105 protein-coding genes, 3 tRNA genes and 1 pseudogene (1 of these 109 cut by a window edge) are annotated in these 114601 nt (G+C 71.5%); 62 read left to right on the plus strand and 47 right to left on the minus strand.

The annotated features are described in order from the left end of the window. The coding region (locus tag GCL84_RS11130) for a deoxyribonuclease IV (protein WP_156755354.1) at positions 1–692 on the minus strand (692 nt) is incomplete at its 3' end. A gap of 352 nt (positions 693–1044) precedes the next feature. Here GCL84_RS11130 and GCL84_RS11135 point away from each other — a divergent pair. From GCL84_RS11135 to GCL84_RS11170, 8 genes are all read left to right on the plus strand, one after another. Continuing rightward, entirely contained in the window at positions 1045–1881 is an 837-nt protein-coding gene (locus tag GCL84_RS11135; RefSeq protein ID WP_235926152.1) for a hypothetical protein, read from the plus strand. A 78-nt stretch (positions 1882–1959) separates the two neighbouring features. Further along, the gene (locus GCL84_RS11140) at positions 1960–2859 is read left to right on the plus strand and encodes a hypothetical protein (protein ID WP_156755355.1); all 900 of its coding nucleotides are present in this window, start codon (positions 1960–1962) and stop codon (positions 2857–2859) included. A gap of 90 nt (positions 2860–2949) precedes the next feature. Beyond that, a complete protein-coding gene (rpsF, locus tag GCL84_RS11145; RefSeq protein WP_156755356.1) occupies positions 2950–3240 on the plus strand; it encodes a 30S ribosomal protein S6 in 291 nt (96 codons plus the stop codon). Between the two features lie 16 nt (positions 3241–3256). Further along, positions 3257–3775 (plus strand): single-stranded DNA-binding protein, encoded by a 519-nt coding sequence (locus GCL84_RS11150; protein ID WP_156755357.1) that lies wholly within the window; start codon positions 3257–3259, stop codon positions 3773–3775. 55 nt (positions 3776–3830) lie between these two features. Further along, entirely contained in the window at positions 3831–4079 is a 249-nt protein-coding gene (gene rpsR / locus GCL84_RS11155) for a 30S ribosomal protein S18 (protein ID WP_156755358.1), read from the plus strand. A gap of 17 nt (positions 4080–4096) precedes the next feature. Beyond that, the gene (gene rplI, locus GCL84_RS11160; RefSeq protein WP_156755359.1) at positions 4097–4552 is read left to right on the plus strand and encodes a 50S ribosomal protein L9; all 456 of its coding nucleotides are present in this window, start codon (positions 4097–4099) and stop codon (positions 4550–4552) included. A 416-nt stretch (positions 4553–4968) separates the two neighbouring features. Beyond that, entirely contained in the window at positions 4969–6345 is a 1377-nt protein-coding gene (gene dnaB, locus GCL84_RS11165; RefSeq protein ID WP_156755360.1) for a replicative DNA helicase, read from the plus strand. Positions 6346–6416: 71 nt separating this feature from the next. Continuing rightward, entirely contained in the window at positions 6417–6965 is a 549-nt protein-coding gene (locus GCL84_RS11170; protein WP_456236897.1) for a DUF3885 domain-containing protein, read from the plus strand. Positions 6966–7038: 73 nt separating this feature from the next. Here the strand turns inward: GCL84_RS11170 and GCL84_RS11175 are convergent, their stop codons facing one another. From GCL84_RS11175 to GCL84_RS11185, 3 genes are all read right to left on the minus strand, one after another. Beyond that, the gene (locus GCL84_RS11175) at positions 7039–9180 is read right to left on the minus strand and encodes a hypothetical protein (protein ID WP_156755362.1); all 2142 of its coding nucleotides are present in this window, start codon (positions 9178–9180) and stop codon (positions 7039–7041) included. A gap of 192 nt (positions 9181–9372) precedes the next feature. Then, positions 9373–10128: a hypothetical protein gene (locus GCL84_RS30625; RefSeq protein WP_156755363.1), complete on the minus strand. Its 756-nt coding sequence runs from the start codon at positions 10126–10128 to the stop codon at positions 9373–9375. Positions 10129–10334: 206 nt separating this feature from the next. Next, positions 10335–12554: a hypothetical protein gene (locus tag GCL84_RS11185; protein WP_156755364.1), complete on the minus strand. Its 2220-nt coding sequence runs from the start codon at positions 12552–12554 to the stop codon at positions 10335–10337. Positions 12555–12608: 54 nt separating this feature from the next. Between GCL84_RS11185 and GCL84_RS11190 the strand changes: the two genes are divergently transcribed. Genes GCL84_RS11190 through GCL84_RS11205 form a run of 4 tightly spaced genes read left to right on the plus strand, consistent with a single transcriptional unit; the run spans position 12609 to position 16155 of the window. Next, on the plus strand, positions 12609–13790 hold the full coding sequence (locus tag GCL84_RS11190) for an AI-2E family transporter (RefSeq protein ID WP_156755365.1): 1182 nt from the start codon (positions 12609–12611) through the stop codon (positions 13788–13790). After that, positions 13787–14899 carry a MacS family sensor histidine kinase gene (macS, locus tag GCL84_RS11195; RefSeq protein ID WP_156755366.1) on the plus strand — a complete coding sequence of 371 codons (1113 nt, stop codon included), beginning with the start codon at positions 13787–13789 and terminating at the stop codon, positions 14897–14899. Before GCL84_RS11190 ends, macS begins: the two co-directional genes overlap by 4 nt. After that, entirely contained in the window at positions 14896–15531 is a 636-nt protein-coding gene (locus GCL84_RS11200) for a response regulator (protein WP_156755367.1), read from the plus strand. The genes macS and GCL84_RS11200 overlap by 4 nt, the downstream gene beginning before the upstream one ends. 9 nt (positions 15532–15540) lie before the next feature. After that, a complete protein-coding gene (locus tag GCL84_RS11205; protein WP_156755368.1) occupies positions 15541–16155 on the plus strand; it encodes a DUF1707 SHOCT-like domain-containing protein in 615 nt (204 codons plus the stop codon). A gap of 35 nt (positions 16156–16190) precedes the next feature. Here the strand turns inward: GCL84_RS11205 and GCL84_RS11210 are convergent, their stop codons facing one another. Continuing rightward, entirely contained in the window at positions 16191–16895 is a 705-nt protein-coding gene (locus tag GCL84_RS11210) for a MerR family transcriptional regulator (protein ID WP_156755369.1), read from the minus strand. 34 nt (positions 16896–16929) lie between these two features. Continuing rightward, entirely contained in the window at positions 16930–17505 is a 576-nt protein-coding gene (locus GCL84_RS11215; RefSeq protein WP_156755370.1) for a TetR/AcrR family transcriptional regulator, read from the minus strand. Positions 17506–17540: 35 nt separating this feature from the next. Here GCL84_RS11215 and GCL84_RS11220 point away from each other — a divergent pair, with 35 nt between their 5' ends. From GCL84_RS11220 to GCL84_RS11235, 4 genes are all read left to right on the plus strand, one after another. Then, a complete protein-coding gene (locus GCL84_RS11220; RefSeq protein ID WP_156755371.1) occupies positions 17541–18764 on the plus strand; it encodes a pyridoxal phosphate-dependent decarboxylase family protein in 1224 nt (407 codons plus the stop codon). Then, on the plus strand, positions 18765–19613 hold the full coding sequence (locus GCL84_RS11225; protein WP_156755372.1) for a LysR family transcriptional regulator: 849 nt from the start codon (positions 18765–18767) through the stop codon (positions 19611–19613). Between the two features lie 71 nt (positions 19614–19684). Then, a complete protein-coding gene (tdh, locus tag GCL84_RS11230; protein WP_156755373.1) occupies positions 19685–20713 on the plus strand; it encodes an L-threonine 3-dehydrogenase in 1029 nt (342 codons plus the stop codon). Then, complete coding sequence (locus tag GCL84_RS11235; protein WP_156755374.1) at positions 20714–21883, plus strand: glycine C-acetyltransferase; 1170 nt, start codon at positions 20714–20716, stop codon at positions 21881–21883. Positions 21884–22023: 140 nt separating this feature from the next. Here the strand turns inward: GCL84_RS11235 and GCL84_RS11240 are convergent, their stop codons facing one another. Next, positions 22024–22863: a ribokinase gene (locus GCL84_RS11240; RefSeq protein ID WP_156755375.1), complete on the minus strand. Its 840-nt coding sequence runs from the start codon at positions 22861–22863 to the stop codon at positions 22024–22026. A 249-nt stretch (positions 22864–23112) separates the two neighbouring features. After that, positions 23113–25206: an MMPL family transporter gene (locus GCL84_RS11245; protein ID WP_235926154.1), complete on the minus strand. Its 2094-nt coding sequence runs from the start codon at positions 25204–25206 to the stop codon at positions 23113–23115. Positions 25207–25369: 163 nt separating this feature from the next. On the opposite strand from GCL84_RS11245, the gene GCL84_RS11250 reads away from it, so the two are divergent. Continuing rightward, positions 25370–26107, plus strand: coding sequence for a TetR/AcrR family transcriptional regulator (locus GCL84_RS11250; RefSeq protein ID WP_156755377.1), 738 nt, complete (start codon positions 25370–25372; stop codon positions 26105–26107). Between the two features lie 18 nt (positions 26108–26125). On the opposite strand, the gene leuS is transcribed toward GCL84_RS11250, so the two are convergent. Then, the gene (gene leuS, locus GCL84_RS11255; protein WP_156755378.1) at positions 26126–28993 is read right to left on the minus strand and encodes a leucine--tRNA ligase; all 2868 of its coding nucleotides are present in this window, start codon (positions 28991–28993) and stop codon (positions 26126–26128) included. Positions 28994–29189: 196 nt separating this feature from the next. Here leuS and GCL84_RS11260 point away from each other — a divergent pair, with 196 nt between their 5' ends. After that, positions 29190–29606: an SdpI family protein gene (locus tag GCL84_RS11260; RefSeq protein WP_156755379.1), complete on the plus strand. Its 417-nt coding sequence runs from the start codon at positions 29190–29192 to the stop codon at positions 29604–29606. Between the two features lie 3 nt (positions 29607–29609). Continuing rightward, positions 29610–30506: a class A beta-lactamase gene (bla, locus tag GCL84_RS11265; protein WP_156755380.1), complete on the plus strand. Its 897-nt coding sequence runs from the start codon at positions 29610–29612 to the stop codon at positions 30504–30506. Here bla and GCL84_RS11270 read toward each other — a convergent pair. Next, complete coding sequence (locus tag GCL84_RS11270; RefSeq protein WP_156755381.1) at positions 30489–31745, minus strand: MFS transporter; 1257 nt, start codon at positions 31743–31745, stop codon at positions 30489–30491. The genes bla and GCL84_RS11270 overlap by 18 nt on opposite strands. 269 nt (positions 31746–32014) lie before the next feature. Here GCL84_RS11270 and GCL84_RS11275 point away from each other — a divergent pair, with 269 nt between their 5' ends. Then, positions 32015–32587, plus strand: a complete 573-nt coding sequence (locus GCL84_RS11275; protein WP_156755382.1) for a YqgE/AlgH family protein — start codon at positions 32015–32017, stop codon at positions 32585–32587. Here the strand turns inward: GCL84_RS11275 and GCL84_RS11280 are convergent. Together GCL84_RS11280 and GCL84_RS11285 are read right to left on the minus strand one after the other, a co-directional pair. Then, positions 32584–33198, minus strand: a complete 615-nt coding sequence (locus tag GCL84_RS11280) for a class I SAM-dependent methyltransferase (protein ID WP_156755383.1) — start codon at positions 33196–33198, stop codon at positions 32584–32586. The genes GCL84_RS11275 and GCL84_RS11280 overlap by 4 nt on opposite strands. A gap of 64 nt (positions 33199–33262) precedes the next feature. Continuing rightward, on the minus strand, positions 33263–34693 hold the full coding sequence (locus GCL84_RS11285; protein ID WP_235926155.1) for a CCA tRNA nucleotidyltransferase: 1431 nt from the start codon (positions 34691–34693) through the stop codon (positions 33263–33265). 115 nt (positions 34694–34808) lie between these two features. Here GCL84_RS11285 and GCL84_RS11290 point away from each other — a divergent pair, with 115 nt between their 5' ends. The 8 genes from GCL84_RS11290 (at position 34809) to GCL84_RS11325 (ending at position 44734) form a co-directional block, all read left to right on the plus strand. Then, a complete protein-coding gene (locus tag GCL84_RS11290) occupies positions 34809–35348 on the plus strand; it encodes an NUDIX hydrolase (protein WP_156755385.1) in 540 nt (179 codons plus the stop codon). Further along, the gene (locus GCL84_RS11295; protein WP_156755386.1) at positions 35345–37516 is read left to right on the plus strand and encodes a DUF6049 family protein; all 2172 of its coding nucleotides are present in this window, start codon (positions 35345–35347) and stop codon (positions 37514–37516) included. The genes GCL84_RS11290 and GCL84_RS11295 overlap by 4 nt, the downstream gene beginning before the upstream one ends. Positions 37517–37528: 12 nt before the next feature. Then, on the plus strand, positions 37529–39181 hold the full coding sequence (murJ, locus tag GCL84_RS11300; protein WP_407924380.1) for a murein biosynthesis integral membrane protein MurJ: 1653 nt from the start codon (positions 37529–37531) through the stop codon (positions 39179–39181). 141 nt (positions 39182–39322) lie between these two features. Then, positions 39323–40810 (plus strand): protein kinase family protein, encoded by a 1488-nt coding sequence (locus GCL84_RS11305; protein WP_156755387.1) that lies wholly within the window; start codon positions 39323–39325, stop codon positions 40808–40810. A gap of 65 nt (positions 40811–40875) precedes the next feature. Beyond that, on the plus strand, positions 40876–41502 hold the full coding sequence (gene sigM / locus GCL84_RS11310) for an RNA polymerase sigma factor SigM (protein ID WP_156755388.1): 627 nt from the start codon (positions 40876–40878) through the stop codon (positions 41500–41502). Further along, positions 41499–42296 carry an anti-sigma factor gene (locus tag GCL84_RS11315; protein WP_156755389.1) on the plus strand — a complete coding sequence of 266 codons (798 nt, stop codon included), beginning with the start codon at positions 41499–41501 and terminating at the stop codon, positions 42294–42296. Before sigM ends, GCL84_RS11315 begins: the two co-directional genes overlap by 4 nt. Before the next feature lie 105 nt (positions 42297–42401). Further along, positions 42402–43400 carry a thioredoxin-disulfide reductase gene (gene trxB, locus GCL84_RS11320; protein WP_156755390.1) on the plus strand — a complete coding sequence of 333 codons (999 nt, stop codon included), beginning with the start codon at positions 42402–42404 and terminating at the stop codon, positions 43398–43400. 185 nt (positions 43401–43585) lie between these two features. Further along, positions 43586–44734: an N-acetylmuramoyl-L-alanine amidase gene (locus GCL84_RS11325; protein ID WP_156755391.1), complete on the plus strand. Its 1149-nt coding sequence runs from the start codon at positions 43586–43588 to the stop codon at positions 44732–44734. Positions 44735–44740: 6 nt separating this feature from the next. Here the strand turns inward: GCL84_RS11325 and GCL84_RS11330 are convergent, their stop codons facing one another. Further along, positions 44741–45370 carry a GNAT family N-acetyltransferase gene (locus tag GCL84_RS11330; RefSeq protein ID WP_156755392.1) on the minus strand — a complete coding sequence of 210 codons (630 nt, stop codon included), beginning with the start codon at positions 45368–45370 and terminating at the stop codon, positions 44741–44743. Positions 45371–45567: 197 nt separating this feature from the next. On the opposite strand from GCL84_RS11330, the gene GCL84_RS11335 reads away from it, so the two are divergent. Both GCL84_RS11335 and GCL84_RS11340 read left to right on the plus strand, forming a co-directional pair. Further along, on the plus strand, positions 45568–46884 hold the full coding sequence (locus GCL84_RS11335; RefSeq protein WP_156755393.1) for an aminotransferase-like domain-containing protein: 1317 nt from the start codon (positions 45568–45570) through the stop codon (positions 46882–46884). Positions 46885–46942: 58 nt separating this feature from the next. After that, positions 46943–47893 (plus strand): D-alanine--D-alanine ligase family protein, encoded by a 951-nt coding sequence (locus GCL84_RS11340; protein WP_156755394.1) that lies wholly within the window; start codon positions 46943–46945, stop codon positions 47891–47893. A 69-nt stretch (positions 47894–47962) separates the two neighbouring features. Here the strand turns inward: GCL84_RS11340 and GCL84_RS11345 are convergent, their stop codons facing one another. From GCL84_RS11345 to rpmH, 8 genes are all read right to left on the minus strand, one after another. Then, the gene (locus GCL84_RS11345; protein WP_156755395.1) at positions 47963–48955 is read right to left on the minus strand and encodes a ParB/RepB/Spo0J family partition protein; all 993 of its coding nucleotides are present in this window, start codon (positions 48953–48955) and stop codon (positions 47963–47965) included. Beyond that, positions 48955–49848 (minus strand): ParA family protein, encoded by an 894-nt coding sequence (locus tag GCL84_RS11350; RefSeq protein WP_407924381.1) that lies wholly within the window; start codon positions 49846–49848, stop codon positions 48955–48957. Before GCL84_RS11350 ends, GCL84_RS11345 begins: the two co-directional genes overlap by 1 nt. A gap of 48 nt (positions 49849–49896) precedes the next feature. Next, positions 49897–50601: a 16S rRNA (guanine(527)-N(7))-methyltransferase RsmG gene (gene rsmG / locus GCL84_RS11355; protein WP_156755397.1), complete on the minus strand. Its 705-nt coding sequence runs from the start codon at positions 50599–50601 to the stop codon at positions 49897–49899. Between the two features lie 180 nt (positions 50602–50781). Then, positions 50782–51336: a Jag family protein gene (locus GCL84_RS11360; protein ID WP_197523174.1), complete on the minus strand. Its 555-nt coding sequence runs from the start codon at positions 51334–51336 to the stop codon at positions 50782–50784. Between the two features lie 27 nt (positions 51337–51363). Further along, on the minus strand, positions 51364–52410 hold the full coding sequence (gene yidC, locus GCL84_RS11365; RefSeq protein WP_156755398.1) for a membrane protein insertase YidC: 1047 nt from the start codon (positions 52408–52410) through the stop codon (positions 51364–51366). 3 nt (positions 52411–52413) lie between these two features. Continuing rightward, positions 52414–52746, minus strand: coding sequence for a membrane protein insertion efficiency factor YidD (gene yidD, locus GCL84_RS11370; RefSeq protein WP_235926156.1), 333 nt, complete (start codon positions 52744–52746; stop codon positions 52414–52416). Further along, entirely contained in the window at positions 52743–53171 is a 429-nt protein-coding gene (rnpA, locus tag GCL84_RS11375) for a ribonuclease P protein component (protein ID WP_156755399.1), read from the minus strand. The genes yidD and rnpA overlap by 4 nt, the downstream gene beginning before the upstream one ends. 13 nt (positions 53172–53184) lie before the next feature. Further along, entirely contained in the window at positions 53185–53322 is a 138-nt protein-coding gene (gene rpmH, locus GCL84_RS11380) for a 50S ribosomal protein L34 (RefSeq protein WP_156755400.1), read from the minus strand. Positions 53323–53767: 445 nt separating this feature from the next. Here rpmH and dnaA point away from each other — a divergent pair, with 445 nt between their 5' ends. From dnaA to GCL84_RS11435, 11 genes are all read left to right on the plus strand, one after another. Further along, positions 53768–55345, plus strand: coding sequence for a chromosomal replication initiator protein DnaA (dnaA, locus tag GCL84_RS11385; protein ID WP_156755401.1), 1578 nt, complete (start codon positions 53768–53770; stop codon positions 55343–55345). Positions 55346–57044: 1699 nt separating this feature from the next. Continuing rightward, on the plus strand, positions 57045–58181 hold the full coding sequence (gene dnaN / locus GCL84_RS11390; RefSeq protein ID WP_156755402.1) for a DNA polymerase III subunit beta: 1137 nt from the start codon (positions 57045–57047) through the stop codon (positions 58179–58181). Positions 58182–58212: 31 nt separating this feature from the next. After that, a complete protein-coding gene (gene gnd, locus GCL84_RS11395) occupies positions 58213–59127 on the plus strand; it encodes a phosphogluconate dehydrogenase (NAD(+)-dependent, decarboxylating) (RefSeq protein WP_268891344.1) in 915 nt (304 codons plus the stop codon). After that, a complete protein-coding gene (gene recF / locus GCL84_RS11400) occupies positions 59127–60284 on the plus strand; it encodes a DNA replication/repair protein RecF (RefSeq protein WP_156755404.1) in 1158 nt (385 codons plus the stop codon). The genes gnd and recF overlap by 1 nt, the downstream gene beginning before the upstream one ends. Positions 60285–60513: 229 nt before the next feature. Further along, positions 60514–61074: a DciA family protein gene (locus GCL84_RS11405; RefSeq protein ID WP_235926157.1), complete on the plus strand. Its 561-nt coding sequence runs from the start codon at positions 60514–60516 to the stop codon at positions 61072–61074. Positions 61075–61291: 217 nt separating this feature from the next. After that, on the plus strand, positions 61292–63274 hold the full coding sequence (gene gyrB / locus GCL84_RS11410) for a DNA topoisomerase (ATP-hydrolyzing) subunit B (RefSeq protein ID WP_156755405.1): 1983 nt from the start codon (positions 61292–61294) through the stop codon (positions 63272–63274). A gap of 67 nt (positions 63275–63341) precedes the next feature. Next, a complete protein-coding gene (gene gyrA, locus GCL84_RS11415) occupies positions 63342–66833 on the plus strand; it encodes a DNA gyrase subunit A (protein ID WP_156755406.1) in 3492 nt (1163 codons plus the stop codon). Positions 66834–67050: 217 nt separating this feature from the next. Continuing rightward, positions 67051–67782: a DUF3566 domain-containing protein gene (locus tag GCL84_RS11420; protein WP_156755455.1), complete on the plus strand. Its 732-nt coding sequence runs from the start codon at positions 67051–67053 to the stop codon at positions 67780–67782. 59 nt (positions 67783–67841) lie between these two features. Next, a tRNA-Ile gene (locus GCL84_RS11425) sits at positions 67842–67915 on the plus strand. A 231-nt stretch (positions 67916–68146) separates the two neighbouring features. Continuing rightward, positions 68147–68287, plus strand: a complete 141-nt coding sequence (locus tag GCL84_RS11430; RefSeq protein WP_156755407.1) for a DLW-39 family protein — start codon at positions 68147–68149, stop codon at positions 68285–68287. A gap of 40 nt (positions 68288–68327) precedes the next feature. After that, a tRNA-Ala gene (locus tag GCL84_RS11435) sits at positions 68328–68400 on the plus strand. 268 nt (positions 68401–68668) lie between these two features. Here GCL84_RS11435 and GCL84_RS11440 read toward each other — a convergent pair. Then, the gene (locus GCL84_RS11440) at positions 68669–69103 is read right to left on the minus strand and encodes a DoxX family protein (protein WP_156755408.1); all 435 of its coding nucleotides are present in this window, start codon (positions 69101–69103) and stop codon (positions 68669–68671) included. Between the two features lie 150 nt (positions 69104–69253). Here GCL84_RS11440 and GCL84_RS11445 point away from each other — a divergent pair, with 150 nt between their 5' ends. Continuing rightward, entirely contained in the window at positions 69254–69808 is a 555-nt protein-coding gene (locus tag GCL84_RS11445) for a DUF2020 domain-containing protein (RefSeq protein ID WP_156755409.1), read from the plus strand. Between the two features lie 71 nt (positions 69809–69879). Here GCL84_RS11445 and GCL84_RS11450 read toward each other — a convergent pair whose 3' ends face one another. Beyond that, positions 69880–70590 (minus strand): hypothetical protein, encoded by a 711-nt coding sequence (locus GCL84_RS11450; RefSeq protein WP_156755410.1) that lies wholly within the window; start codon positions 70588–70590, stop codon positions 69880–69882. Positions 70591–70681: 91 nt separating this feature from the next. Here GCL84_RS11450 and GCL84_RS11455 point away from each other — a divergent pair, with 91 nt between their 5' ends. Together GCL84_RS11455 and GCL84_RS11460 are read left to right on the plus strand one after the other, a co-directional pair. Continuing rightward, entirely contained in the window at positions 70682–71251 is a 570-nt protein-coding gene (locus GCL84_RS11455; protein WP_156755411.1) for a peptidylprolyl isomerase, read from the plus strand. Then, entirely contained in the window at positions 71252–72187 is a 936-nt protein-coding gene (locus GCL84_RS11460) for a rhomboid family intramembrane serine protease (protein WP_156755412.1), read from the plus strand. A gap of 7 nt (positions 72188–72194) precedes the next feature. Here GCL84_RS11460 and GCL84_RS11465 read toward each other — a convergent pair whose 3' ends face one another. Further along, complete coding sequence (locus tag GCL84_RS11465; RefSeq protein WP_156755413.1) at positions 72195–72611, minus strand: PH domain-containing protein; 417 nt, start codon at positions 72609–72611, stop codon at positions 72195–72197. A gap of 132 nt (positions 72612–72743) precedes the next feature. Next, positions 72744–73013: a cell division protein CrgA gene (crgA, locus tag GCL84_RS11470; protein ID WP_156755414.1), complete on the minus strand. Its 270-nt coding sequence runs from the start codon at positions 73011–73013 to the stop codon at positions 72744–72746. Positions 73014–73204: 191 nt separating this feature from the next. On the opposite strand from crgA, the gene GCL84_RS11475 reads away from it, so the two are divergent. From GCL84_RS11475 to GCL84_RS11480, 3 genes are read left to right on the plus strand one after another with little or no spacing between them, the layout of a single operon-like run. Further along, positions 73205–74074 (plus strand): class E sortase, encoded by an 870-nt coding sequence (locus GCL84_RS11475; RefSeq protein WP_156755415.1) that lies wholly within the window; start codon positions 73205–73207, stop codon positions 74072–74074. Continuing rightward, a complete protein-coding gene (locus tag GCL84_RS29210) occupies positions 74074–74229 on the plus strand; it encodes a hypothetical protein (RefSeq protein ID WP_197523175.1) in 156 nt (51 codons plus the stop codon). The genes GCL84_RS11475 and GCL84_RS29210 overlap by 1 nt, the downstream gene beginning before the upstream one ends. 22 nt (positions 74230–74251) lie before the next feature. Further along, entirely contained in the window at positions 74252–74902 is a 651-nt protein-coding gene (locus GCL84_RS11480) for an aminodeoxychorismate/anthranilate synthase component II (protein ID WP_156755416.1), read from the plus strand. 64 nt (positions 74903–74966) lie between these two features. Here GCL84_RS11480 and GCL84_RS31110 read toward each other — a convergent pair whose 3' ends face one another. From GCL84_RS31110 to GCL84_RS11515, 8 genes and pseudogenes are all read right to left on the minus strand, one after another. Further along, positions 74967–75191, minus strand: coding sequence for a PASTA domain-containing protein (locus GCL84_RS31110; protein ID WP_456236898.1), 225 nt, complete (start codon positions 75189–75191; stop codon positions 74967–74969). Further along, positions 75180–76949: pseudogene (pknB, locus tag GCL84_RS11485) on the minus strand (Stk1 family PASTA domain-containing Ser/Thr kinase); the annotation flags it as partial. The gene GCL84_RS31110 and the pseudogene pknB, both read right to left, overlap by 12 nt. A gap of 58 nt (positions 76950–77007) precedes the next feature. Next, on the minus strand, positions 77008–78507 hold the full coding sequence (locus tag GCL84_RS11490; RefSeq protein ID WP_156755418.1) for a serine/threonine-protein kinase: 1500 nt from the start codon (positions 78505–78507) through the stop codon (positions 77008–77010). Positions 78508–78509: 2 nt separating this feature from the next. Beyond that, the gene (locus tag GCL84_RS11495) at positions 78510–80003 is read right to left on the minus strand and encodes a peptidoglycan D,D-transpeptidase FtsI family protein (RefSeq protein ID WP_156755419.1); all 1494 of its coding nucleotides are present in this window, start codon (positions 80001–80003) and stop codon (positions 78510–78512) included. Next, positions 80000–81472 carry an FtsW/RodA/SpoVE family cell cycle protein gene (locus GCL84_RS11500; protein WP_156755420.1) on the minus strand — a complete coding sequence of 491 codons (1473 nt, stop codon included), beginning with the start codon at positions 81470–81472 and terminating at the stop codon, positions 80000–80002. Before GCL84_RS11500 ends, GCL84_RS11495 begins: the two co-directional genes overlap by 4 nt. Further along, positions 81472–82863 (minus strand): PP2C family protein-serine/threonine phosphatase, encoded by a 1392-nt coding sequence (locus GCL84_RS11505; protein ID WP_156755421.1) that lies wholly within the window; start codon positions 82861–82863, stop codon positions 81472–81474. Before GCL84_RS11505 ends, GCL84_RS11500 begins: the two co-directional genes overlap by 1 nt. Further along, positions 82860–83318 carry an FHA domain-containing protein FhaB/FipA gene (locus tag GCL84_RS11510; RefSeq protein WP_156755422.1) on the minus strand — a complete coding sequence of 153 codons (459 nt, stop codon included), beginning with the start codon at positions 83316–83318 and terminating at the stop codon, positions 82860–82862. The genes GCL84_RS11505 and GCL84_RS11510 overlap by 4 nt, the downstream gene beginning before the upstream one ends. 136 nt (positions 83319–83454) lie before the next feature. Continuing rightward, positions 83455–84633 carry a DUF3662 and FHA domain-containing protein gene (locus GCL84_RS11515; protein ID WP_156755423.1) on the minus strand — a complete coding sequence of 393 codons (1179 nt, stop codon included), beginning with the start codon at positions 84631–84633 and terminating at the stop codon, positions 83455–83457. A 143-nt stretch (positions 84634–84776) separates the two neighbouring features. Here GCL84_RS11515 and GCL84_RS11520 point away from each other — a divergent pair. From GCL84_RS11520 to GCL84_RS11530, 3 genes are all read left to right on the plus strand, one after another. Further along, a tRNA-Leu gene (locus GCL84_RS11520) sits at positions 84777–84859 on the plus strand. 642 nt (positions 84860–85501) lie between these two features. Continuing rightward, a complete protein-coding gene (locus GCL84_RS11525; RefSeq protein ID WP_407924382.1) occupies positions 85502–86107 on the plus strand; it encodes a hypothetical protein in 606 nt (201 codons plus the stop codon). Positions 86108–86144: 37 nt separating this feature from the next. Beyond that, positions 86145–86798 (plus strand): NAD(P)H-binding protein, encoded by a 654-nt coding sequence (locus tag GCL84_RS11530; RefSeq protein ID WP_156755425.1) that lies wholly within the window; start codon positions 86145–86147, stop codon positions 86796–86798. Here GCL84_RS11530 and GCL84_RS11535 read toward each other — a convergent pair. Then, complete coding sequence (locus GCL84_RS11535) at positions 86795–88102, minus strand: D-arabinono-1,4-lactone oxidase (protein WP_156755426.1); 1308 nt, start codon at positions 88100–88102, stop codon at positions 86795–86797. The genes GCL84_RS11530 and GCL84_RS11535 overlap by 4 nt on opposite strands. 56 nt (positions 88103–88158) lie before the next feature. Between GCL84_RS11535 and GCL84_RS11540 the strand changes: the two genes are divergently transcribed. Next, positions 88159–89397, plus strand: coding sequence for a type III PLP-dependent enzyme domain-containing protein (locus GCL84_RS11540; RefSeq protein ID WP_156755427.1), 1239 nt, complete (start codon positions 88159–88161; stop codon positions 89395–89397). On the opposite strand, the gene GCL84_RS11545 is transcribed toward GCL84_RS11540, so the two are convergent. From GCL84_RS11545 to GCL84_RS29980, 3 genes are all read right to left on the minus strand, one after another. Then, positions 89394–89948 (minus strand): TetR/AcrR family transcriptional regulator, encoded by a 555-nt coding sequence (locus GCL84_RS11545; RefSeq protein WP_156755456.1) that lies wholly within the window; start codon positions 89946–89948, stop codon positions 89394–89396. The genes GCL84_RS11540 and GCL84_RS11545 overlap by 4 nt on opposite strands. A gap of 414 nt (positions 89949–90362) precedes the next feature. After that, positions 90363–90704: a hypothetical protein gene (locus GCL84_RS11550; protein ID WP_156755428.1), complete on the minus strand. Its 342-nt coding sequence runs from the start codon at positions 90702–90704 to the stop codon at positions 90363–90365. Positions 90705–90714: 10 nt separating this feature from the next. Further along, positions 90715–90972: a hypothetical protein gene (locus GCL84_RS29980; RefSeq protein WP_235926164.1), complete on the minus strand. Its 258-nt coding sequence runs from the start codon at positions 90970–90972 to the stop codon at positions 90715–90717. 225 nt (positions 90973–91197) lie between these two features. Here GCL84_RS29980 and GCL84_RS11555 point away from each other — a divergent pair, with 225 nt between their 5' ends. The 3 genes from GCL84_RS11555 to GCL84_RS11565 all read left to right on the plus strand — a co-directional run bounded on the left by GCL84_RS11555 (position 91198) and on the right by GCL84_RS11565 (position 93895). Further along, the gene (locus GCL84_RS11555) at positions 91198–92568 is read left to right on the plus strand and encodes a helix-turn-helix domain-containing protein (RefSeq protein ID WP_156755429.1); all 1371 of its coding nucleotides are present in this window, start codon (positions 91198–91200) and stop codon (positions 92566–92568) included. A 23-nt stretch (positions 92569–92591) separates the two neighbouring features. Then, the gene (locus GCL84_RS11560) at positions 92592–93488 is read left to right on the plus strand and encodes an aminoglycoside phosphotransferase family protein (protein ID WP_156755430.1); all 897 of its coding nucleotides are present in this window, start codon (positions 92592–92594) and stop codon (positions 93486–93488) included. A gap of 110 nt (positions 93489–93598) precedes the next feature. Beyond that, positions 93599–93895, plus strand: a complete 297-nt coding sequence (locus GCL84_RS11565; protein ID WP_235926158.1) for a hypothetical protein — start codon at positions 93599–93601, stop codon at positions 93893–93895. A gap of 258 nt (positions 93896–94153) precedes the next feature. On the opposite strand, the gene GCL84_RS11570 is transcribed toward GCL84_RS11565, so the two are convergent. From GCL84_RS11570 to GCL84_RS11580, 3 genes are all read right to left on the minus strand, one after another. Continuing rightward, positions 94154–95497: an alginate O-acetyltransferase AlgX-related protein gene (locus GCL84_RS11570; RefSeq protein ID WP_156755431.1), complete on the minus strand. Its 1344-nt coding sequence runs from the start codon at positions 95495–95497 to the stop codon at positions 94154–94156. Positions 95498–95638: 141 nt separating this feature from the next. Beyond that, entirely contained in the window at positions 95639–97399 is a 1761-nt protein-coding gene (locus GCL84_RS11575; protein ID WP_156755432.1) for a long-chain-acyl-CoA synthetase, read from the minus strand. 64 nt (positions 97400–97463) lie between these two features. Continuing rightward, positions 97464–98411 carry an oxidoreductase gene (locus GCL84_RS11580; RefSeq protein WP_156755433.1) on the minus strand — a complete coding sequence of 316 codons (948 nt, stop codon included), beginning with the start codon at positions 98409–98411 and terminating at the stop codon, positions 97464–97466. Positions 98412–98510: 99 nt separating this feature from the next. Between GCL84_RS11580 and GCL84_RS11585 the strand changes: the two genes are divergently transcribed. Continuing rightward, complete coding sequence (locus tag GCL84_RS11585; protein WP_156755434.1) at positions 98511–99473, plus strand: aldo/keto reductase; 963 nt, start codon at positions 98511–98513, stop codon at positions 99471–99473. A gap of 11 nt (positions 99474–99484) precedes the next feature. On the opposite strand, the gene GCL84_RS11590 is transcribed toward GCL84_RS11585, so the two are convergent. Continuing rightward, positions 99485–101242 carry a hypothetical protein gene (locus GCL84_RS11590; RefSeq protein ID WP_156755435.1) on the minus strand — a complete coding sequence of 586 codons (1758 nt, stop codon included), beginning with the start codon at positions 101240–101242 and terminating at the stop codon, positions 99485–99487. A 236-nt stretch (positions 101243–101478) separates the two neighbouring features. On the opposite strand from GCL84_RS11590, the gene GCL84_RS11595 reads away from it, so the two are divergent. Further along, the gene (locus GCL84_RS11595; protein ID WP_156755436.1) at positions 101479–102237 is read left to right on the plus strand and encodes an SDR family NAD(P)-dependent oxidoreductase; all 759 of its coding nucleotides are present in this window, start codon (positions 101479–101481) and stop codon (positions 102235–102237) included. 52 nt (positions 102238–102289) lie between these two features. Here the strand turns inward: GCL84_RS11595 and GCL84_RS11600 are convergent, their stop codons facing one another. The 3 genes from GCL84_RS11600 to GCL84_RS11610 all read right to left on the minus strand — a co-directional run bounded on the left by GCL84_RS11600 (position 102290) and on the right by GCL84_RS11610 (position 105740). Continuing rightward, positions 102290–102913, minus strand: coding sequence for an MBL fold metallo-hydrolase (locus GCL84_RS11600; protein WP_156755437.1), 624 nt, complete (start codon positions 102911–102913; stop codon positions 102290–102292). Next, a complete protein-coding gene (locus tag GCL84_RS11605) occupies positions 102910–103995 on the minus strand; it encodes an S-(hydroxymethyl)mycothiol dehydrogenase (protein WP_156755438.1) in 1086 nt (361 codons plus the stop codon). The genes GCL84_RS11600 and GCL84_RS11605 overlap by 4 nt, the downstream gene beginning before the upstream one ends. Before the next feature lie 83 nt (positions 103996–104078). Beyond that, positions 104079–105740 carry a TM0106 family RecB-like putative nuclease gene (locus GCL84_RS11610; protein WP_235926159.1) on the minus strand — a complete coding sequence of 554 codons (1662 nt, stop codon included), beginning with the start codon at positions 105738–105740 and terminating at the stop codon, positions 104079–104081. Between the two features lie 142 nt (positions 105741–105882). On the opposite strand from GCL84_RS11610, the gene GCL84_RS11615 reads away from it, so the two are divergent. From GCL84_RS11615 to GCL84_RS11635, 5 genes are all read left to right on the plus strand, one after another. Further along, positions 105883–106392: a DUF6474 family protein gene (locus GCL84_RS11615; RefSeq protein ID WP_156755439.1), complete on the plus strand. Its 510-nt coding sequence runs from the start codon at positions 105883–105885 to the stop codon at positions 106390–106392. A 25-nt stretch (positions 106393–106417) separates the two neighbouring features. Continuing rightward, the gene (locus GCL84_RS11620; protein WP_156755440.1) at positions 106418–106969 is read left to right on the plus strand and encodes a hypothetical protein; all 552 of its coding nucleotides are present in this window, start codon (positions 106418–106420) and stop codon (positions 106967–106969) included. 74 nt (positions 106970–107043) lie between these two features. After that, complete coding sequence (locus GCL84_RS11625; RefSeq protein ID WP_156755441.1) at positions 107044–107793, plus strand: YcnI family copper-binding membrane protein; 750 nt, start codon at positions 107044–107046, stop codon at positions 107791–107793. Between the two features lie 3 nt (positions 107794–107796). Next, the gene (locus GCL84_RS11630; protein WP_156755442.1) at positions 107797–108366 is read left to right on the plus strand and encodes a copper resistance CopC family protein; all 570 of its coding nucleotides are present in this window, start codon (positions 107797–107799) and stop codon (positions 108364–108366) included. Further along, positions 108363–109385, plus strand: a complete 1023-nt coding sequence (locus tag GCL84_RS11635) for a copper resistance D family protein (RefSeq protein WP_156755443.1) — start codon at positions 108363–108365, stop codon at positions 109383–109385. The genes GCL84_RS11630 and GCL84_RS11635 overlap by 4 nt, the downstream gene beginning before the upstream one ends. Here the strand turns inward: GCL84_RS11635 and GCL84_RS11640 are convergent. Genes GCL84_RS11640 through GCL84_RS11650 form a run of 3 tightly spaced genes read right to left on the minus strand, consistent with a single transcriptional unit; the run spans position 109378 to position 113735 of the window. Then, the gene (locus tag GCL84_RS11640) at positions 109378–110334 is read right to left on the minus strand and encodes a UDP-glucuronic acid decarboxylase family protein (RefSeq protein ID WP_197523176.1); all 957 of its coding nucleotides are present in this window, start codon (positions 110332–110334) and stop codon (positions 109378–109380) included. The two genes, GCL84_RS11635 and GCL84_RS11640, sit on opposite strands and share 8 nt — an antisense overlap. After that, entirely contained in the window at positions 110327–112279 is a 1953-nt protein-coding gene (locus GCL84_RS11645; protein WP_156755444.1) for a glycosyltransferase, read from the minus strand. The genes GCL84_RS11640 and GCL84_RS11645 overlap by 8 nt, the downstream gene beginning before the upstream one ends. Beyond that, positions 112272–113735, minus strand: a complete 1464-nt coding sequence (locus tag GCL84_RS11650; protein WP_156755445.1) for a glycosyltransferase — start codon at positions 113733–113735, stop codon at positions 112272–112274. Before GCL84_RS11650 ends, GCL84_RS11645 begins: the two co-directional genes overlap by 8 nt. 261 nt (positions 113736–113996) lie before the next feature. Between GCL84_RS11650 and galE the strand changes: the two genes are divergently transcribed. Continuing rightward, a protein-coding gene (gene galE, locus GCL84_RS11655; protein WP_156755446.1) for a UDP-glucose 4-epimerase GalE crosses the window boundary here: on the plus strand, positions 113997–114601 show its 5' portion. It continues 388 nt past the right edge of the window; 605 of the gene's 993 nt are visible here — the first part of the coding sequence; it begins with the start codon at positions 113997–113999; its stop codon lies off the right edge, out of view.

A 114601-nucleotide genomic window follows, 5' to 3' on the forward strand; every position in this document is an offset into this window, starting at 1 on the left:
GCGGCGGCGGCGAGGACGTCGACGAGTTGCTGGGCGTCAATGGTGCCGGTGGCGATGTTGTCGTGCCGGTCGCGGGCCGAGCCGAACTCGTCGCGCGAGCTGTTCAGGTGCACCAGGTCGATGCGGCCGGTGATCGCCCGGACCCGCTCGACGATGCCGACCAGGTCCTCACCCGCGGCGAACGCGTGGCAGGTGTCCAGGCAGAACCCGGCGCCGAACTCGCCGACCGCGTCCCACAGCCTGGCGAGCACGTCGAACCGGCGGGCCATGGCGTTGTCGCCGCCCGCGGTGTTCTCGATCAGGACCGGCACCGGGAAACCGCCCTCGGCGTGCTGGCGCTCGAAGAACTTGCGCCAGTTGTCGATGCCGACCTGCGGATCCTCGCCCTTGGTGACGTGCCCGCCGTGCACCACCAACCCCTTGGCGCCGACCTTGGCCGCGCCCTCGGCGTGCTGGGTGACCAGCTTGCGGGAGGGAATGCGGACCCGGTTGTTGGTCGAGGCCAGGTTCACCACGTAGGGCGCGTGCACGAAGACGGTGACGTCGGAGGCCAGCAGCTCGTCGGCCTTGGGGTGCGGCTGCGGCGCCTTCCACCCCTGCGGGTCGGCCAGGAAGAACTGCACCACCTCGGCCGCGCGCTCCTGCGCCGCGGCGAGCGGGTCGTCGTCGCGTACGTGGGCCCCGATGCTCATGTTCGGCGAGGGTAGTCGTCGGGACCGACACGCAAACCCCCACGCCCACGCAGCGGAGGGCGTTCCGCCTCGGATTGGGCCGTCCGGGCGATCGTGAAGGAATTTCAGAGCAATGCCGGGGTTCCGCGTCACCAACCCGGGATATGTTCGTTTCAGCCAGTAGACGGCAAGGTTTCAGCAGTCCCCGGAGGCCCTCATGCAGCGTCGCGCGAAGACCCTCGCGGCTGGGTTGGTGCTCACCATCGGCACCACCACCGCTGGGCTCCTCCTCGGCTCGACCCAGGCGTCGGCCGCGGCGCCTGTGGTCGCCTCCACCTGCGGAGCCACCGTGACCGGTGCACCTGGTGCCGTCGTGAGCATCAGCGCGGGGGCTGTGACCAAGACGGTCACCGACATCCTCGATCCCACCCTGGCCGGCCTGCTGGGCATCTCCAACGTGTTGAAGACGCTGCCGGTCACCATCCCTGTCGGCGTCATCGGCACCTCCAACAGTGAGATCGACGGCCGGACGGTGGCCGGGGCGGTCGGCAAGCTGCTGCCGGTCGGCCCCATCCTGAACAACGTCCTCAGCGTGCTGTCCGGGCCCTGCAAGGTCGTCGTCAAGGTGGTCAACTCCGTCGTCGCCCCTGTCCAGGAATCCGCGCCGGGCGTGGGCGAGACAGTCGGCGGCGTCACTGGTCCGATCGTCGGCCCGGTCGCCGACGCACTGCCCAAGGTCGTTCCCGGCGCGCCCGGTGGCGGCACGAATCCAGGCGGTGGCGGCGGGACCACCAACCCGGGCGACCCGAACGGCGGTGGCGGCGGCCCTGCCGCGCCAGGGACCACCCCCGGGTCCACCAACGGCACCGGCACCAGCCTCACCCCCGGCGGCCTCCCGCTCTACGACCTGGGCCTCGGCTCGGGCCGCTCGCCGATGACCGACTACGCCTCCATCCCGTTCACCAAGGCCGGGCTGTTCTCCCCGTCGCCGGGCGTCCGCTACGGCGGCTCGGTGCCCGGCTACGCGCCCGAGTTCGGCATCCTCGGCACCGACGACGCGGACGGCGTCCACCAGGCGGGGCAAGCCGAGGCGATCGACGGCATCGGCGGCAACCGCATCGCGATGCCCGTCCTCCTCGCGGTCCTCCTCCTCTCGGGGGTCACCGCCGCGCTCGTTCGGACATGGGTTCTGCGCCGCACGTTTGCCTGATAACCAAAAGTCACCCTTTCCCGTCTATTGTTCACACCACAGTGTGTCAATCGGACGAGTGAACGAGGTGTTCGGCAGGTGCGCAACGGAATCCGGCGGCTGGTCTGCTCGTCCCTCGCGGTGGCAGCCGTGTCCGCGGCCGCCCTCGCAGGCGCGGGTCCCGCCGCCGCTGATCCGGCGAACCCGCTGCCCTTCCTCGCGTTGAGCTGCGAACAGGACGTCGTGGCGTTCCGCGGGCAGCCGATCATCCTCGCCCGGCTCGCGGTCAACGGCATGGTCACCAAGGCGGTCAGCGACACCGAGGGGCTCGGTCCGCTCGCCGCGGTCGCCGTCGGCGTGGTCTTCCCGCTCGGCATCGGCGTCGAGGTCGGCGAGGTGCCCGATGGCGAGGGCGCGGTCAGCCCGCAGGCCGTCGCCGACGCGGTGGTCGCCGCCGTGCGGCCGATGCGGGAGATCGAGGAGCAGGCCGACACCGTCGTGGCCAAGGTGCGCGAGCAGGTCGAGGCGTCGTGCGGCATGGCCGTGCGGGCGCTCAACCCGACCCCGCCGCCGGAGACGACCGAGCCCGCGCCGCCGTCGCAGGCCCCGGACGAGCCGACCGCGACGCCGCCCGGAACCCCCACCGGCAGCGCCACGCGACTGCCCGCGCCCTCGCTCTACCCGCCGACCAGCGCCCCCGGCTCCGGGGCCACCGCCCCGCCGCGCGACTACAGCGGCATCCCGTACGCGCCCGCCGGGGTCTACACCCCGTCGTCCCCGGAAGCCCAGGTCGGAGTGCCGGGGTACACGCCGCAGTTCGGCATCATCGGCCAGGACGAGAACGGCGTGGACGTCCAGCGCGCCGCCGGGAACGCCCAGGTCCTGCCCGCCGACCACCCCCGAACGGGTGGCGTCGGCGCCCCCCTCCTGCTCGCGGCCCTGGTTTTGTCGGTGGTGACCGGTTCACTGGTCCGCACGTGGGTCCTGCGGCAAAGCTGAGCCGAGACGGCTGTTAACCTTGCCGGACGCGAGACCCTCCTGCCGCGGAAAGTCCGTGGCCGCCTAGTCCACAGGAGGTGAGTGGTCTTCATGCGTCATTACGAGGTCATGGTCATCCTCGACCCCACACTCGACGAGCGCACAGTCGCCCCGTCCCTTGACACGTTCCTCAACGTCATCCGCACGTCGGGCGGCAACGTGGAGAAGGTCGACGTCTGGGGCAAGCGCCGCCTCTCGTTCGAGATCAACAAGAACACCGAGGGCATCTACGCCGTCCTCGACCTCAACGCCGAGCCGGACGCGGTCAAGGAGCTCGACCGCCAGCTCGGGCTGCAGGAGTCCGTGCTGCGCACCAAGGTCATGCGGCGCGACGCGGCCTGACGGAGGCGAGACAACGATGGCTGGTGACACGACGATCACCGTGGTCGGCAACCTGACCGCCGACCCCGAACTGCGCTTCACCCCCTCCGGGGCCGCGGTGGCGAGCTTCACCGTGGCGTCCACCCCGAGGACCTTCGACCGCGCCTCTGGCGAGTGGAAGGACGGCGAGGCGCTGTTCCTGCGGTGCAACATCTGGCGGCAGGCGGCGGAGAACGTCGCGGAGTCGCTGACCAGGGGCGCGCGCGTGGTCGTCCAGGGCCGCCTCAAGCAGCGTTCCTTCGAGACCCGCGAGGGCGAGAAGCGCACCGTTGTCGAGCTCGAGGTCGACGAGGTCGGCCCGTCCCTGCGCTACGCCACGGCCAAGGTCAACAAGGTCAGCCGCGGCACTGGCGGCGGCGGCGGTTACGGCGGCGGTGGCGGCGGCGGTTCCGCCCAGCCCGCCGACGACCCGTGGGGCTCCGCCCCGCCCGCCGGTGGTTCCGGTGGTGGCAGCGGCGGCGGTGGCGGCGGCTTCAACGACGAGCCGCCCTTCTGACGAGGGCAGCACCCCAGACTCTTTTCACGACGACTGAAGACCCAGGAGTACCCCAGTGGCCAAGCCACCGATCAGGAAGCCCAAGAAGAAGGTCTGCGTGTTCTGCAAGGACCTGAAGAAGGACCGTCCGGTCAACATCGACTACAAGGACACGACCCTGCTGCGGAAGTACATCTCCGACCGCGGCAAGATCCGTGCCCGCCGAGTGACCGGCAACTGCAGCCAGCACCAGCGCGACGTGGCCATCGCGGTCAAGAACGCGCGCGAGGTCGCTCTGCTCCCCTACACCTCGACCGCCCGCTGACCTGGAGAGGACCTGACATGAAGCTCATCCTCACCACTGACGTGGACGGCCTCGGCGGCCCCGGCGACTCCGTCGAGGTCAAGGACGGCTACGGCCGCAACTACCTGCTGCCCCGCGGCTTCGCGATCCTCGCGACCAAGGGCGCCGAGAAGCAGGTGCAGGTCATCCGCCGCGCCCAGGAGTCCAGCCGGATCCGCGACCTCGACCACGCCCGCGAGGTCAAGGCGCAGCTCGCCGGTCTCGGCAACGTCCCGCTGACCGCCAAGGCGGCCACCGGGTCGAAGAAGCTGTTCGGCTCGGTCACCACCAGCGACGTCGTCTCCGCGGTCAAGGCCGCGGGCGGCCCGGTGCTCGACAAGCGCGCCCTGGAGCTGCCGGGTCACATCAAGACGACCGGCAGGCACTCGGTGTCGGTGCGCCTGCACCCGGACGTCACCGCCGCGTTCACCCTCGAGGTGTCCTCGGCGGGCTGACCGCCCCAACCACCCGCAGCCCCCGTTCGGACTGGTCCGAACGGGGGCTGCGGGCTTGTGCCGAGTTATCCACAGGGGTTGTGCACACCCCCGTGTCACTCACCCGAGTCACGCGTGTCGCGACACGCCGAGAGGCCAGTGTGGCGCGACACGCCGAGCTAGTTTTTCCACACCTTGTACACAGGGTCTGACCTGGTGTTTCGCTGACTTGTTCGATAGTTGTCCCCAAGTTGTCCACAGGTATCCCCAGACCTGTGCTCAGGTGTGGGCAACCATCCCCAAGTTATCCACAGGACTATCCCCAGGGCGGTTTGCAAGGGGCCGTTCGGGGGTCATAGCGTCCAAGCTGTCGCACCCCCGGCGTATCGTCGGCAAGTCGAACAGGTGTGCGACTCGAACCGGAGGGGGGTCTCCACGTGGCGCTGACCGATGACAGGTCGATGACTTCCGCACCACCGCTGGAGCGGGGGCTCGACCGGCAGCCGCCGCAGGACGACGCCGCCGAGCAGAGCGTCCTCGGCGGGATGATGCTGTCCAAGGACGCGATCGCCGACGTCATCGAGGCGCTGCGCCCCGGCGACTTCTACAAGCCCAAGCACCAGACCATCTACGACTGCATCCTCGACCTGTACGGGCGCGGCGAGCCCGCCGACCCGATCATGGTGTCGGCCGAGCTGGACCGGCGCGGCGAGCTGGTGCGCATCGGCGGCCCGAACTACCTGCACAACCTGATCTCCACCGTGCCCACGGCGGCGAACGCCGGGTACTACGCCGAGATCGTGGCCGAGAAGGCGATCCTGCGGCGGCTGGTCGAGGCCGGGACGCGGATCGTGCAACTGGGCTACCAGGGCGCGGAGGGCGCCGACGTCACCGAGATCGTCGACCGGGCGCAGGCGTCCATCTACGACGTGACCGAGCGCAGCATGAGCGAGGACTACGTCGCGCTCGAGGACCTGCTGCAACCCACGATGGACGAGATCGACGCCATCGCCTCACGCGGCGGCAACTCACTCGGCATCCCCACCGGCTTCGCCGACCTGGACGAGATCACCAACGGCCTGCACCCCGGCCAGATGGTGATCGTGGCGGCCCGCCCCGGTGTCGGCAAGTCGACACTGGGCCTGGACTTCGCCCGCTCCTGCTCCATCGCCCACGGCATGACCAGCGCCATCTTCTCCCTGGAGATGAGCCGCACGGAGATCGTCATGCGCCTGCTCTCCGCCGAGGCCAAGATCCGCCTGGGCGACATGCGCGGCGGCCGCATGTCCGACGACGACTGGACCCGCCTCGCCCGCAAGATGAGCGAGATCAGCGAGGCCCCCCTGTTCGTCGACGACTCCCCGAACATGACCATGATGGAGATCCGGGCCAAGGCCAGGCGCCTCAAGCAGCGCCACGACCTCAAGCTGGTCGTCGTCGACTACCTCCAGCTCATGACCTCCGGCAAGCGGGTCGAGTCCCGCCAGCAAGAGGTCTCCGAGTTCTCCCGCCAGCTCAAGCTCCTGGCCAAGGAGATCGAGGTCCCCGTCATCGCCATCAGCCAGCTCAACCGAGGCCCCGAACAGCGCACCGACAAGCGCCCCATGCTCTCCGACCTCCGCGAGTCCGGCTCCCTCGAGCAGGACGCCGACATGGTCCTGCTCATCAACCGCCCCGACGCCTGGGAACGCGACGACCCCCGAGCGGGCGAAGCAGACCTGATCCTCGCCAAGCACCGAGCAGGCCCCACCGCAACCGTCGTCGTGGCCCACCAACTCCACTACTCCCGCTTCGCCGACCTGGCCCAGGGCTGACCCCGTCGACGGCATGGACTCATCCACGAGGGCACGTCAACATCTCCGCACTGAGTCGGGCGTGGGCCAGGATTTGGGGCACGTGCCCTCCGGCCGCTCCGCGACTCCACGCTCGGTTCCGGCAGCAGTCGCTCAGGTTCGACAGCCTGCCGGAGTCGAAGAGGTACGCCGACACCGACGCCGAACGTGCCGAGATCCTGCGCCGCCGCCACGTGCTGCTCGAAGCGCTGCTCAACGACACCGCGCTGCCCGGCGACGACGCGCTCTTCGCGGTCACCTGCTCGTGGTCTGGCACCTCGCAACCCACGGCCCGCGACGGGATGGTCGCCCGCGCCGTGCCCGCGGCCGTGCACTGGCGCAGTGACGACCTCGCCACCCAGCCGGGCTATCACTCCTGGCACCACTATTTCGTCGCCCGAACCACGGTTGACGATCCAGCGCTAGGCCAACTCCTGTTGCTGGTGGCCAGTGACGGCACCGACGGCGTCCTCCTCGCCGACCGCACCCTGGACTGGCTCTACCACCCCTTCGACGGCGGCGCGAGAGTGATCGCCGGCAGCACCGACGCACGTGACGGTCTCGCCGCCGAGTACAACGCGTGGTTGTCGCCCGAACGCTGACGATCGCCACGGCATGGGAAAGGCCCCCGGGAGGGAGATCCCGGGGGCCTTTCCTCTTCCTTCGGACCGGTGGTCAGTCGATCGTGGGGAATTGGCCGAAGACGCCGGCCAGCTTGGACTGGGTGTCGGTGAGGGAGGTCAGACCCGACGGGCCAGTCGCGGGGAGGGTGTGCACGTCCAGGACCTCGAACAGGTCGCCGGAGAACACGCCCGCGCCGGAGTCCAGGCCGGGCATGGCCGAGGCGTCCGAGCGGGAGTTGTTGGTGTGGATGTGGGCGTTGTTGATGACCGGGGTCAGTGCCGCCTGGGCGGGCAGGGCGCCGAAGTGGCCGGACGGGCGACCGCCGCCGAGGGGGGCCTGGGCGGGGCGGTGGGTGGGTCGCTGCGGCAGGCCCGCAACGGTGTTCAGGCCGGGCAGTGCGGGGGCGTCCGCACGGGTCTTCGCGGTGTGCGGCCGGCGGTTGTTGAGCACCCCGCCCAGCAGGCCCTGGGTGGGCAGAGCGCTGATGTTGGTGTTCGGGCGGCCACCGCCGAGCACGCCCTCGATCGGCAGAGCGGGGGTGGCCGCGCGCGCCTTCGAGTTCTGGGGCTGGCGGCTGCTGAGGACCGGGATCGGCAACCCCGGGGCGGACAGGGTGGCGATGTGGTCGGTCGGGCGGTTGAGCAGGCCCTGGGCGGGCGAGCCCTGGGTGGGCCACTGCGGCATGCCCTCGGCGGTCAGGGCGGGGATGAGCTGGGTCAGCTCGGTGGCCGAGACGAAGTCCCTCGTGCCCGCGAGCACGTTGCCGCCCGCGGGGGGGCCGGAGCGGCCCAGGGGCAGCGTGTCGAGCAGCGAACCGGCCAGCGGCACGTTCGACAGGAGGCCGCCGCCCGTGGGCAGGTCGGCGATCGGGTTGGCGCGGCCCTGCAGCACCGTGGGCGCCTTGGTCAGCGGCAGCGCGCCCGCCTTGGGCAGGCTGAGCGGGACGAGGTTCTCATCGGCGGCGAGATCGCCCTTGGGGGTGGTGTTGCTGATCGCGTCGGCGAGGATGTTGATCGGGACGCCGAAGATCGGTGCGCTGCCACCCACGGGCAGGACGCCGTGCAGACCGGACAGGTTGCCCACCTCACCGGGAGTCTTGGAAATGCCGCCGACGGCGCCGGCGGTGGTGTTGTCCAACGCGTCGGGCGCCTGCGCGATGAGCGCCCCCACGGTGTTGGCCTGCGGATCGGCCAGCGCCCCGGCCGGGATGTCGGTCAGGTCGCCGGTCAGGTGGCCCGTCAGGTCGCCCGCGTCCCTGCTGGTGAACAGGGCGCCCGCGGAGGCCGAGGCGACGTCGGAGACCGAGTCGCCGACCGTCTGCACGAGCGGGTTGACGACCGTGCCCGGCAGCGAGCGGATCTCGCCGGGGGCGGCGGCCGGGCCGCGCGCGGGGCGGTTGACCGCCGCCGCGTCGTTGACGGCCTGCATGGCCTGGGGAGCCATCGAGGCTGCGTCGAAGGCGCCGCTGTCGGGGCCGAACGCCTGGCTCGACAGCACGTCGGGGGCCTGGGGGATGTCGCCCGCGAACACGCCGTGGACGTCGGCGCCCTCGGACCTGCTGAGCTTGGCGCTCTCGTGGCCGAGGTCGCCGCTGGCACGCGTGCCGTTGGTGAGCGACTCGATCGGGCCTGCGCCGGGCTGGCCGCTGTCGAGGCCCAGGATCGAGTCCAGGCCGGTGGTGTGCACGTAGACCGGGGCGCCCGCGAGGTCCAGGCGCTCCGAGTGCTGCGGCTCGGTGCCCGCGAGCGCGTGGCCGTCGATCGGGACCGGGGTGGTCCAGTCGAGGATGACGACGTGGTCCGCGATCGACTGGGTCAGGTTGTCGGTGCCGAGCGGGGTGGCGGTGCCCGCGGTCGGGCTCGGGTCGATGGCGACCGGGACGCCGTCGGCGGCGGACTTGCCCGAGGCCGGGTCGGCCGCCTCGAGGCCGCCGTCGCCGAGCGGGAGGTGGCCGAGGACCGCCTCCGGGGGGATCGAGAGGGTGTGGTCGATCAACGGCAGGTCGCGCTGGCCGAACGGGGTTCCGGTGGCGCTGCCGTCGAGGTGGGCCGGGATGTTGGGCACGGCGTCCAACGCGTTCGCGAGACGGTCGGGGTTGACGTCCTCGTCCGCGGAGGCGATGCCGGTTCCCAGCATCAGCAGACCCCCGGTGACAAGCGCGGTCTGGAGGCCGCGCATCGCCCAGGTGTGCATTCTGGTGTTCTCCTTCATCGGGATGGCACGGGCGGCCGACGCCGAGGCGTCAGGGGATCAGGCCGCCCATCGGGGATCACGGGACCACTGGGTCCGCGTGGGGGGGGTCAAGGTCGTGCGACAGGTGCGTCAGGACTGCGGCGGCTGGGCCGGTGCGGAGCGCGTTCGGGCTCCGCCGCCCAGCGGCGGGGATCAGTCGGGGGTGACGCCGGGCTGGGTGCCCGCCGAGGCGGGGACCCTGGTCTCGTCGGGGCGCACAGCCGCGATGGGGACGAGCTTGATGCTGGCGGGGACCGTGCCGAGCAGACCGGAAGCGGGCGCGTTGGCGTTGCTGCCCGCGCCGGTGTGCGTGGGGTTGAGCGGGGCGGGAGTGGCGAAGGGGGTCTGCTGGGCGGGGCTGGGAGCCGGAGCGGGCTCCGGCGAGCCGCGCGTGGGTGCCGCCGCGCTGGGAGCGCTCGGCGCAGCGACGCGCTCTTCGGTCTCGACGTGGGGTGCGGCGGGCGCTTCGGCCTGCGCGGGGGTGGGCTGCACGGCCGGGGCCTGCGGCGGCGCGGGCGCCTGTGCGGCGGGCGCGGTCTCCGGCTCGTCCGGGCGCGCGTCGGTCGGCGCGGGCGGGGCCACCGGCTGGGTCGCCTCGACCGGGTCGAGGTGGGTGGTGAGGTCGCGGCCGATGTCCTCGACGACGTCGCGGGCGCGCTCGGGGTCGAGCAGTTCACCGAGGCCGTCGGTCACGTTGGTGGCGGTGGTCTGCAGGACGGTGGCGCCCTCGGCGAGGACCGGGAGACCGCTGATCGGCTGGGGCGGGGTGGGCAGGGCGGGGGCTGCGCTCGCGGACGCGGTGGACAGCGCCCACGCGGCGGCCGTGGCGGCGATGCCGCCACCGAGGACCAGCAGGCCGCGCGAGAGCGCGCGCCGCACGGCGGTGGTCTCCCTCTGCTGCGCGCCCACGGTTCGGTGACCCTGTGCCTTCCGATCGACTGCGCACGGTCAACCCCGTGCAAGGCAGACACTTTCACCACAACGGGATGCGAGGCGAGCGTGACCAGGGAGACCCACCGGATCGTGTGACAAACACAGAGTGTTTCCACAGGTAACTCAGAGTCGATACCGCCAGGTCGGGTCTGGACTTTGTGAAAACTGTCCACAGCGATTGATCATGCGCGCTTGAGGACTCGGGTGGCGCCCGCGGCCACCGTGGTGGCGAGGATCCACCCGACGGCGATCAGGGTTCCGGCGAGCCACTGCGACGGCCCGGTCATCTGCCACATCCCGTCCTGGCCGAGGTCGATGATCGGCAGCAGCAGGTCGGTGGCCAGGATCGCCGGGTTCCACACCGGGTCGGTGTCGGAGTTGAGCCGGGTCATCCGGTGCGTCAGGAACCAGGCGAAGCCGATCAGCCAGAACCCGACCAGCCACAGGATCGCCAGCCACGGCCGGTAGCCGTAGCCCACGGTCCACTCCTGCAGCTTCCCCCACATCCGCCCGGCCAGGTGCAGCTCGGAGTACCGGCGGCGCTGGCGCTCCATCTGCACGAGCTGCGCCATCTCCTCCTCGCCGCCCTCGGAGTAGACCGTGGCCAGCCGCTCGTAGGGGCCGGGCGCGAAGTCCGGCTGCACCGCGCGCAGCCAAGCCAGCCGGGTCCGCACCGGGACCTCCGGCACCGCCCGCACCGCCTCGTAGGTGAAGTCCTCGACGTCGATGCCGCCGCGCGCGGCCCACAGGCCGGGCCCGTCGGTCACCGAGACGACGGTGGCGCGCGAGAGGTTGACCGCCCCGGCGGGCGGGCGGTGCTCGGGGAACAGCAGCACCAGCTCGTGCGCGGTCAACCCGTAGGCCTGCAGCGCCTTGGTCGCGACGGGGTGGCCGGGTTTGGTCCGCCCGCCCAGCCGCGCGCCCGCGAAGGTCGCCCGCTTGCCCACCTCGGTCAGCCGGACGCGCACGCCGCCGATGGCCCGGAAGCCCCGGCTGCACAGCAGGTCCTTGCCGATGGTGGCCACGCGCGCGTCGAGCGAGGGCTTGACCGTGCCGTCCGGGCGCAGGCGCGGGGTGAGCAGGTGCGCGCCGGAGCAGTCGAGGCTGGACCCGATGCTGGCGTTCTGCAACCGGATCGACCCGCAGGCGCGCAGCCTGCGCAGGAACAGCGTGCCCGCCACGCGCAGCCGGTCGGCGAACAGCGCGTCGCCGCCCGGGTTGCGCAGCCGGGCCCTGGACAGGCTGGCGCTGCCGTGCACGGTGCCGTCGACGAGCCGGACCTGGCCGTAGGCCAGCAGCGAGCCCTCGCGGCTGCCCCGGCTGGGGTCGCGCGCCTCGACGTCGCCGCCGACCTCGATCCCGTCGCCGACCAGGGCCAGCGGCACGGTCTCCACCGGCCTGCCCTCGGCGAACGCCGCCGCCAGCCCGGCGACGTGCGCGCGGTGGCCGATGGTGGCCCCGGACAGCAGCAGGTGCCCGCCGATCCGGGCGCCGCGCAGGCCGAGCGCGCCCTCGGCGCGGAAGCCGCGGTCGAAGCGCAGGTCGCCGTCGACGCGCAGCCGGTCGGCGTCGAGCGCGTAGCCGTTGCCGTCGCCGTCACCGCCGCTGGGCAGCACCAGGACGCGCTGGTCGCGCGCGGGCGGGTCGGTCAGGTGCGCGGAGGAGAACACGGCGTCGCCGCCGATGCGGGCCCCGGACAGGCGCACGGCGCCCGCGGCCTCGAAACCGTTGTCGCAGAACAGGCTGTCGGTGACCGCGAGACCGGAGGCCTCCAGCGCGACACCGCCCGGGTTGCGCAGCTCGGCGTCGGACAGGTGCACGCCGCCGCCGACGTCGGCGCCGGACAGCAGCACCTCCCCGTGCACCCGCAGCGCGAACGCCTGCACCGACCCGGACACCCGCAGCCGCTCGGCGCGGACGGCGACGCCCTCGGGGTGGTCGAGCACGGCCCGCGACAGCCGCAGCGTGCCCTCGACCGAGGCGTCGGTCAGGTCGAGCACGCCCGCGCAGTGGAAACCCAGCTCCAGCCGCAGGTCGCTGCCCACGCGCAGGTTGCGGGCGCGCAGGCCGGGCACCGCGCAGCCGCGCAGGCTCAGCGCCAGCAGGCGGGCCATGCGCAGGTCTGGGGCGGTGTCGAAGACGCAGCCGTGCAGGCTGATCAGGTGGCCGACCTCGCGGCCCTCCAGCTCCAGCTCCCCGGTGATGTGGGCGTTGTCCAGGCGAAGCGCCGGAGAGGCGTCCGCACCCAGCGGGTAACCCCCGACGAGCAGGGCGGAGAGCACGTCGCCGCGCACTGGCGCGCCGCCGAGGTCGAGCGCGGCGCCGGTGCCGAACGCGGCCCGGACCTCCTGCTCGATGTCGGTGAGTTGAGCAGCGGGTATCCGGGTCGTCACACTGCCCATCTCATCAGAGGAAACCCGCAGCGCCAGGGGGTTTGTGCGGATACCGTGATCGCGGTGAGCAGAAACATCGTGGCGGGCCGCAAGAGCAAGCCCGCCCCGGCGCTGGAGGACGTCACCCCGCTGGTCCCCAGGGGGCTGCGGGTGAGCGCCGCGCTGTCGTGGCGGTTCCTCGTGGTGATCGGCGCGATGTACGCCGTGATCTGGCTGATGGGCTACTTCGCCACGCTCGTGGTGCCGATCGCGATCGCGATCCTGCTCTCGGCGCTGATGGCCCCCGGGGTCAGCGCGCTGATGCGCTGGCGGGTGCCGCGCGGCCTGGCGACGGCGATCGTGCTCGTCGGCGGGCTGGCGATCCTGGGCGGTGTGCTGACCTTCGTGGTCACCGAGTTCATCAGCGGCCTGCCCGACCTGCAAACGCAGGTCGGCTCCAGCCTCGACACGGTGCGCACCTGGCTGGCCGACGGTCCGCTGCACCTGCGGCAGGACCAGATCCAGCAGTTCCTCACCACCGCCATCGACTCGATCAAGAACAACCAGTCCGAGATCACCACGGGCGCGCTCACGACCGCGGCGACCATCGGCGAGATCCTCACGGGGATGCTGCTCACGCTGTTCGTGCTCATCTTCTTCCTCTACGACGGCGGCGGCATCTGGTCGTTCCTGGTGCGCGGCGTGCCCGACCGGGTGCGCGACCGGGTCGACGTCGCCGGGCGGCGCGGGTTCTCCTCGCTGGTCAGCTACGTGCGCGCGACCGCGGCGGTGGCCGTGGTCGACGCGGTGGGCGTCGGCGTGGGGCTGTGGCTGGTCGGGGTGCCGCTGGTGGTGCCGCTGGCCGCGCTGGTGTTCCTCACCGCGTTCATCCCGATCATCGGCGCGCTGCTGGCGGGCAGCGTCGCCATCCTGATCGCGCTGGTGGCCAACGGGCCGATCCAGGCGCTGGTCGTGCTGGCGATCCTGATCGGTGTGATGCAACTGGAGAGCCACGTGCTGCAACCGTGGCTGCTGGGCCGCGCGGTGCGGCTGCACCCGCTGGCCGTCGTCGTCGCGATCGCCGCGGGCCTGGTCTCGGCGGGCATCGCGGGCGCGCTGCTGTCGGTGCCGCTGCTGGCCGTGCTCAACGCGGGCATCCGGTCGCTGCTCAAGGAGGTCGACCCCGACCCGGACGAGATCGAGCCGCTGGAGCCGGTCGCGTCCCACCCCAACGCCAACCCGGCTGGGGCGGGGGAACCGGGGTGATCGACCGGCGCGACCCGACCACGCCGCTGTGGCGCGCCGCCGTCCTGCTGCGGGTGATCACCCTGGTGTTCGCCGCCGCCATCGTGGCCACCCACCAGGGCGAGTACGACAGGACGTGGCTGGCCTGGGTCGTGATCGGCGCGATGGCCGCGTGGACGGCCGCCTCGGCGGCGCACTACCTGCGGGCCGGGCACGGGGCGCCCTGGTTCATCGCGCTCGACGTGGTGTTCTGCACGGCGGTGATGGCCTCCTCGCGGCTGGTGCTGACCCCGGAGCAGCTCGCCGGGGCGGTGCCGCTGGTGCCGACGGTCTGGGTGACCGCGGTGGTCGCCTTCGGCGCGGTGCGGGCCGGGATGCTCGGCGGCGCGACGTGCGGGCTGGTCATCTCGGCGGTCAACTTCCTGGTGCGCGAGCGCGTCGACGTCGACCTGACCAGGGACATGGTGCTGCTGGTCGGCATCGGCGGGGTGCTGGGCCTGGCCGCGTCGACCTCGCGCGCCTCGGCGGCCCGGCTGGCGGCCGCGGAGCGGATCGAGGCGGCGGCCGCCGAGCGGGAGCGGCTGGCCAGGGGCATCCACGACAGCGTCCTGCAGGTGCTGGCCCGGGTCCGCAAGCGGGGCAGGGAGGTCGGCGGAGAGGCCGCCGAGCTGGGTGAGCTGGCCGGGCGGCAGGAGGTGGCGCTGCGCGCGCTGGTCTCGGCCGCCCCGCTGGAATCGGCGGGCGGGTCGGCCGACCTGCGCGGGATGGTGCAGGTGCTGGCGACCGACCGGGTGCAGATCTCGGTGCCCGGCACGCCGGTGGTGCTGCCCGAGGAGACGGCGGCGGAGCTGTCGCTGCTGGTCCGGGAGGCGCTGGTGAACGTCGAGCGGCACGCGGGCCCGGCGGCCAGGGCGTGGGTGCTGCTGGAGGACCTGGGCTCGGAGGTCGTGCTCAGCGTCCGCGACGACGGGGTGGGCATGGCCCCCGGCAGACTGGCCGAGGCCTCGGCGCAGGGCAGGCTGGGCGTGGCCCGGTCCATCCGCGGCAGGGTCGAGTCGCTCGGCGGCGAGGTCAGCTTGGAGACTGGGCCCGGTCAGGGCGTGGAGTGGGAGTTGCGGGTGCCGAGATGATCTCTGTGATGGTGGTCGACGACCACCCCATGTGGCGCGACGGCGTGGCCAGGGACCTGGCCGAGCGCGGCTTCGACGTGTGCGCGACCGCGGCCGACGCCGCCGCGGCCGTGCGGGTGGCCGCCACGGTCCGCCCCGACGTGGTGCTGATGGACCTCAACCTCGGCCCGGACTCCGGTGCCGACGCGACCCGCGAGATCACCGCGGCGCTGCCGCAGACCCGGGTCCTGGTCCTGTCGGCCAGCGGCGAGCACGACGACGTCCTGCAGGCGGTCAAGGCGGGCGCCTCGGGGTACCTGGTCAAGTCGGCCTCGGCGGTGGAGCTGGAGGACGCCGTGCGCCGGACCGCGGCGGGCGACGCGGTGTTCACCGCGGGGCTGGCCGGGCTGGTCCTGGGCGAGTACCGGCGGATGTCCACCGAGCCGTCCCCGCCGCGGCTGACCGACCGGGAGACCGAGGTGCTGCGCCTGGTCGCCAAGGGCCTCACCGCCCGCCAGATCGCCGACCGCCTCGTGCTGTCGCACCGCACGGTCGAGAACCACGTCCAGTCGACCCTGCGCAAGCTGCAACTGCACAACCGCGTCGAGCTGGCCCGCTACGCGATCGAGCACGGACTGGACGAGAAGCCGTAAACTGGACCCGTGACGTCCCCCATCAGCCCCCGTGACCTGCGCGTCTCCGACGCCGAACGAGACCACGTCATCTCCGTGCTGCAGAAGGCGATCGGCCACGGCCTGATAGACCTCGACGAGTTCACCCGGCGCACGGACGTCGCCCTCGCCGCCAAGACCCGCGGCGAGCTGAACGTCGTCCTCGTCGACCTCCCCGGCCTGTTCACCGGCGAGGCCCAGGACGCGGCCGAGCCGGAGCACCTGCGCGCCAACATGTCGACCGTCCGCCGCACCGGTGGCTGGGAGGTGCCCGAGCACCTGGTCGTCCACAACCGGATGGGCACGGTGGAGCTGGACTTCACCTCGGCCGTGATCAACCACAAGGTCGTCCACGTCGAGCTCGACAACACCGCGGGCTCGGTCGACCTGACCATCCCGGACGGCGCCCGGTGCGACCTGTCCGACCTGCGGACCTCGATCGGCGGGGAGATCACCGAGCGCGGCGTCCGGGAGCAGGGCGTGTCCGCGCCGAAGTTCGTGCTGTCTGGCCTGGTCCGCGCGGGCAGCCTGACCATCCGCCGGGAGACGCGGTACCGGTTCGGGAAGCTGGCGATCAAGCGCAACGGCGGCTTCACCTGGCAGTAGGCCAGGACCACCGCCGCCGCGCTTGACCGCGCCGCCTACTTTGCGTCCCAGGCGCGCTGGACGTAGGCGAACAGCTCCTTGTTGTAGCCGTTGCTCTCCTGCTTGCCCTCGGCCTCGGTGTCGGTCAGCATCCGCTGCGCGGAGTCGATGATCGACTGGTCGCCGCCGTGGAACTCGGCCATCAGCTCGGACCAGCGGGTGGCCAGGGCCTGGACGTCGGGGTCGGCCGGGTCGGTGCCCGCCTTGTGGTGGGCGGTCATCCGCTCGATGACGCCCGGCCACTCGGCCTCGACGGCCTTGATGTGGTCCTCGCCCAGCTCGTCGCGCCTGCGGGCCAGGTACTCGAGCTGCTCAGGGGTGTAGTACTGCTCGATCATGTGCATCGCCTCCAGGAGGTCGAGGGTGGTCTGGTGGCCGATGAGGGCGCTGACCCTGGCCCGGAGGGCCTTGGTGCGGTCCAGCTCGGCGTCGAGGTGGACCAGTTGGGTGCGCAGCACGTCGGACAGGTCGGCCGGGCCCGCCAGGGTCTCGGCGATGGTGTCGAGCCCCAGGCCCAGTGAGCGCAGGGCGCGGACGCGGTACAGGGTCCGCACGTCGGCGGGGGTGTACCGGCGGTGTCCGGCCGGGGTGCGCTCGCTGGGGGAGACCAGGCCGATCTCGTCGTAGTGGTGCAGGGTGCGGACGGTGAGACCGGCCGATTTGGCCAGGTCACCGACGCTCCAGCGCTCTTGTTCGTCCACGGTGTCGACCGTAGGACCTCCCGTTGCGTGAGGTTCAAGCCCGAATCGCGCGGATGAGGAAATCGGCCAGCGCGGAGCTGTCGGCGAGGTCGTCCCCGCCGCGGGCCAGGCCGTCGAGCGCGCTCGCGACCACCTCGGCGACCAGGTCGGGGTCGAACTGCGCGAAGGCCCCCTCGCGCTGGCCCTGGATGAGCTGGCGGCGCAGCCTGCCGACCCGGAAGTCGGCGAGGACGGCGGCGTGCAGCGGCTCGCGGGAGCCGGTGCCGACCTCGACGATGGCGCGCAGGTGCCTGGGGTGGGTGCGGAGGAACTCGACCCTGGCCTCGATGTGCGCGCGCAGCAGCCCCACGCGGTCGGAAACCCCGGCGACGCGGGCGTCGAGCGCCTCGTCCGCGGCGGCGATCGCGGTCGTCAGCACGGCCATGACCAGGTCGGACTTGTCGGCGAAGTGGTAGGAGATCATCCGGGTGCTGCTCAGCCCGGCCCGCTCGACGATCTTGGCGAAGGACGCCCCGGCGAACCCCAGGTCGGCGATCACCTCGATGGCGGCCTCGGTGATCTGCGCCCGCCTGACCTGCTCGGCACCCGCCCCACCAGCTTTTACCTGCATGAGTAAAAGTTACCTGAGCGAGTAAGCTCTTGTCCATGGAGCTCCCCGACGTCGTCCTCCCCGCTCACGGCCGCGCCCGCGACGAACTCGTCAACGACCTGCGCGCCCGCAAGTCCGCCGACGCCGACTGGCGCGGCGGCCGGACCTGGAGCCTGGTCTACCCGGCCGGGCCGGACGTCGACGAGGTGCTGCACGAGGCCAACAACCTCTACCTGCACGAGAACGCGCTCAACCCGTTCCGCTTCCCCTCGCTGGCCGACATGGAGCGCGAGGTCGTGGCGATGACGGCCGGGCTGCTGCACGCCCCAGCGGGCGCGTCCGGCTCGATGACCTCCGGCGGCACCGAGTCGATCATGCAGGCCGTGCGGGTGGCGCGGGACCGGGCCAGGGCGGAGCGCGGTGTCGAGCGGCCGACGCTGGTGGTGCCGCGCACGGCGCACCCGGCGTTCGCCAAGGGCGCGAAGTACTTCGACCTGGAGCTGGTGCAGATCCCGGTCGACGACGACTTCCGCGCCGACGTCTCAGCGGCTGAATCGCTGATCGACCCGGCGCGGACCGCGCTGGTCGCCGGGTCCGCGCCGAACTACCCGTTCGGCGTGATCGACCCGATCCCGGAGCTGGCCGGCTTGGCCGCCGAGCGCGGCGTGCCGTTCCACACCGACGCCTGCATGGGCGGTTTCGTGCTGCCGTTCAAGCCCGACGCCCCGCCGTTCGACTTCGCCGTGCCCGGCGTCAGCACCATCTCCTCCGACGTGCACAAGTACGGCTACACCACCAAGGGCGCGTCGGTCCTGCTGCACCGCGAGGGCGCGCATGTCCTGCAATACCAGGCCTTCCTCTACGACGACTGGCCCGGCGGCCTCTACGGCTCGCTCGCGCTGGCGGGCGCGCGCCCCGCCGCCCCGGTCGCCGCGGCCTGGTCGGTCATGAACCACCTGGGCTTCGACGGCTACACCCGGCTGGTCAACCGCACGCTGGACAACGTCGCCGCGCTGCGCACGGGCATCGAGGACCTCGGCCTGCGGGTCCTGGGCGACCCGACCGCGACCATCCTGGCCTTCACCCACCCGCGGATCATGGCCATCGGCGACCGGATGGACGAGGCGGGCTGGCACCTGGACCGGCAGTCCGGGCCGGAGGCGCTGCACATGACCATCTCGCCGGAGCACCACCGGGTCATCCATCAGTTCCTCGGCGACCTCGCCGCCGCGGTGGCCGACCCAGGCACCGCGCGCGACGCCGAGATCCGATACAGCTAGATGATCGATCCCAAGCGGCTGCGGGTGCTGCGCGCGCTGGCCGACCACGGCACGGTCACCGCCGCCGGTCGCGCGCTGCACCTGACACCGTCGGCCGTATCCCAGCAACTAGCTTCCCTTGAGACAGAGGCAGGGCAAGAGCTGTTGCGCCGCAAGGGCCGCCGGGTCTGGCTGACCCCGGCGGGGGAGTTGCTCGCCGAGCACGCGGACGCGGTCCTGGCCGAGCTGGACCGGGCCGAGTCCACCCTGGCCGGCCTGGCCGACGGCAGCACCGGGCGGGTGCGGGTGGCCGCGTTCGCCACGGCGATCACCCGGGTCGTGGCGAAGGCACAGGCGGCGCTGCCCGGCATCGAGCTGCGGGTCAGCGACGCCGAGGGGCAGGCCAGCCTGCCGATGCTGCTCGACGGCGAGATCGACATCGCGGTCACCATGCGGCAGCAGGATTCGCCGAGGCTGGCCAGCACCCCGCTGTACTCCGAGCTGTTCGACGCCGCCCTGCCACCCGCGCACGCGCTCGCCGCGCGCGAGGAGGTCGACCTGCGCGACCTCGCCTGCGACCCGTGGGTGGTGCCGCTGCCCGGCAACCCGCTGCGCGACGTCGTCCAGCAAGCCTGTCTCACCGCCGGGTTCACTCCCCGCGTGCGGCACACCTCGGACGACTTCACCGCGCAGCTCGCCCTCGTCGAGACCGGCGCCGTCGCCCTCATCCCGCGCACCGCCCTGCCACCCGGTCGGGGGATCGCGCTGCGGGTGCCCGCGCAGCGGCACGTGTTCGCCATGACCCGCGCCGGACGTGCGGACCACCCGCTCGTCGCGGCGGTGGTGCGGGCGCTTGTCCAGGTCGCCTGACAAGCCACTGCAGAAAGTCCCGATGGACCGCCGCCACCGTCCCAGCCAGACTCGGGAGCAGGAGGTGCGCGGTGAGAGCACTGGTCAAGGCAGCCCCGGAGCCCGGGTTGGCGCTGCTGGACGTGCCGGAGCCCGAGGTCGGGCCGGGCGAGGTCAAGCTGCGCGTGCTGCGCACCGGCATCTGCGGCACGGACCTGCACATCGACGCCTGGGACGCCTGGGCGGCGCGGACCGTGCGCCCGCCGCTCGTGCTCGGGCACGAGTTCGTCGGCCGGGTCGTCGAGGTGGGCGCGGCGGTGGCGAAGGTGGCCGTGGGCGACCTCGTCAGCGGTGAGGGCCACCTGGTCTGCGGGACCTGCCGCAACTGCCGGGCGGGCCGCCGCCACCTGTGCGCGCGCACCACCGGCCTGGGCGTGCACACCGCCGGGGCGTTCGCGGAGTTCGTGGTGATCCCCGAGCAGAACGCGTGGGTGCACGGCCACGAGGTCGACCTGGACATCGCCGCGATCTTCGACCCGTTCGGCAACGCCGTGCACACCGCGCTGAGCTTCCCGGTGCTGGGCGAGGACGTGCTGGTCACCGGCGCGGGGCCGATCGGGCTGATGGCCGCGGCGATCGCCAAGCACGCGGGCGCCCGGCACGTGGTGATCACCGACGTCAGCGAGCCGCGGTTGGAGCTGGCCCGCAAGCTCGGCGTCGACCTCGCGGTGAACGTCGCGCGGGCGTCGCTGGGCGAGGTCTACCCGGCGCTGGCGATGTCCGAGGGCTTCGACGTGGGCATGGAGATGTCCGGGCAGCCCTCGGCGCTGCGCGAGATGATCGCCAACATGACCCACGGCGGCAAGATCGCCGTCCTCGGCCTGCCCGCGACCGAGGTGTCGGTGGACCTGGCCGCCGTCGTGCAGAAGATGATCACGATCAAGGGCGTCTACGGCCGGGAGATGTTCGAGACCTGGTACGCCATGTCGGTCCTGCTGCAGGGCGGCTTGGACATCGCGCCGGTCGTGACGCACACGTTCCACCACACCGAGCACGAGCGGGCCTTCGCCACCGCCCGCGCGGGCAGCACCGGCAAAGTCGTCCTGGACTGGGAGAGCTGAATGTTCGGCACCATGCGCGAAGAGCTGCGGACCACCCTGTCGGAGATCCGCGAGGCCGGGTTGCACAAGGCGGAGCGGGTCATCCAGTCCCCGCAGCGCGCCACCATCTCGGTGGCCTCGGGGCAGGTGCTGAACTTCTGCGCCAACAACTACCTGGGCCTGGCCGACCACCCGGCGCTGGTCGCGGCGGCGAAGTCGGCGCTGGACGAGTGGGGCTTCGGCATGGCCTCGGTCCGCTTCATCTGCGGCACCCAGGCGCCGCACAAGGAGCTGGAGCGGCGGCTGTCGGAGTTCCTGGGCACCGAGGACACGATCCTCTACAGCTCCTGCTTCGACGCCAACGGCGGCCTGTTCGAGACCCTGCTCTCCGCCGAGGACGCGATCATCTCCGACGAGCTCAACCACGCCAGCATCATCGACGGCGTCCGCCTCGCCAAGGCCAAGCGCTTCAGGTACCGCAACCGCGACATGGCCGACCTCGAAGCCCAGCTCGAGGCCGCCGCAGGCGCCCGCCACCGCCTCATCGCCACCGACGGCGTGTTCTCCATGGACGGCTACCTCGCCCCCCTCGACGAGATCACCGACCTGGCCGCCCGCCACGACGCCCTGGTCATGGTCGACGACTCGCACGCCGTCGGCCTCATGGGCCCCACCGGCGCGGGCACCCCCGCCCACTTCGGCGTCTCGGACAAGATCGACATTTACACCGGCACCCTCGGCAAGGCCCTGGGCGGCGCCAGCGGCGGCTACACCTCCGGCCACGCCGAGGTCGTCGAACTCCTGCGGCAGCGCTCCCGCCCGTACCTGTTCTCCAACTCCCTGGCCCCCAGCATCACCGCCGCCGCCCTCACGGCCCTCGACCTCATCACCCCCGATCTGCTGGAGCGCCTGCGCGCCAACGCGGCGCGGTTCCGGGCGGGGATGACCGCTGCGGGCTTCACGCTGCTCGACGGCGCCCACCCGATCATCCCGGTGATGATCGGGGACGCGGCGGAGGCGTCGCGGATGGCCGATCTGCTGCTCGAGCAGGGGGTTTACGTCATCGGGTTCTCTTATCCGGTGGTCCCGCACGGCAAGGCCCGCATCCGCACGCAGATGTCGGCGGCGCACACGGACGAGGACGTCGACCGGGCTGTCGCGGCGTTCGTGGAGGCCCGTCGCCGGATGTGAGCACAGCACGGGGCGCCGCGCCGACCAAGTTGTCCACAGGCTGGGGATGTCGACCATCCCCAGTTACACACAGGGCCTCACCTGCGATAACAGGAGTTTGTCCACAAGCAATCCCCAGGTTGTCCCCAGGCTTTCCACAGCTAGGGAAGATCAGCGCGCACGGGGTAGGAAGGCTGGGCGCCCTGCCTGGTCACTGAAACGCTGGCAACGTCGATGGCCAGTCTGGTCGCGGATTCGAGGGTGGCCCCGGCGGCCAGTTCGGTGGCCAGGGCTCCGGCGAAGGCGTCGCCCGCGCCGGTGGTGTCCACCGGGGTGACCCGGGGGGCGGGGAGGTCGACCGAGCCGTCGGGGGTGCGGACGGTGGCGCCTGCTGGGCCTCGGGTGATGATGGCGGATCGGCAGCCCAGGGCCAGGAGGTCGCCCAGGAGTTCCGCCTCGTGCTCGTTGACGATGAGGGGGTCCAGGGCGGCGAGGGTCTCCGGCGACAGGGGAGCGACCGGGGACAGGTTGAGGATGGGGCGCACGCCCGCGGCGACAGCGGCGGCGATGGCGTGTTCCACGACCGCCAGGGGGACCTCCAGGGATGCCACGAGGACAGCGGCGCCCGTGACGTCCACGTCTGACGCCGTCAGGGTGGCGTTGGCGCCGGGGGAGACGACGATGGAGTTCTCGCCGTCCGGGGTCACCGTGATCAGGGCGGTGCCGGTGGGGCGGCTGACGCGGTGGACCGCGGTCGTGTCCACTCCCGCCTCGCGCAGGGAGGTCAGCAGGAGGTCGCCGTGCGCGTCCTCGCCGATGGCGGCGGTGAGGGCGACCCTGGCGCCCAGGCGGGCGGCGGCCACGGCGGTGTTGGCGCCCTTGCCGCCGGGGAGGACCCGGGCGTCCGAACCGAGGACCGTCTCACCGCCCGCGGGACGGCGGGGGACTTCGACGACGAGATCGGCGTTGGCCGAGCCGAGGACGAGAACCTGGGGCTGCACGCATCGAGCCTAGTCAGAGGCCGTTGCCAATTGCGAACGTGCGCAAGTGTGAACGATCGAGCGGTTCGGGGGAGCCGCGGTGCCAGAATGTGCGTCACTGTTCACGTGCCGCCGGGAAATCGGCGGCGCGGAAGATCCCGAGGCGGGCTCCGGCCCGCCCCGGGCGCCGGGTGGGGCGCGAGCCCCGACCGGTTCCGTCCACCGGCGTCGGTCGTGTAGCCCCCCGAGCGATCGGCGCCGGTGGACCGGTCACACCTTCTCCAGCACCGGCCGTTCGACCTCGGACAGCCCGGCCTTCTCCTGGAGCCTGCGCAGCGGGCCCGGCGCCCACCACGCCCGGTCGCCGAAGAGGCGGATGACGGCGGGGACCAGCAGCATCCGCACGACGGTCGCGTCCAGCAGCAGGGCGACGATCATGCCGACGCCGATGAGGCGCATGCTCTGCAAGCCGGACAGGGCGAAGGCCCCGGTGACCACCGCCAGCAGCAGCGCCGCCGCGGTGATCATGGGGCCGGTGCGGACCAGTCCCACTCGGACGGCCGCGCGGGTGGACAGACCGGTGTGCCTGGCCTCGACCATGCGCGAGAGCAGGAAGGTCTCGTAGTCGGTCGACAGGCCGAAGACCACCGCGCCGACGAGCACGAGCATCCCCGCCTGCATCGGTTGCGGTGACACGTTGAGCAGCCCGGCGCCGTGGCCGTCCTCGAAGACGAACGTCAGCACGCCGTAGGTCGCCCCCAGGCTCAGCGCGCTCATCACCACCGCCTTGACCGGCAGCAGGATCGAGCCGAACGCCAGGAACATCAGCACCAGCGTCGCGGCGACGAGGATCGCGACCATCCACGGCACCCCCTCGACGATGGCGGTGAACGCGTCGGCCGTGCGCGCCGGGAAGCCGCCGACCAGCACCTCCCCGCCGACGTCGAGGGCGCGCATGGCGGTGATCGCGTCGCTGCTCTGCTGGGAGGCGGCGTCGCCGTCGAGCGGGACGGTCAGCGCGACGACGTCACCCTGCTGGCCCTTGGGGGCCACGGCGATGACGCCGGGGATCTGGCCGAGGTCCCGGGTCGCCTCGGTCACCCCGGCCTGGTCGACGCCGCGCAGCAGGACCGTGGCGGTGTTGGTGCCCGCGGCGGGGAAGGTGGTCGCGATGGTCTCGGCGGTGACCCGGTCGGGGTCGCCGGGCGGGAGCTGCTTCTCGTCGGCGACGCCGAAGCTCGCGCCGCCCAGGGGCAGGGCGAGCACGACCAGCGCGGCGATGATCGGGGCGGCGAACCACACCGGCCTGCGCATGACGGCGTCGCTGAGCCTGCCGAGCAGCCCGGTCTCCGACGGCTGCTCGCGCTTGCGCCACGGCACGGCGCCCTTCTCGACGCGGTGGCCGAGGATCGACAGCAGGGCGGGCAGCAGGGTCAGCGACAGCAGCGCGGCGATGGCGACGGCCGACATGCCGCCGTAGGCCATCGACTTGAGGAACTCCATCGGGAAGACCAGGAGCCCGGCGAGCGCGATGACCAGCAGCGTCGCCGAGAACGCGACGGTGCGGCCCGCGGTGGCGATGGTGGTGCGGACCGCGTCGGCCGGGGCGGCGCCCGCGGCGAGCTCCTCGCGGTAGCGGCCGACGGTGAACAGGCCGTAGTCGATCGCCATGCCCAGGCCGAGCAGGGTGGCGACGTTGACCGCGAAGGTGTTGATCTCCAAGCCCAGGCTGAGCAGGCGCAGCACGGCCAGCGAGCCGAAGATCGCCATGCCGCCGACGAGCACCGGCAGCGCCGCGGAGACCAGGCTGCCGAAGATCACCACCAGCAGGACCAGGGTGATCGGCAGCGAGATGGCCTCGGCGACGATGAGGTCGCCCGTGGAGCGCTCGGTCATCGCCTGCTCGATGGCGACCTGCCCGCCGACCTCGGTCTCGACGCCGTCGACGGCCAGGCCGTCCTTGATCTCGGCGTAGGCGCTCTGGTGCGCGTCTGCGGACTCACCGGTCAGCGAGAGGGTGGCCAGGCCCTTGGTCCTGTCCGGGCTGACCAGGGCGGGCTGCTGGGTGAAGTCGACGCGCTGGGCGACGGCGGTCCCCGGCAGGGCGTCGAGGGAGGCGCGCACCTTCTGGGCGACGGCGGGGTCGTCGACTGTCGTCCCGGCGGGCGCGGTGTAGAGCACGACGACGTCAGTAGGCCGCTGCCCGAGCTCCTGCTCGACGATCCGGTCGACCTCGAAGGACTGGCTGCCCGGGTCGTCGTACCCGCCCTGGGTGAGCTTGTCGAAGACCCCGAGCCCCCACAGCCCGCCACCGAGCACGACCACCACGGCCGCGATGACGACGGCCCACCGCCGCCGGTTCACCACAGATCCCCAGGCTTGGAACACGCGACTCCTCCAGCGCATCGGTGGAGACACCCCGGCGGGCAGCTACCGTCTCGACTGACGAACAGGTTGGTTAACACTGTTTACTCGACCGGGACTGTACGTATCCGCCGACGGGGCTGACAAGAATCGCGAGGACACCATGACGCAGGCCACAAGGCGCGACCGTGGCCGCGCCGAGACCGACCGCGAGATCCGCCAGCAGGCCCGCGCCCTGCTGGTCAACGACGGCCCCCAGGCCGTGACCCTGCGCGCGATCGCGCGCGAGCTGGGCATCACCGCCCCCGCGCTGTACCGCTACTACTCCTCGCGCGAGGACCTCATCCACCACCTGCGCCTGGACGTGTGCAACGACCTCGCGGCCGACCTGGAGCGGGGCTTGGCCGAGGTCGCCGCGGACGCCCACCTCGCCAGGGTCCTGACGCTGTGCCGGGGGTTCCGGACCTGGGCGCTGGCACACCCGCAGGAGTTCGCCCTCGTCTTCGCGACCCCGGTCGCCCACGACGACGAGGACGCGCGGTCGGTGGCCCGGGGCAGCTTCGGCCGGATCTTCCTGGTGGTCGCGGCGCGGGTCCTGGCGACCGGGACGCTGTCGCTGCCCGCGGACTCCACCGTCCCCGTGGCGCTGCTCGGCGACATGACCGCCTTCCGCGCGGAGCTGCTGGCGATGCTCGCGGAGTCCGGTGTGGACCTGCCGCCCGAGCTGCTCGGCCTGGGCACCGCGCACCTGCTGCTGCAGTGCTGGGTCCGGCTCTACGGGCAGGTGGCGCTGGAGGTCTTCGGGCAGGTGCCGATCGTGATGACCGACCCGGAGGCGCTGTTCGAGTCGGTGCTGGCCGACCTCACCGGCCAGTTCGGCCTGACCGCGGGGCGCCCGTGACAGGGCGCCCCACGGCCGTCACAGCACGATGTTGACCAGGCGGCCCGGGACGACGATGACCTTCTTCGGGGTCTTGCCCTCGACCAGGGCGGCCACCTTCTCCTCGGCCAGCGCGGCGGCCTTGACCTCGTCCTGACCGGCCGACGCCGCCACCGTCACCCGGCCGCGGACCTTGCCGTTGACCTGGATCGGGTACTCGACGGAGTCCTCGACCAGGTACGCCTCGTCCGCGGTCGGGAACGGGCCGTGCGCCAGGGACTCGGTGTGCCCCAGCCGCTGCCACAGCTCCTCGGCCACGTGCGGGCACACCGGGGCCAGCATCGGCACGACCGCCTCGGCGACCACGCGGGGCGCGCCGCCGGGGAAGTGCTTGGTGATGTGGTTGTTCAGCTCGATCAGCTTCGCGCCCGCGGTGTTGTAGCGCATCGCCGAGTAGTCCTCGTGCACGCCCGCGATCGTCTTGTGCAGCAGGCGCAGGGTGGCCTCGTCCGGGGCGTCCTCGACGACGCGCGGCGCGCCGGTCTCCTCGTCGACCAGGTTGCGCCAGAGCCGCTGCAGGAACCGCTGCGCGCCGACGACGTCCTTGGTCGCCCAGGGGCGGCTGACCTCCATGGGGCCCATGGACATCTCGTACAGGCGGAAGGTGTCCGCGCCGTACTGCTCGCACATCTCGTCCGGCGTGACGACGTTGCGCAGGCTCTTGCCCATCTTGCCGTACTCCTGGCGGACCTCCTGCTCGCCGCCGTCCGGATCGACGTGGAAGTGCTTGCCGTCGCGCTCGACGACCTCGTGGGCGGGCACGTAGACGCCGCGGGCGTCGGTGTAGGCGAAGGCCTGGATGTAGCCCTGGTTGAACAGGCGCCGGTAGGGCTCGTCGCCGCTCACGTGGCCCAGGTCGAACAGGACCTTCTGCCAGAAGCGCGCGTACAGCAGGTGCAGCACGGCGTGCTCGACGCCGCCGATGTACAGGTCGACGCCGCCGGGGTCGTTCGGGCCCTGGTCGGCGCGCGGGCCCAGCCAGTACGCCTCGTTCTCCGGCTCGCAGAAGCGCTCGGAGTCGGTCGGGTCGACGTAGCGGAGCTGGTACCAGCACGACCCGGCCCAGTTGGGCATCGTGTTGGCGTCGCGGCGGTAGGTCTTGGGGCCGTCGCCCAGGTCCAGCTCGACGGTGATCCACTCGCTGGCGCGCGACAGCGGCGGCGAGGGCTCGGAGTCGGCGTCGGTGGGGTCGAAGGTCTTCGGCGAGTAGTCGTCGACCTCGGGCAGCTCGACCGGCAGCATCGACTCCGGCACGGCGGTGGGGGTGCCGTCCTCGTCGTAGACGATCGGGAACGGCTCGCCCCAGTAGCGCTGGCGGGAGAACAGCCAGTCGCGCAGCTTGAAGTTGATCGTGCCCGTGCCCGCGCCGCGCTCCTCCAGCCAGGCGATGATCGTCTTCTTGGCCTCCTCGACGTCCATGCCGTCGAGGAACCCGGAGTTGATCGCCGGGCCGTCACCGGTGAACGCCTCGCCGTCGAAGCCCTCGCCGGGGTCGACGGTGCGGATGATCGGCAGGCCGAACGCCGTGGCGAAGTCCCAGTCGCGCTGGTCCTGGCCGGGCACGGCCATGATCGCGCCGGTGCCGTAGCCGGCCAGCACGTAGTCGGCGATGAACACCGGGATCTGCTCGCCGTTGACCGGGTTGACCGCGAACGCGCCGGTGAAGACGCCGGTCTTCTTCTTGTTCTCCTGGCGCTCCAGGTCCGACTTGGTGGACGCGGCGCGCCGGTAGGCGGCGACGGCCTCGGCCGGGGTCGCGGCCCCGCCGGTCCAGCGCTCGTCGGCGCCCTCGGGCCACGCGGCCGGGGTCAGCGCCTCGACCAGCGAGTGCTCGGGCGCCAGGACCATGTAGGTGGCGCCGAACAGCGTGTCGGGACGGGTGGTGAACACAGTGATGTCACAGTCGTCGACGTTGTCGACGCTGTTGTGACCATTGCTGGACTTGAAGGTGACGCGCGCGCCATTCGAGCGGCCGATCCAGTTGCGCTGCATCGACTTGACCTTCTCCGGCCAGTCCAGCCGGTCCAGGTCGTCGATCAGGCGGTCGCCGTAGGCGGTGATCCGCATCATCCACTGGCGCAGGTTGCGCCGGAAGACGGGCATGTTGCCGCGCTCGGTGCGGCCGTCGGCGGTGACCTCCTCGTTGGAGACCACGGTGCCCAGGCCGGGGGCCCAGTTGACCGGCGCCTCGGACAGGTAGACCAGGCGGTGCTCGTTGAGCACCTTCGCCCTGGCCGCCTTGTCCAGCTCGGCCCAGGTCTTGCCGTCGAACTCCGCGCCCGCGGCGGCGAACTTCGCCTCCAGCTCGGCGATCGGGCGCGCCTTGCCCGCGTCGGCGTCGTAGTAGGAGTTGAAGATCTGCAGGAAGATCCACTGGGTCCACTTGTAGTAGCCGGGATCGATCGTGGAGATCCGGCGGCGCTCGTCGTGGCCCAGGCCCAGCCTGCGGATCTGGCGCAGGTAGGTGTTGATGTTGGCCTCGGTGGTGACCCGCGGGTGCTGCCCGGTCTGCACGGCGTACTGCTCAGCGGGCAGGCCGAAGGCGTCGAACCCCATGGTGTGCAGGACGTTGCGCCCGGTCATCCGGTGGTAGCGGGCGTAGACGTCGGTGCCGATGAAGCCGAGCGGGTGCCCGACGTGCAGGCCCGCGCCCGACGGGTACGGGAACATGTCCTGCACGAACAGCTTGTCGGCCGGGAGGTCGCCGGTCGCCAGGTCGCCGACCGGGTTGGGCGCGTGGTAGGTCCCGTTGGCCTCCCAGAAGTCCTGCCAACGGTTCTCGATCCGACCGGCCAGCTCGGCCGTGTACCGGTGCCCCGGGACCGTGTCCGGAGTGGTGTCGCTCATCCGAGGGTTCCTCCCACTGCTTTCTCCCCCGCGTCCCCTGACAACACAAAACCCCCCAGCCCTAGAGGGCATGAGGGGTTGCCACGCTCACCAGGACTCTGGTCAGCGCGGCTCGGTAAGAAGCAGGCGAGCCGGGCTCATGGCAGACAGCGTACCGCAGTGGTGGCGCCGCCAACGGGCCACATACCATCGGGGGGTGAACCTCGTGCCGATCGCGCCCCTGGTCGCGGGCCTGCCGCTCGTCGTCGTCGGTTTCCTCGGGCTGACCTCCCGGCTGCCCCGAAACCGCTTCGGCGGCGTGCGCACCGAGGCCACCCTGCGCAGCGACGAGGCGTTCCGGGTGGGCAACAGGGTCGCGGGCCTGCCGACGCTCATCGCGGGCCTGGTCGGCGTCCTGGGCGCGGCACTGGCCTGGGCGATGCCGGGCTTCGGCGGCGTGCTGACGGTCGCGGTCATCGCGCTGGTCGGCCTGGTGGCCATCACCGTGGCGGCGGGCGTGCAGGGCCACCGCGCGGCCGCGGCCGTCCCGGAGCCCGAACCCGAGCTGCCCGCCGGGTGCGCGGGCTGCCAGTGCGGCGGCTGCGGCGTGTTCACCAAGACGGCCACCACCTGACCCGTGCCCGCTTCGCGCCGCGCTGTGCTCGCCGCGGGGCTGTTCGCGCTGACCGGGTGCACGACCGCACAACCGCCGCGACCGCCCGTCCCCACGACCGAACCCACTTCGACCAGCGCCGCACCGATCACGCTCGACGGGCTGGCCGAGTTGGAGCGCCGGTTCGACGCCCGGCTGGGTGTCCACGCGACGCGGGGCGCCCGGGTGGTCGAGCACCGGGCCGATGACCGGTTCGCGTTCTGCTCGCTGTTCAAGGCGCTGGCCACGGCGGCGGTCCTGGCCCGCCACCCGCTCTCGCACCTCGACGACGTCATCCGCTACACCCGCGCGGACCTGCTGGACAACGCCCGGATCACGCCCGCCAACGTGGATTCGGGGATGAGCGTGCGCGCGCTGGCGGACGCCGCGATCCGCCACAGCGACGGCACCGCGGGCAACCTGCTGCTGCGCGACCTCGGCGGCCCCGCCGAGCTCACCGCCTACGCCCGCGAGCTCGGCGACACCGTGACCCGCATGGACCGCGTCGAGCCGGACATCACCGAGGCCACGCCGGGCGACCCGCGCGACACCACCTCCCCCCGCGCGTTCGGGACCTCGTTCTCCCGCGTCGTCCTCGGCGACGCCCTGCCCGAGGACAAGCGCGCGGTCCTGGTCGACCTGCTCGTGCGCAACACCACCGGCGCCCGGCGCACGCGGGCTCGGGTGCCCGCGGGTTGGCGGATCGCGAACAAGACCGGGACCGGCGACTACGCCACCGCCAACGACGTGGCCGTGCTCTGGCCGCCGACCGGCGACCCGGTGACCCTGGCGATCATGTCCAGCCGGGCCGACCGCACCGCCGAGCGCGACGAGGCGCTGGTCGCCGAGGCCGCGGGGCTGGTGCTAGCGGCGCTCGGCTGAGACGAGGCTGTAGCCGAGCGCGCCCAGCAGGTAGACCACGCCCGCCGCGAGGATCAGGCCGGGCGAGTCGCCGTCGGGGGCGACGACCAGGGCGGCGAGGGCCAGGGCGACGACCTGGGTGACGTTGAACAAGGTGTCGTAGAGGGCGAAGACGCGGCCCCGGGTCTCGTCGGTGATGTCCTGCTGGACGGCGGCGTCGACGCAGAGCTTGACCACCTGGCCCGCGAAGGAGATGCCGAAGGCGGCCACCAGGGTGGTCGCCTGGTGCAGGGGCAGGCCCAGGGTGACGATGACCACAGCCCCGAGCAGGAGCGCGCCCCGGGTGGTCCGCCGGGCGCCCAGCGCGCTCACGATGCGGGCGGTGGTCAGGCCTGCGAGCAGGATGCCCGCGCCGAACACGACCGCCACCTGCCCCAGGCCCGCCAGCCCGGCGTCGAACTCGAAGCGGACGAGCAGCACGACCAGCAGCAGGGCGGTGCCGAACGCGGCCCGGTGCGCCAGCAGCGCGACGAACCCGGCGAGCACGGTCGGGGTGCGCCAGGCCGCTCTGGCGCCGTCGAGCAGGCCGCGGGCGATCGCCAGGACGGTCTCCCTCGGCTCGTCGACCGCGTCCGGGCCCAGGGCGCCGACGGGGAAGCGGATCGCGAAGACCGCCGCGGCCACCGAGCCCACCACCGCGACGGCTGTTGTGGTGCCGGAGCCCACGTCGCCGTCACCGAAGACGGCGCGCAGGCCGACCGCGCAGGCCGCGCCGGTCACCGTGACCACCGAACCCAGGGTCGTGGCCAGCGCGTTCGCCTCCACCAGCACCCGGGGCGCCACGACGTGCGGCAGCGACGCCGACAGCCCGGACCCGACGAAGCGGCTGATGCCGATCACCAGCAGGGCCAGCACGAACAGCGCGGACGAGCCCACCGCGACCAGCAGCGCGGACACCAGCACCAGCAGACCGCGCAGCAGGTTCGCGACCACCAGCACCCGGCGGCGGTCCCAGCGGTCGAGCAGCGCGCCCGCGAACGGTCCGACGAGCGAGTAGGGCAGCAGCAGCGCGGTGAACCCGGCGGCGATGGCCAGCGGATCGGCCTCGCGCTCGGGGTTGAACAGCACGGCGCCGGCCAGCCCGGCCTGGAACAGCCCGTCGCCCCACTGCGCGGCGAAGCGGCTGAGCAGCAGTCGCCGGAAGCCCGCCCCGGCGAGCAGGGCTCGCGCCCCGACCCGGACGTGCCCGACGGTGCTCACGACGGGACAGCCTAGGGCGTGCCCGTGAAGGCCTGGGAAACCGGATTGGGCGGCCCCGGGGGACCGCCCAATCCGTGGTCGACACCCGGTCGCCTCACGGCGGTAGGCGCAACGTGGCTCCAGCCGAACGGTATTCCACGAAGGCTTGTGTTTGAGCCCGGGGGACACGGTGGTGCCGACCACCACTTCCAACGAGCGGGCCCCCGGAGTTGTTCCCGACTCGGCACGGCGGCTGCCCGGTCGGACGGTCCAGGTGGGATCATGTCCCCGTGCCCTCTGACACGGCGGTCGAGCCCGGGACGCTGCTCGTGGCGGCGCCCAGCCTGCTGGACTCCAACTTCCGCCGCACGGTGGTCTACGTCATCGACCACCGCGGCGAAGGCACCCTGGGCGTCGTCCTGAACCGCCCCAGCGAGGTGGCCGTCGACGACGTCCTGCCGACCTGGGGCCCGCACGTCAGCCAGCCCGGCTCGGTCTTCGTCGGCGGCCCGGTCGACCAGAAGACCGCGCTGTGCCTGGCCGCCATGCGCACCGGCGAGGACGCCTCGGGCATCAACGGCCTGATCGGCGTGCGCGGCCCGGTCGCCCTGGTGGACCTCGACGCCGACCCGGACGCCCTGGTCCCCAAGTTCCGCGGCATGCGCGTCTTCGCGGGCTACGCGGGCTGGGACGTCGGCCAGTTGTCCGGCGAGATCGACCGCGGCGACTGGATCGTGGTCCCGGCCCTGCCCAACGACGTGCTGGCCCCGGCCGAGGAGGACCTGTGGGGCCGCGTCCTGCGGCGGCAGGGGATGCCCCTCGCCCTGCTGGCCACCCACCCGAGCGACGTCCGGGACAACTAGACCGGCCTGCTCAGCCGCCACACGAGGTCGACGCGAGTCCCCGCCACCCCCTCCGGCGACACCGAGTCCCGCTCGACGGCCTCCGCCGTCACGACCGTCCAGCCGGGCGCGGTCAACACGGCGAGCACCCCGTCGAGCGTCGGGAACTCGACGTCAGGCCCATCGGCCATCCACGACGGCCACCCCCCGTGCATGACGACCAGCAACGTCCCACCCGGAGCCACCGCCGCCGCGGCCCGCCGCAGCACCCCGTCCCGGTCGAGCGCCACCGGCGACTGGAGGAACTGAGCGCTGACCAGGTCGTATCGCCCGTCCGGGAAGGTCTTCCCCAGCTCGTGCCGCTCCCACGCGACAAGACCGTCCACCCCGGCTCTCTCGGCGTGGTCGGCGGCGCGGCGCAAAGCGGTCATCGATATGTCGACCCCGGTCACCCGCCACCCCTGACCCGCCAGCCAGATCGCGTCACCGCCCTCGCCGCAGCCGAGGTCGAGCGCGTTGCCCGGCAGGAGTCCGGTGACCTCGCGGACGAGCAGGGGGTTGGGCTTGCCGCTGAACATCTGCGAGCTCTGGGAGTAGCGGTCTTCCCAGAAGAGCGTGGGGTCGGTAGTCATGGAATCAGCGTCACCCGCCCACGCCGGGGGCGCAAACAAACTTGCCGCTACAGCAACAGACCCGCTACCGGAGCCCCTGCTCGACAGCCCATTCCTCCAGCGCCGCCACAGCCTCGTCGTACTCCATGGGCCCCCGGTCGAGGCGCAGCTCCTTGAGGTGGCGCCAAGCCTGGCCCACCTGCGGTCCCGGGGCCAGCCCGAGGATCTTCATGATCTCGTTGCCGTCCAGGTCCGGCCGCACGCGCGCCAGGTCCTCCTCGGCCGCCAGCCGGGCGATGCGCTCTTCCAACCCGTCGTAGGTGCGCTGCAAAGCGCTCGCCTTTCGACGGTTGCGGGTGGTGCAGTCGGCGCGGACGAGCTTGTGCAGGCGGGGGAGCAGGTCCCCGGCGTCGGTGACGTAGCGGCGGACGGCGGAGTCGGTCCACTCCCCGTTGCCGTACCCGTGGAAGCGCAGGTGCAGGAAGACGAGCTGAGCGACGTCGCCGATCAGGTCCTTGGAGTAGCGCAGCGCGCGCAAGCGCTTGCGAACCATCTTCGCCCCCACCACCTCGTGGTGGTGGAAGCTGACCCCGCCCCCCTCGACATGCCTGCGGGTGTCCGGCTTGCCGATGTCGTGCAGCAGTGCGGCCAACCGCAGCACCAGGTCCGGTTCGGCGCCCGGCTCCTCCAGGTCGATGGCCTGTTCCAGGACGACCAGCGAGTGCTCGTAGACGTCCTTGTGCTGGTGGTGCTCGTCGATCTCCAAGCGCATCGCCGGGACCTCCGGCAGCACGTGGTCGGCCAGGCCGCTGTCGACCAGCAGCCCCACCGCGCGGCGCGGGTGCTTGCCGCACAGCAGCTTCGACAGCTCGACCTGCACCCGCTCCGGGGTGATCCGGGCGATCTCGCCGGACATCGCGCGCATCGCCTCGAGCACCCGCGGGGCCGGGGCCAGGTCGAGCTGGCTGGTGAAGCGGGCGGCGCGCATCATCCGCAGCGGGTCGTCGGAGAAGGACTCCTGCGGGGTCGCCGGGGTGTCCAGCAGGCCCTCGGCCAGGGCGGTCATGCCGTCGTGCGGGTCGATGAACCGCTTCGAGGCCAGGTCGACGGCCATGGCGTTGACCGTGAAGTCGCGCCGGACCAGGTCCTCCTCGACCGTGTCGCCGAAGCGGACCTCGGGGTTGCGGGTCACCCCGTCGTAGGCGTCGGAGCGGAAGGTCGTCACCTCGCAGACCTGGCCGCCCTTGCTGGCGCCGACGGTGCCGAACGCGATGCCGGTGTCCCAGACCGCCTCGCCCCACGGCTTGAGCAGCTTGAGGATCTGGTCGGGGCGGGCGTCGGTGGTGAAGTCCAGGTCGTTGCCGTGCAGCCTGCCGAGCACCGCGTCGCGGACGCTGCCGCCGACGAGGTAGAGCCGGTGACCGGCGCGGGCGAAGCGCTCCGCGAGGTCGTCGGCCACGGGGGACACGCGCAGCAGCTCCACCACCGCGTTCTGGGCTGCCGAGGTTCGGGACACGGTGTGCGAGCGTATCCGCCCGCCGCGCCCGGCCCGCACCGAGTCGCCCCGCGGCTGACCAGCGACGCCGCCGAGCCACGACGCGCATACCCCCGATCGCACTACCATCGGGGGTATGCCCCCGTCGTCCGGCAGGTCCCGCGGCTCCCGGTCCGGGCGCCGGTTCCGGCGCCGCGGCCGCGGGCTGACGACCGTCGACGAGACCTCGGCGGGCGGCTTGGTGATCGACACCGCCACCGACCGGGTAGCGCTGATCGGGCGGCTGGACCGCCGCGGGCGGCTGCTGTGGTCGCTGCCGAAGGGCCACATCGAGCCAGGTGAGACGCCGGAGCAGACCGCTGTGCGCGAGGTCCAGGAGGAGACCGGCATCGACGGCGAGGTCGTGCGCCCGCTCGGCACGATCGACTACTGGTTCGTCGCCGACGGGACCAAGCGCATCCACAAGACTGTCCACCACTTCCTGCTGGTGGCACACTCCTTCGAGCTGTCCGACGAGGACGTCGAGGTGACCGAGGTGGCCTGGGTCGATCTCGCCGAACTCGACACCCGCCTCGCGTACGCGGACGAGCGCCGTCTGGTCCGCAAAGCCCGCCAACTACTCTCCGAGCACCCACTGTCACCCGATCCGGTGGACTCGGATGGAGCGAACCTGTGAGTGAACGACTGCGCCGCACCGGCCTCGCGGTGCTCGCCGCGGTCCTGGTCGTGCTGGTCGCACCGCTGCCGCAGGCCGCGGCCGCGCAGCAGGAGGGTCGGCTGCGCGTCGACCTGGACCAGTTGTCGCCCCGCGTCGTCGACCTGGCCGCCACGTCCATCACGGTGACCGGCTCCATCACCAACACCGGCGACCGCCGGGTCTCCGACATCGAGGCCCGGTTGCAGCGCGGCGGTCCCCTGGAGGAGGAGAACGCGCTGCGCGCGGCCATCGACCAGCCGCAGCAGACCGACGCCATCAACCGCCCCCAGGTCAGCTCCACCTTCCAGTCCGTGGCAGGTGCCCTGGAACCGGGCGCGAGCACCCCGTTCTCCCTCACCGTCGCCCTCGGTCCCGACCGCGGCGCGCTGCGCCTGGACAAGCCGGGCGTCTACCCGGTCGCGCTCAACTTCAACGGCGTCCCGGAGTTCGGCCGCACCGAGCGGGTCGGCGCGCTGAGCACCCTGCTGCCCGTGCTGGCCGACGGGGCGGGCGGGCAGGTGCCGCCGCCCGCGCAGCCGAGCCGGGTCACCGTGCTCTGGCCGCTGGTCGACGACCGGCCGCGCCAGGTGCAGACCCCGCTCGACGGCGGCAGGCCGGTCTTCTCCGACGACGGCCTGTCCGCGTCCCTGTCCGGCGGGCGGCTGTTCAACCTGGTCGACTCCGTGCGCAAGGCGGCGACCGACAACGCCACCGTGCTGCGCTCGCTGTGCTTCGCCATCGACCCCGACCTGGTCGCCACCGTGCGCACGATGACCGAGGGCTACCAGGTCCGCACCCCCGACGGGCGGCTGGTGGAGGGCAGCGGCGGCCCGGCCGCGCAGTTCTGGCTGGACCGGGTCGCCGAGCTGGTCCGCGGCCAGTGCGTGGTGGCCATGCCGCACTCCGACGCCGACCTGTCCGCGCTGACCAGGGTGGGCGCGATCAGCCTGATGTCCGACGCGGTCGAGCTGGGCGCGGGCGTGCAGGAGGTGCTCGACGCCCGGCCGATGCCCGGGGTGGTCTGGCCCGTGCGCGGCACGCTCGACGACACCACGACCGGGCTGCTGTCCACGGTGCGCCGCACGACCGTGCTGGCCGAGTCCGGCAGGCTCACCGGCGCCCAGGGCCAGGCGCCCTACCGGCTCTCGGACAACCTCGACGCGGTGCCATACGACCAGCTCATCGCCCGGTCGCTGAGCCCGGTCAGCAGCCGCGACGACGCGGCGGTGAAGACCTCCTCGGTGCAGAACGGGCTGGCCACGCTGGTGTTCCGCAGCGTCCTGCGGCCCACCCCCGACCAGGCGCTGGTCGTCGCCCCGCCGCGCCGGTGGAACGCGGGCAGCGCCGAGCTCGCAGCCTTCCTGCAGACCGTCCAGGGCCTCGAGGAGCAGCAGTACGTGAGCGCCCTGAGCCTGCAATCGATGGTGGAGGGGCCGACCCAGGGCACGGCGACCGGGCTCTCCTACGACGTCGCCGACGCGGCCGCGGAGCTGCCGATGGCGGTGACCACGCGGATCGCCGAGAACGACCGCCTGCAGCGCGAGCTGGCCAACGACGTGCTGTTCGAGGACGACACCAGGCTGGTCGAGCCGAGCGCGCTGGTGCAGCCGCTGCGGGAGGGCCTCGTGCGGGCCTCCTCGACGGCGTGGCGCGGCACCCCGGACCGCGCGGCGGCGTTCGCCACCGCGGTGGAGAACCAGATGGCCGCGCTGCTGGGCCGGGTGACGGTGGTCGGGCCGACGATCCCGGTGTCACTGGCCTCGTCCAACAGCCCGATCCCCATCTTCATCAGCAACGACCTGCCCGTCGCCGTCCAGGCCAAGATCAACCTGGGTGGCTCGCCCGGCCTGCGCCCGGACGAGACGATGCTGGTCCGGGTGCCCGCCAAGGGCGGCATCCAGCGCTACCTGGACACCGAGGTGACCCGGTCCGGGAAGTTCAGCGTCGACGTGTGGCTGACCACCGAGGGCGGCACCCGGCTCAGCGCGACCTCCCGGGTTGACCTGAGCTCGACTTCGTACGGCAGCATCACCCTGGCGGTCACGTTCACGGCCGCGGGCGTGCTGGTGCTGCTCGTCGGTCTGCGGCTGTTCCGCAGGATCCGGGCGCGGCAGCGCGCCGCGGCGGAGACGGCCAGCGATCTCTAGGGGAACCAACAGGTGAGCACACCACCGAGGACGGACAGCGTGGCGGACGCGGCACCAGAGCGGGTCGATGTCGCCCAGCCGTCGCTGGCCAAGGCCAGCGGGTCGATGGCGATCGCCACGCTGGTCAGCCGCATCACCGGGTTCTTGTGGAAGATGGTCCTGGCCTGGGTAATGGCCATCGGCGTCATCACGGACTCGTTCACCGTGGCCAACACGATGCCCAACATCATCTTCGAGCTGCTGCTCGGCGGGGTGCTGGCCAGCGTCGTCGTACCGCTGCTGGTCCGCTCGCAGAAGGACCCCGACGGCGGCGCCGAGTACACCAACCGGCTGCTGACCGTCGGCCTCACCGCGCTGGCCATCGGCACCGTGATCGCCGTGGCCGCCGCGCCGCTGTTCACCTGGCTCTACATCGACGACTCCTCCGGCGAGGCCAACCCCGCCCTGGTCACCGCCCTCGCCTACCTGCTGCTGCCGGAGATCCTGTTCTACGGCCTGTTCGCGCTGCTCTCGGCGATCCTGCAGGCCAAGAACATCTTCGGCCCCACGGCGTGGGCCCCGGTGGTCAACAACCTGGTCATCATCGCCACCCTGCTGGTCTACGCGGTGCTGCCCGGCGAGATCAGCCTCGACCCCGTCCGGATGGGCGACGCGAAGCTGCTGACCCTCGGGATCGGCGTGACGCTGGGCATCATCGTGCAGTCGGCGATCCTCCTGCCCTTCCTGCGCAAGACCGGGTTCAAGTTCAAGTGGACCTGGGGCCTGGACTCGCGGCTCAAGGAGTTCGGCGGCCTCGGCCTGTGGGTGCTCGGCTACGTCGCGATCAGCCAGGTCGGCATGGTCGTCACCCAGCGCGTGCTCACCGGCGCGGCCGAGGGCGGCGCGTTCATCTACTCCAACGCCTGGCTGCTCTTCCAGCTCCCCTACGGCATCATCGGCGTCTCGCTGCTGACCGCGATCCTGCCCAGGATGAGCAAGTCCGCAGCCGACAACGACATCGCCAAGCTCGTCGACGACCTGTCGTTGGGCTCGCGGCTGTCCGCGGTGATGCTCGTGCCGATCAGCGCCGTGCTGACCGGGGTCGGCTCCGCGGTGGGCATCGCCCTGTTCAAAGCGGGCGCGACCAGCTTCGACAACGCCGAGCGGCTGGGCCTGGCCCTGGCGTTCTCCGCGTTCGGCCTGCTGCCCTACGCGCTGGTCATGCTGCAACTGCGGGTGTTCTACGCGATGAAGGACGCCAGGACGCCCACGCTGATCATGGTCGTGATGACCGTGGTGAAGATCCCGCTGATGTACCTCAGCGCCGCCGTGGTCGAACCCGACCAAGTGGTGATCAGCGTGATGTTGGTCAACTCGCTGACCTTCGTCGTCGGCGCCGTGCTCGGGCAGATGTGGCTCTGGGTGCGGCTGGGCAACCTGCACAGCAAGCGGGTCGTGCGGGTCATCTTGATCAGCGCCCTGGCCGGGCTGGTCGGGCTGGGCGTGAGCTGGCTGGTGCGCGCGTTCGCCCTGCCCGAGGTCGTCGGCATGGCGACCGCCTGGCTGGCGCTGGTGGTGCAGGGGCTCGTGGCGAGTCTGGTGGCCTTCGGCGTGCTGGCGCTGTTCAAGGTCCCCGAACTCACACCCGCCACGAGCAGGATCACCCGTCTGGTGCGCCGTCGCTGAACCGCTCCCCGGCGGCAGGCCCCCGACCTGCCGTAGTCTCGAAGCCAGGACGGCGTGGCGGAGAGAACGGTGACGACGAGACGGACCGAACACCCCCGGGGGGAAGAACCCGCCGGCCTGCGGGCCAAGGACGGTCTTCTCGTGCCCGGGGGAGTCGTGGGTGACGGCCGCTACCGGCTGCTCGCCCAGTTCGGCGTGGACAAGCGCGCCGCCGCCCAGCTCTGGCGGGCCCAGGACGGGCAACTGCGCCGCGACGTCGCGCTCACCCTGCTGATCGGCGACTCCGGCGACCACGCCGCTGCCACCGCCGCGCGCCGCACCCTCGAGCGCGCCGCGCACACCGCCCGCATCACCCACCACGGCCAGGCCCGCATCCTCGACGTGCTCGGCCCCGGCAACGGCATCGGCGTCGGCGAGGGCCTGCTCGGCATCATCGTCGCGGACTGGGCGCAGGGCACCGACCTCGTCGACGTCATCGCCGAGCACCCGCTGCCGCCCGCCACCGCCGCCCGGCTGCTCGAACCGCTGGCGGGCGCGGTCGAGGCCGCGCACCACCAGGGCCTGGTCCTCGGCGTCGACCACCCGCAGCGGGTGCGGGTCAGCGCCGAGAGCACGCTCAAGCTCGCCTTCCCCGGACCGCTGCCGCAGGCGTCGCTGTTCGACGACGTGCGCGGCCTCGGCGCGATCCTGTACTTGCTGCTCACCAGCCGGTGGCCGCTGCCGAACCCGCCAGCGGGCGTGGCCAGGGCGCCGATCGGTCCGGACGGCCGGGTCGTCGCGCCGCGGGCGATGTACGGCTACATCCCGCACGACCTGTCCGCCGCCGCCGTGCGCTGCCTCGACGACTCGCCGGGCGGCATCCGCACCGCGGCCGGGCTGATCCGCGTCCTCGAGCGGGCCAAGTCCATCCCCGACGTCACCCAGACCATCGCCGCGGTCGACGACGACGAGGAGGACTACCTCGACGACGACGGCGCCGTGTGGACCACCCGGCGCCCGAGCAACAACCGGTCCAAGCGGCGCAAGCTCGCCATCGGCGTCACCACCCTGGCCGTGGCCACCGTCGGCGTGCTGGCCTGGCTGGGCACCCAGCTCATCGGCTTCTTCGGCAGCGACGGCACCGCCGCGGGCGGTCCGGTGGCCGTGGCCCCGCCGCCGGGCGGCAACACCCCCAGTGCCCCAGCGCAGCCCGCCCCGCCCAAGCCCATCGACGCGGCCAACGTCCAGGTGTTCAACACCAAGGGCACCCCGGACAACCCGAAACGGGTCAACCGCGCGGTCGACGGCGACCCCGCCACGGGGTGGCGGACCGACAAGTACCAGAACCCGTTCCCGGCGCTCAAGCCCGGCGTGGGCATCATGGCCTCGTTCGCCGAGGCGGTGCCGTTCGCCGAGGTCGTCATCGACTCGCCCAGCCCCGGCACGGTCGTCGAGATCCGCAGCGCGCCCTCGGAGAAGCCCGACCTCGACGAGACCAAGGTGATCGGCAAGGCCACGCTGCAGGAGGGGCAGACCAAGCTGCAGCTCGACGCGGCCGAACCGACCCAGCACCTGCTGGTCTGGATCACCACCCTGGGCGAGGGCAACGTCTCCGAACTGGTCGAGATCGACTTCACCCGGACGGGCTGATCGCACCCGCAAACCCCTCTCGGTGCGGGTCACACCGCGCTCACCTCGACCGTTACCCTGTTCGCGTGACCGCCGCTGCCAGCTCGGACGCCGACCTCATCGCGGCGCACGCCGCAGGGGACCCGCGCGCTTTCGCGGAGATCGTGCGCCGCCACCGGGACCGGATGTGGGCTGTCGCGCTGCGCACGCTGCGCGACCCGGAGGAGGCGGCGGACGCGCTCCAGGAGGCGTTCATCTCGGCCTTCCGCGCCGCGGGCTCGTTCCGCGCGGAGTCCCAGGTCACGACGTGGCTGCACCGGATCGTGGTCAACGCCTGCCTGGACCGGGTGCGGCGCAGGCAGGCCCGCCCGACCGTCCCGCTGCCCGAGACAGGCCCTGGCGAGCCGGTCACGCCGCGCGACGCGATGTCCGAGCGGGAGACCAAGCTGGTGGTGCAGACCGCGCTGCGGGAGCTCTCGGATGACCAGCGCGTCCCGATCCTGCTCGTGGACGTCGAGGGGTACTCCGTCGCCGAGACCGCGAAGATGCTGGGCATCGCCGAGGGCACGGTCAAGAGCCGCTGCGCGCGGGGCCGGGCCAAGCTCGCGAAAGTTCTCGGGCATCTGCGGAACCCCGATGCAGATGCGAACGTCCCAGGTAGCGCTGTTGACGGAAGAGGTGTGCCGACCAGGCGCCAGCGGGAGGGACGATGACGGACGAGGTTCGGGGCGGTCGTGGCCCCTGGTCTGTCGACCTGCTGGCAGACCTGCACGCCGGGGTCCTCGACCCCGCGCAGAGCCAGCGGCTCTGGGCCCAGGTGAACACCGACCCGCAGGCGCGGGCGGTGCTCGACGCCCTGGAGTCGGTGCGCACCGGGCTAGGCGACCTGGGGGCCGCCCCGGTGGAGCCGATGCCCGCCCAGTTCTCCGCGCGCCTCGACGCCGCGCTCGAGGCTGAGGCCCGCCGGGCCTTCGGTGGCGGCGTGGCGGTGGCGCCACCGCAGAACGCCGGGCAGCAGCCGCTCCCGCAAACGTTTGCCCCCGTGGTCAGCCTGGATCAGGCGCGTCGGCGCAAAGGGCGGGTCGCGGCCTGGGCGGGCGGCCTGGTGACCGCCGCGGCAGCCGCTGTGGCGCTGGCCTTCGTCGTGCTGCCCAACACCACCGACGGCACCGCGGTGCCGCCCTCGGCCATGCTGCCCGGCGATCAGGGCCCCGGATCCGAGCGGCCGCTGGCCGTGGGCCGGGGCGACCTCGGCGCGGCCATCGGCAAGGTCGGCACCGACAAGGACTACGGCGCGCTCAGGGACCAGGCGGGCCTGGACCGCTGCCTGCGGGCCAACGACATCGACGCGACCACGGCGCAGGTCGTCGGCGTCAAGCCGGTGACGCTGGACGGCACCCCGGGCACGCTGGCGATCCTGCTGCCGCCGGGGGAGCTGGGCAAGCTGCAGGTCCTGGTGGTCAAGCCGGACTGCGCGCCGATCGCCAACGAGGTCATCGGCCGCTGAACCGGCGCGTGGCCCGGAACAACGCACCCCTACCATCGCGTTGACACCATCGCGGCCTGGGACACCCCAGACGCCTGTCATCGCGTTTTCAACGGAGGGGCCAGCATGGCTGCGGAAGCGGACCAGATCCGAAACCTGATCATCATCGGTTCCGGGCCTGCGGGGTACACGGCGGCCGTCTACGCCGCGCGGGCGCAGCTCAACCCGCTGGTCTTCGAGGGCTCGCAGTTCGGCGGCGCCCTGATGACCACGACCGAGGTCGAGAACTTCCCCGGCTTCCGCGACGGCATCATGGGCCCGGACCTGATGGAGCAGATGCGCGCCCAGGCCGAGCGCTTCGGTGCCGACCTGCGCGCCGAGGACGTCGACGAGGTCGACCTCACCGGCGAGGTCAAGCACGTGACCGTGAGCGGCGTGCGCCACTCGGCCCGCGCGGTCGTGCTGGCGATGGGCGCCGCGGCGCGCTACCTGAACGTGCCCGGTGAGCAGCGGCTGCTCGGCCGCGGCGTGTCCTCCTGCGCCACCTGCGACGGGTTCTTCTTCCGCGACCAGGACATCGCCGTGCTCGGCGGCGGCGACTCGGCGATGGAGGAGGCGACCTTCCTGACCCGCTTCGCCAAGTCGGTGACGATCGTGCACCGCCGCGAGGACTTCCGCGCCTCCAAGATCATGCTGGAGCGGGCCCGGGCCAACGACAAGATCCGCTGGCAGCTCAACTCCGAGGTGACCGAGGTGCTCGGGGAGCAGAAGGTCGCGAGCCTCAAGCTGCGCAGCACCGTCGACGGCACGGAGTCCGAGCTGCCCGTCAGCGGCTTCTTCCTGGCCATCGGGCACGACCCGCGCAGCGAGCTGGTCAAGGGCCAGGTCGAGGTGGACGGTGAGGGCTACGTCATCACCAAGCCGGGGTCGACCTGCACCAACCTCGACGGCGTGTTCGCCGCGGGCGACCTCGTCGACCACACCTACCGGCAGGCGATCACCGCCGCGGGCTCCGGCTGCTCGGCCGCGATCGACGCCGAGCGGTGGCTGGCCGAGCACGGCTCGGCGGCCGCCGAGTCGGCCCCTGAGCTGGTCGGCGGCGGCTACGGCACCACGACCGGCTGACGCGCCGAACACCGAGCAACCCTCGACCGGGGCCCGCACGTCCTCTCAGCGACGTGTGGGCCCCGCGCGTTGGACACGCCCCTTTCGGGTGGGCGCGGGGCAGACAGGGCACAATGGTGAGCCGTCAAGGATTCCGCGCCCAGCGCAGCAGTCGTGCGGGGCGCTCGACCGGAGAGCGAGGGTGCATGCGGGTACTCCGCCGCGGCGATGAGGGACCGGCCGTGGCCGAGGTGCGGTCCACGCTCGCCGCGTTGGGCCTGATGCCTCCGGCCGAAGGGCAGGCCGAGCCCGCCGTGTTCGACCCGGTCGTCGAGCACGCCATCCGCGCGTTCCAGCAGCAGCGGGGGCTGATCACCGACGGCCTGGTCGGACCGGCCACCTACCGCGCGCTGCGCGACGCGACCCACCAGCTCGGCGGCAGGCCGCTGGCCTACCTGGTCTCCGCCCCGCTCACCGGCGACGACGTGGTGACGCTGCAGGAACGGCTGCTGGAGCTGGGCTACGACGCGGGCCGCGCCAACGGCGTGTTCGGCCAGCAGACCGAACTCGCGCTGCGCATCTTCCAGCGCGACTACGGCCTCACCGTCGACGGCATCTGCGGCCCGGGGACCGTCCGCGCCCTGCGCCAGCTCTCCCCGCGCGCCAGCGGTGGCCGCCCGGTGCTGCTGCGCGAGCAGGAGCGGGTCCGCCGCTCCGGCCCCCGCCTGCGCGGCAAGCGCATCGTCATCGATCCCGGCCACGGCGGCGCCGACCAGGGCGTCGTCGTCAACGGGGTGCTCGAGCGGGACCTGATGTGGGACCTGGCGACCCGGCTCGAGGGCCGGATGGTCGCCACCGGCATGGAGGCGCTGCTCACCCGGGGCCCCGACCAGTGCCCGGACGAGGGCGAGCGCGCCCGCTTCGCCAACGACGCGGGCGCCGACCTGGTGCTCTCGCTGCACTCCGACGCCAACAGCTCCCCGCACGCCCAGGGCGTCGCCAGCTTCCACTTCGGCACCGCCAACCGGACCACCACCTCCAGCCTCGGTGAGGCCATGGCAGGCCTGGTCCAGCGCGAGCTGGTCAAGCGCACCAACCTGCGCGACTGCGGCGCCCACCCGAAGACGTGGGACCTGCTGCGGCTGACCCGCTGCCCGGCCGTGCGGATCGAGATCGGCTACCTCACCAACGCCGACGACCGCGCCCGGCTCAGCGACCCGCGCTTCCGCGACGTCATCGCCGAGGGCATCGTGGTCGCCGTGAAGCGCCTCTACCTGCTGGGGGAGAACGACCAGCCCACCGGCACCTTCACCTTCGCCGACGTGATGGCGCACGAGGTGCTGTCCAAGGGCTGAGGCCGCTCAGCCCCGCTGCAGGACGGGGCTGGCGGTGCTGACCGAGACGGTGTTCAGGAGCTGCTCCAAGGCGGCCTCGACGTCTTCCTTCCACGTGATGCCGGTGCGCAGGTCCAGGCGCAGACGGGGCCAGCGGGGGTGCTGGCGGACCGTCTTGAAGCCGACGCTGGTGAGGAAGTCGGCGGGCACGACGCAGGAGCGCTCCTCGTCCGGGTCGGCGTCGCCGAAGGCCTCGATGGCCTTGACGCCGCGCCGGGTGAGGTCCTTGGCGACCGCCTGCACCAGCATCCGGCCCAGCCCGCCGCCGCGGAACTCCGGCAGCACGTGGAAACCGGTCAGCACGACCGCGTCCGGGCTGATGGGGGAGGTGGGGAAGGCCGAGGCCCTGGGCACCGCGTTGGGCGGGGCGTAGAGGACGAAGCCGACCGGCAGCTTGTCGCTGTAGGCCACGCGGCCGCAGGAACCCCACTCGAGCAGGACGCTGGAGACCCAGGCCTCCTTCTCCAGCTCGGTGCTGCCGAATTCCTCGGCTTGCTCCTGCAGGTGCGGCGCCAGCTCCCAGTACACGCAGCCTCGGCAGTGCTTCGGCAGGTGCTCCAGGTTGTCCAGCGTGACGCCGACGACACGTCGCGACACCCAACCTCCTGTGCCTTGGACACCGTGGCCGCTTGACGCCGCCTGTCGCGGCTCCGGAGTGAAGATCACCGACGGCGAGTTACCCGCTCAACAATAGGACGGTGGCGGGTGCGCCGGTACCGGTAGGACCGAATATCGGAGGTAAGTCACCCCTCCGGTTACACTCGATTGGACCCTGAACAGCGACGGAGCCCCCGATGACGACGCCAGGACAGCCAGACAGAGCAGGCTCCCGGAGCCTGGACCCGCACCTGCGGCGCTACGCGGCGCGCGCGGCGGGGATGACCGCATCCGAGGTCAGGGCGCTGTTCGCGGTGGCGTCCCGGCCCGAGGTGGTCTCGCTGGCGGGCGGGATGCCCAACCTGGCGGCGCTGCCGCTGGAGTCGCTGTCCGACCAGGTCGGCCAGATCATCGCCGAGGAGGGGCTCACCGCCCTGCAGTACGGCTCGGCGCACGGCGTCCCGCGGCTGCGCGAGCAGATCTGCGAGGTCATGGCCCTGGAGGGCATCACCGGCCACCCGGACGACCTGGTCGTGACGGTGGGCTCGCAGATGGCCCTGGACCTGGTCACCCGCATCTTCTGCGACCCGGGCGACATCGTGCTGGCCGAGGGCCCGTCGTACGTCGGCGCGCTGGGGACCTTCGCGTCGTACCAGTGCGAGGTCCGGCACGTGGTGATGGACGAGCACGGCCTCGTCCCCGCCGCGCTGCGCGAGGCGCTGGACCAGGCCGCGAAGGCCGGGCGCCGGGTGAAGTTCCTCTACACGATCCCGAACTTCAACAACCCCGCAGGCGTGACGATGGCCGTCGAGCGGCGCTCCGAGGTGCTCGACATCTGCGCCGCGCACGACGTCATGGTGGTCGAGGACAACCCGTACGGCCTGCTCGGCTTCGACGGCCAGATCTACCCGGCGCTGCGCTCGATGGACCGCGACAACGTCATCTACCTGGGGTCGTTCTCCAAGACCTTCGCCTCCGGCCTGCGGGTCGGCTGGGCGCTGGCCCCGCACGCGGTCCGGGAGAAGCTGGTCCTGGCCGCTGAGTCGGCGGCCCTGTGCGCGCCGACGCTCAACCAGATGATCGTGTCCCGGTACCTGGCCACGCACGACTGGAAGGGCCAGATCAAGTCCTTCCAGACCATGTACCGCGAGCGCCGCGACGCGCTGATCTCCGGCCTGGAGCAGCACATGCCCGCCGGGTGCACGTGGACCAACCCCGACGGCGGCTTCTTCGTCTGGATGACCGTCCCGGAGGGCGTGGACACCAAGGCGATGCAGCCGCGCGCGGTCACCGCCCGGGTGGCGTACGTGCCGGGCACCGGCTTCTACGCCGACGGGTTCGGCAGCCGCCAGATGCGCCTGTCGTTCTGCTACCCGCCGCCGGAGCGCATCTCCGAGGGCGTGCGGCGGCTGGCGGTCGTGCTGGCGCAGGAGATCGACCTGCTCAACACCTTCGGGCCGACCACGAGCCGCTCGCTGAGCGGGCCGCAGACGCCTTCCCCCGACACGGCCTGAGCGCGGCGGCGGGGTACCGTCCGGTGCCCGTCCGCTGAACCACCGCTAGGAGTGCGCCGTGTCCGACCACTGGGTTGCCGTGCTGGCCGGGGGCCTGTCCCACGAGCGCGACGTGTCGCTGCGCTCGGGCCGCCGGGTGTCGGCCGCGCTGCGCTCGGTCGGGATCACGGTGGAGGAGTGGGACGCCGACGCGTCGCTGCTGCCCCGGCTGCGCGACTCGCGCCCGGACGCCGTGGTCATCGCCCTGCACGGCGGCGAGGGGGAGAACGGGTCGATCCAGACCGTCCTCGACCTGATGGGCGTGCCGTACGTGGGCGCCGGGGTCGACGCGTGCCGCCGGGCGTGGGACAAGCCGTCGGCCAAGGCGGAGCTGCGCCGGGCCGGGCTGCTGACCCCGGACTGGGTCGTGCTGCCGCACCAGGCGTTCCGGGAGCTGGGGGCGCGGCCGGTGCTGGATTCGATGGTCGAGCGGCTCGGGCTGCCGATGATGCTCAAGCCCGACCAGGGCGGCTCGGCGCTGGGCGCGCAGGTCGTGCGCGAGGCGGCGGAGCTGCCCACGGCGATGGTGGGTTGCCTGGCCTACAGCGACTCGGTGCTGGCCGAGCGCTACGTCGCCGGGGTGGAGGTGGCGGTGACGGTCATCGAGGACCAGGACGGCCCGCGCGCGCTGCCCGCCGTGGAGATCACGCCCGCGTCCGGCGTCTACGACTACACCGCCCGCTACACCGCCGGGCTCACGACCTTCCACACCCCGGCGCGCCTGGCGCCGCCGGTGGCCGAGGCGGTCGCGGACCTGGCCGTGTCGGCGCACCGGTTGCTCGGGTTGCGGGACGTGTCCCGCACCGACGCCGTTGTCGACGCCGACGGTGCGGTCCACTTCCTCGAGGTGAACGTCTCCCCGGGGCTGACCGAGACCTCGCTGGTGCCGATGGCGTTCGAGGCGGCCGGTCTGTCCTTCGGGGAGACCTACGCGGAGCTCGTCGAGCGGGCCATCAGCCGCTCACTTTGAGCAATTTCCCGACACGCACAGCAATCGTCACCGTGACATAAGACCCCGGTGTGATGCCATGCGGCCGTTTCATGTCTGATTTGCCCCTTTGTCGGACATCATCTCGACGATGCGCTCCAGGTCGTCGACCGACCCGAACTCGACCACGATGCGGCCCTTGCGGCGGCCCAACTCGACCTTGACCCTGGTGTCGAACTTGTCGGAGAGCCGCTCGGCGACCGCCTGGAGGCCGGGCGCCTGCATCGGCTTGCGCGGGGCGACCTTCGGCTTGGCCGGGGCGGCGCCCTTCGCCAGGGTCACCGCCTCCTCGGTCGCGCGCACCGACAACCCCTCGGCGACGATGCGCGTGGCCAACTCCTCCTGCGCCCCCGCGTCGTCCAGACCGAGCAGCGCGCGGGCGTGCCCGGCCGAGAGCACCCCGGCCGCGACCCGGCGCTGCACGGGGAGGGGGAGCTTGAGCAGCCGGATGGTGTTGGTGATGACCGGCCTGCTGCGGCCGATCCGCCCGGCGAGCTCCTCGTGCGTCACGGCGAACTCGTCGAGCAACTGCTGGTAGGCCGCCGCCTCCTCCAGCGGGTTGAGCTGGACGCGGTGGATGTTCTCCAGCAGGGCGTCGCGCAGCATGGCGTCGTCGGCGGTCTGCCGCACGATCGCCGGGATGCGCTCGAGCCCGGCCTGCTGCGAGGCGCGCAGCCGCCGCTCGCCCATGACGAGTTCGAAGGTGTCGCCGCCGAGCTCGCGCACCACGATCGGCTGCATGAGGCCGAACTCGCGGATGGAGTGCTCCAGCTCGCTGAGCGCCTCCTCGTCGAAGACCTGCCGGGGCTGCTTCGGGTTCGCCGTGATCGCCGAGATCGGGATCTCCCGGTAGACCGCGCCCGCGACGTGCTGCGGCTCCGGTTCGACCGCGACGGCGGGGGATGAGGTGGGCGACGGCCTCGGCAGCGTGCGCCCGGCCGGGGCGGGCTGGCCGGTGTCGCCGCCGCCCGTCGGTGGACCTTGGGGGATGAGCGCGGCGAGACCGCGGCCCAGTCCTCCCTTGCGTCCGGCAGGTCCACTCATCAGTGCCTCTCCGCTCCTCGTTCGGCAACCTCGCGCGCGGCGTCCAAGTAGCTCAGGGAGCCGCGGGAGCCCGGGTCGTAGGCGAGCACGGTCTGCCCGTAGCCGGGTGCCTCGGAGACCTTCACGCTGCGCGGGATGACGGTCCGCAGCACCGTGTCGCCGAAGTGGTGGCGCACCTCGGTGGTCACCTGGTCGGCGAGCTTGGTGCGACCGTCGTACATGGTGAGCAGGATGGTGGAGACCACCAGGGAGCGGTTCAGGTGCGCCTGCACCAGCTCGATGTTGCGCAGTAGCTGACTGAGCCCCTCCAGCGCGTAGTACTCGCACTGGATCGGGATGAGCACCTCCTGCGCGGCGACCATCGCGTTCACCGTGAGCAGCCCGAGCGAGGGCGGGCAGTCGATGAAGACGTAGTCCGGGTTCAGCTCGTCGAGCGCCTCGTCGGTCAGCGCCTCCTTGAGCCGTGCCTCCCGGTTCTCCATGGAGACCAACTCGATCTCCACACCGGCGAGGTCGATCGTCGCGGGCACGCAGAACAGGTTGTCCGACTGGTCGCTCACGGCGGCGGCGTCGGCGAGGGTCAGCTCGCCGAGCAGCACCTCGTAGATCGACGGCGTGCCGGACCGGTGCTCGATCCCGAGCGCGGTGCTGGCGTTGCCCTGCGGGTCGAGGTCGATGACGAGCACCTTGAGCCCGTGCATCGCCAGCGCCGCCGCCAGGTTCACCGTGCTGGTCGTCTTGCCGACGCCGCCCTTCTGGTTGGCGACGGTCAGCACGCGGCGGTGGGTGGGGCGGGGGAACATCCGGTCGGGGTGCTTGAGCCGGGTGGCGCGCGCCGCCTCCTCGGCGATCGGCGTCCAGCCCGAGACGGCGTTGGGGGAGGGCTGGTCCATCATCAGCACCCCCCACTCAGTTTCACGTGGAACATCATGGCTCCGATCTCAAGCTCGGTGTGCACGCTGATCCCTTCTGGTCCGCCCAGGCCGTTCGCGCCTGCCCGCGGACTTCACACGTTCGATGACGACCACGGTCGTCGGTTCGTCGAGCTGAGCGCCGCAGGTCTCGACCCGGGCCTTGCCGCCGCCCAACCTGGAGATGGCCACCTGGTCCCGCTCGATCTCCTCGGCCGCACTGGCCCCCTTCAGCGCCACCAGGCTGCCGCCTTCGCGGAGCAGCGGAAGGCACCACCCGGAGAGCTTGGCCAGCGGGGCGACCGCGCGGGCGGTGACCACGTCGGCTCCCGCCACCTCGTCACGCACGGCGCGCTCCTCCGCGCGCCCCCGAACCACGCTGACCGTCGACAGGCCCAGAGTCTCCACGACCTCGTCCAGCCACGCCACCCGCCGAGCCATCGGCTCCACCAACGTCACCTCCAGGTCCGGCCGGGCGATCGCCAGCGGGACACCGGGCAACCCGGCCCCCGACCCGACGTCGACCACCCGAACCCCCTCGGGCACCCGCTCCTCCAGCACCGCCGAGTTCAGCACGTGCCGTCCCCACAGCCGCTCGACCTCACGCGGTCCGATCAGTCCCCGCTCCACGCCGTGCGCAGTCAGCAGCCGGACGAACTCCACGGCGAGCCCCACCCGCTCCCCGAAGACCGCCCCGGCGACCGAGGGCACCTCCACCGGCTCAACCTCGGTCATGCCAACCCCACTCCATGTTCCACGTGAAACCCGCTCGCCCATTGTTGCCCATAACCCAGAGTGGAGACCCCCAACCCGCCCGCACCCGGTTCCACGTGAAACCGGCTGGACAGTTCCACGTGAAACACAAAGCGGGCCTCCCCCTGACGAAAGGGGAGGCCCGCTCGGAAGCTCGTCGCACTACTGCGGGAAGACGACCACGCGCCTGCGCGGGTCTTCGCCCTCGCTCTCGCTGTGCACGCCCGACACGGTCGCCACCGCGTCGTGGACCACCTTGCGCTCGAAGGGGGTCATGGGCTGGAGGCGGGCGCGCTCGCCGGTTTCGAGGACCTTCTTGGCGGTCGCGCGACCGAGGTCGGACAGCTCGTCCCGGCGGTCGGCGCGCCAGCCCGCGATGTCGAGCATCAGTCTGCTGCGGGTGCCCGTCTCCTGCTGGACGGCGAGGCGGGTCAGCTCCTGCAGCGCCTCGAGCACGTTGCCGCGGGGACCGACGAGCTTCTCCAGGTCCTCGCCGCCGTCGATGCTCACGACCGCCCGGCTGGCTTCGACATCGAGGTCGATGTCGCCGTCGTAGTCGAGGACGTCGAGGAGGCGCTCCAGGTAGTCGCCTGCGATGTCGCCCTCCTGGACCAACAGCTCCTCGGTGGTCGGGCCGCTGCGCGCGTCAGCGTCCGTGGTGCCCTCGGCCTGGTCGGTCGCCACCTGGTCGGTCGCTTCCTGCACCGTCTCCGGCACGGTTTCTCCTCTCCGGGTCGGACCGCGTCAGCGGTTCTTCCGACCCGACTTCTTGCTGCGGGATCGGTCCGTCATCAGACCGGGAACCTGGGGGTCGCTCGACGCGTTCCGCTCGGCGGCGCTGTCGGTGGACTCGCCCTGCCCCTCGATGGGGGAGGAGGGCTGCTTCGAAGCCTGTGCCTTCTGGCCGGGCTGCGGCTTCTGACCGGGCTGGGGCTTCTGACCGGTCCTGGGCTTCTGCCCCGGCTTGGGCGCGGCGGCGGTGCGCTTGGCGAGCGCGGCCTCCTTGGCGGCGGCCTCCTCGGCGTCGATCTTCTTGTAGACGAAGCGCTGCTGCCAGAGGGTCCAGCTGTTGTTGCTCAGCCAGTACATGATCAGACCGATGGGGAAGAAGAAGCCACCGACGAGCACACCCAGCGGGAAGATGTAGAGCGTCAGCTTGTTCATGATCGCGGTCTGCGGGGTGGCGGCGTCCGGGTTCTGCCTGCCGACCGAGTGGCGCGCGGTCAGGTGGGTCAGCGCGCTGGCGGCGATCATCAGCGGGATGGCCACGGCGATGATCGCACCGCGCGAGACCTCGAAGCCGTTGATGTTCAGCTCGGCGGCGGGCTGGGTGATGTAGTTGCCCAAGCGGGCGCCGAGCAGGTTGGCGTCGATGTAGGACGAGACGCCCTGCTCGTCGAAGAAGTAGTTCTCGGTCTTGCCCGGCTTGAACTCGCGCAGCACGTGGAACAGGCCGATGAAGACCGGGATCTGCAGCAGCATCGGCAGGCAGCCGCCCAGCGGGTTGACGCCGTGCTGCGACTGAAGCTTCTGCATCTCCTGCGCGAGCTTCTGCTTGTCGTTGGCGTACTTCTTCTGGAGCTTCTTGATCTCCGGCGCGAACTCCTGCATCTTCTTCATGGAGCGCACCTGGTTGACCATGGGCTTGAACATCAGCGCGCGCAGCGTGAAGACCAGGAACACGATGCCCAGCGCCCACGAGATGGCGCTCGACTCACCGAAGACGTGGCCGAAGACCCAGTGCCAACACCAGAGGATGAAGGACACCGGGTAGTAGATGAAATCGAGCACGGACTACTCCTCGGTGGCTGATCGGTCTGCCGGGCTGCTGTTCTTCCCGGGATCGGTCTTGGTTGTCCTCGGCGGGACGGGATCGAGCCCGCCGGGGTGCCAGGGCCCGCACCGCAGCAGTCTGCGCACGGCGAGCCAGACGCCGCGCAGCGCGCCGTGGACGGTGATCGCCTCGACGGCGTAGGTGCTGCAACTGGGGTAGAAGCGGCAGGCGGGCGGCAGGTACGGCGAGATCCACCTGCGGTAGCCGTGCACCGGGAGTAGCAGGACGCGGGCGACCAGCCCGGGGCGCGCGGGCGCGTCCCCGCGGTCGTCCACCGCTGTGCCGTCGTTCACGCCCCACCGCCAGTCCGCGGATCGGTGCCACCGGCCGCCAGGCCGAGCCTGCGCAGCGCGGCGTCGAAGTCGCGGCCGAGCTCGGCGCTGCTCGCGGCGGCCGCCATCGGAAGTGCCCGCACGACCAACGCGCTCCCCGCGGGGAGAGTTCCGAGCCGGTCGCGGACGACGTGCCGGAGCCTGCGGGAGACCCGGTGGCGGACCACCGAGTTGCCCACCGCCTTGCTCACGACGAAACCGACCCTCGGCGCCCCGGAGGTCCGGTGCGCGCGGGGGTCGGCTTCGGGTACTGGAGTGCTCACCGGCGCCTGGCTTCCCTGCGACAAGGCGTGCAGCACGAGCCTCGGACGGCCCGCACGACGGCCACGCCTGGTCACCGTGCGGAAGTCCGCGCCGCTGGTCAGCCGAGAGGCCGCGGGGAGCACGGCGGCGGCTGGATCAGGCCGACAGCTTGCTGCGGCCCTGGCGGCGGCGGGCAGCGACGATCGCGCGACCGGCGCGGGTGCGCATGCGCAGGCGGAAGCCGTGCGTCTTGGCGCGGCGGCGGTTGTTCGGCTGGAAGGTGCGCTTGCTCACGAGTCTGTCTCCCGGTCTGGCTGGACTGGCTTGAGTCTCCACGGCCCCCTGCCGGTGCGTGGCCGCCGGTGGCCGCAGCCCGGTCGCTTTGCACGACGGGCACGCGGAACCCACCCGCCGCAAGCGGGAGACCTTATGAGGGTACGCACCGCCCCGCCCGGCACCAAACCGGGGTCCGCCGAGCGGGGCGGCGCCTTGTGGCGGCAGGGCTGCGTTGTTACGGTGCGGACCCTTGGCCGACGGGGGGGCGGGAGCCCTGCCGGGCGGCCGCAGCCGAGCCCCTGAGTACCGTGGAGCACCCGCGTGGCGCGCTTCCTGGGGTTCGCCGTACCTTCGTGCCCGCAGAACAGTGCACAGATGTGGACAAACCTGTGGATGCCCGTTTGACGGCGCCGGTCACCCGGGTCAGCCTTGGCGATGAGCGCATGAGGGGAGGGGAGCGGCGGTGTCCGAGCACCAGGTGAACCTGGGTGTCGTGTGGGAACAGGTCGTGCGGGAGCTCTCCGCCGGGACCCTGTCGCCCTCGCAGCGGGCGTGGATGCGGATGACCCGCCCCATCGGCCTGTTGGACGGGACCGCGCTGCTGTCCGCGCCGAGCGACTTCGCCAAGGAGGCGATCGAGCGCGCGCTGCGCGAGCCGATCACCGCCGCGCTCTCGCGCCGCCTCGGCCGGGTCGTGTCGCTGGCGGTCAAGGTCGACGTCGCGCCCGCGCCCAGCGCCAGGCCCGCGCCGCCCGCCCCGGCCCAGACCGCGGTCATGCCGCCGCTGGGCATCGACGGCGACACCGTCACCATCCCGGCCGAGGTCGCCGCCGGGGGCACCCCGCCGGGTCTGCCCGAGCCGCTCCCGCTCGACGACGACGACTCCGAGGAAGTGGACGAGGAGCGCGACGGGCTCGCGGCCGTCCACGAGATCTGGCCGACCTTCACCGGCCAGCCACCGGAGACCGGGCAGCCGTTCACCGCGCCCGCCCAGCCGCAGACGTCCAAGACGCGGCTGAACGAGAAGTACAACTTCGACACCTTCGTCATCGGCGCGTCGAACCGGTTCGCGCACGCGGCGTCGGTCGCTGTCGCCGAGGCCCCGGCCAGGGCGTACAACCCGCTGTTCATCTGGGGCGAGTCGGGTCTGGGCAAGACCCACCTGCTGCACGCGGTCGGGCACTACGCGCAGCGCCTGTTCCCCGGGATGCGGGTGCGGTACGTCTCGACCGAGGAGTTCACCAACGACTTCATCAACTCGCTGCGCGACGACCGCAAGGTGGCCTTCCAGCGCCGCTACCGCGACATCGACGTGCTGCTGGTCGACGACATCCAGTTCCTCGAGGGCAAGGAAGGCACCCAGGAGGAGTTCTTCCACACCTTCAACACCCTGCACAACTCGAACAAGCAGATCGTCGTCTCCTCCGACCGGCCGCCCAAGCGGCTGGAGACGCTGGAGGACCGGCTGCGCACCCGGTTCGAGTGGGGCCTGATCACCGACATCCAGCCGCCCGAGCTGGAGACGCGCATCGCCATCCTGCGCAAGAAGGCCGCCCAGGACCGGCTCGCCGCCCCCGCCGAGGTGCTGGAGTTCATCGCCGCCCGGGTCGAGGCCAACATCCGCGAACTCGAGGGCGCCCTGATCCGGGTGACCGCGTTCGCCTCCCTCAACCGCCAGCCGGTCGACGTCGCCCTGGCCGAGATCGTCCTGCGCGACCTGATCGCCGACTCCCAGGCCCCCGAGATCAGCGTCACCACGATCATGGGCGTCACCGCCGAGTACTTCGGGGTGAAGATCGACGACCTCTGCGGCCCCGGCAAGACCAAGGCGCTGGCCCAGGCCCGGCAGATCTCGATGTACCTGTGCCGCGAGCTCACCGACCTGTCCCTGCCCAAGATCGGCCAGACCTTCGGCGGCCGCGACCACACCACGGTCATGCACGCCGACAAGAAGATCCGCAAGGAAATGGCCGAACGGCGCCGCGTGTACGACCAGGTCCAAGAGCTGACCACCCGCATCAAGCAGCGCGCCCGCGGCTGACCGCCCCGGCACCGCACCCCGGTGTCCCACGCTGCCCGGTTCACGCCGGTCCTGAGCGTTATTGGGGCGGTGGAGCACCCTCCACCGCCCCAATAACCAGGCGCTCGGCCCCGAACCCGCTGATCCCGTGACCCGGGCTCAGCACCCCCGCCCCTCGCCAGGTCCTGGCGGGGGGCGACTTTATTGCCACGGGGGACGCCCCTCCCCACGCCCAGAAAACTCGGCCTCCCCGCGAACTCGCGCCATCCCGCCCCACCGGAAACCCCACCCTCCCGACACGGCCACGCCCCGCCGCCGGCACGCTGTGCACGGCGCACGGCACCAGGTGGAGCCGACCAGCCGACCCACTCGCGCTCGATTCATATTGCTCCAGGGCGGGCCACTCCCCACCCGCAGAAAGAACCGGGCCTCCGGCGCGCTGCGCGCCAAGTCCAGCACCCGGCAGAGCCGACCGGGCCGCCTGCCCGCGCCCGAGAGTTATTGCCCCAGGGGATGGGCCTCCCCACTCGCAAAAAAATTCGTCGCCGGTCGGGCCGCGGTCGGTCTCCTGGTCCCGATCGGATGCCCCGGACCACGCGCAAAGCCGGACCTGCTGTCACGACCGCGAGCTGCCGCCGGCACGCTGTGCGCAGGACCCGGCACCAAGTGGAGCTGATCAGTCGCTCCGCACGCGCGCGCCCCTTATTGGCGCGGGGGACAGCGCTCCCCACACCCAGGAAACTCGACCACCCGGCCGGGCGGGCAGCGCGGGCCGGCACGCTGTGCATGGCGCCCGGAACACCCGGCCACGCCGCCGAGCCCCACCGGTTTATTGCTGGTGGGGAGGCTCATCCCCACCAGCAATAAGTTCGCCGTCGCCCGGGGTGCCGACTGGTGCCCGACCAGCGGCCGGCACGCTTGGCGAGTCCCGAAATGGTCGCGGTCACCCGCTTGACCTGTCACACCGCGGACGTCGGTCGCCGCCCGCCACCGCAGTTGTTATTGCCGACGTGGACGACCCCCCTCGCCAGCAATAAACCCCGTCGCTCAGCGCACGTCCCGTGCCGCCCGTCTTACTGACGCCGTGCAGCGGTCAGCGCAGCCCCAGAAAAGTTCGCCCGCCCCGGCCGGGGCGGGCTCCGGGATGGGCAGACAGGGGCACCGAGACGGGTGTGGGGACCGCTCCGCCGGGGTAGAAAACCGTTGGCAGCGCTGGGAATGGGTGGTCTCGGTCACCGAAACAGGGGAGTTTGCCTGTGCATAACCCTGTGGGCGGTTGCGTCGTAGCCTGTTGGCAACTTGGCCAACTTCTGGGGATGGAGATGTGGACAACTCGGCCGCCCTGTGGACAGATCAAGCCTGTGGATAACTCCTCCACAGACCGGTCACTTTGTCCACAACTTGTCCACAGGGGTTATCCACATGGGGACAGGGGCTCCGACCTGCTGATACAGCAGTTATCCACACAATCCACAGCCCCTACTGTTACTACTATCTTTTCTCTCTTCCAGAAGAATAAAAGCTAGAAATAAGCGGGCTGTGGATCTGTGGACCAGCGGCGGTCGGGCAGCGGCTGGAGCAGTGGGCGCAGTGGCTCCCGAGGTGACGGGCGGGCTGGGCACGCTCTACGGTTGGGCCCTACAGCGTGGACAGCCCGACCGGTCCGATGGCGCGACACGGTGCGCCCTGCTGGCGGTGGTCGGGCCTGGAAAGGACTCCCATGAAGATCCGCGTCGAGCGCGACGGCCTCGCCGACGCCGTTGCCTGGGTCGCCCGCAGCCTCCCGTCCCGGCCACCGGTCCCCGTCCTCGGCGGGGTTCTGCTCGACGCCGGGTCAGCCGAGGGCGAGGCGGAGGGCCTGACGGTCTCCGGTTTCGACTACGAGGTCTCGGCCACGGTCGGCGTCCCCGCGACGATCGCCGACGGCGGCCGGACCCTGGTCTCGGGCAGGCTGCTGGCCGACATCACCAAGTCGCTGCCCAACCAACCGGTCGAGATCTCCGTCGACGGGTCGCGGGTGGCCATCTCCTGCGGCAGCGCCAAGTTCAGCCTGCCGACCATGCCGGTCGACGACTACCCGCAACTGCCCGCGATGCCCCAGCACGCCGGGGAGCTCGCGGGCGAGGTCTTCGGCCAGGCGGTCAGCCAGGTGGCGGTCGCGGCGGGCAAGGACGACACGCTGCCGATGCTCACCGGCGTCCGGGTCGAGATCACCGGGGAGAAGCTGACCTTGGTCGCGACCGACCGGTTCCGGCTGGCGATGCGCGAGTTCGAGTGGAAGAACTCCGGCGACGTCGAGGACGCCGCCGTGCTCGTGCCCGCCCGCACCCTGGCCGACGCGGCCAAGGCGCTGGGCAGCGCGGGGCGCTCAGTGGAGCTGGCGCTCTCGCCGACCGACGGCCTGCTCGGCCTGTCCGGCTCCGGGCGCCGCACGACCAGCCGCCTGCTCGACGCGGAGTTCCCGCGCTACCGGCAGCTCCTGCCCAGCGAGCAGACCTCCGCGGCGATCATCGGCGTCGCCCCGCTCGTCGAGGCCATCAAGCGCGTGTCGCTGGTGGCCGAGCGGGGAACCCAGGTCCGGCTGGAGTTCGCCGACGGCGTGCTCCGCCTGTCCGCGGGTGGCGACGACGAGGGGAGCGCGGAGGAGGAGCTGGCGGTGGACTTCACCGGCGAGCCGGTGACGATCGCGTTCAACCCCGGCTACCTGCAGGACGGTCTGGCCGCGCTGCACTCCGACCGCGCCGAGCTGTCGTTCACCACCCCGAACCGGCCCGCGCTGATCAAGCCGGTCGGCGCGGAGGGCGAGGTCACCCCCGGCTACCTCTACCTGTTGATGCCGGTGCGCCTGCCAGGCTGATCGCCGGCACACCACGAGGATGGAGACAAACGTGCAGCTCGGACTGGTCGGCTTGGGCAAGATGGGCTTCAACATGCGCGAGCGCTTGCGCAAGGGAGGCCAAGAGGTCGTCGGCTACGACCGAAACCCCGACGTGAGCGACGCGGAATCCCTGGCCGACCTGGTCAGCAAGCTCGAGGCGCCGCGCGTGGTGTGGGTGATGGTCCCCGCCGGGGAGGCCACCCGGGCCACCGTGGCCGAGCTCCACGACCTGCTCAGCGAGGGCGACCTGGTCATCGACGGCGGCAACTCCCGCTACACCGAGGACAGGGTCAACGCCGACCTGCTCGCGGCCAAGGGCATCGGCTACCTCGACTGCGGGGTGTCCGGCGGGGTCTGGGGCAAGGACAACGGCTACGGCCTGATGGTCGGCGGCGACGCCGAGCACGTCGAGCGGGCAATGCCGATCTTCGACGCGCTGCGCCCGGAGGGGCCGCGCGACGAGGGCTTCGCGCACGCGGGCAGCACCGGCGCGGGCCACTACGCGAAGATGGTGCACAACGGCATCGAGTACGGCCTGATGCAGGCCTACGCCGAGGGCTTCGAGCTGCTGGAGGCCGCCAACGAGGTCACCGACGTCGCGGCCACCTTCAAGGCCTGGACCCGGGGCACGGTCGTGCGCTCCTGGCTGCTCGACCTGCTGGTCAAGGCGCTGGAGGAGGACAAGGGCCTGAGCCAGCTCTCCGGCTACGTCGAGGACTCCGGCGAGGGCCGGTGGACCGTCGAAGAGGCGGTCCGCCACTCGGTGCCCGCGCCGGTGATCTCCGCGGCGCTGTTCGCCCGGTTCGCCTCGCGCCAGGACAACTCGCCCGCGATGAAGGCCGTCGCCGCGCTGCGCAACCAGTTCGGCGGGCACGCCGTGCACAAGGCGGGCCCGAGCTCGGGCACCGGCGCGACCCCCGAGTAGTGCACGTCCGGCACCTGCAGGTCGTCGACTTCCGCTCCTGGGAGCAGGCCGACCTGGAGCTCGAGCCAGGGGCGTCGGTGCTGGTCGGGCGCAACGGCCAGGGCAAGACGAACCTGGTCGAGGCGATCGGCTACGTGGCGACCCTGGGATCGCACCGGGTCGCCACCGACGCGCCGCTGGTCCGCCTCGGCGCGCAGCAGGCGATCATCCGCACGGCGGTGGTCAACGACGGCCGGGAGCTCACCGTCGAGTTGCAGATCACCCCGGGCAAGGCCAACCGGGCGCGGGTCAACCGCGGCCCGGTGCCCCGGCCCCGCGACGTGCTGGGCATCCTGCGCACCGTCCTGTTCGCGCCGGAGGACTTGGCCCTCGTCCGCGGCGACCCGGGGGAGCGGCGCCGGTTCCTCGACGACCTGCTGGTGCTGCGCGCGCCCCGGTACGCCGGTGTGCGCGCGGACTACGACCGGGTGCTCAAGCAGCGAAACGCCCTGCTCAAGAGCGCGGCGACCAACCGGCGCGCGCGCCGCTCGGACCCGGACGCCCTGGTCACGCTGGAGGTGTGGGACGGGCACCTGGCCACGCACGGGGCCCAGCTCCTCGCGGCCCGGCTGGACTTGGTGGCCGACCTGGGTCCACTCGCGGCGGCCGCCTACGCGGGGGTCGCACCGGAGTCCCGCCCGGCGCGCGTCGACTACCGCTCGAAGATCGAGGACTCACTTCCCGAGGGGTACGGGAAGGATGGTGGGCAGCGCGCCGACCCGGAGGTCGTCGCCGACGCGCTGCTCGCGGAGATGGCACGCAGGCGCGACCAGGAGCTGGAGCGCGGGGTGAGCCTGGTGGGCCCGCACCGCGACGAGTTGGACCTGGTGCTCGGCGACGCCCCGGCCAAGGGGTACGCCAGCCACGGCGAGTCGTGGTCGTTCGCGCTCGCGCTGCGGCTCGGGTCCTACGAGCTGCTGCGCGCCGACGGGGCCGAGCCGGTGCTCGTGCTCGACGACGTGTTCGCCGAGCTGGACCGGCTCAGGCGCCAGCGGCTGGCCGAGGTGGCCGTCGCAGCCGAACAGGTGCTGGTGACCGCCGCGGTGGAGGAGGATGTGCCCTCGGAGTTGCGCGGCACGCGCTACGCCGTGGTGGACGGGACGGTGAGACGTGTCTGATCGGGGCCCGGCCGACGCCGACGACCTGTTCGGCGGCTCGCTGCGACCGTCACGGCGAGTGACATCCCCAGGCGCGCGCTTCCGCACGTCTGGGGATAAACCTGTGGATAGTGTGGATAACACCGGGTCGAAGGGGCCGTCTGGAGTACCCGATAGGGGCTTCGGCGGCCAACGATCCACACCCACCGGTGGACAACTGCCCGATTCATCCACAGGCACGCCCCCGGGTGTGGGAGAGCCGAGTGCGGAGCGTGGTGGGCCCGGTGGGGGTGGGCAACCCGAACAGCCCAAGGGCGCTGATCTTGCCAGAGCCGCTCTCGCCGCCGCGCGGGAGGTCGCCAAGGCCAAGCCGCGCCGCCGCGGTGTTCCACGTGGAACAGCCACCGGTGGCGGCTCCCGGGCCCGGCGCCGGTGGTCGGGGGCGGGCAGTGACGACCGCGACCCGCAGCCGCTGGGCAGGCTCGCGTCCCGGATCGCCGCCGACCGCGGCTGGCACCAGAACCTGTCCGGCGGGCAGGTGTTCGGCCGGTGGGCGCAACTGGTCGGGCCGGAGGTCGCCGAGCGCGCCAAGCCCATCGTCCTCAAGGACGGGGAGTTGACGGTGCAGGCCGAGTCGACCGCCTGGGCCACCCAGCTCCGGCTCATGCAGCGCCAACTGCTCAGCAGGATCGCCGCCGGAGTGGGCCGTGACGTGGTGAAAAGCCTGCGCGTGCTCGGCCCGGCCGCCCCGAGTTGGCGCTACGGGCCCAGGCACGTCCCCGGCCGCGGACCACGGGACACCTACGGCTGAACCTGGCGCGTCGAAGCCGTGTGGCGGGTGGCCGGACCCGTCGGCGTTTGCTCTGATGGCTCTGTGAGCAAGCCAGGGGTGTCCTTGGGCCCCTTCTGGGAGGGTCCACCGGTAGTATGTGGGGGAGGATGTGCGGGCAGGCTAACGGCGGCCCGTCGAACATCGCCGTCGCCGTCGGTCCGACGAGCTGATCCGAGTACGAGGAGACACCGCGCACGTGGCATCAGACAAGCAGGAGAACGCGTACGGCGCCGGGTCCATCGGGGTTCTCAAGGGCCTCGAGGCCGTCCGGCTCCGGCCGGGCATGTACATCGGCTCCACCGGTGAGCGCGGTCTGCACCACCTGATCTGGGAGATCGTCGACAACTCCGTCGACGAGGCGATCGGTGGCTACGCGACCAAGGTCGAGGTCACCCTGCTCGCCGACGGCGGTGTGCAGGTGGTCGACGACGGTCGCGGCATCCCGGTCGACGAGCACCCGGAGGAGAAGCGGTCCGCGCTCGAGGTCGTCATGACCGTGCTGCACGCGGGCGGCAAGTTCGACGGCGAGAGCTACGCGGTCTCCGGTGGTCTGCACGGCGTCGGCATCTCCGTGGTCAACGCGCTGTCGACCCGGCTCGACGCGGTCATCAAGCGCCAGGGCCGCGTCTGGACCCAGACCTACCGCGACTCCGAGCCGGTCACCCCGGTCGTCGAGGGCGAGGAGACCAGCGAGACCGGCACGACCATCTCGTTCTGGCCGGACCCGAAGATCTTCGAGACCACCGACTTCAACCTGGAGACGGTCGCGCGCAGGCTGCAGGAGACGGCGTTCCTCAACAAGGGCCTGATCATCGTCCTGCGCGACGAGCGGGTCACCGAGGCCGAGCAGGAGCCCGACGCGGCAGGCGAGCCCGCCAAGGCCAAGGAGCGGGTGTACCACTACCCGGGCGGCCTCGAGGACTTCGTCAAGCACATCAACCACTCGCGCGAGGCCATCCACAAGACCGTCATCGCCTTCGAGGCCGAGGACAAGCAGCGGCACATCCAGATCGAGGTCGCGATGCAGTGGAACACCGGCTACACCGAGTCGGTCTACACCTACGCGAACATCATCCACACGCCCGAGGGCGGCACCCACGAAGAGGGCTTCCGCGCCGCGCTGACCCGGGTGGTCAACGTCTACGCGCGCGAGAAGAAGCTGCTCAAGGAGAAGGACGCCAACCTCGGCGGCGACGACGTGCGCGAGGGCCTGGCCGCGATCGTGTCGGTGAAGCTGGCCGAGCCCCAGTTCGAGGGCCAGACCAAGCAGAAGCTGGGCAACACCGAGGTCAAGACGTTCGTGCAGCAGACCTGCAACGAGTGGCTGGCCGACTGGTTCGAGCGCAACCCGGCCGACGCCAGGACGATCGTCACCAAGGCGGTCTCGTCCGCGCAGGCGCGCCTGGCCGCCCGCCGGGCCCGCGAGCTGGTGCGCCGCAAGGGCGCGCTGGACCTCGGCGGCCTGCCCGGCAAGCTCAAGGACTGCCGCTCCACCAACCCGGAGGAGTGCGAGCTCTACATCGTGGAGGGCGACTCCGCGGGCGGCTCGGCCAAGGAGGGCCGCGACTCCAAGTTCCAGGCCATCCTGCCCATCCGCGGCAAGATCATCAACGTGGAGAAGGCCCGCCTGGACCGGGTGCTCAAGAACACCGAGGTGCAGAGCCTCATCACCGCCCTGGGCACCGGCATCCAGGAGGACTTCGACGTCGCCAAGCTGCGCTACCACAAGATCGTGCTGATGGCCGACGCCGACGTCGACGGCAAGCACATCACCACGCTGCTGCTGACGCTGCTGTTCCGCTTCATGCGCGGGCTCATCGAGCAGGGGTACGTCTACCTCGCCCAGCCGCCGCTGTACAAGATCAAGTGGCAGCGGACCGACCCCGAGTTCGCCTACTCCGACCGCGAGCGCGACGCGCTGATGGCCGAGGGACTGGCGAACGGCCGGAAGATCAACAAGGAAGACGGCATCCAGCGCTACAAGGGCCTCGGCGAGATGAACGCCGAGGAGTTGTGGGAGACCACGATGGACCCGTCGTTCCGGCTGCTGCGCCAGGTCACCCTGGACGACGCCGTCCAGGCCGACGAGCTGTTCAGCGTCCTGATGGGCGAGGACGTCGAGGCCCGCCGGTCGTTCATCACCCGCAACGCCAAGGACGTCCGGTTCCTCGATGTCTGATCAGACAGCCTGATCGGACAGTCGAACCGCGCGCACCCGCACAGCTCTTCCGAAGGGACCACCGGTCGTGACCGACATCCTGCCTCCTCCTGCCGACCGCATCGAGCCGGTCGACATCCAGCAGGAGATGCAGAGCTCCTACATCGACTACGCCATGAGCGTCATCGTGAGCCGGGCGCTGCCCGACGTGCGCGACGGCCTCAAGCCGGTGCACCGGCGCGTGCTCTACTCGATGTTCGACACCGGTCTGCGACCGGACCGCAGCTACGTCAAGTGCTCCCGCGTCGTCGGCGACGTCATGGGCAACTACCACCCGCACGGCGACAGCTCGATCTACGACACCCTGGTGCGGCTGGCCCAGCCGTGGTCGATGCGGTACCCGCTGGTCGACGGGCAGGGCAACTTCGGCTCGCCGGGCAACGACCCCGCCGCCGCCATGCGGTACTGCGTCGTCGCCGACACCCGGGTGAAGCTGGCCGACGGCTCGACCCCGCGCATCGGCGACCTGGTCCCCGACGCCGCGCCGAACTCGGACAACGAGCTCGACATCAAGGTCCTCGACCGCAACGGCGACCCGGTCCGCGCCGACGCGCTGCTGCACTCCGGCGACCAGCCGACGCTGACCCTGCGCACCGCGGAGGGCTTCGAGCTGACCGGCACCCCGAACCACCCGGTGCTGGCGCTGGTCGACCTGGGCGGCGTGCCGACCCTGCTGTGGAAGCTGCTCGAGGAGGTCCAGCCGGGCGACCGGGTGGCCATGCAGCGCGTCCCCGGCGACGACGTGGACACCCCGACCGCGCGCGAGCAGGCCAACGCGCTCGGCGCCGCGTCGCGCTTCGTCAAGGACCCGACCACCGCCGACCGCGTCCCCGAGCAGGTCTGGGCCGGTGGCCCGGTGCTCAAGCGGGTGTTCCTCCGCGTGCTGCTCACCGCGGGCGCAAGCGTTTTCGCCGACGACGGCACCGTCCGCTTGAGCTACTCCGCGCCGAGCGCGGGCCTGGTCTCGGACGTGCAGCGGATGCTGCTCGAGTTCGGCGTGCTGGCCCGGCTGACCGCCACCGAGGGCGTGCCCGCGCTCGTCGTCGTCGGCCACCGCGACGTCAGCCTGCTGGCCGCCCGGGTCGGCCTGCGCTCGGTTGCCCACGACGAGCTGCTGCACCTGCTCGCCGAGGCCCCCGTCGACGAGCCGGTCGACCCGCTGGCGGGCATCGAGGACCCCGAGGCGCGGGCGGCCGCCGCCCCGCTGGCCGACGGGCGCTTCCACTACGCAGAGGTCACCGCCGTGACCGACGCGGGCGTCCAGCCGGTGTTCAGCCTCCGGGTCGACACCGAGGACCACGCCTACGTCACCGACGGGTTCGTCAGCCACAACACCGAGGCCAGGCTGATGCCGCTGGCCATGGAGATGCTGCGCGACATCGGCGAGGACACCGTCGACTTCGCGCCGAACTACGACGGCAAGACCGAAGAACCCCTCGTCCTGCCCGCGCGCATCCCCAACCTGCTGGTCAACGGCGGGTCGGGCATCGCGGTCGGGATGGCGACCAACATCCCGCCGCACAACCTGCGCGAGGTGGCCGACGGCGTCATCTGGGCGCTGGAGAACCCCGACGCCGACGACGACCTGCTGCTCGCCGAGCTGCTCAAGCGGGTCAAGGGCCCCGACTTCCCGACCAAGGGCCTGATCCTGGGCACCGCGGGCATCGAGGACGCCTACCGCACCGGCCGCGGCTCGGTCCGGATGCGCTCGGTCGTCGAGGTCGAGGAGGACGCCAAGGGGCGGACCATCCTCGTGGTGACCGAGCTGCCTTACCAGGTCAACCCGGACAACCTGATCGAGAACATCGCCCAGCTCGTCCGCGACGGCAAGCTCACCGGCATCTCCGAGATCGCCGACGAGTCCAACAAGCGCGCGGGCATGCGCATCGTCATCGGCCTCAAGCGCGACGCCGTGGCCAAGGTCGTGCTGAACAACCTGTACAAGCACACCCAGCTCCAGCACAACTTCGGCGTCAACATGCTGGCCCTGGTCGACCAGGTGCCCCGCACGCTGCGCCTCGACCAGGTCATCCGGCACTACGTCAAGCACCAGGTCGAGGTCATCCGCAGGCGCACCGAGTACCGCCTGCGCAAGGCCCAGGAGCGCGCGCACGTCCTGCGCGGCTACGCCAAGGCGCTCGACCAGCTCGACGCGGTCATCGCGCTCATCCGCAGCTCGCCGTCCGCCGACGAGGCGCGCACCGGGCTGATGTCGCTGCTCGAGGTCGACGAGATCCAGGCGACGAACATCCTCGAGCTGCAACTGCGCCGCCTCGCCGCCCTGGAGCGCCAGCGCATCCTCGACGAGCTCGACGACATCGAGCGCTACATCGGCGAGCTCAACGCCATCCTCGCCAGCGACACCCGGCAGCGCGAGATCATCCGCGACGAGCTCAAGGAGATCGTCGAGAAGTTCGGCGACGACCGCCGCACCCGGATCATCCCGTTCGACGGTGACGTCTCCATCGAGGACCTGATCGCCGTCGAGGACGTCGTCGTCACCATCACCCGAACCGGGTACGCCAAGCGCACCAAGACCGACCTGTACCGGGCGCAGAAGCGCGGCGGCAAGGGCGTGCAGGGCGCCGCGCTCAAGCAGGACGACATCGTGGCGCACTTCTTCGTGTGCTCCACCCACGACTGGATGCTGTTCTTTACGAACAAGGGCCGGGTCTACCGGGCCAAGGCCTACGAGCTGCCCGAGGCCAACCGCAACGCCCGCGGCCAGCACGTGGCCAACCTGCTGGCGTTCCAGCCCGACGAGCAGATCGCCCAGGTCATCCAGATCAAGGACTACACGGCCATGCCGTACCTGGTCCTGGCCACCCGCGACGGCCTGGTCAAGAAGTCCCGGCTGGCCGACTTCGACTCCAACCGCGCGGGCGGCCTGATCGGCATCAACCTGCGCGAGGACGACGAGCTGGTCGGCGCCGTGCTCTGCTCGGCCGAGGACGACCTGCTGCTCATCTCCGCGGGCGGGCAGTCCATCCGCTTCCACGCCACCGACGAGGCGCTGCGCCCGATGGGCCGCGCCACCACGGGCGTGCAGGGCATGCGCTTCAACACGGGCGACGAGCTGCTGGCGCTCGGTGTGGTGAAGGAGGACACGTTCGTCTTGGTCGCGACCGACGGTGGGTATGCCAAGCGCACCCCCATCGAGGACTACTCGCGCCAGGGCCGGGGCGGCAAGGGCGTGCTCACCATCCAGCACGACAGCAGGCGTGGCAGGCTGGTGGGAGCGGTGATCGTCGAACCGGAGGACCAGCTCTACGCGATCACGTCTTCGGGGGGTGTCATCCGCACCACCGCGGGCGAGGTCCGCAAGGCGGGCAGGCAGACCAAGGGCGTCAGGTTGATGAACCTGGGCGTAGGCACCACCCTGATAGCCATCGCCCGCAGCGCGGACGAGACGGCAGCCGCCGTCGAGACCGTCGAGGCGGTTGCAGGCGAGATCGAAGCAGCAGCGGAAGCAGCAGCGGAGACCGAGGCCGCCCCGATCGATCAGACCGAAGCCGAGTGACAGCCAGTAGGGGAATCCGCTCGTGACCACACCCGAGAAACCGGACGCCGCCGCAGAGTCGGAGCGGAGCACGGTCATCACCTCCGCCGACACGACGCCTGAGACCGGGGCGGGGGACGCGGCGCCGGACTCGGACACCACGGTGCAGACACCCAAGCCGGACACCTCGGCGAAGGCCCCACCAGCCGCCCCGGGCAAGGACAAGCCCGGGGCGGGCCTGGGGCCCGAGAACGACCCCGACAGCGGCAACCACACGCCGCCGCCGTGGGCCAGGGGCGAGGACGACGAGGCCGAGCCCCGCTCGGACGCCACCCAGTCGCTGCCCAAGGTCGGCTCCGGGTACACCCCGAGCGGGGCGTACCGGCAGCAGGTCAACACCGACCACGCCGCGGGCGGGTACGACGACTTCGCCGCCCACGACGAGGAAACGATCAACGTGCCGCGTCCGGTCATCAGCGGCACCGCCGCGGGCAGGCTGTTCGGCGGCGCGTCCTCGGTCGCGGTGGACGACGAACGCCTCGGCGCCGCCGCCGCCCCGCCCGGCACCTCGGCCACCCCGCCGAGCGCGCTGCGCCGCCCCGGCCGCGGCCCGCGCCGGGCCAACCTCCAGGTCAAGCGCTTCGACCCGTGGTCGGTCCTCAAGCTGTCGCTCGTCCTGGGCGTCGCCCTGTTCTTCGTCTGGCTCGTCGCCGTCGGCGTCCTCTACGCCGTGCTCGACGGCATGGGCGTCTGGGACAAGGTCAACGGCATCTCCGGCGAGCTGCTCAACGGCGAGGGCTCCACCGACGAGGCGCTCATCAGCGCGGGACGCGTGTTCGGCATCGCCGCGATCGTGGGCGCCATCAACATCGTCCTGTTCAGCGCCCTGGCCACCGTCGGCGCCTTCGTCTACAACGTCTCGGCCGACCTCGCCGGCGGCCTGGAAGTCACCCTCGCCGAACGCGAGTAGAGGGGGACCGGTTTGGGCGGGGAGAAGCCCGTGCGCTAGTCTTCTCCCCGTTCCACAACGGGCCTATAGCTCAGGCGGTTAGAGCGCTTCGCTGATAACGAAGAGGTCGGAGGTTCAAGTCCTCCTAGGCCCACAGACTCAGGCGACTCGTGTCCACGGAAAGCGTGGACCGGGTCGTCTGTCGTTGTATCTGGGGGCCGAGCCCCCAGGCCCCCACGGTGCGGGGGTCGGGTTGGGTGGGTGTGGGGGATGGGTGGGGGGCGGGGTGGGTGGGGGCGGAGTTGATCTTTGGGGTTGTGGCAGGATGTGTTTTGCGTCTCGGGTGGTCCGGGACGGTGTAGGTGCTTTGAAGGAGGCAGTGGCTGTGAAGAAGCTCCTCGCGCTCGCCGCGGTTGCAGGTGGCGTCCTCTTCGTCGTTCGCAAGAAGAGCGCGGCGAAGGCTGAGGCGGACCTGTGGCGCGAGGCCACCGCCCCCGCCGCCAACAACGGCGTGAAGAAGGCCTGAGATTGACCCGAGCCAGCACGGGGTACCGTGTTGGCGTCAAGGGGATGTAGCTCAATTGGCAGAGCACTGCCTTTGCAAGGCAGGGGTTAGGGGTTCGATTCCCCTCATCTCCACGAACTGGGGTGAACCCTGCCCACGGAAAGCGTGGGCCGGGGCGTTCGTCTTCACACTGGGGGCCGAGCCCCCAGACCCCCACGGTGCGGTGGCTCTCGTTCCAGCGTTGGTGGCTTCCTAGGTGGCCAGTGGTGGCTTCTAGGTGGCCGTTGGTGGCCAGTGGTGGCTTTTGGGTGGCCAGTGGTGGCTTTTGGGTGGGCGTTGGTGGCTTGGGTGGGCAGGGGGTGCCCCCCGGTGGTGGACGGGGGGCACCGGGTGTCCTCGGGGTTAGGCGGGGACTGTGGTGGTTTCGGTGGTGCGGGTGCGGGGGGTGGTGAAGATCTGGTCCACCGCCCACTTGCCGGGGCCGACGAAGGTGATCAGCAGGAAGGCCCAGCAGAACAGGGCGGCGGTCTCGCCGCCGTTCTGCAGCGGGAACAAGCCGCTGTCCTGGTGGTAGAAGAAGTACGCGTAGGCCATCGACCCCGAACTGATCAGGGCGGCCCAGCGCGTACCGAGACCCACCAGCACCAAGGTCCCGCCAACGAGCTGGATCACAGCGGCCCACCAGCCCGGCCACGCCGCGAACTCCGGCACCTGGCCGCCCTTGGGGCCGCCGAGCACGTTGAACAAGGTCGCCGCGCCGTGGGTGGCGAACAGCAGGCCAACCACGATGCGGAACAAGGCAAGCACGTGCGCTTTGGATCGGTCGAACAAGTCCATGAGGGCTCTCCTCGGTCGGATCTGCAGCGGTGGTTCTTCTTTCCGTGGTTGCCAGGGACCACTGTGAGTGCTTACGCCACACGTATGGGTGAAGGTTCAAAGAGTGCTGTGGACCACAACTGAGGGTCATCTGGTTGACTTGCGAGCGCTATGAAACGAGCCGTGATCCTCGCCGCGCCCCTGCTGGCCCTCGCCGCGTGCACCGCCGACCCCGGGGCGCCCACCGTCGAGACCCCGCCGTCAACCACCGTGACCAGCGCCCCCGGGTCCTCGAGCACCCAGGCGGGTGCCGCGACGCCACCGCCAGAACCCGAACCGGTCGCGGACGGGCCATGCCCCTACCTGACCAGCACCGCGGTCGCCGAGGCCAACGGGCAGCACGTGACCAAGGTGCGCATCTCGGCGGACAAGCCGACCCCCGCGTGCTTCTTCTACCGGCCTGACGGCAGCGTGCAGCTCATGGTGCGCGTCTACCAGGGCGACGCGGCGACCGCCAAGGCCGTCGTCGACCAGGCCGCGCCCATCGACAGCTCGAACCCGGCGAACCAGCCCGCGGGGTGGAAGGGCGGGTCGCTGTCGGGGGAGGAGAACGCGGTCTACGCGGTGGCCAAGGACGGCGTCGCCGTGGTCGTGGACTCCAACCAGAAGCAGACCATCAAGGCGCGCAGGCTCGCTGAGACGACCATCACCAAGCTCGGTCTCTAGAAAGTTCCAGGACGCCAGAAAGCGCCCCGACCCGCGAGGGTCGGGGCGCTTCGCGTCTGGCGCGCTGCCTGCTAGTTCTTCTCGGTGGAGATCGGCTTCGTCGGCTTCGCGCCGTTCGACTCCGGAGCACCCACCACGGGCTGGCCCTCCGCGGCCTTGGGGGCCGCCGCCTCGGCGGGCTTGGGGGCCACCTTGGGGGCGGGCGCGGGCTGCGGCTTGGCGGGCGGCGGGGCGGACTTGCCCTTGAGCGCCACCGCGGTGCCGACACCGGCGGCGACCAGCGCCACCAGCCACGGCCAGCGGCGCTTGCGGCCACCCTGCTCCTTGGCGGCGGCCCGCGACGCGGCCTTGGCCGCCTTGATCTGGTCCTGCAGGTCGGCGCGGTAGCGCTTCACCTGCGGCTTGAGGTCCTTCTTGAGCTGCTTGACCTGCTTCTTGGCAGGCACCGTCTTCGCCACGGCGGCCTTGACGGTCTTGTTCTTGCTGGCGTCCTTCTGAGCTTGCTTGGCCGCCTTGGCGAGGTCCTTGCGGGTGCTCGCCGCGGTCTTGGCCAGCCGCTTGCGGGCGCGGCGGCTGCTGGCAGCCGCCTCTTCCCTGGCGACCTGGGCGCTCTCCGCGATCGCCCCGGCCACCTGCTGCGGGGCGAGGCCCTTCTCAGCCAGCTTCTGCTCGGCGGCGTGTGCCGCCTCGGCACCTGCCTGACCGGCGCGAACGGCGCCTTCACGCACCGCGCGCCAGCCCGTGCCGACGGCCTTGCCCACCGTCTCCCCGGCCCGGGTCATGGCTTCACCTCGTCCAATCTGCCTCGTGTCGTGCCTTCTGCGATGACCCCAATCCTGCCCCTTCCGGACGGATTCCGCTGGAGATGGCACGATGTCGTCCGTGGCAGACGGCAACGCATCCCTCGTCGGGACGAAAGTGAACGTCACCCTGCACACCACCGAGGGGGACATCCGGCTCGAGCTGTTCCCCGACCACACGCCCAAGACGGTCGCCAACTTCGTCGGTCTGGCCGAGGGCACCAAGGAGTACACCAGCGAGAACGCGTCCGGCGGGACGGACGGCCCGTTCTACGACGGCGCCACCTTCCACCGGGTCATCGAGGGCTTCGTCATCCAGGGCGGCGACCCGAGCGGCACCGGCCGCGGCGGCCCCGGCTACCAGTTCGCCGACGAGCTCACCCCTGACCTGCAGTTCAACCGGCCCTACCTGCTGGCGATGGCCAACGCCGGGCCGAACACCAACGGCTCCCAGTTCTTCATCACGGTGGGGCCCGCGACCGGGTTGAACTTCAAGCACACCATCTTCGGCGAGGTCGCCGACCAGGAGTCCCGCGACGTCGTGGACACCATCGGCCGCGCCGCCACCGGTCCCGGCGACCGGCCGCTGACCGACGTCGTCATCAACTCGGTGACCGTGGTCGTCGACCGCCCCGAGGCCTGAGTGACGACCCCACCGCAGCCCGGCGCGGGTGCCCCCGTCTGCTTCCGGCACCACGACCGGGAGACCAGGATCAAGTGCAACCGGTGCGGCAGGTCCGCGTGCCCGGACTGCCTGGTCGATGCCGCGGTGGGGTTCCACTGCGTCGAGTGCGTCGCCGACGCGCGGCGCACCACGCGCAGGGCCACCACGGTCGCGGGCGCTGAGATCGGCACGAAGCCGCTGCTGGTCCCGGTGCTCATCGCGATCAACGTCGGCCTGTTCGTGCTCACGGCGGCGCTGGCGTCCAACGTGTTCGACAACCAGCGGTCGGACTTCTTCTTCTCCCTGGCCCAGTACAACCCGCTGATCGCGGGCGGGGATTGGTGGCGGCCGCTGACGGCGGGCTTCCTGCACTACGGGCCGCTGCACGTGGCCGTGAACATGTTCTCGCTGTGGGTGCTGCGCGACCTGGAGCTGCTGCTGGGCAGGCTGCGCTTCGCCGCGCTCTACCTGCTCTCGCTGCTCGGCGGCGCCGCGGCGGTCTACGCGTTCGGCTCGCTGGGCACCCTGGCCGTCGGCGCCTCCGGGGCGATCTACGGCCTGCTCGGCGGGATGATCGTGGCGTTCGTCCGGCTCAAGCGCGGCAAGCACGCGGTGATGAACATCGTCGCCGTGCTCGGCGTGAACCTCGTGATCAGCATTTCCATCCCGCAGATCTCGCTGCTGGCCCACCTCGGCGGCCTGATCGCGGGTGCCCTGGTGACCGGCGCGCTGCTCTACGCGCCGCCCGCCAAGCGCACCGCCTACCAGGCGGGCGGGATCGCCCTGGTGGCCGTGGCGATCATCGGGATGTTCGCCATCCGCACGCCGCAGATCCGCGACGAGGCGCAGTGCACGGCGCGCGGACAGCAGATCTTCTGCTACGCCCCCTCCGGCAGCGACGTCTTCGACACGTGATCGGCGCTCAGGTGCGCAGTCGCACCAGGGCCTCGACCACGTCCTGCGGCTCCGCCCCCAGGTCCAGCCGACCCAGCACGACCAGGCTCGGGACCTCGGCGTTGTCCGCGTCGAGCTCCACGGCGTGGACCTCGCGGCCGAGGCGGCGGGTGCGCGCCAGGCGCACGTTGACCTCCCCCCAGGTCCACTGCTTGCGCCCGAGAAGCGACCGCACGGCCACGCCGTGCGGTCCGGCCGCCAGCCGGGGCCTGGCCACTGTGCCGAACAGGGCCAGCACCGCGAGCACGGCGGCCGCGATGGCGAGCAGCAGCGTGCCCCGGTTGTCGTCGAGGAAGGCGGCCACCAGCCCGCAGACCACGGCCAGCACCCAGCCGAGGCCGACCACCTCGGGCCGGGGGGACCAGGTCAACTCCGCGTCAGTCACACCGCAATGGTGCCGCACAGTTCATCCGACCGAGTCATCCACAGGAGTTATCCACAGTGGGGACTACTTACATCCATGTGGTTCAGCGGCGCTGAGCCGTTCGGACCACCGCGTCGTTCGGACCGCCGCGGGTCAGCGCCAGCGCATCGTCATCAGCAGGCCCGCGATCATCAGCGCGAACCCGATGGCGAAGTTCCAGTTGCCCAGGTCGGCCATGAAGCCGATCTTCTCGCCCGCGATGTAGTTCACGACCAGCCAAGCCAGCCCGATCAGCATTACGCCCAGCATCACGCCCACGTAGACGGGGTGTGAGGGACCTGCCTGCTTGACCTTCACCGGCGTGCGGCGGTCGGATGCCGGAGCGGTGTAGACCGACTTCTTGCGGACCTTTGACTTGGGCATGCTTGCTGTCCTCGCCAGACGTGGAGCGTTGGGTGCGGTTCGTTTCGGCAGGTCTCGTTCCGGCAGGTCGCCAGCACGGGCGCAACCCCCGCCGATGCAACACGTTAACGTAACTGAACAGGCCAGCGAATCACCAGTCGCCAACGATCTGCCCGCCCCAGCGGGCCAACACAGCGGGAAGGAGGCCCCGGATGAGCACCGTCGAGCACAGCGGAGCCGGCTCCGGAGGCCTCGTCGGCCCAGGTGGTGACTCGGGCCGCGACCCGGTGCGCACCGTCGTGCGCGGCATCGGCGAACTGCTGATCACCGCGGGCCTGGTGGTCCTGCTGTTCGTCGTCTACGAGGTCTACGTCACCGACATCATGTCGGCGGCCAAGCAGCGTGACGCCACCGCGGAGCTGGACCAGCAGTGGCAGCAGAGCACGCCGGAGGCCGAGCGGCAGCGGACGGAGAACTACAACCGCCCCGAGGGCCAGGGCATCGCGAAGATGTACATCCCCGCCTTCGGCGCCGACTACGCCTTCACCATCCTGCAGGGCACCACGGAGGAGACCCTCGAGGTCGGCCCCGGCCGCTACACCGACAGCGGCGAGCCCGGCGCGCCCGGCAACTTCGCCGTCGCAGGCCACCGGGTCGGCAAGGGCGCCCCGTTCAACGACATCGACCTGCTCGAGTCGTGCGACGCCATCGTGGTCGAGACCCAGTACAGCTGGTTCGTCTACCGGGTGCTGCCCAAGCGCGACGAGGTCGCCTCCTGGGCCACGACCAAGGGCGCCGATCCCCGGTGCGCGGGCACCGGGCCGCTCGGCGGCGAGTACTCCGGGGTCGTCGGCCAGCAGATCGTGGCCCCGTCCGACGGCTCGGTCATCCTGCCCGTGCCCGGCCGCGCGGACGTGCGGCCGGACAAGGGCCAGGAGGCGGCGCTGATGACCCTCACCACCTGCCACCCCCGCTTCTCCGACCGCGAGCGGCTCATCGTGCACGCGGTCATGGTCAAGCAGTGGGCGAAGAACCCGGACCAGCCCGGCGAGACGCCGCCCGAGTTGAAGGAGACAAGCTGATGTACGGGTGGATCTGGCGGCACCTGCCCGGACCGCTCGCGGTCCGCGCGATCACCGCCTTCGTCCTGGTGGCAGGCGTCGTGGCGCTGCTGATGTTCGTGGTGTTCCCCTGGGTGGAGCCCATGCTGCCGTTCAACCAGGTGACCACGGAGTAGGGCTGCCGGTAGATTCGGCGCCATGCGAGTTCTGGTCGTCGACAACTACGACAGCTTCGTCTACAACCTGGTGCAGTACCTGGCCCAGCTCGGCGCCGACTGCGCGGTCTGGCGCAACGACGTCGACGACCTGGTGGCCCCCGACACCCTCGACGGCTTCGACGGGGTGCTCATCAGCCCCGGCCCCAGCACCCCGGAGCGGGCCGGGCACTCCATCGAGGTCATCCGCCGCTGCGCCGACCGCGGGCTGCCGGTGCTCGGCGTCTGCCTCGGCCACCAGGCCATGGGCGTGGCCTGGGGCGCGACCGTCGACCGGGCCCCGGAGCTGCTGCACGGCAAGACCAGCGAGGTCCAGCACAGCGGCGCGGGCGTGCTCGCCGGTCTGCCCGTCCCGTTCACCGCGACCCGCTACCACTCGCTGACCGTGCTGCCCGAGACGATCCCGGACGAGTTCGAGGTCACCGGGCACACCGAGACCGGCATCGTCATGGCCATGCGGCACCGGGAGCTGCCGGTGGAGGGCGTGCAGTTCCACCCGGAGTCGGTGCTGACCGAGGGCGGGCACCGGATGCTGGCCAACTGGATGCGCGGCGCGGGCTTCTCCGTGGCCGAACACGTCGTGGCCGACCTCGAGCGCGGCATGCGCGCGCTCACCGCCACCGCGATGGCCTAGGACCCACCAACGGCAGAGGCCGCCTCCCCGAATCCCGGGTGAGGCGGCCTCTGCCGTTGATGGGCTACCTGGTCGACGGGGGCGTGGTGATCAGCGAGCGGCCAATCTTCAGGTTGATCGTCTCGTCCTTGTCGATCTTCGAGCCGGGCCGCTGGCCCTGCTCGATGACCTTGCCCTGCTCGTCGGGGTCGGTCACGATCTCCTCACTGACGTTGAGCGAGCCGCTCCACCCGAGCTGGCGCAGCGCGGCCTCGGCCTCGGCCCTGGTCTTGCCGGTCAGGTCGGGCATGTCCAGCTCGACCTGGTCGCCGTTGGAGACGCTCAGCGTGATCGTCAGACCCGGGCTGACCTTGCCCGACTTGGGGGCCTGGTCGACCACGGTGCCCGCGGGCTTGTCCGAGGACACGTCGCGGCGCTGCGGCTTGAGGCCCACCTGGGTCAGGTTCGCGGCGGCGGTCTCGTAGTCCTGACCGACCAGGTTCGGCACGTCGACCTGCTCGGGCGCCTTGCCCACGGTCAGCTTCACCTCGGAGCCCACGCTGACCTGGGTGCCCGCCGCGGGCGAGGACCTGATCACCTTGCCGACCTGGTCCTCGTCGTTGGTCTCGACCTCCTCGATCGACGTCGCGGCGACCAGCTTGGCCTGCTTGAGCGCGGCGGAGGCCTCCTGCGCGCTCTGCCCGCTCAGGTCCGGCACCGCGACCTTCTCCGGCGAGACGCCGACCTGGACCCGGATCCGGTCGTTGACCTGCACCGCCGCCCCCGGCGACGGGTCGGTGCCCAGCACCTTGCCGATGCTGTCCGGCCCGCACGGGCCAGGGGTGCTCGGATCGCTCTGCTGGCAGGGCACGTCCTCGCGCTCGGGCCGGAGCTGGAGCCGGGTGAGCTCGGCGAACACGGCATCGACCTCTTGGCCGGTGTAGTCCTCCAGCGTGATGGCCGAGTTACCCGCCGGCTTGTCGTCCTCGCTGAGCAGGAAGAACAGCAGACCGATCAGGCCGACCACGATCAACCCGATCAGGACGATCATCCACGTCCGCCGCTGCTTGCGGCGCCGCTCCTCTTCCTCGTCCTCGTAGTCGTCGTAGTCGTACTGGTCCGACATCGCCTCGGGCCGGTGCCTGCCGCGCATCTCCGGCTGCGGGCGACCGGCGCCCATGACCGCGGTGCGGTCCTCCTCGGTCATCACCATCGGCGCGGCCGGGCGCTGCCCGGACAGCACGCGGACGATGTCGGTGCGCATCTCCGCCGCGGACTGGTAGCGGTTGGCCGCGCCCTTGGACATCGCCTTGAGCACGATCGCGTCGAGCTGCGTGCTCACCCTGGGGTTGACGTGCGACGGCGGCCGCGGGTCCTCGCGCACGTGCTGGTAGGCCACCGCGACCGGCGAGTCGCCGGTGAACGGGGGCTCGCCGGTGAGCAGCTCGAACAGCACGCAGCCGGTGGCGTAGACGTCGGAGCGGGCGTCGACCGACTCGCCGCGCGCCTGCTCCGGCGACAGGTACTGGGCGGTGCCGATGACGGCCGAGGTCTGGGTGACCGCCGCCTGGCCGTCGGCCAGCGCGCGGGCGATGCCGAAGTCCATCACCTTGACCGCGCCGGTCTTGGTGATCATCACGTTGGCCGGCTTGACGTCGCGGTGCACGATGCCGTGCCGGTGCGAGAAGTCCAGCGCCGCGCAGACGTCGGCCATGATCTCCATCGCGCGCTGACCGGGCAGCGGGCCCTCGGTCTTGACGATGTCGCGCAGCGTCCGCCCGTCGACGTACTCCATGACGATGTAGGGCAGCGGGCCGGAGTCGATCCGGGTCTCCCCGGTGTCGTACACGGCGACGATGGCCGGGTGGTTCAGCGCGGCGGCGTTCTGCGCCTCGCGGCGGAACCGCTCCTGGAACGTCGGGTCGCGGGCCAGGTCCGCGCGCAGCACCTTCACCGCCACCTCGCGGCTCAACCGGACGTCGCGCCCGCGGTGCACCTCGGACATGCCGCCGTAGCCGATCGTCTCGCCGATCTCGTAGCGGTTCGAGAGAAGTCGCGGTGTGGTCATCGGTGCGTTGTCCCGATCCTCGTCAAGTCCTGTCCCCTTGTGGTGGTGCGCGGCGGCCTCATCCCGGCGGTCCGTTCTGCTGCTCGTCGCACAGCACCTGCACTGTCGAGCCCACCGTCACCCGGCCTGTCGGCGAAAGCCCGGTGACCAGGCACTGGGCCGGGTCCGCCGGGCTGGTGTCGAACGTGGTCCTGATGGTGGGGCGCAGGTTCCTGCTCAGCAGCTCGATCCGCACCCCGTCCGCGGGCCTGCCGACGAAGTCGCGCAGATCGAGCTCGACGACGTCCACCGGCGCCTCGTCGCCGGGCCCGGTGGGCGGTTGGGCGGGCATCCCCGGGTCGTCGCCCGGTTCGGTGTCCTCGGGGTTGCCGGTGTCTTCCTGGTCGCTGTCGGAGGGGGTGGTCTCCGGGTCCTGGCGTTCGGTCGGGCCGACCCCGCCGGGGGCGGTGCGTCCGGTGCCACCCTCGCGCGGCGGGTCGTCGCCGCGCAGGATGGCGGGCAGGCCGAAGGCCAGTGCCGCGATCAGCGCCACCGCCAGCACGGCGATGGTCACCCACAGCCCGGTGCGACCGCTCTCCCTCGGCGGGTGGCCGGGCAGCGGGGTGTAGCCGGGCGGGCCCGGAGCGCCCGACGGCGGCGAGACCGGGGCGAGACCGGGGTGGCTGGCTGAGGCGGGCGCGCCGTGGTGGGCCAACGCCAGCCCGGACGGGGCGGGCAGCGGGCGCCCGGAGCGCACCGCGGCCACGGCCAGGCCGAACTCGGCGCCGTTGGCGTAGCGCTGGCGCGGGTCCTTGACCAGCGTGGCCTCGATGAGCGCCCGGGTGGCGGGCGGCACGTCCGGCGGCAGCGGGGGCGCCATGTCGCGGATGTGCATCATCGCGACCGTCACCGCGTTCTCGGACAGGAACGGGCGGTGCCCGGTCAGGCACTCGTAACCGACCACGGCCAGCGAGTACACGTCGCTGGCTGGCTCGGCCACGTGCCCGAGCGCCTGCTCGGGGGCGATGTAGTGCGCGGTGCCCATGACCATGCCGGAGCGGGTCACCGGGGCGGCGTCGGCGGCCTTGGCGATGCCGAAGTCGGTCAGCTTCACCACCCCGGCCGGGGTGATCAGGATGTTGCCCGGCTTGACGTCGCGGTGCACGTACCCGCGCTCGTGCGCGGCGTTGAGCGCGGCGGCGGACTGCTCCAGGATGTCGAGCGTGCGGTCGGCGCCGAGCCTGCCCTCCCTGGCCACGATCGCGGCCAGCGGCTCGCCCTCGACCAGCTCCATCACCAGGTAGGCGGTGTCCTGCGGGCCGTCGACGATGGCCGCGGTCTCGCCGTAGTCGTGCACCCCGGCGATGCCGGGGTGGTTGATGGAGGCGGTCGTGCGCGCCTCGGTGCGGAAGCGGTGCAGGAACTCCGCGTCCCCGCACAGCTCGGGCTTGAGCACCTTCACCGCGACCCGGCGGTCGAGCCGGGTGTCGGCGGCCTCCCATACCTCGCCCATGCCGCCGACCGCGATCCGGCGGGTGAGCCGGTAGCGGTCGGCGAGCAGTTGGCCCGAGGTGAGCATGGTCAGCTTCCCCCGCCCAGCGCCGCGTTGATGGTGGCGCGGCCGACCGCGGCGGAGAGCTTGCCGCCGGTGGCGGCGACGTTCTGGCTCTCCACGACGACCGCCACGGCGATCTTGGGGTCGTCGGCGGGCGCGAACGCCACGTACCAGGCGAACGGCGGGGTGTTCTTCGGGTCGTTGCCGGTCTCGGCGGTGCCGGTCTTGGACGCGATCACCAGGTCGGAGCGCTTGCCGTTGCCGCCGGTGCGCTTCTCCGACTCGACCATCATGTCGCGCAGTTGGTCGGCGGAGTCGCTGGACATGGCGCTGCCCAGGCTGTCCTCGTCGAAGTCGGAAATCTTCGACAGGTCCGGGGCCAGGATCGACTTGACCAGTTGCGGGCGCATCCGCTCGCCGCCGTTGGCGATGGTGGCCACGATCTGGGCGTTCTGCATCGGGGTCAGCCGCACGTCGCGCTGGCCGATGGCGCTCTGGTAGATCGCGTTCGGGTCGTCGAGCTGCATGCACGAGTCGGCCTTGGGCCCGATGCAGGACTGCACGACCGGGGTCGGCACGACCAGGTCGTCCTCGCCGACGCCGAAGTCCGCCGCCTGCTCGATCAGCGCGTCCTCGCCCATGTCCTTGGCGAGCTGGGCGAACGCGGTGTTGCACGACAGCGCCAGGGCGGTGGTCATCGACACCGTGGTGCGGCTGTTGTCGCAGTACCCGCGGTTGTAGTTGCGCAGCTCAGAGCCACCGACCTTGATCGAGTCGGTCGCGGTGACGGGGTCGTCCTTGCTCTTGCCGTCCTCGAGCGCCGCCGCGGCCACGACCAGCTTGAACGTCGACCCCGGCGGGTAGCTCTCGGCGATCGCCCGGTTGAGCATCGGCTTGTCCGGGTTGTTCTCGTTGTAGCTCTTCCAGGCCGCCTCCTGCGCGTCGCCGTTGTGCGCGGCGAGCTGGTTCGGGTCGTAGGAGGGGGTGGAGACCATCGTCAGGATGGCGCCGGTCTTGGGGTCGAGCGCGACCACCGAGCCCTTGAAGCCGTTGGCCTCCATCGCCTGGTAGGCGGCGGTCTGCGCGGCCGGGTTGATGGTCAGCTCGACGTTGCCGCCGCGCGGGTCCCGGCCGGTGATCAGGTCCGAGAGCCTGCGCACGAACAGCCGGTCGTCGGAGCCGTTGAGGATCTCGTCCTCGGCCTTCTCCAGACCGCCCGCGCCGTAGCGGGTCGAGTAGAAGCCGGTGACCGGCGCGTACAGCGGGCCGTTGGTGTACTGGCGCAGGTAGCGCAGGCGGTCGTTGGTGGCCTGCACGGTCGCCAGGATCAGCGTCTCGTTGCCGTTGCGCACCAGGATCTTGCCGCGCTCGCGGGAGTACTCCTCGAGCGCGATCCGCTTGTTGCGGTAGTCCTTGCGGTAGTCGTCGGCGTTGAAGATCTGGATGTAGGTGGCGTTGGCCAGCAGCAGGATGATCATGCCGAGCATGGCGAGGCCGACGCGGCGCAGCGGGGTGTTCATGTCGGGCGCTCCACCATCACGGTGTGGGCCTCGGCGATCGGGGCCTGCTGGACGGGACGGGGACGGGAGCCGCTCTGCGGGCGGCGGGCGGCGTCGGAGATGCGCAGCAGGAGGGCCACCAGGATGTAGTTCGCGAGCAGGGACGAGCCGCCGTAGGACAGGAACGGCGCGGTGATGCCGGTCATCGGGATCAGCTTGGTCACCCCGCCGACGACCACGAAGACCTGCATGACCAGCAGGAACGACAGCCCGCCGCCGAGCAGCTTGCCGAAGGTGTCGCGCACCGCCAGCGCCGAGCGCATGCCGCGCAGCGCGAGCACGGTGTAGATCAGCAGCAGCGCGGCCAGGCCGATGAAGCCCAGTTCCTCGCCGATCGCGGCGACGATGAAGTCGGTGTTGGCCAGCGGCACCAGGTCCGGGCGGCCCGCGCCGAGGCCGGTCCCGCCGACGCCGCCGGTGCCGAGGCCGAACAGGCCCTGGGCGATCTGGTAGCCGCCGCCGGGGTCGTCGTAGGTCTCCAGCGGGTCCACCCAGTTGGCCACGCGCTGCTGGACGTGGGTGAAGAGCTGGTAGGCCACGAACGCGCCGCCGACGAACAGCGTCACGCCGATGCCCACCCACACACCGCGCTCGGTGGCGACGTAGAGCATCACCAGGATGGTGCCGTAGAACAGCAGCGAGGTGCCCAGGTCCTTCTGGAAGATCAGCACGCCCAGCGACATCGCCCAGGCCACGAGCACCGGCCCCAGGTCGCGGGCGCGCGGCAGGTCGATGCCGAACACGCGGCGCCCGGCGGCCATGAACAGGTCGCGCTTGGAGACCAGGAAGGCCGCGAAGAACACCAGCAGCAGGACCTTGGAGAACTCACCCGGCTGGATGGAGAACGGGCCGACCCGCAGCCAGATCTTCGCGCCGTTGATCGTCGGCGCGATGACGTTCGGCAGCACCGCGGGCAGCGCCAGCAGCACCAGCCCGGCCAGGCCGAAGGTGTAGCTGTACTTGGTCAGGGTGCGGTGGTCCTTGATCAGGACCAGCACGGCGAGCATGAACGCCAGTGCGACGGCGGTCCACAGGATCTGCTTGGACACGTCGTCGTTGAACTCGCGACCGGCCTGCAGCGCGCGCTCGCTGAGCGCCAGGTCGATCCGGTAGATGATCACCAGTCCGAGCCCGTTGAGCACCGCCACGCAGGGCAGGATCAGCGGGTCGGCGTAGGGGGCGAACTTGCGCACGGCCGCGTGCGCGAAGCCGAACAGCCCCAGGAAGGCCAAGCCGTACCAGATGATCCGGCTGGTCAGCGCCTGCTCCTGGTTGGCTTCCACGAGCATCAACGCGCCGGTGACCAGGAACGCGGCGAAGCCGAGCAACCACAGCTCGGTGCCGCGCCTGGTCGAGGCGGTGCTCTCGGGGCTCGCGCTGCTCTGTCCGGTCGCCGGACCATTCACCGCGCCCTGGACCGGTGATCCCATCAGCCGCCGCCCTGTCCCTCGTCCCGCGGTTGCCTGCAGGCGTCGGCACCGGGGTTGGCCTGCTCCGTCGGCTGGGTCTCGGTCGTCGTGGGCGAGGTGGGCAGCCCGTCCGGGGGCGTGAGGTCGCCCGCCTGGCCGCCGGGGTCCGGCGTGGTCGTCTCGCACAGCGGCAGGCGGTGGGTGCGCAGGCCCGACAGCTTCTCGCGCGCCTCGGACAGCGACTCGGCCACCACCCGGCCGGAGCGCACGGCGTCCTGGCCGATGGTCTTGAGGTCGTCGAGGTAGAGCTTGTCGCAGCGGGTGGCCTCGGCCGCGCAACTGCCCTCGACCTGGCTGTTGAGCGAGACGCCGAGGAACTCACCCTCGATGCCCTGGAAGACCGCGACCTCGCCGCCGCCGCCCTCGCCGATGAAGTACTGGGAGTTCACCCAGTACCGCACGCCGATCGCGGCGCCTGCCAGCAGCACCAGCACCAGTAACAGCAGCAGCAGCGTCCTGGTCCGCTTGCGCTTCTTGATCTTGGGATCCGGGGGCTCCGGCTGGGCCTGCTGCCGCACCGGGGGCCGGGGCGGGCTGGTCAGCGCGCCCGCGCGGGACGCCGGGGAGTCCGCGGGCGGGATCTCGTCCTGCCCGTTGCCCGCCGCGCCGCCGACGATGGCGTAGTTCTCGCCGTAGTCGACGTCGACCACGTCGGCCACGATCACCGTGACGTTGTCCGGGCCGCCGGACTTGAGCGCCAGCTCGATCATCCGGTCCGCGCAGTCCTGCGGGTCCTGGATCTGGATGGCCTCGGCCAGGGTCTCCTGGCTCACCGGGCCGGACAGGCCGTCCGAGCACAGCAGGTACCGGTCGCCCGGCCGCGCCTCCCGGATGGTCAGCGTCGGCTCCACCTCGTGCCCGGTCAGCGCCTTGAGCAGCAGCGACCGCTGCGGGTGGGTGGCGGCCTCGTCCTCGGTGATCCGGCCCTCGTCGATCAGCGACTGGACGAACGTGTCGTCGTGCGTGATCTGCGTGAACTGGCCGTCTCTTCGCAGGTAGACCCGGGAGTCGCCGACGTGCACCAGGCCGATCCGGCTGCCCGCGAACAGGATCGCCGACAGCGTGGTGCCCATGCCGTCGAGGTCCGGGTCGTTGGCGACGAGCTCGGCGATGGCGCCGTTGCCCGCGATCGTGGCCTCGCGCAACTGGCCGAGCAGGTCGTCGCCCGGCTCGTCGTCGTCGAGCGGCGCGAGCGCGGCGATGACGACCTTGCTGGCCACCTCGCCCGCGACGTGTCCGCCCATGCCGTCGGCTAGGGAGAGCAGGCGGGGGCCCGCGTACACGGAGTCCTGGTTGTTCGATCGAACCAGGCCCCGGTCGCTTCGGGCCGCGTAACGAAGAACAAGGGTCATGAGCGCAGCTCGATCACCGTCTTGCCGATGCGGATCGGGACACCTAGCGGTACCCGGAGGGGTTGGGTGACCTTAGCCCGGTCCAGGTAGGTCCCGTTCGTCGAGCCCAGGTCTTCCACGTACCAGTCCGTTCCGCGCAGTGAGAGCCGGGCGTGCCGGGTCGAGGCGTAGTCGTCGTCCAGCACCAGGGTCGAGTCGTCGGCCCTGCCCATCAGGATCGGCCGCCCGTCCAGGGTGATCCGGGTTCCCTGCAACGCGCCGTGGGTGACCACCAGTTGTCTGGGGGCCTTCCCGCGCACCTTCTTCTCCGTGGACCGGCGAAATCCGGGCACCGCCACGCGGAGTCCGGACGCGGCGTAGAGGTCCGACCGGACCACCCGCAGCGCGGCGAGCACGAACAGCCAGAGCAGGGCCAGGAACCCCGCTCTGGTCAGCTGCATGACCAACTCTGGCACTTGTTGTGCTGCTCCCGCTTCTCACCGGTGCCGATCGGCACGAGGACTGCCGGGCCTCTTGTGACCCCGGCAGCCCTCTATGACGTCTGGCGCACCTACGTCGTTGCCCGCCGCGGGGGCGGGCGACCGTCCGACCTCAGCCCTGCGTGCGGAAGACCAGCGAGGAGTGCCCGATCCGGACCACGTCGCCGTCGGCCAACTGCCAGGTCTGCACGGGGGTGCCGTTGACCGTGGTGCCGTTGGTCGAGCCCAGGTCGGCCAGCGTCGCGCTCGACCCGTCCCAGGTGATCTCCAGGTGCCGCCGGGACACACCGGTGTCCGGCAGCCGGAAATCGGCGTCCTGGCCGCGGCCGACCACGTTGCCACCCTGCTTGAGCGAGTAGTTGCGGTTCGAGCCGTCGTCGAGCTGGAGGCTCGCCTGCAACTGGCGCTGGGTCTGCACCGCGGGCGGGGCGTAGCCGCCCTGCTGGCCGTACGGGTCCTGGCCGTAGCCCTGCTGCTGCTGGCCGCCGTAACCCTGGTCGTAGCCGCCCTGCTGCTGGCCGTAACCCTGGTTGTAGCCCTGGTCGTAGCCCTGCTGCGGCGGTTGGCCGTAACCCTGGTCGTAGCCACCCTGCTGCTGGCCGTAGCCCTGCTGCGGCGGTTGGCCGTAGCCCTGGTCGTAGCCGCCCTGCTGCTGGCCGTAGCCCTGGTCGTAGCCACCCTGCTGCTGGCCGTAACCCTGGTCATAGCCCTGCTGCTGGCCGTAGCCCTGCTGCTGGCTGTAGTTGGGATCGTTGCCGTACTGGCCCTGGCCGTACCCGTACTGCTGCTGTCCGTAGGGGTCGCCCTCGGGCGTCTGGCCGTAGCCGGGAGCCTGGCTCATGGATCGGTCTCCTGCGTTGCGGGGTTGTGCCGGCCGTCTGCCTGCCTTCTGGCTTGCGTCCCCGGCGTGAGCTTTCACGTCGGGGTCGACGGACGAGCGGGTTCGGAACTGTCCGGTGTGCAGCGCGTCGGAGCGCTCCAGGGAGACTACGACGTCTCCGTAGGTGTCCCATCCGTGCTCGGCGAGGTGCTCAGCCACGCAGTCCGCGAGCAGCGCTTTCATGCGGTCTTCGTCGCCTGCGAAGTTGTCGTGGTCGCCCGGCCCGAGCTGAACCACGTAGTGGTTCGGCGCCAGCAGCCGACCGCCTGCCAACTCCTTGACGTTGTCCTCACTTTCGCGTTGCAGCGCCTGCGCCACCTCTTGGGGCACGACGTTGCCACCGAAGACACGCGCGAACGAGTTGCCCACGATGTCCTCCAGCTTGCGGTTCAACCGCTGGCCGATGCCCATGGTCCCTCCCTCACGTGTGTGCTCCTGGGTCGATCGTATCCGGGTGCGCCATACGCGACACGAGGATGTTCCAACCCCGGTGCGAAGGCCCCCCTCGGACCGTGCTAGTGTTCCCCACGTTCCCAGCGGGGACACCACCACTCGGGCGAGTGGCGGAATGGCAGACGCGCACGGTTCAGGTCCGTGTGTCCGAAAGGACGTGGGGGTTCAACTCCCCCCTCGCCCACGCATCATAGACGGCGAGTGCTCATGGAGCACTCGCCGTCTTTCTGCGTAGTGACATCTGGGGGCGACCCCCCAGACCCCCACGCTGCTCATCCCCGACTTGTCGCGGGTCGAAGGGTGGGCGGGAGGTGCTTGCGTCTGTGAGCGGTCGGTCGGACGGTCGACGGGGTGACTCTTGGTCATGGGTTGCTGAGCGTGCCGGGTCATCAGCTAATTGTGGTGTTGTTGCGAGGGCTGAAATTCTGCGGCCGCGATTGCGGGCAGAGTGGAAGAAATGCGGGACGAGTGGTCGACGGGCGTCGGGGATTGCGGTGCAAAGTGGGCGGACGTAGTCCATGTGGGGGACCGCTGTTTTCGTGATTTTCTTGGACCTGGCTGGGAAATGATCTCCGTCACTGCACTGTAAGTAGTAGTTGTCGCCGACGTTCACCTTGCGGCTCACCCAGTTGGCGGGACAGCGCAGCCGAAGTCAGTTAACCGGTCGTCGACCGGTCATCGACGGCAGATGGCCGCCGGTCGCAGGAGTGCCGCTGGAGGGTCCTATTTACCCGGGCCGGGCTGGTACTCAATTAGGGGGCAGACGCGGAAGCGCACTCCAAGTGGGCGCTGAGCGGAGAGAAAGGCGGAAAGTTTCGTGACCGGGATTCCAGGGCGCACGGCGGTAACCGACACTCTTAAGGCTCTGCCTGCGCAACTGGCCCCTCCGGTCGAACTCCCCGCCGGTGTGGACGAGCTGGCCGCGGGCGCGGCCACCGCACTCGGCTGGACGGGCACCGTCCTGCCCGAGATGACGCTGCTCGGCCGCCGGGTCTGCCTCGTCGTGGACCTGCTCGCCGACGTGCACGCCGAGCGCATCTGCCTCGGCCAGGAGCCGGTCACCGACCGGGCCAGCGTCGCCACCTGGGCCTGGCCCGAACTGGCGGGGCGGGTGCCCGAGCCCGCCGTGCGCATCGTCGGCGCGATCGCGGTCGCCCGGCACTGGCGCACCGGCCTGGCCAACGCCGTGCCGTTCCTGCGCTACAGCGACGCCGCGGTGGTGCTGCCCACCTCCGCCGTGCTGACCCACGACTACCTGGCCAACTGCCTGCCCCGCGCCCGCGCCTTCGGCGTCGCGGTGGCCAGCGCGGAGCCCGACGGCCTGGTGCAGGTCGACCTGCCCGCGCGCACCGACCGGGCGGACGCCGAGGCGGACAGCCTCTACCGCTGGGTCAGCGAACTCGCCTACGACCAGGTGCTCGAAACCATCTAGGTCTGCGCGCCCCGCCGCCCGCCCGTAGCCTCGGGTGATGCGCATCCTCATCGCGGGCGGCCACGGCAAGATCGCGCTGGAGCTCACCAAGCTCGCCGCTCGACGCGGCGACACCGTGATCGGCCTGGTCCGCAACCCCGACCACGTCCAGGACATCCGCGACCTCGGCGGCGACGCCACGGTCATCGACCTCGAGTCGGCGTCCAAGGAAGAGGTCGCCGCCACCCTCGCGGGCGCCGACGCCGCCGTCTTCGCCGCGGGCGCGGGCCCCGGCAGCGGGCCCGACCGCAAGGACTCGGTCGACCGGGCCGCCTCCACCCTGCTCGCCGACGCCGCCATCGTCGCGGGCGTCAAGCGGCTCGTGCAGATCAGCTCCACCGGCATCGACCGCGCCGACGACCCGGACGTGGACGAGGTCTTCGCCACCTACCTGCGGGCCAAGGGCGCCGCGGAGCAGGACCTGCGCGCCCGTGATCTCGAGTGGACGATCCTGCGCCCCGGCCGCCTCACCGACGACCCGCCCACCGGCAAGGTCGCCCTCACCGAGCAGGCCCTCGGCGCCGAGGTGACCCGCGCCGACGTGGCCGCCGTCGTCCTCGCGCTGCTGGACGAGCCCAAGACGGCGGGCCGCACCCTCGAACTGGTCAACGGCGACACCGCCGTGCCCGACGCTGTGTCCGCGCTGGTCTAGCGACCCAGGACGCGAGCGGTGTAGGGGTTGCCGAAGCGGCCTTCGGGATCTACTTCGGACCGCACGGCAACGAAGTCGTCGAACCGCGGGTACCGCTCCCGCAGCGCCGCCGCGTCCAGGGTGTGCACCTTGCCCCAGTGCGGCCGTCCGCCGACCTCGGCGACGATCGACTCGAACAGCTCGAAGTACTCCCGGTACGGCATCCCCGTGTACTGGTGGACCGCCAGGTACGCCGAATCCCGCCCGTGCGCGGTCGACAGCCAGATGTCGTCCGCCGCCGCGACCCGCACCTCCACCGGGAACACCACCGGATCGGCCAGCCGCGGCACGCGCTCGCGCAGTTCGCCCATCACCGCGGCCAGCGCCGAGCGCGGGATGGCGTACTCCGACTCCACGAACCGCACCCGGCGGTTGGTGACGAACACCTTGTGCGACACGTCGCTGTAGGCCCGGGACGAGAGCACCGACGCCGACAGCCGGTTCAACGGCCGGACCAGCGACGGCGCCATGCGGCCGATCCGGCACACCGCGCCGAACGCCGCGTTCTCCACCACCTCGTACTCCACGAACTTGCGCACCGCCCCGAGCGGCTGCGGCCGGGTGCCCGCGGGCAGCCGGTTGTTCCGCTTCACCAACGCGTTGCGGCCGTAGGGGAACCAGTAGAACTCGAAGTGGTCGTTGTCGGCGCAGTTCTCGTCCAGCGCCGCCAGCACCTCCTCCAGCGGCTCCGGCCGCTCCTGGGCGGCGAGCACGAACGCGGGCACCGTCCGCAGCGTCACGGTGCTGATGACCCCGAGCGCGCCGAGCCCGACCCGGGCCGCGGCGAACAGCTCCGGCCGCTCGGAGTCCGAACAGGACACCACCGACCCGTCCGCCAGCACCAGTTCCAGCGCCGACACCTGGGTGGCGATGCCGCCGAGGCCCGCGCCGGTGCCGTGCGTGCCGGTGGAGATCGCGCCGGAGATGGTCTGGGCGTCGATGTCGCCGAGGTTGGCCAGCGCCAGGCCGAGGCGGTCCAGTTCGGTGTTGAGGGCGGCGATGGTCGTGCCCGCGCGGACGGTCACCTCACCGGTCTCCAGGTCGGCGCCGGACACCCCGGTCCACCGGGACAGGTCGAGCGCCAGGCCGTGCGCCGCGCCGATCGCGGTGAAGGAGTGGCCGCTGCCGCGTGCTTTCACCGTCGTGCCGCGCTCGGCGGCCCAGCGCACCGCGGCGCTGATCTCCCCGGGGTCGCGGGGCCTGCGGACCGCCGTCGCGGTCGCGGACTCGGTTCCCGCCCAGTTGCGCCAAGCCGTCGACGTCATCGGGTGCCTCCCCGGGGGCGAACGATGTGAAGAGGGTTCATCTTATGGTGTGGACCATGCCGTACGGTGATCGGGTGGACCGCGAAGCCCTGCGCACCCGGCTCGACACCGCCACCGCCGACCTGGACCCGCCGCTGGCCGTGGTCGACCTCGACGCCTTCGACCGCAACGCCGACGACCTGGTGCGCCGCGCCGCCGGGCGACCGGTCCGGGTGGCGAGCAAATCGATCCGGTGCCGCACGCTGCTGGAGCGGGTGCTGCGCCGCGACGGGTTCGCAGGCGTCCTGTCCTACGCGCTGCCGGAAGCCCTGTGGCTGCACGGGGTCTGGGCCGGGACCGACCTCGCCGACACCGACCTGCTCGTCGCCTACCCCACGGCCGACCGGGCCGCGCTGCGCGCGCTCGCCGCCGACGACCATGCCCGCGAGCACATCGCGGTGATGGTGGACTCGGTGGCGCACCTGGACTTCATCGACATCGCGCTTGGCCCCGACCACCCCCCGGTGCGGGTCTGCGTCGACCTCGACGTGTCCTGGCGGCCGGTGTTCGGCGATCGGCGCGTGCACATCGGCGCCCAGCGCTCGCCGCTGTTCGACGTGGCCGAGGCGGCGGCGCTCGCCGCGCGCGTCCGCGCCCGCCGGGGGTTCCGGCTCGTCGGGCTGATGGGCTACGAGGGCCAGATCGCGGGTCTCGGCGACGCCCCGGTGGGCAACCCGCTGCTGGGCGCGCTGCGCCGGGTGCTGCGCAGGGGCTCGGTGCCGGAACTGGTGCGGCGCAGGGCCGCCGCGGTCGAGGCGATCACGCGCGGTGGGCCGCTGGACTACGTCAACGGCGGTGGCACCGGCAGCATCGAGGAGACCGGCTCCGATGAGTCTGTCACCGAGTTCGCCGCCGGGTCCGGTCTCATCGGACCGGCCCTGTTCGACAACTACCGCGCCTTCACCCCGGACCCCGCCGTCCTGTTCGCGCTGCCGGTCGTGCGCCGCCCCGGGCCGGGAGTGGCCACTGTGTTCAGCGGCGGGTACACCGCGTCGGGACCGGCCAACCGCTTGCGGCTGCCCAGCCCGCACCTGCCCGCGGGCCTCTCGCTCATCGGCACCGAGGGGGCGGGGGAGGTGCAGACCCCGGTCACCGGCCCGGCCGCCGACGCCCTCGCTGTCGGCGATCGGGTGTGGTTCCGCCACGCGAAGGCCGGTGAGCTCGCCGAGCGGTTCACCGGCTACCACGTGCTGGAAGCCGACCGGATCACCGGGATCGCGCCCACGTATCGCGGTGAAGCGCGCGCTTTCGGCTAGGCCGCGCTCACCGTCGCCCCCGACAGGTAGCCGCGGACGACGGCCTTGGCCTCGGAGATGACCATCTCCTCCGCGAACAGCTTCCGCCGGAAGGCCAGGTTGAGGATGCTGTCGGCGATCTCGTTGGCGACGGCCACCTTGAGCCGGATGTCGTCGAAGGAGATGCCGAACCGCTCGGCGAGGAACATGGCCATGCCGTCGGCGATCACGGTGTTGTTGTCCCGGTCGCCGTCGATGAGCCGCAGGTCGACCACGTCGCCGAAGCGCAGCCGGGCGAATCCCGGGACCTCGCGGTACATCTGCACGTAGATGTCGAAGATGAGGTCGGCGCCGTCGTACCAGTGCGCCAGCTCGGTCTCGTCGAGGCGGCGGCCGATCTCGGTCATGAACCGGTCGAGGTTGCGCTGGGTCAGCGCCTGCACCACGGCCCGCTTGTCCGGGAAGAACTGGTAGAGCGAGCCGACCGCGACACCGGCCCGTTCAGCGATGAGCGTGGTCGTCACCCCGTCGTAGCCGAACTCGCCGACCAGCTCGGCGCAGGCCTCGAGCATCTTCTCCACCCGCTTCGCGCTGCGCTGCTGCACGGGCTGACGGCGAAGGGGGGTAAGGGTGGCCACCGTGACTCCTCCAAGTCGCTGACTTGTCCGACACGTGCTTAACGAGCGGGTGACGCTGAGGAATCGGTCGACCACGAACTTTTCAGAAGTGATTTCACTTATTACCCAGCGGTAGCGGCTGCTCCCGCTGGTGACCGCGGGCCGACGCGGGGGTCGAGTGGCACCCATCACCCGTTCCCACGCCGGCCCGCGGGGCCTGGTCCCCTGCTGTGCAAGGGAAATCTGCAAGTTGCGACGACCGACACCCGGTCCGCCCAGTTCGGGGGAGTGCGCGGACCGGGTGACGATCTGTTCCGGCGGTTCTGAGCCCGGTCGTCCGGGGGAACGACGAGGCCGGGAGCCGCCTGCCTAGTGCACGCCCGCGGCCACGCGGCGCGGGAAGGCGTCCAGCGCGTGCCTCGCGGGCTTCTCCGGGGCCAGGCCGCCGGTGATCAGGTGGTCGTACGCGGCGCGCCAGACCGAGCACGGCGCCTTCTGCTGGCGCCAGCGGCCCGAGCAGGTGGGGCAGTTGCCCCGCTCGTCCGGCTCGTGCGCGGCCAGCATGGACCGCCACCCCTCGGTCAGCCGGGGCAGTTCGGACCGGGCGACCGACAGCAGGGACGGGGCGTCCGCGCGGTCTGCCAGTTCGGTGAGCATGTCCAGTCGCTCCCAGACAGCGGAGCGCAGGACCTGGCCGAGTATTTCGTCCACCTCTACACCGTCACCTTTCCGCCTGTTCGGCGGCTTCGCGAAGGGCGGTTCGCAGCTGGCCGAGCTGGCCAGCGGTCAGGACCGCCGTTTCCCCGGGCGGTCCGACCAGGACCACCCGGTTTCTGTCCACGAACACAGTCAGGGACCGGTCGCGGTTCACCACGTCCCCGCACCTCACCCGCCACTCGCGACGGGCTGGTGCGGAACTGGCCTGCTCCCGGTCGCCACCGGGCGCCGAAGCGCTGGTGCCTGGCGCCGTCCGGAGCATTTCCACGACCGCGGTCCCTCTCTGTGCTCGTCCGCTTACAACGAACTACATTGGGGCCTGAGTAACGGGCGTGGTGCGGCATAGCGCCGTGCGGCACCCGATCCACGGTAAGCGGTCGCGGGAATTCAGCCGGGCCGATCAGGCTCGTCGCAAAGCACTTCTCATGGCTCGTGAACTGCGCATACGCTGCGTTCGACGCCCGAGCGACGATGTTGAGGGGCCGACATGAACTCGATCGGATCTCAGGGTTCTCCCATCACTCCGGACACGTGGGAAGAACAAGAGATGCGTGCGGCGCTGGCCGGACGCGAGGTCAGTTCCGTCTACCGGCTCCTGCGCAGGACCGGTGTCTCGCAGCGCCAGATCGCCGCGATGACCGGCCAGTCGCAGTCCGAGGTGTCGGAGATCCTCAAGGGCAGGCAGGTCATGGCCTACGACGTGCTCGTGAGGATCGCCGACGGGCTGGGCGTCCCGAGGGGATACATGGGTCTCGCCTACGACGAGGTGACCGCGGTGCGAGTCGCGGTATCGCGCGAGGCCTCTCAGCCTGAGGAGAGCGAAGAGGTGAAGCGTAGGGAGTTCCTGGCACACGCCGCCGCCGTCACGGTCGGTGCGAACGTGCTGGGCACGAACTCCGGGTCGTGGGTCGCCAATCCGGTGCAGACCCCCGCGCCCGGACGCATCGGGATGACCGATGTGCGACAGGTGGAGGCCGCCACGCGGGCACTGCGCTCGCTGGACTACCAGTACGGTGGCGGCTTCTGCAGAGACGCCGTGGTCGCCCAGCTCTCCTGGGGCCAGCAGATGTTGGGCGCGTCCGGTCAGGAGCACGTCAAGCAGCGCCTGCACGTGGCCCTCGCCGACCTGCACAACCTGGCCGGGTGGACCTCGTTCGACATCGGGCTGACCGACTCGGCGCGCAACCACTTCGGCAAGGCGCTGGAACTGGCGAAGGCGGGCCGCAGCGAGCCGCTGGTGGCCAACATCCTCTACCGCATGGGCCGGGTCTACCTGCACAAGGAAGCCCCGGACGACGCGTTGAAGATGTTCCAGCTCGGCCAGATCGCCGCCCAGGAATCCGGTTCGGAGCTCGCGGTCGCCGTGATCTGCGCGAACCAGGCGTGGGCCTACGCGATGATGGGCCACAAGGACCAGACGATGAAGCTGCTCAACCGCACCCGCGACGAGTTCTCCCGGGCCGACACCAGCCAGGCCGAGGACTGGGTGAAGTTCTTCAACGAGACCGACGTGCACGCCATGATCGGCACGGTGCACACCGTGCTGGCGCAGACCGCCGACCCCTCGCACACGAAGTACGCCATCCCCGCGCTGTCCAAGGCGATCGACTCCTACGGCGAGGACATGTCCCGCAGCCGGGCGTTCAACCTGAGCGCGCTGGCCACCAACCACCTGCTGGAGGGCGACGTCGACCACGGCGCCCGGATCGGCCGCCAGGCCGTGGAGATGGGCGAGACGCTCAAGTCCAGCCGGGTCAAGGACCGCCTCAAACCGCTGTTGGACGAGGCGAACAAGCGGCGCAACAACGCCGACGCGCGCGACCTCGCCGACCTGATCACGAACTTCAACGTGGCGTGAGCCCGGCGCCCGCACCCGTGTCGGTGGCAGACGACGGGCTGTTCACCAGGGAGAACCTCGACGCCGCCCTGGCCAGCGTGTGCGCGGCGACCGGTCTGGACCCCGCGGGCGCGCGGCTGCTCCGCTTCACCAACAACGCGGTGTTCCTGCTGCGGTCGCACCCGGTCGTGGTCCGCATCGTCGGGTCGGTGTCCCTGCGGCACCGGGTCGACAAGGTGGTCCGGGTCGCCGAGTGGTTCGCCGAGCACGACTTCCCCGCCGTCCGCCTCTACGCGGGCGGCTTCACCCAGCCGGTGCAGGTCGGCCCGTACGCGGCCACGGTGTGGGACGCAGTCGAACCGGCCCGCACGCCCGCCCGGCCCCGCGACCTGGCCTGCCTGCTGCGCCGCGTGCACGCCCTGCCGCCACCGGACGGGCTGCCCGAGTGGGACCCGCTCGACGACGTGCGCAGGCGCGTCAACGAGGCCGAGGGGCTCGACGAGGGGGTGGAGGGGTTCCTGCGCGCCAGGGTCGAGGAGGTCGCCGAGCGGGTCGCGGACGTGGACTTTCGGCTGCCGAGGGGGTTCGTCCACGGCGACGCGCACCTGGGCAACCTGATCCCGTCGCCATCCGGCCCGGTGCTGTGCGACTTCGACTCCAGCGGCGTCGGCCCGCCGGAGTGGGACCTGATCCCGTTCGCGCTCGGCGTGCTGCGCTTCGGCGACGCCGCGACCGACTACCGAGAGTTGTGCGCGGCTTACGGGTTCGACGTGACCGCCTGGTCCGGGTTCCCGGTCCTGCGCGAGGTCCGCGAGCTCAAGCTCATCACCAGCGTCCTGCCCATCATGGTGAGCAGCCCCGAGGTGCGCCCTGAGCTGCTGCGACGCCTGCGGGACTTCCGCGCGGGGGACACCTCGGCGCAGTGGACGCGCTACCGCTGAACCGTTCACCCGCTCGGCGGAATGCTGGTAACGCTCAGCGAGTACCAGACGAAGAACCGAGCACTGGGCCTGCACCGTTGGCTCCGGATCGCTCATCGCCGAGGTGAATCATGATCGGTTTCCCCCGCACCGCCGTCCGCAGGCACCGCGCCTTGGCCACCGCCGCCGCCATCGAACGCCTCGTCGACGACCGCGTAGCCGCCGTGCACGGCCTGCCGGAGGAGTCCCGCGGCAGGCACGCCGACCACCTCGCCGAGCTGGTCTTCCTGGCCGAGGCGTACCGCGCCTTCGGCAAGGGCTGGCTGGGCAAGCGCGAACTCGACCGCCGCGCCGCCGCCGCCAGCCGCAGGCTGAACGCCCTGCGCGTACCGATGCCGACCGGCGCACCCCTCACCGATCGGGACTAACCACTCACCGTTGACCCATTCGGGTTAGATCCGGGCCGATTCCGTTGCGCGAGTCGGTCCGGTTCGCGTTAAACGGCCGTTCTGCGTCGCTGAGCGCGACACTCCCCAGGGGGTGTGGATAACTGGGGGTAGTTATCCACAGGTGTGGACAGGTCAAGGGTGGAAGTGGCGGTGTAGCAGGGTGAATCGTCCTCGCAATGCCTGTGGACAACTCCTGGGGACAACTACGGGTTGTAGCCCTAGATGTTGTGGTCTGACCTACCGGTTGAGGGGTTTGTCGGCCATCGCCTCGGCGATGACGTCGATCGTCCCGGGGTCGGTGATCGGGCTCAGGCCGGGGAGCAGGTGGCGCTCCACCACCTCGATCACGACCGTGTCGCTGTTGGTGAGGGTGTTGGCGACCGTCTCCGGGTCCTTGCGGAGGGTCTCGAGGTGGGTGATCGAGAGGTCGGTGAAGGTGGCCGACAGGTAGGGGCAGGCGAAGATGGTGAAGGAGTCGGCGAGCATGGCGACCTCGTTGTTGACCGTGCCTCGGACCGGGTCGCTGCTGAAGCGCAGCGTCTCGTTGAAGTCCGCGTCGTCGCGGTTGGTGCGGTCGCGGTCGCCGTCGGGGGCCAGGCCGTACTGCATGGCCCGGTTCTCGCTCTTCTTGAACAGCAGCTTGGGCAGGTCGGCGTCGCCGGTCCACTGCGGGCCGAGGGTGGTCTTCCAGCTCCGGTCGACCCCGGGGACGATCTCGTTGGCCAGCGCGCGGGTCAGCAGCAGGCCGCCGGAGAAGGTCCAGTGCGAGTCCTGCGGGAACCACAGTTGCCGGTCGGTGCGCGCGCGTTCGACGTCGATGGCTGGGCGCAGGTCGAGGATGCCCAGATCGCGGGTGGCGCGCTGCCAGAACGCGCGGTCGCCCTGCTCGGCGCACTCGCGTCCGGCGAACTGGTCGGGCAGGTTCTCGGGCATGGCCGTGGTCTTGTCCGGCACGACGGTGAGCACGAACTTGCGCCCGGATTCCTCGACCGCCTTGCGCAGCCGGTTCACGTTGCCGACGACCTCGTCGAGGGTCTGGTTGGGCACGCACTTGGCCGCTACGTCCAAGCCGTAGTACAGCCAGCCGTCCTTGCCCTCGATCACCCGCGGGTAGCCGTCGGGCGCGCGGTCGTTCTCGCTGATGCTCGGCCTGCCGCCGGGGGCGGGAGCGGGTCCGGAGCCCGGGCCGACGCCGACGGTGCCGCCGCGCCCGCCCAGGCTCGGCGCCTCGCCAAACAGGCCGCGGCTGAGCCCGTCCTCCGCGGCGATCGCCTGGTCGCGGTAGGGCAGGTTGTCCGACGCCCACTGCTGCAGACCGGTGAGCAGGCCCCAGCCCTCGCTGACGGCGGGCAGGTCGGTCAGCGGCCGGTTCTCCAACTCCGGGGGGCGCACGCCCAGCGTCGTCGACAGCAGTGGGAAACCGAAGAACACCGCCGCGCAGACCAGGGCCAGCAACTGCTTGCCGTGGCGGGGCCGGTAGAGGCTGTGCTCGCGGGGCAGCCACGCCTCGTGCACCGGGGGGAGAGCGGCGCCGCCGTCGCCCTTTTCCCTGCCGGGAGCCACTTCCGGTTCCGCTGCCACGCGAGCACTCTAGACGGCGCTCTCCGCCAGATGCTGTGGATCAGAGTTGTCCACAGGACTTATCCACACTGTGCACAAGTGTTCGAATAACTTTGCGTCACGTAGGGAGGGTGGCGTGATCGCCGGGTGTGACCGCGCGGGTCAGACCTTGATCTTGCCGGAGGCCACGTCGTCGGCGTAGCCGGAGTAGGCGTAGACGTACTTGCCGTCCCGCAGGACGTACATCGGGTCGGAGACCTCGTCGGAGTAGCCCTCCTTGCGCAGGTCGACCTTGCGGGACTTGAACGTCGAGGTCTGCTCGACCTCGTTGATCACCCGGATGAACAGCGGCACCGCGTAGCCGGGCAGCCGCTTGCCCAGGTGTGTGGCCATCGCGGCGCCGTCGAAGTGCACGCCCTGGTGCAGTTTGATCGCGGCCATGCCCGCCTTGCCGTCGGTGCCGGGGACCTCGACGCCGTAGACGACGGCCTGTTCGACGCCCTCGTGTTCGCCGATCGCGCCCTCGACCTCGGTGGTGGCCACGTTCTCGCCCTTCCAGCGGAAGGTGTCGCCGAGCCGGTCGACGAACGCGACGTGCTTGAAGCCCTGGTTGCGGACCAGGTCGCCGGTGTCGAACCAGCAGTCGCCGTCCTTGAAGCCGTCGCGGACCAGCTTCCGCTCGGTGGCGTCGGCGTCGGTGTAGCCGTCGAACGGGGCGCGGCTGGTGACCTTGGTGATCAGCAGCCCGACCTCGCCGGACTTGACCTTGCGCAGCCTGCCGTCGTCGTGCCGCTTGGCCTTGCCGGTGTCGGAGTCGTAGTCGACGACCGCGTAGGGCAGCGGGCACATCCCGGCCGTGCGGTCGATGTTGAGCGCGTTGATGAAGGCCAGGTTGCACTCGGAGGCGCCGTAGAACTCCGCGATGCGCCGGATGCCGAAGCGCTCCTGGAACTCGTCCCAGATCTCCGGGCGCAGGCCGTTGCCGACCACGACGCGCACCTTGTGCTGGCGCTCCGCCTCGCGCACCGGCTGGTTGAGCAGGTAGCGGCACAGCTCGCCGATGTAGCAGAACGCCGTCGACCTGGTCCGGATCACGTCGTCCCAGAAGCGGGACGCGGAGAACGACTTGCCCAGCGCCAGCGTCGCGCCCGCGGAGAGCACCGACGACAGCGAGACCGTGAGCGCGTTGTTGTGGTAGAGCGGCAGGCAGCAGTAGAGCGTGTCGTCGGACGAGAGCCGCACGCCCATCGCGCCGATGCCGGTCATCGACTTCAGCCAGCGGAAGTGCGACATCGCGCTGGCCTTGGGCAGGCCGGTGGTGCCCGAGGTGAAGATGTAGAACGCGGTGCTCCCGGCCATGATCCGCTCGGTGCCGCGCGGGTTTCGGTCGGTGCTCGCGCCCTCGGCCAGCGACTCCAGTTCGAGCACGTTGCGCGTCTCGACGCCCTCCAGGGCGTGCTTGTGCTCCTCGCCGACCACCAGCACGGCGCTGTCGAGCAGCCGGACGCTGTGGTCGAGCACGTCGCCGCGCTGGTTGGTGTTGATCATCCCGGCGGCCGCGCCGAGCTTGACCGCGGCCAGCGCCGCGAGCAGCGTCTCCGGTTTGTTGCCCGCCAGGATGCCGACGGTGCGGCCGGGGTGCACGCCGTTGGCCTCCAGCACCGAGGCGTACCGGTTGACGATCTTGTTGGCCTCGCCGTAGCTGATCTCGGTGTCCTCGAACCGCAGGAACGGGCGGTTGGGGTGCTTGCCGGCGATGCGCTGGAAGATGTGGCCGATCGACTCGCGGGTCACCGGGCGCATGGTCAGCAGGCCGACCGCGCCCGCGGCCATCTTGGGCGCGTCGAACGCCATCGGCGGCAGAGCGCGCAGGAAGTCGGTGAACGAGACCCGCCGGGCCGCCTGCTGCTCCGTTGCTGCCATACTGAGATGCTACTCAGAGGTAGATAGGCAAAGCTAGGGGAACTGCGCTTGACCAGCGGTTCTGTTACCTCCCGGCGAGGCTGAACCGCATCCCGGTGAGTTCCTCGCTCACGTCCCACAACCGCTTCGCCAGCTCCCGGTCCCGGGCGGCCTCCAGCGGGTAGACCAGCTTGGGGTGGCCCTTGGCCTCGCGCCTGCCGTCCGGGCCGAACATCTGGCCGGACTCCACGCCCGGGTGCGCGGCGGCGTAGAGCTGCGGCAGCGCGCCCATCGCCGCCTCCTGCGCCATGAACCTGGTGGTGACCTTCATGGCCAGCTTCACCACCCCGGTCGGGCCCGTGGACTGCAGGTTCGTGGCGGAGTAGCCCGGGTGCGCCAGCACGCTGGCCACACCGGAGCCGTTGGACTTGAGCCGCCGGTGCAGCTCGAGCGCGAACACGACGTTGGCCAGCTTGGACTGGGCGTAGAACTTCGCCCGGTCGTAGTTCTGCTGGCCGTCGAGGTCGTGGAAGTAGATCCGGCCGCGGCGGTGCAGCAGCGAGCTGACGGTGACCACGCGCGGGCCCGTGCCCTGCTTGAGCACGTCGATCAGCATCGCCGTCAGCACGAACGGGCCCAGGTGGTTGACGCCGAACTGCAGCTCGAAGCCCTGCTTGGTCAGCTCGTGCTGCGGCATCATGACGCCCGCGTTGTTCACCAGCACGTCAGCCCGCTCGACCGACTCGGCGAAGTCGGCGACGCTGTCCAGGTCGGCCAGGTCCAGCACCCTGGTCTCCACGTCGGCCCGCGGCTGCTCCGCGGTGATCGCCTCGACCGCCGCCTCGCCCTTGGCCGCGTCGCGTGCGGTGAGGATCACGTGCGCGCCCTTGCGGGCCAGCTCGCGGCAGGTCTCGAAGCCCAGGCCGCTGTTGCCGCCGGTCACGATGAAGGTCCGCCCGACCAGGTCGGGCAGGTCCGCGGCGGTCCACGCGCCTGGTGCGGTGGCCGGAGCGCCGTCGGGTTCACTGCTCATGGGCACAGCATGGCGCAAGACCCGCGCGCGCGTGGGGCGTGGACCGGGAATCACCGCGCGTCTGGTTCGCACAGGTCGCGGCGGCCTACTGTCAGCGGGGTGGAGTTACGTCACCTGGGCGGATCGGGACTCGTGGTGAGTGCCGTCGGCCTGGGCTGCAACAACCTGGGCAGGCCCGGCACCGCCGCCGAGTCGCTGGGCGGCTCGCGGGAGCTGGTCAGTGCCGCCCTCGACGCCGGGATCACCCTGTTCGACGTCGCCGACGTGTACGGCGCCCCCCGCGGGCGCAGCGAGGAACTGCTGGGCCACGCCCTCGCCGGGCGCCGCGACCAGGCGGTCATCGCCACCAAGTTCGGCCTGGACATGAACGGCGCGAACGGCCCCGACTTCGGCGCCAGGGGCTCCCGCCGCTACGTCCGCCGCGCCGCCGAGCAGTCCCTGCGCCGCCTCGGCACCGACTGGATCGACCTCTACCAGCTCCACCGCCCCGACCCCGGCACCCCGCTGGCGGAAACCCTCGGCGCCCTCGACGACCTGGTCCGCGACGGCCTGGTCCGCTACACCGGCGTCTGCAACCTCCCCGCCTGGCAACTGGCCGACGCGGTCTGGACCGCCCGCACCGACCGCAAGGACCGGCCGGTCGCCGCCCAGCACCACTACTCGCTGCTCGAACGCGAGGTCGAACGCGAGACCATCCCCGCCGCCACCAACTTCAACGTCAGCGTCCTGCCCTACTTCCCCCTGGCCAACGGCCTCCTGACCGGCAAGTACTCCCAGGGCGGCGCCGCCCCGGCGGGCAGCCGCCTCGCCTCCCGCCCCCGCCTGCTGGCCGACGCCCCCTGGGCGCGCATCGAGCAACTCCGGGTCTTCGCCGACGAGCGGGACATCTCCATGGCCACCCTCTCCATCGGCTGGCTCACTTCCCGCCCGGCCGTGGGCTCGGTCATCGCGGGCGCCACCACGCCCGACCAGGTCGAGGAGAACGCCGGAGCCGCCGCCTGGCACCCGACGCCGGAGGACCTGGCCGTGATCGATGACATCTGCCCACCCGGCCGCCGCTAGGTCCAGTCGCCTCAGTTGGTGAGCGTGTTCGAGGGGTGTTTGCCGATGTACCCGACGAACACCTTCCCCGTACCGCGGACGTCGTTGTGGAAGTACAGCCTGGGGCTGATCGTGCGGAACTTGGCGAGCTTGAAATGCGCCTCCATGAAGATCACGCCACCGGCGCAGACGTCTGTCGGCACCGGGAAGGTGCGCTCTCCCCGGAACTTGTCGTTCGAGCGCGTCTGCTTGCTCTCGTGGTCGGCGTACTTGGTCACCGGCCAGCTATGCCCACCTGGGGGAATGTTCTCGAGGTACGCGCGGACGTTGCCCTCGAAGGCGCCTGTGGCGATTGCGGTGGCGTACTCGTTGAGGACGTTCATCGCGTCCCACGCCTTACCCGCCCACGCCCCCGTCTCGTCGTGCCGGGACAGCTCCTGCAGCGTGTCCGGGTTCCCGGTGAAATCGACGCAGGCCAGATCGTCGAGGTGCGGGATCAGCTCCAGCAGGTCGCTCGGTCGGAACTCGGTGGTGTCATGGTCGTCGGGCCCCACCTGGCCCGCGGGCCAGTTGATGCTGAGCAGTTTGCGCAGCCTGCGGACCTCTGCCTCTGCGGCGGCTCGTCCCTCCTCGGCGTCGAGGTAGTCGAGTTGGGTGTCCAGGAGTTGCTCACGCAGTTCGGCGTTGCCGCTCGTGAGCGAGCCGACCTCATCCTCGTAACCGGCGAGCCGTGCGCTCAGTGCGGCGCGATTCGCCTGCGCGCCTCGTCCCAGGTCGGCAAGCTGGCCGAGTTCGAGCACCCGGCTCGCTGTCGGCTCACCGCCACCGAGCACCTCGGACAGCGCCGCCAGCACGGGGTCGACGATGACCGGGGGGACGGTGGCGATCTCGACCTCGACGCGCTCCGCCGGACGGCTGACCGGTTCCAGCAGATCGAGGTTGATCTGGTGGTCGAAGACCCGGTCGATCCTCGACGCGACGGACGGCAGCGGGGTGTCGAGCGCGGACCGGCGTGCGCGCTGGCCGAGCATCCGGGTGATGCGGCGCACCGGGTCGTTGATGATGCGGTCCCGACCGAGCACCTTGTGCCTGCGCCCGTCTTCCGGGTCGTCCGGGACGACGCCGGGCTGAAATGTGCGCAACGTCCACGGGTCGACCCGGTGCGTGGGCCCGATCGCGTTGTTGAAGACATCGGTCGCGGTCGGGTCGAGTACGTAGCAAGCAGCCAGGCCCACGCTCTGCGCGACCGCTCCCCGCACCCACGCCAACCACTGGTCGAATGGCAAGTTCGCGTCCGAGCCCGCGACAAACAACAGCCCGCGCCTGGTCTCGCTGCACACCGATTCGACCAACTCGCGGACGTCCTCGCGGCGCGAGATCGGTTCGGCCGCGCCTTGTCGGACACCATCGGACTTGGCGTCGAAGACTTCGAGCAGCATCGACGCCAGCCCGGGCGCCTTCGCCACGATGTCGTCCGGACCGTCGAGGTCGAGCCACAACCAGGGTTTGCGCTTGTCGTTCCCCGGGATGTCGATGGTGAGCCGGGTGGTCCACCGGCCCTTGTTGTTGTCCTCGGCAATGATCGCTCGCCATGATCGCGACCCGTCGGGCCGTTGCGAGACGGCCAACGACCCGGTCGCTCTGGCTCCGAGGTCGACCGTCCGTCCGAGCCGCAGCGCGTCCGCAGCCAACCGCTTGCGCCGCAGCCACGAGTGCAGTTGCTCCTCGGCTTTCTTCTCTACCATCCCGCGGTCGTCACTGACCTCGGCGAACAGCCGGTACTGGAGCAAGAGGCCTCCATGCGCTACCTGGTGGGGACAGGAACAAGCCGGTCGAGGATAGTTCGGACTAGGTGTCACCCGATCGCATGATCGTGCTGGCGCGTCGCGCTGTTGGTTGCCCAGTCCGGGCGCGGTGCGCGTTCTGAGTCAAGTCGCTAGTCGAGTGGCCCACACCGCCATCGCCTGTCGCTGAACAACCGTTAACCTGCTCCTGCCAGTTGGACGTGCGAGAGAGGACACCAGGGATGCAGGTCAACGGGGTCGCGGCGATCGTCACCGGTGGGGCCTCCGGGCTCGGTGGGGCCACTGCGGCGGCGCTGGCGGCGAAGGGGGCGTCGGTCTACGCCTTCGATCTGCCGTCGGCCATCGAGGGTGCGCCGAAGGTGGAGGGGGTCACCTACGTCGCCACGGACGTGACCGATCCGGAGCAGGTCCAGGTCGCGGTGGACGAGGCGGCCGGGTCGGCCAGCCCGCTGCGCGTGGTGGTGAACTGCGCGGGGATCGGGCCGTCGGCGCGCATCCTGTCCAGGAAGGGGCCGCACGACCTGGCGCTCTACCGCAAGGTCGTCGAGGTCAACCTGATCGGCTCGTTCAACGTCCTCACGCTGGCCGCCGAGGCGATCGCCAAGACCGAGGCGCTGGAGCACGGCGCGCGCGGGGTCGTCATCAACACCGCGTCCGTCGCCGCCTTCGACGGCCAGGTCGGCCAGGTCGCCTACGCCTCATCCAAGGGCGGCATCGTCGGCCTCACCCTCCCCGCCGCCCGCGACCTGGCGAGCCACGGCATCCGGGTCCTGACCATCGCCCCCGGCATCATCGACACCCCGATGCTGGCCACCGTCAGCGACGAGTTCCGCGCCGCGCTGGCCGAGGGCATCCCGTTCCCGAAGCGCCTGGGGCGCCCGGACGAGTACGCCGCGCTGGCGCTCTCGCTGATCGACCAGGACTACCTGAACGGCGAGGTCGTCCGCCTCGACGGCTCGCTGCGCATGGCCCCGCGCTAGACCGCGCACGGCGGAGGGGCCGCCCGTCAGGGCAGGCCCCTCCGCCGTGTGGTCAGTGCCCCCGGTCGATCCACTCCTGGCGGTGCGGGGCCTCGCCGCCCACCGTCGTCGAGTCGCCGTGGCCGGTGCGGACCTCGGTGTCCGCCGGCAGGGTGAGGATCTTGTCGGTGATCGAGTCGATGATCGTCGGGAAGTCGCTGAACGACCGGCCCGTCGCCCCCGGTCCGCCCTGGAAGAGGGTGTCGCCGGAGAACAGCGTGCGCAGCTCCGGCGCGTGCAGGCAGACCGCGCCCGGCGCGTGGCCCGGGGTGTGCACCACCGTCAGCTCCGTGCCCGCGACGGCGAACCGCTGCCCGTCGGCCAGCGGCCGGTACTCGTTGGCCGGGTAGACCCGTCGCCACAGCTCGTCGTCGGCCGGGTGCAGGTGGATCGGCGCGTCCGCCGCCTGCGACAGTTGCAGCGCCGCGTTGATGTGGTCGTCATGGGCGTGCGTGCACACGATCCCCACCAGGTTCCGGTCGCCGACGGCCCGCAGGATGGCGTTCGCGTCGTGCGCGGCGTCGATGACCAGGACCTCGGAGTCGTCGCCGACCAGCCAGACGTTGTTGTCCACGTCCCAGGTGCCGCCGTCGAGGCTGAACGTGCCGGAGGTGACGACCTTGTCGATGCCGGTCACAGGACCACCACCGAGCGCAGCACGTCCCCGTGGTGCATCTTCGCGAACGCCTGCTCGACCTGGTCCAGCGTGATCGTCTCCGTGACGAACGCGTCGAGGTCGAGCTTGCCCTGCTGGTACAGGTCGACCAGGTACGGGAAGTCGCGCGAGGGCAGGCAGTCGCCGTACCAGCTCGACTTGAGCGAGCCGCCGCGCGAGAACAGGTCGATCAGCGGCATCTCGATCCGCATGTCCGGCGTCGGCACGCCCACCAGCACGACCGTGCCCGCGTGGTCGCGGCCGTAGAACGCCGACTTCCAGGTCTCCGGGCGGCCGACGGCGTCGATCGCCACGTCGGCGCCGAACCCGTCAGTGAGGTCGTAGATCGCCTCGACGGGGTCGGTGTTCTTCGAGTTGATCGTGTGCGTGGCGCCGAACCCCTTGGCCCACTCCAGCTTCCGGTCGTCGACGTCCACGGCGATGATCTTCGTCGCGCCCGCGATGCGCGCGCCCGCGATCGCCGCGTCGCCGACGCCGCCGCAGCCGAACACGGCCACCGAGTCGCCCCGGCCGACCCCGCCGGTGTTGACCGCGGCGCCGATGCCCGCCATGACCCCGCACCCGAGCAGCCCCACGGCCGCGGGCGAGGCGGCCGGGTCGACCTTGGTGCATTGTCCACTATGGACAAGCGTTTTCTCTGCGAACGCCCCGATCCCCAGCGCGGGCGACAGCGGCGTGCCGTCCTCCAGCGTCATCGGCTGGGCGGCGTTGTGGGTGTTGAAGCAGTACCACGGCTTGCCCTTGAGGCAGGCCCGGCAGGACCCGCACACGGCCCGCCAGTTGAGGACCACGAAGTCGCCCGGCTCGACGTCGGTGACGCCCGCGCCGACCGACTCGACCACGCCCGCGGCCTCGTGGCCGAGCAGGAACGGGTACTCGTCGTTGATCCCGCCCTCGCGGTAGTGCAGGTCGGTGTGGCAGACGCCGCACGTCTGCACCCGCACGACCGCCTCCCCGGGCCCGGGGTCCGGCACCACGATCGTCTCGACCGTGACCGGCGCGCCCTTCGCCCGCGCGACGACGCCCTTGACCTGCTGTGCCATGCGCACGCTCCTCATCGAATCCCTGCTTGTGCCCCCAACCGTAGGCGAGGTCACATGCGCGCGCACGCATTCATCCACAGAGTTCAGATGTCGCCCACGAACGGGATCCCGGCCACCTCGTCCGACGACATCCACGCGCGCAGCACGGCCGTGGCCCGCACGTCGTCCTCGTTGTACTCGAGCAGCCGCACGCGCTGCGCCAGGTCGGGCTCGCCGCCGTCCAGCCCGACCGCGTCGCGGTACCAGCGCATGGAGTTCTCCCCGCCCGCCTCCGGGTCGCGCCACTGGAAACCGGCGACCGGCGCGATCGTCTTGAGCCCCTTGCCATGCGAGCACAGGAAGTGGTCGCGGACGCTGCCGAACAGGTCGAACCACTCGTCGGAGGCGATGAACTGCTGCACCTGCCGCCTGGTCGGGATGCCGGGGCGGCCGGTGAAGCGCCGCGCCGAGGCCAGCAGCCACCGGTTCTCGGCCAGCTCGTTGTAGCAGTAGGCGCGGAAGCTGAGCCCGCGCTCGGCCGCCGCCGCGCGCACCGCGCCCAGCCACGACCAGAACTCGGCGAACGAGCGCGCCTCGTCGTCGGTGGGCAGCGGGTCCCAGCTCACGAACGCCCGGTACCCCTGCGCGATCCCGGTGTCGGCACCGCTGAGCAGCGTCCCCCACAGGTAGGCCCCGGCGTCGCCGAAGCTCTCCATGTCGACGTCGAGCTCCACGTCCGCGCGCGGCACCGACACCTCGCGGTGGCGCCGGACCAGGGTCAGGTCGGCCAGCCACGCCTTGGCCAGCCCGACCGCGTCGCCCAGCGGCATGCCCACCAGCGGCGGGTTGTCCCGGTCCTCGGGGTCGATGCCCGCCAGCGCGTCGACGGTCTCCACGCCCGCGGTGCGCAGCAGCGCGGCGTCCTCCCCGCGCACCACCAGGCTGACGTCGCGCTCGGCGACCAACTGCGCGTCGCACACCGGCCACCAAGGGCAGCTCTTGCACTCGACGATCCGCGACGGCCGGGCCAGCGGCTCGCCGCCGGTCGCGGCGGCCTGCGCCACGGCCACCCGGTCGGCGAAGCGCGTCTCGTACTCGGCCAGCGCCGTGCGCGACCCCGGCCAGGTCGGGGCGGTCAGGTCGTGCCAGACGACGGTGTCGCCGTCGAGGCCGATCACCCCGGCGTGCCCGGTGCGCTCGTCGGCGTACCCGGCGGCGCGCAGCAGCGCCCGGGTGTGGGCCAGGCGCAGTTGGTCGCGCGGCTGCGGGCGGACCTTGCGCGCCGGGTCGTTGGCCCCGCCGACGTCGGTGACGCCGAACAGCGGGCTCGTCCGCGCGCCCTGGCCGGGGTCGTGCACCTTGTGCCGGACGACCAGCACCGGCACGTACCCGCCCCGGGTGCGCACCAGCAGGTCGATCGCGCCGCGGCGGCCGTGCTCGGTGTCGCGCGGGAGCTGCGCGCCCCAGATCAGCGGCCTGCCCTCGGCCAGCGCCGCGACCGTGGCCGCCTCCCGCTCGCCGGACCGGCCGGGCGGGACCTCGGTCCAGTCGGCGCCGAAGTGCGCGGACAACCGGTCGGCGACCGCCCTGCGGTGCGCGGCCGCGTCGGCCTTGCGCAGCTCAGCGGTGGGATCGGGGGCGCCGCGCTCGGTGTCGCGCATCCCGGGGTCGTGCTCCAGGTGCACGCGGCGCCTGCACCGGCTCACCACGCCAGCGTCCAGCAGCACCGTCGTCGTCACACCGGCCAGCTTAGTTACCTGCCGCATGTAGTTTCCCGCGCACCGGTCACGCAGCGCAGTTCGCCCGCACTCTGCGCTCAACTGGGTCCTCATGGGGCAGGTCCGCGTGCTGCGCCGAACGGCCGGCGCTAGGTTCACAGCCAACACCGACAGGTCGGGGAGGCACTACGTGGCCAGGAAGAAAGCAGCTCAGGCCGCGCTCGCAGCGCAGGGCCGGTTCACCCCGGCCAACGCGAAGCGGGCGCTGGCGCTGGTCAAGGTGCTGGGTCCGGCGGTGGTGCCCGTGGTGGCGCCGTTCGTGATGCAGGGCGCCGCCGCGGCGCGCGAGCGGCTCGACCGGCGGCGCGCCCGCAGGCTCGGCGTCGCCGTCGACGACCTGGGCCAGTACACCGGCCGGGGCGGGGCGCTGCACGCGCGCATCTCCGGCGCGGCGATCGGCGTCTCGGAGGTGCGGACCAAGGCCGAGACGACCCCGGCCGAGCTCGCCCTCGCCGACGAGTCCGAGGCGACCCTGCGCAAGCTCGCCGCCGCCGTGCGCGCCGCGGAGCGGATGCCCGCGGCCCGGCGCAAGGCCGCGCACCGCGCCGTTTCGCGTGAATTGGACCGCATCGAGGAGCAATTGCTCGCCACCCTGGGTGTCTGGCATAACAATTTCCCGAATGCTGGGCAGGGGGCCTAGACAGCACCCCATACAGTGGTGAGCTATGACCATCCGGGCAGGTGAAAGCACCTACGCGCGCCGCGTCGTACGCGGGGTACTGCTCGGTTTCTCATCCACTGCACTTGCCGTCGCCGCGCACGGAATCGCGGGCGGCGGTGTTCCCGACACCGCGGTCACCATTGTGCTCGCCGCGCTCGTCGGCTGGGCCGGGACGGGTGTCGCCGACCGGCACACCGGGTTCGTCCCGACGCTGCTGCTGCTCGGCGGTGGTCAGGCCACCCTGCACGTGCTGCTCTCCCACGTCGCCGTGGCGCACCCGGGCGAGACCGCGCCCGGCAGCGTGCTGCCCACGCCGCTGATGCTGGCGCTGCACGTGGTCGCGCTGCTCCTCACCGCTCTGCTGCTGACCAGGGCCTCCGCCGCGTTCGCCACCGCGGCCGCGGCGCTGACCGGCCTGGTCCGCGCGATCGCGGTCGTCCTGCCCGTCGCGGAACGCCCTCGCGGGGGACCGGTCGTGGCCCCCGCCCAAGGCACGTTCATGGCCGTCCTCCTGCGGCGCGTGTGCGGCAAGCGCGGTCCACCACTACCCGCCTGAACCGCCGCTGCACCCCGAACGCCCGGTCGCCACGCGGCCAGGCCCCCGAACACGCTCTCCAGGAGAGAACAAACATGTCTCAGCGTCACATCGCGCGTGCGGGCGTCGTGCTCGCCGCTGTGGGCGCGGCTGCCCTGTTCAGCCCCAGCCTCGCATCCGCCCACGTCACCGCGAAGGTCCTCGGCGAGGCCGCGGCCAAGGGCGGCTACACCAAGATCACCTACCGGGTGCCCAACGAGGACGCGACCGCGGGCACCGTCAAGGTGGAGATCAAGCTCCCCGCGGAGCACCCGCTGACCTCGGTCCGGACCAAGCCGATGCCCGGCTGGACCTCCGAGCTGACCAAGGTGAAGCTGGACGAGCCGGTGACTTCGCACGGCGCCGAGATCACCGAGGCCTACAGCACCGTGGTCTGGACCGCCGTCGCCCCGGCCAAGATCGCCCCCGGCCAGTTCGAGGAGTTCGAGCTGTCCGTCGGCGCGCTGCCCGAGGATGTCGATTCGCTGGTCACCCCGGCCATCCAGAGCTACGAGAACGGCAAGGTCGTCGCCTGGGACCAGCCCACCCCCGACGGCGGCGAGGAGCCGGAGCGCCCCGCGCCCGAGATCGCGCTGACCGCGGCCGTCGAGGGCCACGGCCACGGCGCGGCGGCCAACGCCGCGGACGGCCACGACGACCACGCCGCCGCGGCCTCGTCCACCGATGACACCGCCCGCTGGCTCGGCGGCGCGGGCCTGGTCGTCGGCGCGCTCGGCCTGGGCCTCGGCGCGGGCGCCGTGCTGCGCGCGCGCCGGGCCACCGCGGCCGCGAAGGCGGGCGAGTAGCCGATGCGCATCCTCGGTCGAGCCCTGGTCACCGCGCTGGTGGCGCTGTTCGCGCTCGTCGGACTGGCGGGGACGGCGCTGGCCCACAACCAGTTGGTGGGGAGCACCCCCGCGCAGAACGCCACCCTGGAGACCGGTCCGGCCAGCATCGAGCTGACCTTCGACCAGCCGGTCCAGGCGGGCAAGGACCTCAACACCATCGTCGTTGTCGGACCAGACGGCACCAGTCAGTGGCAGGACGGCACGGCGGTCGTGAAGAGCAACGTCGTCTCCGTCCCGCTGCGTGACCTGGGCCCGGCCGGGGTGTACAACGTCGGCTACCGCATCCTCTCGGCCGATGGGCACTCGGTGAGCGGCCAACTGCCGTTCACCCTCACCAAGGCAGGCACGGGCACCCCGTCCGACCAGCCGCTCAACGCCAGCGCCCCGGCGGCCGACGACTCGACCTCAGCGGCGGCCCCCCAGAACGCCAACGACGAGGGCGTGCCGATCTGGGTGTGGATCGTGGGCGCGGTCGTCCTGCTGGGCGGTGGTGTGCTCCTCGCGGCCAAGGTGGGCGGCTCCGAGCAGTGACCCAAACCCGGGCAACCGCCGCCGGGAACCGGTACCACCTGGTCGGGGTCCTCGTCGCCAGCTCGCTCGTCGGCGTCCTCGTCGGCCTGGCGATCACCGCGACGGCCCCCATCCCAGGTCTGCCGCAACCGGCGGCGGTGGTCCGGGTCGGCCTCCCGGCCGTGCGCGTGCTGCTCGACATGGCCGCCGTCGTCACCGTCGGCCTGTGCCTGCTGCCGCTGCTGGTCGGGCTCGACCACCCCAGGTCGGCGGTCCCGCTGCTGCGCGGGGCCCGCCGGATGGCCATGTTCAGCTCGCTGGTCTGGGCGGTCACCGCCCTGGTGGCCCTGGTCATGCAGACCGGCGAGGTCCGCCCGGGCGCGGCGGTCTCGTTCGCCGCGATCACCGAGTACGTGAGCACGGTCGGCGCGGGCAAGGCGCTGGTCTTCGTCGCCGTGTTCGCCCTGCTGTGCTTCGCGCTGTCGGTGTGGTCGCTGCGCTCGGCGGAGGCCATCCCGGCCGAGCTGCGGGCGGCGGTGGCGCTGTTCGCGCTGCTGCCGCTGCCGGTCACCGGGCACGCGAGCAGTTGGCGCTGGCACGACTTCACGATGATCTCGATGGAGCTGCACGTGATGAGCGCCGCCGCGTGGACCGGCGGCCTCGGGGCGGTGGTCGTGGTGCTCGCCGGGAACCGCACCCTGCTCGCGCACACCCTGCCGCGCTTCTCCAAGCTCGCCACGGCGTGCCTTGTGCTGGTCACGATCACCGGCGTGTTCAACGGCTACGTCGAGCTGGTCGTCAGCCCCACGCTGACCCTCGTCGAGGGCGTGTTCACGACCGGCTACGGCGTCCTGCTGCTGCTCAAGACCGGCTGCCTGCTGGCCCTGGGCGCTTTCGGCGCGCACATCCGCTGGCGACTGCTGCCCGCCGTCTCCGCCCACAAGACGACCGCCCTGGTGACCTGGGCGGCCGTCGAGCTGGGCGTGATGGGCCTGGCCTTCGGCCTGGCCACCGTGCTCACGCGCGCCCCGATCAACTGACCGCGTCCTTGAACCAGGAGATCGTGCGGCGCAGGCCCTCGCGCAGCCCCACCCTGGGCTCCCAGCCCAGCAGTTGCCGAGCCCGGGTGATGTCCGGCCTGCGCTGCGTCGGGTCGTCCAGCGGCAGCGGCCGGTGCACGACCGACAGCGCGGTGCCGGTGAACTCGCTGATCGTCTCCGCCAGCTCCAGGACCGTGATCTCCTCGGGGTTGCCGAGGTTGACCGGACCCATCTGGCCCTCGCGGGCGGCCAGGGCCAGGACGCCGCGGACGAGGTCCTCCACGTAGCAGAAGCTGCGGGTCTGCTCACCGGTCCCGTAGACCGTCAGCGGATTGCCGTTGAGCGCCTGGTGCACGAAGTTCGACACGACGCGGCCGTCCGAGGCCCGCAGCCGGGGGCCGTAGGTGTTGAAGATGCGCACGATGCCCGCGTCCAAGCGGCCCAGGCGCACGTGCGCGGCGATCAGCGCCTCGCCGTAGCGCTTGGCCTCGTCGTAGACGCTGCGTGGGCCGATGGGGTTGACGTTGCCCCAGTACTCCTCGGTCTGCGGGTGCACCAGGGGCTCGCCGTAGACCTCGCTGGTGGAGGCCTGGATCAGCCGCGCGCCCTTGGCCTCGGCCAGGGCGATGACGTGCTTGGTGCCCAGCGAGCCGGTCTCCAGCGTCTCCAGCGGCCGCGCCAGGAACAGCGGCGGCGACGCGGAGCTCGCGAAGTTGAGCACCAGGTCCACCGGCCCGTCCACCTGCAACGGCGAGCGGATGTCGCCGTCGATGAACTCGAACGCCGGGTTGTCAGTGTGCGCCTCGACGTTCTCCGCGAAGCCCGACGACAGGTCGTCCACCGCGACCACCCGCCTGCCCCGCTCCAGCAGCGCGTCCACCAGGTGCGACCCGATGAACCCGGCGCCGCCGGTCACCACCACCCGTGCTTCCACCGATTTCTCAGCCATCGGTCTGGGCCACCTCCCAGCTGCGCATCCACGCGTCCCGCCCGGTCCGCGCCGACTCCATCTCGCCCACCCAGGAGACCAGTTCGTCCACCTCGGGCTCCAACACCCCCGACATCAGCCGGGGCACCCGCTCGCGCAGCGCGTCGAACCCGGCGTCCTGGGAGATGTTGGTCAAGCTCAGCATCGACGACGCCGACGTGCGGTAGCGACCCACGACCGTGGGCACGTGCGCGGCGTGGCCGCCCGCCTCGGCCACCCGGCACCAGAGGTCGTAGTCCTCCCAGCCGTGCAGCCGCCGGTCGGTGGTGTAGCCGCCCATCGCCCGCAGCGACTTGCCGCGCACCATCGCCATCGCGTCGATGTAGTTGCCGTAGCGCAGCCGCCACGGCTCCCAGTCCCACAGGCCCATCATGCCCAGCGGCCCCGCCGCGTCGAACCGCTGCAGCGCGCCGTAGGCGAAGGTGGCCTCCGGGTCCTCGTCCAGTGCCCTGACGAGGCGTTCCAGACCGTTGGGCACCACGGAGTTGTCCGCGTCCAGCACGAACACGTACTCGCCGCGGGTGTGCTTGAGCGACTCGTTGCGCGAGCGCGGCAGGCCCCGGTTCACCGGGTGGGTCACCAGCATCGCCGGGACGTGCGGGGAGCGGTCCATCCACGCCACCACCCGATCGCGGGAGTCGTCGGTGGACCCGTCGTTGGTCACGACGATCTCAAGGTCATCGAGGGTGCCGGACGCCACCGACTCCAGCGCCTCGGCCACGTAGTCGCCGTGGTTGTACATCGCCATGATCACCGAGACCCTGGGCGCGGACACCCGGTCCCACGCCCACGTCGTGCGGTCCACGAACGGCTCGGTGACCTGGGCGCGGCCGGTGTTCACCGACCGCCGCAGGTCGAGCATGTCCAGCCGGATTTCGCGCACCGCCTGCTTGATCCCGTCCACCTCGGTGCGCGGCCGCTCCCACGGCGGCACCAGGTTGCGGCTCAGCGGCTCGCGCCTGGTCGGGCCGATCCGCAGCGCCGACCGGTGCCCGTGGCCCTTGCGCACGTCCTCGGCGATCGAGAGCAGCTTCTCGACGCTCGCTGAGAACGGGTGCTCCTTGATCAGCTCGTAGGCGGCCGCGCGCATCGCCTTGAGCCGGTCCGGGTCGTCGAGCACGTCCTCGGCGGCCAGCGACAGCCCGGCCGCGGGCGCGGACAGGAAGTGCGTGCCGCGCTCGAACGGCTCGGTCTGAAGCGAGGTCTCCGACACCAGCACCGCCCCGCAGTGCGCTGCCTCGACCGCCCGCAGCCACTCGAAGTACGGGGTCTCGGCTTGGTGCACGTTGAGCAGCACCCTGCTGGTCGCCAATAGCTGCCGTTTGGCCGCCCCGGTGACGAACGAGGGCCCCTGCGCCCAGTTCGGCGTCGCGTTGTCCGACACGACCAGCTTCGACTCGCGGCTCCACAGCAGCCGCGTCATGCCCGCGATCGCCCGCTCCCGGCGCTCGCTCAGACACCCGAGGAACACCAGGTCGCGCTCGTAGGCCTGCTCCGGGTCGAACACGTCCCAGCTCGGCGTCCAGCCGAACCGCAGGTGCTCGGCCGGGACGTCGTGCTCCCGGTAGACGCGCACCGCGTGCTCGCTGAAGTCCAGCACCGCCGCCAGGTGCCGCGACAGCGCGATGTTGGAGTCGAAGAACGATGAGTTCGGCTGCTCGGCGGTCAGCCCGATCGCACGGCCCGCGAACCGGGGCTCCTCGTACCAGAGGGGGCCCTCCAGCGCGGTGTACTCGTGCGTCGGCAGCAGCAGGAACACGTCGTCCGGCTCCGCCTCGACCTGGCTGCGCACCACGTCGACGCTCGCCCCCAGCCGCCCCGCCTCGTCGGCGATGACGTCGGCCAGCTCGTGGAAGAACGCGTTCTGGAACCGGGACTGGACGATCCGCAGGCGCAGGTCAGCCATGCCGACCGCCCTTGGCCGAGCTGATCGCGTCCGAGACCCTGCGCAGCGGGGCGGTCACCTTCCAACTGGTCGACCCGCGCACCTCGTCGAGCTGGCGGTGCATCACCGCGCTCAACTGCGCCAGCTCGTGGGTCAGCCGGTGGTTGAGCCGGTCGTTGTCCTTGCGGTACTGCTCCAGCAGCGCCGAGACCTCCTCGAGGTGCACGACCCGATCGGCGGCGCGGCGCAGGTCGGCGCGCTCGTGGCGCAGGTCGGCGAGCTGCTCGGTCAGCAGGTTCACCCGCCGCCGCACCTCGGCGTGCTCGGCCAGCACCGACTCGAGCTGCTTCTCCAGGCCTTCGGCGTGCTCGCGGGCGGCCGTGGCGTGCTCCTCGGCGCGCTCCCTGGCCACGCGCTGGGCGTCCTGCTCGTCGCGGGTGCGGTCCAGCGCCGCCTCCAGCTCCGCGATCCGGCCCCGCAACTGCTCCTCGAACGACGGGCCGTCGTCACCGAGCAGCACGGCCGCGTCCGGGTAGGTCGCCGTGCCCGCCGCGCCCGGGGTCGCCCGCGCCGCCTCGATCGCCGAGACCAGCGCGTCGAGCTGCCGCTCGGCGGTGTAGCGCGCGGCCACCGCCCCCCGCCACGCCGCGCGCTGCTCGTCGGTCGGCGCCTGTGCCAGCACGGCGGCCACCGCCTCCACCAGCCCGACCAGGTCGGCGTCGGCCACCTCCACCGTTCCCGGCACCTCGAACAGCTCGGCGCCGCCGCCCGCCGCGTAGCCGACCACCGCGCACCCGGCCGCCAGCGCCTCGGCCACCGGAAGGCCGAAGCCCTCCTGGTGGCCCAGCGCCACGAACACCGACGCGTCGCCCAGGTGCGCGGCGGTGCCCGCCTCGGTCAACCCGTCGACCGACACCAGCTCGACACCGGCGAACCGCTCGTCGGCGCGGAACATCGCCTCCAGCACCGCCGCCTCGCGCGGCCGCTTGCGCGGCATCCACACCACCTTGGGCACCCGCCGCGCCGCCGGGGCGAACAGCTCGAAGTCCAGCGAGTACGGCACCAGCGCCACGTCCGAGCCGTGCACCCGGCGCAGCACCTCGACCGAGGTCGTCGACGACACCCACGTCGACGCGCCGCCCGGCCAACCCGGGTAGCCCTCGGCCGAGGTGTTGTCGAAGGTGTAGAAGTGGTTCTGGTTGTAGACGACCTTGCGGCACCCGGGGGCCGGGTCGTTGCCCGCGATGACCAGCACCTCCGGCACGACCAGGGTGTCCGAGCCGTCGAGCAGCAGGTGCGGGCCGTTGACCACCGGCGCCGTCGTGTCGAACCAGTCGCAGGCGAACCCCTCGGCCAGGTGCCAGACCACCGCGTCGTGCCCCGCTGCGGTCAGCAGCTCCACGTGCCGGTAGATCGCCCTGATCCCCCCGGACGGCTCGTTGTGGTCCGGAGCCAGGTAGACGACCCGGTTGCCCATAGCCCCTCATCCCCTCTTGTGCCGGTCAAGGCCCCTTGGTCGTGTTCTGAGAGTCCGTGTTCGCGATAGCCGTGCCGGATGCGGCCCCTGGCGGCACGGGGCGAAGGCACCGGTACAACCCCGGTACCGGCACCTCCACCCCGCACCGCCAGAAACCACCCCGATCACGACTCTCAGCGAACGAGACTCCCAGAACACGACCTGGGTGCTGTGCGATTACCTTTGCACCACCTGTCCCCGGCTCGTGCAGGAGGTGTCCGGATGACCGTCCTCGTGACCGGTGGCGCCGGCTACATCGGTTCCCACGTCGTCCGCGCGCTGCGCGACGGCGGCCGCGACGTCGTCGTCGCGGACACGCTGCGCACCGGCTCCCGCGCCGCAGTTCCCGCTGACGTCCCCCTGCACGAGGTCGATGTGCTCGACCGCGCCGGGCTCACCGCCTTGGCCCGCGAGCACGGCGTCACGGCGTGCGTGCACCTGGCCGGGCTGAAGAACCCCGGCGAGTCGATGACCGACCCCGGGCTCTACTTCGAGACCAACACGTCAGGCACGCTCTCGCTGCTGCGGGCGTGCGTGGCCGCGGGCGTCGAGCACTTCGTCTTCTCGTCCAGCTGCTCGGTCTACGGGGTCGCCGAGACCCTCCCGATCACCGAGGACAGCCCGCTGCTGCCGATCAGCCCCTACGGCCACAGCAAGCTCGCCGCCGAACGGGTCGTCGAGGCCTTCGGCGCCGCGCACGGCCTCCGCTGGGCCTCGCTGCGCTACTTCAACGCCGCAGGGGCCAGCGCCGACGCCACCCTCGGCGAGGACTGGGGCCCCACCCGCAACCTCATCCCGCTGCTGGCCAAGGCCACCCTCGGTCTGCG

The organism is Actinokineospora pegani (genome assembly GCF_009745975.1).
GTDB classification, from domain to species: Bacteria; Actinomycetota; Actinomycetes; order Mycobacteriales; family Pseudonocardiaceae; genus Actinokineospora; species Actinokineospora pegani.

Excerpts from the sequence above, each read along its gene's own strand:
- rpsF (WP_156755356.1), top strand. The coding sequence starts at position 2,950 with ATGCGTCATTACGAGGTCATGGTCATCCTCGACCCCACACTCGACGAG.
- GCL84_RS11150 (WP_156755357.1), top strand. The coding sequence starts at position 3,257 with ATGGCTGGTGACACGACGATCACCGTGGTCGGCAACCTGACCGCCGAC.
- rplI (WP_156755359.1), top strand. The coding sequence starts at position 4,097 with ATGAAGCTCATCCTCACCACTGACGTGGACGGCCTCGGCGGCCCCGGC.
- GCL84_RS11175 (WP_156755362.1), bottom strand. The coding sequence starts at position 9,180 with ATGCACACCTGGGCGATGCGCGGCCTCCAGACCGCGCTTGTCACCGGG.
- GCL84_RS11185 (WP_156755364.1), bottom strand. The coding sequence starts at position 12,554 with ATGGGCAGTGTGACGACCCGGATACCCGCTGCTCAACTCACCGACATC.
- GCL84_RS11200 (WP_156755367.1), top strand. The coding sequence starts at position 14,896 with ATGATCTCTGTGATGGTGGTCGACGACCACCCCATGTGGCGCGACGGC.
- GCL84_RS11215 (WP_156755370.1), bottom strand. The coding sequence starts at position 17,505 with ATGCAGGTAAAAGCTGGTGGGGCGGGTGCCGAGCAGGTCAGGCGGGCG.
- GCL84_RS11220 (WP_156755371.1), top strand. The coding sequence starts at position 17,541 with ATGGAGCTCCCCGACGTCGTCCTCCCCGCTCACGGCCGCGCCCGCGAC.
- GCL84_RS11225 (WP_156755372.1), top strand. The coding sequence starts at position 18,765 with ATGATCGATCCCAAGCGGCTGCGGGTGCTGCGCGCGCTGGCCGACCAC.
- GCL84_RS11235 (WP_156755374.1), top strand. The coding sequence starts at position 20,714 with ATGTTCGGCACCATGCGCGAAGAGCTGCGGACCACCCTGTCGGAGATC.
- GCL84_RS11250 (WP_156755377.1), top strand. The coding sequence starts at position 25,370 with ATGACGCAGGCCACAAGGCGCGACCGTGGCCGCGCCGAGACCGACCGC.
- leuS (WP_156755378.1), bottom strand. The coding sequence starts at position 28,993 with ATGAGCGACACCACTCCGGACACGGTCCCGGGGCACCGGTACACGGCC.
- GCL84_RS11280 (WP_156755383.1), bottom strand. The coding sequence starts at position 33,198 with ATGACTACCGACCCCACGCTCTTCTGGGAAGACCGCTACTCCCAGAGC.
- GCL84_RS11290 (WP_156755385.1), top strand. The coding sequence starts at position 34,809 with ATGCCCCCGTCGTCCGGCAGGTCCCGCGGCTCCCGGTCCGGGCGCCGG.
- GCL84_RS11315 (WP_156755389.1), top strand. The coding sequence starts at position 41,499 with ATGACGGACGAGGTTCGGGGCGGTCGTGGCCCCTGGTCTGTCGACCTG.
- trxB (WP_156755390.1), top strand. The coding sequence starts at position 42,402 with ATGGCTGCGGAAGCGGACCAGATCCGAAACCTGATCATCATCGGTTCC.
- GCL84_RS11325 (WP_156755391.1), top strand. The coding sequence starts at position 43,586 with ATGCGGGTACTCCGCCGCGGCGATGAGGGACCGGCCGTGGCCGAGGTG.
- GCL84_RS11335 (WP_156755393.1), top strand. The coding sequence starts at position 45,568 with ATGACGACGCCAGGACAGCCAGACAGAGCAGGCTCCCGGAGCCTGGAC.
- GCL84_RS11345 (WP_156755395.1), bottom strand. The coding sequence starts at position 48,955 with ATGAGTGGACCTGCCGGACGCAAGGGAGGACTGGGCCGCGGTCTCGCC.
- GCL84_RS11350 (WP_407924381.1), bottom strand. The coding sequence starts at position 49,848 with ATGGACCAGCCCTCCCCCAACGCCGTCTCGGGCTGGACGCCGATCGCC.
- rsmG (WP_156755397.1), bottom strand. The coding sequence starts at position 50,601 with ATGACCGAGGTTGAGCCGGTGGAGGTGCCCTCGGTCGCCGGGGCGGTC.
- dnaN (WP_156755402.1), top strand. The coding sequence starts at position 57,045 with ATGAAGATCCGCGTCGAGCGCGACGGCCTCGCCGACGCCGTTGCCTGG.
- GCL84_RS11440 (WP_156755408.1), bottom strand. The coding sequence starts at position 69,103 with ATGGACTTGTTCGACCGATCCAAAGCGCACGTGCTTGCCTTGTTCCGC.
- GCL84_RS11445 (WP_156755409.1), top strand. The coding sequence starts at position 69,254 with ATGAAACGAGCCGTGATCCTCGCCGCGCCCCTGCTGGCCCTCGCCGCG.
- GCL84_RS11450 (WP_156755410.1), bottom strand. The coding sequence starts at position 70,590 with ATGACCCGGGCCGGGGAGACGGTGGGCAAGGCCGTCGGCACGGGCTGG.
- GCL84_RS11455 (WP_156755411.1), top strand. The coding sequence starts at position 70,682 with ATGTCGTCCGTGGCAGACGGCAACGCATCCCTCGTCGGGACGAAAGTG.
- crgA (WP_156755414.1), bottom strand. The coding sequence starts at position 73,013 with ATGCCCAAGTCAAAGGTCCGCAAGAAGTCGGTCTACACCGCTCCGGCA.
- GCL84_RS11475 (WP_156755415.1), top strand. The coding sequence starts at position 73,205 with ATGAGCACCGTCGAGCACAGCGGAGCCGGCTCCGGAGGCCTCGTCGGC.
- GCL84_RS29210 (WP_197523175.1), top strand. The coding sequence starts at position 74,074 with ATGTACGGGTGGATCTGGCGGCACCTGCCCGGACCGCTCGCGGTCCGC.
- GCL84_RS11480 (WP_156755416.1), top strand. The coding sequence starts at position 74,252 with ATGCGAGTTCTGGTCGTCGACAACTACGACAGCTTCGTCTACAACCTG.
- GCL84_RS31110 (WP_456236898.1), bottom strand. The coding sequence starts at position 75,191 with ATGCCCGACCTGACCGGCAAGACCAGGGCCGAGGCCGAGGCCGCGCTG.
- GCL84_RS11490 (WP_156755418.1), bottom strand. The coding sequence starts at position 78,507 with ATGCTCACCTCGGGCCAACTGCTCGCCGACCGCTACCGGCTCACCCGC.
- GCL84_RS11495 (WP_156755419.1), bottom strand. The coding sequence starts at position 80,003 with ATGAACACCCCGCTGCGCCGCGTCGGCCTCGCCATGCTCGGCATGATC.
- GCL84_RS11500 (WP_156755420.1), bottom strand. The coding sequence starts at position 81,472 with ATGGGATCACCGGTCCAGGGCGCGGTGAATGGTCCGGCGACCGGACAG.
- GCL84_RS11505 (WP_156755421.1), bottom strand. The coding sequence starts at position 82,863 with ATGACCCTTGTTCTTCGTTACGCGGCCCGAAGCGACCGGGGCCTGGTT.
- GCL84_RS11515 (WP_156755423.1), bottom strand. The coding sequence starts at position 84,633 with ATGGGCATCGGCCAGCGGTTGAACCGCAAGCTGGAGGACATCGTGGGC.
- GCL84_RS11530 (WP_156755425.1), top strand. The coding sequence starts at position 86,145 with ATGCGCATCCTCATCGCGGGCGGCCACGGCAAGATCGCGCTGGAGCTC.
- GCL84_RS11535 (WP_156755426.1), bottom strand. The coding sequence starts at position 88,102 with ATGACGTCGACGGCTTGGCGCAACTGGGCGGGAACCGAGTCCGCGACC.
- GCL84_RS11540 (WP_156755427.1), top strand. The coding sequence starts at position 88,159 with ATGCCGTACGGTGATCGGGTGGACCGCGAAGCCCTGCGCACCCGGCTC.
- GCL84_RS11545 (WP_156755456.1), bottom strand. The coding sequence starts at position 89,948 with ATGCTCGAGGCCTGCGCCGAGCTGGTCGGCGAGTTCGGCTACGACGGG.
- GCL84_RS29980 (WP_235926164.1), bottom strand. The coding sequence starts at position 90,972 with ATGCTCCGGACGGCGCCAGGCACCAGCGCTTCGGCGCCCGGTGGCGAC.
- GCL84_RS11555 (WP_156755429.1), top strand. The coding sequence starts at position 91,198 with ATGAACTCGATCGGATCTCAGGGTTCTCCCATCACTCCGGACACGTGG.
- GCL84_RS11565 (WP_235926158.1), top strand. The coding sequence starts at position 93,599 with ATGATCGGTTTCCCCCGCACCGCCGTCCGCAGGCACCGCGCCTTGGCC.
- GCL84_RS11575 (WP_156755432.1), bottom strand. The coding sequence starts at position 97,399 with ATGGCAGCAACGGAGCAGCAGGCGGCCCGGCGGGTCTCGTTCACCGAC.
- GCL84_RS11580 (WP_156755433.1), bottom strand. The coding sequence starts at position 98,411 with ATGAGCAGTGAACCCGACGGCGCTCCGGCCACCGCACCAGGCGCGTGG.
- GCL84_RS11595 (WP_156755436.1), top strand. The coding sequence starts at position 101,479 with ATGCAGGTCAACGGGGTCGCGGCGATCGTCACCGGTGGGGCCTCCGGG.
- GCL84_RS11605 (WP_156755438.1), bottom strand. The coding sequence starts at position 103,995 with ATGGCACAGCAGGTCAAGGGCGTCGTCGCGCGGGCGAAGGGCGCGCCG.
- GCL84_RS11610 (WP_235926159.1), bottom strand. The coding sequence starts at position 105,740 with ATGCGGCAGGTAACTAAGCTGGCCGGTGTGACGACGACGGTGCTGCTG.
- GCL84_RS11620 (WP_156755440.1), top strand. The coding sequence starts at position 106,418 with ATGACCATCCGGGCAGGTGAAAGCACCTACGCGCGCCGCGTCGTACGC.
- GCL84_RS11625 (WP_156755441.1), top strand. The coding sequence starts at position 107,044 with ATGTCTCAGCGTCACATCGCGCGTGCGGGCGTCGTGCTCGCCGCTGTG.
- GCL84_RS11630 (WP_156755442.1), top strand. The coding sequence starts at position 107,797 with ATGCGCATCCTCGGTCGAGCCCTGGTCACCGCGCTGGTGGCGCTGTTC.
- GCL84_RS11640 (WP_197523176.1), bottom strand. The coding sequence starts at position 110,334 with ATGGCTGAGAAATCGGTGGAAGCACGGGTGGTGGTGACCGGCGGCGCC.
- GCL84_RS11645 (WP_156755444.1), bottom strand. The coding sequence starts at position 112,279 with ATGGCTGACCTGCGCCTGCGGATCGTCCAGTCCCGGTTCCAGAACGCG.
- GCL84_RS11650 (WP_156755445.1), bottom strand. The coding sequence starts at position 113,735 with ATGGGCAACCGGGTCGTCTACCTGGCTCCGGACCACAACGAGCCGTCC.